Source organism: Clostridium mucosae (assembly GCF_024622765.1).
Taxonomy (GTDB): domain Bacteria; phylum Bacillota; class Clostridia; order Clostridiales; family Clostridiaceae; genus Clostridium.
In genome coordinates this window covers 173,014-282,284 of sequence record NZ_JANKAF010000004.1, presented here as the reverse complement: position 1 = coordinate 282,284, position 109,271 = coordinate 173,014, and the positions used below count along the sequence as shown (strand labels likewise).

At 26.8% G+C, this 109,271-nt stretch carries 100 protein-coding genes and 2 pseudogenes (1 of these 102 running past the window's edge); 16 read left to right on the top strand and 86 right to left on the bottom strand.

The window, feature by feature from the left end; translation table 11 throughout:
- Both NSA50_RS07635 and NSA50_RS07630 read right to left on the bottom strand, forming a co-directional pair.
- A pseudogene (locus NSA50_RS07635) lies at positions 1-258 on the bottom strand (hypothetical protein); the annotation flags it as partial.
- Between the two features lie 56 nt (positions 259-314).
- On the bottom strand, positions 315-494 hold the full coding sequence (locus NSA50_RS07630; RefSeq protein ID WP_257444192.1) for a hypothetical protein: 180 nt from the start codon (positions 492-494) through the stop codon (positions 315-317).
- Positions 495-872: 378 nt separating this feature from the next.
- Here NSA50_RS07630 and speD point away from each other — a divergent pair, with 378 nt between their 5' ends.
- The 3 genes from speD (at position 873) to NSA50_RS07615 (ending at position 3,480) form a co-directional block, all read left to right on the top strand.
- Positions 873-1,292, top strand: a complete 420-nt coding sequence (speD, locus tag NSA50_RS07625) for an adenosylmethionine decarboxylase (protein ID WP_195264222.1) — start codon at positions 873-875, stop codon at positions 1,290-1,292.
- A 9-nt stretch (positions 1,293-1,301) separates the two neighbouring features.
- Positions 1,302-2,147, top strand: a complete 846-nt coding sequence (gene speE / locus NSA50_RS07620; protein ID WP_195264248.1) for a polyamine aminopropyltransferase — start codon at positions 1,302-1,304, stop codon at positions 2,145-2,147.
- Positions 2,148-2,337: 190 nt separating this feature from the next.
- On the top strand, positions 2,338-3,480 hold the full coding sequence (locus tag NSA50_RS07615) for a DUF4139 domain-containing protein (protein WP_257444190.1): 1,143 nt from the start codon (positions 2,338-2,340) through the stop codon (positions 3,478-3,480).
- Between the two features lie 58 nt (positions 3,481-3,538).
- Here NSA50_RS07615 and NSA50_RS07610 read toward each other — a convergent pair whose 3' ends face one another.
- From NSA50_RS07610 to NSA50_RS07595, 4 genes are all read right to left on the bottom strand, one after another.
- Complete coding sequence (locus tag NSA50_RS07610) at positions 3,539-5,266, bottom strand: methyl-accepting chemotaxis protein (protein WP_257444188.1); 1,728 nt, start codon at positions 5,264-5,266, stop codon at positions 3,539-3,541.
- Positions 5,267-5,445: 179 nt separating this feature from the next.
- Positions 5,446-5,946, bottom strand: coding sequence for an anaerobic ribonucleoside-triphosphate reductase activating protein (gene nrdG / locus NSA50_RS07605; RefSeq protein ID WP_257444186.1), 501 nt, complete (start codon positions 5,944-5,946; stop codon positions 5,446-5,448).
- 14 nt (positions 5,947-5,960) lie between these two features.
- Complete coding sequence (gene nrdD / locus NSA50_RS07600) at positions 5,961-8,081, bottom strand: anaerobic ribonucleoside-triphosphate reductase (protein WP_257444184.1); 2,121 nt, start codon at positions 8,079-8,081, stop codon at positions 5,961-5,963.
- 280 nt (positions 8,082-8,361) lie between these two features.
- On the bottom strand, positions 8,362-9,276 hold the full coding sequence (locus NSA50_RS07595; protein ID WP_195428571.1) for a M15 family metallopeptidase: 915 nt from the start codon (positions 9,274-9,276) through the stop codon (positions 8,362-8,364).
- Between the two features lie 140 nt (positions 9,277-9,416).
- Here NSA50_RS07595 and NSA50_RS07590 point away from each other — a divergent pair, with 140 nt between their 5' ends.
- A complete protein-coding gene (locus tag NSA50_RS07590) occupies positions 9,417-10,727 on the top strand; it encodes an aspartate kinase (protein WP_195264228.1) in 1,311 nt (436 codons plus the stop codon).
- 74 nt (positions 10,728-10,801) lie between these two features.
- Here NSA50_RS07590 and NSA50_RS07585 read toward each other — a convergent pair whose 3' ends face one another.
- Both NSA50_RS07585 and NSA50_RS07580 read right to left on the bottom strand, forming a co-directional pair.
- Complete coding sequence (locus NSA50_RS07585; protein ID WP_195428573.1) at positions 10,802-11,308, bottom strand: hypothetical protein; 507 nt, start codon at positions 11,306-11,308, stop codon at positions 10,802-10,804.
- 234 nt (positions 11,309-11,542) lie between these two features.
- On the bottom strand, positions 11,543-12,019 hold the full coding sequence (locus tag NSA50_RS07580) for a cupin domain-containing protein (protein WP_257444181.1): 477 nt from the start codon (positions 12,017-12,019) through the stop codon (positions 11,543-11,545).
- Positions 12,020-12,385: 366 nt separating this feature from the next.
- On the opposite strand from NSA50_RS07580, the gene NSA50_RS07575 reads away from it, so the two are divergent.
- On the top strand, positions 12,386-13,312 hold the full coding sequence (locus NSA50_RS07575; protein ID WP_257444179.1) for a TraB/GumN family protein: 927 nt from the start codon (positions 12,386-12,388) through the stop codon (positions 13,310-13,312).
- A 25-nt stretch (positions 13,313-13,337) separates the two neighbouring features.
- Positions 13,338-13,526, top strand: coding sequence for a DUF4177 domain-containing protein (locus NSA50_RS07570; protein ID WP_257444176.1), 189 nt, complete (start codon positions 13,338-13,340; stop codon positions 13,524-13,526).
- A gap of 107 nt (positions 13,527-13,633) precedes the next feature.
- On the opposite strand, the gene NSA50_RS07565 is transcribed toward NSA50_RS07570, so the two are convergent.
- The 5 genes from NSA50_RS07565 to NSA50_RS07545 all read right to left on the bottom strand — a co-directional run bounded on the left by NSA50_RS07565 (position 13,634) and on the right by NSA50_RS07545 (position 16,150).
- Positions 13,634-14,425, bottom strand: a complete 792-nt coding sequence (locus tag NSA50_RS07565; protein ID WP_257444174.1) for a lipid II flippase Amj family protein — start codon at positions 14,423-14,425, stop codon at positions 13,634-13,636.
- 293 nt (positions 14,426-14,718) lie between these two features.
- Complete coding sequence (lepB, locus tag NSA50_RS07560) at positions 14,719-15,315, bottom strand: signal peptidase I (protein WP_257444172.1); 597 nt, start codon at positions 15,313-15,315, stop codon at positions 14,719-14,721.
- Positions 15,316-15,347: 32 nt separating this feature from the next.
- Positions 15,348-15,536: a hypothetical protein gene (locus tag NSA50_RS07555; protein WP_257444170.1), complete on the bottom strand. Its 189-nt coding sequence runs from the start codon at positions 15,534-15,536 to the stop codon at positions 15,348-15,350.
- A gap of 131 nt (positions 15,537-15,667) precedes the next feature.
- Positions 15,668-15,841: a hypothetical protein gene (locus NSA50_RS07550; RefSeq protein ID WP_195264235.1), complete on the bottom strand. Its 174-nt coding sequence runs from the start codon at positions 15,839-15,841 to the stop codon at positions 15,668-15,670.
- 30 nt (positions 15,842-15,871) lie between these two features.
- Positions 15,872-16,150: a hypothetical protein gene (locus NSA50_RS07545; RefSeq protein ID WP_195264236.1), complete on the bottom strand. Its 279-nt coding sequence runs from the start codon at positions 16,148-16,150 to the stop codon at positions 15,872-15,874.
- A gap of 410 nt (positions 16,151-16,560) precedes the next feature.
- Between NSA50_RS07545 and NSA50_RS07540 the strand changes: the two genes are divergently transcribed.
- Positions 16,561-17,988, top strand: a complete 1,428-nt coding sequence (locus NSA50_RS07540) for a flotillin family protein (protein ID WP_257444167.1) — start codon at positions 16,561-16,563, stop codon at positions 17,986-17,988.
- A 90-nt stretch (positions 17,989-18,078) separates the two neighbouring features.
- Here the strand turns inward: NSA50_RS07540 and NSA50_RS07535 are convergent, their stop codons facing one another.
- The 8 genes from NSA50_RS07535 to NSA50_RS07500 form a co-directional block, all read right to left on the bottom strand.
- Positions 18,079-19,224, bottom strand: coding sequence for an ABC transporter permease (locus NSA50_RS07535; protein WP_195264238.1), 1,146 nt, complete (start codon positions 19,222-19,224; stop codon positions 18,079-18,081).
- A complete protein-coding gene (locus NSA50_RS07530) occupies positions 19,199-20,362 on the bottom strand; it encodes an ABC transporter permease (protein WP_257444164.1) in 1,164 nt (387 codons plus the stop codon). Before NSA50_RS07530 ends, NSA50_RS07535 begins: the two co-directional genes overlap by 26 nt.
- A gap of 19 nt (positions 20,363-20,381) precedes the next feature.
- Positions 20,382-21,308: an ABC transporter ATP-binding protein gene (locus tag NSA50_RS07525; RefSeq protein WP_257444162.1), complete on the bottom strand. Its 927-nt coding sequence runs from the start codon at positions 21,306-21,308 to the stop codon at positions 20,382-20,384.
- A 349-nt stretch (positions 21,309-21,657) separates the two neighbouring features.
- Positions 21,658-21,846, bottom strand: a complete 189-nt coding sequence (locus NSA50_RS07520; protein WP_257444160.1) for a LuxR C-terminal-related transcriptional regulator — start codon at positions 21,844-21,846, stop codon at positions 21,658-21,660.
- A gap of 151 nt (positions 21,847-21,997) precedes the next feature.
- Positions 21,998-22,192 carry a sensor histidine kinase gene (locus tag NSA50_RS07515; RefSeq protein WP_257444158.1) on the bottom strand — a complete coding sequence of 65 codons (195 nt, stop codon included), beginning with the start codon at positions 22,190-22,192 and terminating at the stop codon, positions 21,998-22,000.
- A gap of 594 nt (positions 22,193-22,786) precedes the next feature.
- A complete protein-coding gene (pepT, locus tag NSA50_RS07510) occupies positions 22,787-24,019 on the bottom strand; it encodes a peptidase T (protein WP_257444157.1) in 1,233 nt (410 codons plus the stop codon).
- Between the two features lie 250 nt (positions 24,020-24,269).
- Positions 24,270-25,967 carry an FAD-dependent oxidoreductase gene (locus tag NSA50_RS07505; RefSeq protein WP_195430460.1) on the bottom strand — a complete coding sequence of 566 codons (1,698 nt, stop codon included), beginning with the start codon at positions 25,965-25,967 and terminating at the stop codon, positions 24,270-24,272.
- A gap of 171 nt (positions 25,968-26,138) precedes the next feature.
- A complete protein-coding gene (locus NSA50_RS07500; protein ID WP_195263550.1) occupies positions 26,139-26,459 on the bottom strand; it encodes a rhodanese-like domain-containing protein in 321 nt (106 codons plus the stop codon).
- Between the two features lie 257 nt (positions 26,460-26,716).
- Here NSA50_RS07500 and mnmH point away from each other — a divergent pair, with 257 nt between their 5' ends.
- Complete coding sequence (gene mnmH / locus NSA50_RS07495) at positions 26,717-27,823, top strand: tRNA 2-selenouridine(34) synthase MnmH (RefSeq protein WP_195430462.1); 1,107 nt, start codon at positions 26,717-26,719, stop codon at positions 27,821-27,823.
- A gap of 74 nt (positions 27,824-27,897) precedes the next feature.
- Here mnmH and NSA50_RS07490 read toward each other — a convergent pair whose 3' ends face one another.
- The 6 genes from NSA50_RS07490 to NSA50_RS07465 form a co-directional block, all read right to left on the bottom strand.
- The gene (locus tag NSA50_RS07490; RefSeq protein ID WP_195430463.1) at positions 27,898-28,767 is read right to left on the bottom strand and encodes a 2-oxoacid:ferredoxin oxidoreductase subunit beta; all 870 of its coding nucleotides are present in this window, start codon (positions 28,765-28,767) and stop codon (positions 27,898-27,900) included.
- Positions 28,767-30,446, bottom strand: coding sequence for a 2-oxoacid:acceptor oxidoreductase subunit alpha (locus NSA50_RS07485; protein WP_257444156.1), 1,680 nt, complete (start codon positions 30,444-30,446; stop codon positions 28,767-28,769). The genes NSA50_RS07490 and NSA50_RS07485 overlap by 1 nt, the downstream gene beginning before the upstream one ends.
- 84 nt (positions 30,447-30,530) lie before the next feature.
- Entirely contained in the window at positions 30,531-32,102 is a 1,572-nt protein-coding gene (locus tag NSA50_RS07480; RefSeq protein WP_257444155.1) for a hypothetical protein, read from the bottom strand.
- Entirely contained in the window at positions 32,095-33,597 is a 1,503-nt protein-coding gene (locus NSA50_RS07475) for a YncE family protein (RefSeq protein WP_308463894.1), read from the bottom strand. The genes NSA50_RS07480 and NSA50_RS07475 overlap by 8 nt, the downstream gene beginning before the upstream one ends.
- A 61-nt stretch (positions 33,598-33,658) precedes the next feature.
- Positions 33,659-33,928, bottom strand: a complete 270-nt coding sequence (locus tag NSA50_RS07470) for a DUF3343 domain-containing protein (protein ID WP_195263544.1) — start codon at positions 33,926-33,928, stop codon at positions 33,659-33,661.
- A 98-nt stretch (positions 33,929-34,026) separates the two neighbouring features.
- On the bottom strand, positions 34,027-35,826 hold the full coding sequence (locus NSA50_RS07465; protein WP_257444153.1) for a hypothetical protein: 1,800 nt from the start codon (positions 35,824-35,826) through the stop codon (positions 34,027-34,029).
- Between the two features lie 295 nt (positions 35,827-36,121).
- On the opposite strand from NSA50_RS07465, the gene NSA50_RS07460 reads away from it, so the two are divergent.
- On the top strand, positions 36,122-36,886 hold the full coding sequence (locus NSA50_RS07460) for a hypothetical protein (protein ID WP_195263542.1): 765 nt from the start codon (positions 36,122-36,124) through the stop codon (positions 36,884-36,886).
- Between the two features lie 257 nt (positions 36,887-37,143).
- Here the strand turns inward: NSA50_RS07460 and NSA50_RS07455 are convergent, their stop codons facing one another.
- From NSA50_RS07455 to NSA50_RS07405, 11 genes are all read right to left on the bottom strand, one after another.
- The gene (locus tag NSA50_RS07455; protein ID WP_257444152.1) at positions 37,144-38,871 is read right to left on the bottom strand and encodes a flavin monoamine oxidase family protein; all 1,728 of its coding nucleotides are present in this window, start codon (positions 38,869-38,871) and stop codon (positions 37,144-37,146) included.
- Positions 38,872-38,927: 56 nt separating this feature from the next.
- Complete coding sequence (locus tag NSA50_RS07450) at positions 38,928-40,067, bottom strand: aminotransferase class V-fold PLP-dependent enzyme (RefSeq protein WP_257444151.1); 1,140 nt, start codon at positions 40,065-40,067, stop codon at positions 38,928-38,930.
- Between the two features lie 344 nt (positions 40,068-40,411).
- Positions 40,412-40,957: a DUF4489 domain-containing protein gene (locus NSA50_RS07445; protein ID WP_257444150.1), complete on the bottom strand. Its 546-nt coding sequence runs from the start codon at positions 40,955-40,957 to the stop codon at positions 40,412-40,414.
- 40 nt (positions 40,958-40,997) lie between these two features.
- Positions 40,998-41,555, bottom strand: coding sequence for a DUF4489 domain-containing protein (locus tag NSA50_RS07440; RefSeq protein ID WP_257444149.1), 558 nt, complete (start codon positions 41,553-41,555; stop codon positions 40,998-41,000).
- A gap of 189 nt (positions 41,556-41,744) precedes the next feature.
- The gene (locus tag NSA50_RS07435; protein WP_257444148.1) at positions 41,745-42,356 is read right to left on the bottom strand and encodes a DUF4489 domain-containing protein; all 612 of its coding nucleotides are present in this window, start codon (positions 42,354-42,356) and stop codon (positions 41,745-41,747) included.
- A 208-nt stretch (positions 42,357-42,564) separates the two neighbouring features.
- Positions 42,565-43,326: a hypothetical protein gene (locus NSA50_RS07430; protein WP_195263537.1), complete on the bottom strand. Its 762-nt coding sequence runs from the start codon at positions 43,324-43,326 to the stop codon at positions 42,565-42,567.
- Between the two features lie 216 nt (positions 43,327-43,542).
- Positions 43,543-43,725 (bottom strand): DUF1858 domain-containing protein, encoded by a 183-nt coding sequence (locus NSA50_RS07425; RefSeq protein WP_195263536.1) that lies wholly within the window; start codon positions 43,723-43,725, stop codon positions 43,543-43,545.
- 63 nt (positions 43,726-43,788) lie between these two features.
- A complete protein-coding gene (locus NSA50_RS07420; RefSeq protein ID WP_195263535.1) occupies positions 43,789-44,340 on the bottom strand; it encodes a hemerythrin domain-containing protein in 552 nt (183 codons plus the stop codon).
- A gap of 11 nt (positions 44,341-44,351) precedes the next feature.
- The gene (locus NSA50_RS07415) at positions 44,352-44,987 is read right to left on the bottom strand and encodes a hypothetical protein (protein WP_195263534.1); all 636 of its coding nucleotides are present in this window, start codon (positions 44,985-44,987) and stop codon (positions 44,352-44,354) included.
- Positions 44,988-45,083: 96 nt separating this feature from the next.
- Positions 45,084-45,857 carry a histidinol-phosphatase gene (locus NSA50_RS07410; RefSeq protein ID WP_195263533.1) on the bottom strand — a complete coding sequence of 258 codons (774 nt, stop codon included), beginning with the start codon at positions 45,855-45,857 and terminating at the stop codon, positions 45,084-45,086.
- Positions 45,858-46,022: 165 nt separating this feature from the next.
- Positions 46,023-46,913, bottom strand: a complete 891-nt coding sequence (locus NSA50_RS07405; protein ID WP_257444147.1) for a hypothetical protein — start codon at positions 46,911-46,913, stop codon at positions 46,023-46,025.
- A gap of 131 nt (positions 46,914-47,044) precedes the next feature.
- Between NSA50_RS07405 and ltaE the strand changes: the two genes are divergently transcribed.
- Positions 47,045-48,091 (top strand): low-specificity L-threonine aldolase, encoded by a 1,047-nt coding sequence (ltaE, locus tag NSA50_RS07400; RefSeq protein ID WP_257444146.1) that lies wholly within the window; start codon positions 47,045-47,047, stop codon positions 48,089-48,091.
- 152 nt (positions 48,092-48,243) lie between these two features.
- On the opposite strand, the gene NSA50_RS07395 is transcribed toward ltaE, so the two are convergent.
- The 14 genes from NSA50_RS07395 to NSA50_RS07330 all read right to left on the bottom strand — a co-directional run bounded on the left by NSA50_RS07395 (position 48,244) and on the right by NSA50_RS07330 (position 63,961).
- Positions 48,244-49,305 carry a HAMP domain-containing sensor histidine kinase gene (locus NSA50_RS07395; RefSeq protein WP_195263530.1) on the bottom strand — a complete coding sequence of 354 codons (1,062 nt, stop codon included), beginning with the start codon at positions 49,303-49,305 and terminating at the stop codon, positions 48,244-48,246.
- A complete protein-coding gene (locus NSA50_RS07390; RefSeq protein WP_195430482.1) occupies positions 49,302-49,976 on the bottom strand; it encodes a response regulator transcription factor in 675 nt (224 codons plus the stop codon). Before NSA50_RS07390 ends, NSA50_RS07395 begins: the two co-directional genes overlap by 4 nt.
- 116 nt (positions 49,977-50,092) lie before the next feature.
- Positions 50,093-52,444 carry an ABC transporter ATP-binding protein/permease gene (locus NSA50_RS07385; protein ID WP_195263528.1) on the bottom strand — a complete coding sequence of 784 codons (2,352 nt, stop codon included), beginning with the start codon at positions 52,442-52,444 and terminating at the stop codon, positions 50,093-50,095.
- Between the two features lie 207 nt (positions 52,445-52,651).
- Positions 52,652-53,170, bottom strand: a complete 519-nt coding sequence (locus tag NSA50_RS07380) for a hypothetical protein (RefSeq protein ID WP_195263527.1) — start codon at positions 53,168-53,170, stop codon at positions 52,652-52,654.
- A gap of 20 nt (positions 53,171-53,190) precedes the next feature.
- Positions 53,191-53,910 carry an ABC transporter ATP-binding protein gene (locus NSA50_RS07375; RefSeq protein ID WP_257444145.1) on the bottom strand — a complete coding sequence of 240 codons (720 nt, stop codon included), beginning with the start codon at positions 53,908-53,910 and terminating at the stop codon, positions 53,191-53,193.
- Between the two features lie 5 nt (positions 53,911-53,915).
- The gene (locus NSA50_RS07370; RefSeq protein WP_257444144.1) at positions 53,916-54,290 is read right to left on the bottom strand and encodes a GntR family transcriptional regulator; all 375 of its coding nucleotides are present in this window, start codon (positions 54,288-54,290) and stop codon (positions 53,916-53,918) included.
- Positions 54,291-54,292: 2 nt separating this feature from the next.
- The gene (locus NSA50_RS07365) at positions 54,293-55,066 is read right to left on the bottom strand and encodes a hypothetical protein (protein ID WP_195263524.1); all 774 of its coding nucleotides are present in this window, start codon (positions 55,064-55,066) and stop codon (positions 54,293-54,295) included.
- Positions 55,060-55,920: an ABC transporter ATP-binding protein gene (locus tag NSA50_RS07360; protein WP_195263523.1), complete on the bottom strand. Its 861-nt coding sequence runs from the start codon at positions 55,918-55,920 to the stop codon at positions 55,060-55,062. The genes NSA50_RS07365 and NSA50_RS07360 overlap by 7 nt, the downstream gene beginning before the upstream one ends.
- Positions 55,921-56,411: 491 nt before the next feature.
- Positions 56,412-57,626: a diaminopropionate ammonia-lyase gene (gene dpaL / locus NSA50_RS07355; RefSeq protein WP_257444142.1), complete on the bottom strand. Its 1,215-nt coding sequence runs from the start codon at positions 57,624-57,626 to the stop codon at positions 56,412-56,414.
- 15 nt (positions 57,627-57,641) lie between these two features.
- On the bottom strand, positions 57,642-58,574 hold the full coding sequence (gene arcC / locus NSA50_RS07350; protein WP_195263521.1) for a carbamate kinase: 933 nt from the start codon (positions 58,572-58,574) through the stop codon (positions 57,642-57,644).
- Positions 58,575-58,697: 123 nt separating this feature from the next.
- Positions 58,698-59,891, bottom strand: coding sequence for a knotted carbamoyltransferase YgeW (gene ygeW / locus NSA50_RS07345; RefSeq protein WP_195263520.1), 1,194 nt, complete (start codon positions 59,889-59,891; stop codon positions 58,698-58,700).
- A 55-nt stretch (positions 59,892-59,946) separates the two neighbouring features.
- Entirely contained in the window at positions 59,947-61,263 is a 1,317-nt protein-coding gene (locus NSA50_RS07340; RefSeq protein ID WP_257444138.1) for a YgeY family selenium metabolism-linked hydrolase, read from the bottom strand.
- Between the two features lie 298 nt (positions 61,264-61,561).
- Positions 61,562-62,896 carry an FAD-dependent oxidoreductase gene (locus tag NSA50_RS07335; protein WP_257444136.1) on the bottom strand — a complete coding sequence of 445 codons (1,335 nt, stop codon included), beginning with the start codon at positions 62,894-62,896 and terminating at the stop codon, positions 61,562-61,564.
- Between the two features lie 84 nt (positions 62,897-62,980).
- On the bottom strand, positions 62,981-63,961 hold the full coding sequence (locus NSA50_RS07330) for an alpha/beta hydrolase (RefSeq protein ID WP_257444134.1): 981 nt from the start codon (positions 63,959-63,961) through the stop codon (positions 62,981-62,983).
- Positions 63,962-64,123: 162 nt separating this feature from the next.
- Here NSA50_RS07330 and NSA50_RS07325 point away from each other — a divergent pair, with 162 nt between their 5' ends.
- Positions 64,124-65,227: a GerMN domain-containing protein gene (locus tag NSA50_RS07325; RefSeq protein WP_257444133.1), complete on the top strand. Its 1,104-nt coding sequence runs from the start codon at positions 64,124-64,126 to the stop codon at positions 65,225-65,227.
- Between the two features lie 293 nt (positions 65,228-65,520).
- On the opposite strand, the gene NSA50_RS07320 is transcribed toward NSA50_RS07325, so the two are convergent.
- From NSA50_RS07320 to gloA, 16 genes are all read right to left on the bottom strand, one after another.
- A complete protein-coding gene (locus tag NSA50_RS07320) occupies positions 65,521-68,895 on the bottom strand; it encodes an AAA family ATPase (RefSeq protein WP_257444132.1) in 3,375 nt (1,124 codons plus the stop codon).
- Between the two features lie 126 nt (positions 68,896-69,021).
- Complete coding sequence (locus NSA50_RS07315; RefSeq protein WP_257444131.1) at positions 69,022-70,188, bottom strand: class I SAM-dependent methyltransferase; 1,167 nt, start codon at positions 70,186-70,188, stop codon at positions 69,022-69,024.
- 427 nt (positions 70,189-70,615) lie between these two features.
- The gene (locus NSA50_RS07310; RefSeq protein ID WP_195430505.1) at positions 70,616-71,449 is read right to left on the bottom strand and encodes a deoxyribonuclease IV; all 834 of its coding nucleotides are present in this window, start codon (positions 71,447-71,449) and stop codon (positions 70,616-70,618) included.
- A 511-nt stretch (positions 71,450-71,960) separates the two neighbouring features.
- Positions 71,961-72,332: a hypothetical protein gene (locus tag NSA50_RS07305; RefSeq protein WP_257444130.1), complete on the bottom strand. Its 372-nt coding sequence runs from the start codon at positions 72,330-72,332 to the stop codon at positions 71,961-71,963.
- An 81-nt stretch (positions 72,333-72,413) separates the two neighbouring features.
- A complete protein-coding gene (locus tag NSA50_RS07300; RefSeq protein ID WP_374940968.1) occupies positions 72,414-72,584 on the bottom strand; it encodes an SDR family oxidoreductase in 171 nt (56 codons plus the stop codon).
- Positions 72,585-72,596: 12 nt separating this feature from the next.
- Positions 72,597-74,564, bottom strand: a complete 1,968-nt coding sequence (locus tag NSA50_RS07295) for an acyltransferase family protein (protein WP_257444129.1) — start codon at positions 74,562-74,564, stop codon at positions 72,597-72,599.
- Positions 74,565-74,982: 418 nt separating this feature from the next.
- Entirely contained in the window at positions 74,983-76,833 is a 1,851-nt protein-coding gene (locus NSA50_RS07290) for a glycoside hydrolase family 13 protein (protein ID WP_195430510.1), read from the bottom strand.
- A 116-nt stretch (positions 76,834-76,949) separates the two neighbouring features.
- Positions 76,950-78,230: a sugar ABC transporter substrate-binding protein gene (locus NSA50_RS07285; protein WP_257444128.1), complete on the bottom strand. Its 1,281-nt coding sequence runs from the start codon at positions 78,228-78,230 to the stop codon at positions 76,950-76,952.
- Between the two features lie 36 nt (positions 78,231-78,266).
- A complete protein-coding gene (locus tag NSA50_RS07280) occupies positions 78,267-78,779 on the bottom strand; it encodes a sugar ABC transporter permease (RefSeq protein WP_257444127.1) in 513 nt (170 codons plus the stop codon).
- Positions 78,776-79,090: a hypothetical protein gene (locus NSA50_RS07275; RefSeq protein ID WP_257444125.1), complete on the bottom strand. Its 315-nt coding sequence runs from the start codon at positions 79,088-79,090 to the stop codon at positions 78,776-78,778. The genes NSA50_RS07280 and NSA50_RS07275 overlap by 4 nt, the downstream gene beginning before the upstream one ends.
- Positions 79,091-79,095: 5 nt before the next feature.
- On the bottom strand, positions 79,096-79,944 hold the full coding sequence (locus NSA50_RS19760) for a carbohydrate ABC transporter permease (RefSeq protein WP_306813916.1): 849 nt from the start codon (positions 79,942-79,944) through the stop codon (positions 79,096-79,098).
- Positions 79,945-80,073: 129 nt separating this feature from the next.
- On the bottom strand, positions 80,074-80,433 hold the full coding sequence (locus NSA50_RS19755; protein WP_306813915.1) for a hypothetical protein: 360 nt from the start codon (positions 80,431-80,433) through the stop codon (positions 80,074-80,076).
- A 286-nt stretch (positions 80,434-80,719) separates the two neighbouring features.
- Positions 80,720-81,643, bottom strand: coding sequence for a LacI family DNA-binding transcriptional regulator (locus NSA50_RS07265; protein WP_257444123.1), 924 nt, complete (start codon positions 81,641-81,643; stop codon positions 80,720-80,722).
- 210 nt (positions 81,644-81,853) lie between these two features.
- The gene (locus NSA50_RS07260; RefSeq protein WP_257444121.1) at positions 81,854-83,248 is read right to left on the bottom strand and encodes a L,D-transpeptidase family protein; all 1,395 of its coding nucleotides are present in this window, start codon (positions 83,246-83,248) and stop codon (positions 81,854-81,856) included.
- 358 nt (positions 83,249-83,606) lie between these two features.
- Positions 83,607-84,545 carry an L-lactate dehydrogenase gene (locus NSA50_RS07255; RefSeq protein WP_257444118.1) on the bottom strand — a complete coding sequence of 313 codons (939 nt, stop codon included), beginning with the start codon at positions 84,543-84,545 and terminating at the stop codon, positions 83,607-83,609.
- Between the two features lie 272 nt (positions 84,546-84,817).
- Complete coding sequence (gene gloA / locus NSA50_RS07250) at positions 84,818-85,201, bottom strand: lactoylglutathione lyase (protein WP_257444107.1); 384 nt, start codon at positions 85,199-85,201, stop codon at positions 84,818-84,820.
- 295 nt (positions 85,202-85,496) lie between these two features.
- Between gloA and NSA50_RS07245 the strand changes: the two genes are divergently transcribed.
- Entirely contained in the window at positions 85,497-86,144 is a 648-nt protein-coding gene (locus NSA50_RS07245) for a hypothetical protein (RefSeq protein WP_257444105.1), read from the top strand.
- 106 nt (positions 86,145-86,250) lie between these two features.
- On the opposite strand, the gene NSA50_RS07240 is transcribed toward NSA50_RS07245, so the two are convergent.
- Together NSA50_RS07240 and NSA50_RS07235 are read right to left on the bottom strand one after the other, a co-directional pair.
- Entirely contained in the window at positions 86,251-86,787 is a 537-nt protein-coding gene (locus NSA50_RS07240; RefSeq protein ID WP_257444102.1) for a GNAT family N-acetyltransferase, read from the bottom strand.
- Between the two features lie 44 nt (positions 86,788-86,831).
- Positions 86,832-87,377 carry a hypothetical protein gene (locus NSA50_RS07235; RefSeq protein ID WP_142690424.1) on the bottom strand — a complete coding sequence of 182 codons (546 nt, stop codon included), beginning with the start codon at positions 87,375-87,377 and terminating at the stop codon, positions 86,832-86,834.
- Positions 87,378-87,481: 104 nt separating this feature from the next.
- On the opposite strand from NSA50_RS07235, the gene NSA50_RS07230 reads away from it, so the two are divergent.
- Complete coding sequence (locus tag NSA50_RS07230) at positions 87,482-88,195, top strand: hypothetical protein (protein WP_111927917.1); 714 nt, start codon at positions 87,482-87,484, stop codon at positions 88,193-88,195.
- Between the two features lie 23 nt (positions 88,196-88,218).
- Here NSA50_RS07230 and NSA50_RS07225 read toward each other — a convergent pair.
- Positions 88,219-90,171: pseudogene (locus NSA50_RS07225) on the bottom strand (GTP-binding protein).
- A gap of 363 nt (positions 90,172-90,534) precedes the next feature.
- Here NSA50_RS07225 and cplR point away from each other — a divergent pair.
- On the top strand, positions 90,535-92,184 hold the full coding sequence (gene cplR, locus NSA50_RS07220; RefSeq protein WP_257444097.1) for an ABC-F type ribosomal protection protein CplR: 1,650 nt from the start codon (positions 90,535-90,537) through the stop codon (positions 92,182-92,184).
- A 58-nt stretch (positions 92,185-92,242) separates the two neighbouring features.
- Here the strand turns inward: cplR and NSA50_RS07215 are convergent, their stop codons facing one another.
- The 13 genes from NSA50_RS07215 to NSA50_RS07155 all read right to left on the bottom strand — a co-directional run bounded on the left by NSA50_RS07215 (position 92,243) and on the right by NSA50_RS07155 (position 105,012).
- On the bottom strand, positions 92,243-92,770 hold the full coding sequence (locus tag NSA50_RS07215; RefSeq protein ID WP_257444095.1) for a GNAT family N-acetyltransferase: 528 nt from the start codon (positions 92,768-92,770) through the stop codon (positions 92,243-92,245).
- Between the two features lie 14 nt (positions 92,771-92,784).
- The gene (locus NSA50_RS07210) at positions 92,785-93,168 is read right to left on the bottom strand and encodes a VOC family protein (RefSeq protein ID WP_257444093.1); all 384 of its coding nucleotides are present in this window, start codon (positions 93,166-93,168) and stop codon (positions 92,785-92,787) included.
- 26 nt (positions 93,169-93,194) lie between these two features.
- Positions 93,195-93,644 carry a GNAT family N-acetyltransferase gene (locus tag NSA50_RS07205; protein WP_195263495.1) on the bottom strand — a complete coding sequence of 150 codons (450 nt, stop codon included), beginning with the start codon at positions 93,642-93,644 and terminating at the stop codon, positions 93,195-93,197.
- Between the two features lie 86 nt (positions 93,645-93,730).
- Positions 93,731-94,519, bottom strand: coding sequence for an EcsC family protein (locus NSA50_RS07200; protein ID WP_111927926.1), 789 nt, complete (start codon positions 94,517-94,519; stop codon positions 93,731-93,733).
- A 240-nt stretch (positions 94,520-94,759) separates the two neighbouring features.
- Positions 94,760-95,548: a 5'-methylthioadenosine/adenosylhomocysteine nucleosidase gene (locus NSA50_RS07195; RefSeq protein WP_195263493.1), complete on the bottom strand. Its 789-nt coding sequence runs from the start codon at positions 95,546-95,548 to the stop codon at positions 94,760-94,762.
- Between the two features lie 200 nt (positions 95,549-95,748).
- The gene (locus tag NSA50_RS07190) at positions 95,749-97,659 is read right to left on the bottom strand and encodes an endonuclease MutS2 (RefSeq protein ID WP_257444089.1); all 1,911 of its coding nucleotides are present in this window, start codon (positions 97,657-97,659) and stop codon (positions 95,749-95,751) included.
- 382 nt (positions 97,660-98,041) lie between these two features.
- Positions 98,042-99,193: an MFS transporter gene (locus NSA50_RS07185; protein ID WP_257444087.1), complete on the bottom strand. Its 1,152-nt coding sequence runs from the start codon at positions 99,191-99,193 to the stop codon at positions 98,042-98,044.
- 164 nt (positions 99,194-99,357) lie between these two features.
- Complete coding sequence (locus NSA50_RS07180; protein WP_257444085.1) at positions 99,358-100,566, bottom strand: ABC transporter permease; 1,209 nt, start codon at positions 100,564-100,566, stop codon at positions 99,358-99,360.
- The gene (locus NSA50_RS07175) at positions 100,556-101,236 is read right to left on the bottom strand and encodes an ABC transporter ATP-binding protein (protein WP_195263490.1); all 681 of its coding nucleotides are present in this window, start codon (positions 101,234-101,236) and stop codon (positions 100,556-100,558) included. The genes NSA50_RS07180 and NSA50_RS07175 overlap by 11 nt, the downstream gene beginning before the upstream one ends.
- Before the next feature lies 1 nt (position 101,237).
- The gene (locus NSA50_RS07170; RefSeq protein ID WP_257444083.1) at positions 101,238-102,308 is read right to left on the bottom strand and encodes an efflux RND transporter periplasmic adaptor subunit; all 1,071 of its coding nucleotides are present in this window, start codon (positions 102,306-102,308) and stop codon (positions 101,238-101,240) included.
- A gap of 75 nt (positions 102,309-102,383) precedes the next feature.
- Positions 102,384-102,791, bottom strand: coding sequence for a hypothetical protein (locus NSA50_RS07165; RefSeq protein WP_257444081.1), 408 nt, complete (start codon positions 102,789-102,791; stop codon positions 102,384-102,386).
- Between the two features lie 132 nt (positions 102,792-102,923).
- Positions 102,924-104,201, bottom strand: a complete 1,278-nt coding sequence (locus NSA50_RS07160) for a sensor histidine kinase (protein ID WP_257444079.1) — start codon at positions 104,199-104,201, stop codon at positions 102,924-102,926.
- A gap of 121 nt (positions 104,202-104,322) precedes the next feature.
- A complete protein-coding gene (locus tag NSA50_RS07155) occupies positions 104,323-105,012 on the bottom strand; it encodes a response regulator transcription factor (protein WP_195263486.1) in 690 nt (229 codons plus the stop codon).
- A 279-nt stretch (positions 105,013-105,291) separates the two neighbouring features.
- Here NSA50_RS07155 and NSA50_RS07150 point away from each other — a divergent pair, with 279 nt between their 5' ends.
- Both NSA50_RS07150 and NSA50_RS07145 read left to right on the top strand, forming a co-directional pair.
- On the top strand, positions 105,292-106,494 hold the full coding sequence (locus tag NSA50_RS07150) for a YibE/F family protein (RefSeq protein WP_257444076.1): 1,203 nt from the start codon (positions 105,292-105,294) through the stop codon (positions 106,492-106,494).
- 276 nt (positions 106,495-106,770) lie between these two features.
- Positions 106,771-106,941: a hypothetical protein gene (locus NSA50_RS07145; protein WP_195430545.1), complete on the top strand. Its 171-nt coding sequence runs from the start codon at positions 106,771-106,773 to the stop codon at positions 106,939-106,941.
- 203 nt (positions 106,942-107,144) lie between these two features.
- Here the strand turns inward: NSA50_RS07145 and tyrS are convergent, their stop codons facing one another.
- Both tyrS and NSA50_RS07135 read right to left on the bottom strand, forming a co-directional pair.
- On the bottom strand, positions 107,145-108,353 hold the full coding sequence (tyrS, locus tag NSA50_RS07140; RefSeq protein WP_257444065.1) for a tyrosine--tRNA ligase: 1,209 nt from the start codon (positions 108,351-108,353) through the stop codon (positions 107,145-107,147).
- Positions 108,354-109,094: 741 nt separating this feature from the next.
- A protein-coding gene (locus NSA50_RS07135; protein ID WP_257444063.1) for a C40 family peptidase crosses the window boundary here: on the bottom strand, positions 109,095-109,271 show its 3' portion. The gene runs 435 nt beyond the window's last position; the window shows 177 of its 612 coding nt (coding positions 436-612); its start codon lies beyond the right edge, outside the window; its stop codon occupies positions 109,095-109,097.

The following is a 109,271-nucleotide window of genomic DNA, read 5'->3' as shown; positions in this document are numbered from 1 at the left end:
TATTTCATTTCCATTTATAGTTGTTTCTAATTGTTCAAATGTCTTAGTTTCTTCATTATAATAAAATACAGCTAAGTTAGCCTTATTTAAGCCTTTTAAATCTTCATCTGTTAACTTTAAAGTTACAATTGCAACTCCATCTTTAAAGCTATGAACTATAACTACTTCTTCGCCATTCTTAATCAATAAGTTAAATTCAAATACTTTTTTAACTCCTCTAATTCCAGCTGTAATAGTTGCATCTTCTTTAACCTTCATTTCAAAAATTAATTTTCATTGTTATTGTCTTAGCTGCTTATCCAGCCCTACCATTATCAGGTATACCAAGGTAAGTCAATGGTTCCTTGTGTAGGCTCAATATGAAGTTTAAATTCATTCATACCTGCCCTTAATTTTATTTCTTCTACATATACATTTCCGTACTCGTCCATATCCCCAGGATATAATTTATTAATATCTTCATCATTTATTGTAAACCCTACTCCATATGGCACTGTAGCTTTTAATGTAAATTCTTTTTTATCAGTTTCATATTCATACTATCTCCATAAGATATTCTTGTCATAGAAACCATCATAGGCATATCTCCCCAACGAAGTACATAATCATCTATAATCATTGAATTTCCACCTTGATTCTTAACAGTTAACCTTCATATTTTAACTTTAATTAGCATTTAATTAACACAAAAATATTAATTGACAACATTTCCCCCTATTGCTAAAATGATATAGTTAGTATAGTTTAACTCTAAGTTTACTATTACTAAACTTTTATGTGTTTTTAGGAGGTTTCATGAGTGAAGCATTTTTGCTAATTAAATATTTATCTATTGGATGGAACTAAAATTTTAAATTTATGGAGGGATTTTTATGAAAATTGAACAATTAGGAAGACATATTTTAGTGGAGTACTATAACTGTGACAAGGAGATTTTAAAAGATCATGCTATCATTGAAGAGCATATGAAAGAAGCTGCTATCGTATCTAATGCAACAATAGTCACAAGCTGTTTCCACAAATTTAATCCCTGGGGAGTAAGCGGTGCTGTTATAATCCAGGAATCTCATCTTACAATTCATACATGGCCTGAATATGGTTATGCATCAGTAGATCTATTCACTTGCGGTGATACTGTTAATCCTTGGCTTGCATTTAAATATCTTGAGGATGCATTAAAATCTGAAAGAAGTGAGTCTACTGAAGTTGCAAGAGGTTTAGTTGACAAGGTTAAAACCTTTTCTAACGGAGCATATGATAATATTCAAGTAAAGCATAAAATGGAGGTTTAAGATATGGATATGGAATTATGGTACACTGAAAATCAAACTCAAAACGTAAATTTTTCTATGAAAGTTAAAAATCACTTGTATTCTGAACAAAGTCCATTTCAAAAAATTGATATATTGGATACTTATGAATTTGGAAGAGTACTTGTAATTGATAACTGGACAATGGTTACTGAAAAAGATGAATTTATTTATCATGAAATGATAACTCATGTGGCTATGGCTACTAATAAAAATATTAAAAATATTTTAGTAATAGGAGCTGGAGATGGCGGTACCGTTAGAGAATTAACTAGATATAAAACTGTTGAAAATATAGATATGGTTGAAATAGATGAGGCAGTTGTTAGAGCATCAAAAGAATTTTTACCTTTTACATCAAATAAGCTAGATGATAAAAGAGTAAACTTATTTTTTGAAGATGGAATTAAATTCGTTAAAGGTAAACAAAATTTATATGATTTAATTATAGTAGATTCTACTGATCCAATAGGACCTGGAGAAGGCTTATTTACTACTGAATTTTATAAAGATTGTTTCTCTGCATTAACAGAAAAGGGAATTCTTATAAATCAATGTGAAAGTCCTTATTACCCACATAATGCAAGAGAGATGAAAAGATCATTTAGCAAGCTAAAAAGTATCTTCGATATATGTGAAGCATATCAATATCATATGCCTACATATGCTTCTGGGCATTGGATGTTTTGCTTTGCTTCTAAAGAACTACATCCGTTAAATGATTTTGATGCAAATCACTGGAACTCATTAGGCTTAGTTACAAAATACTATAATACAAACTTACATAAGGGAGCTTTTATGATTCCAAATTATGTTAAAGAAATCTTAAATGATTAATTAATACAGTGCCAATAGGATTTTAAATCTTATTGGCTATTTTTTCATATATTAAAATAAGTATTTAAACAATATAACAGAATATATAAATCTCTATAATACTCTTTTGTATCTTCCATATAAAATATATGCACCTTGTGATATATATTTTTATATCATAATACTATAACAATTATTCTAAGAGGTTTTAATGTACGGAAAATCTACAAGTTCACAAACTAAAAATCTTTCCCTAACAGTATATAATAATACAGCTTTAATAAATGAAACTAGAGAAATTCCCAAATACAAATCTGATCCTAATCCTTATATTACTATTGAATACTTTGATATAAGTAAGTATATAGATGAAACATCTGTTATAATTACAGGCATTGATGATTTCATAATGATATTTAATTATCTTTGTTGCAATAATAAAAATCCTAATCCATCTCCATGTGATACTTGTGAAAACTTAATACCTAATTCAATTTTGATTAAAGGAAACAATATTGATTCAAAAGAAATAAAAGCATATTATTTAACTGATAATATTAGATGGTCTAGTAGTTATACAATAATTTTATATGAAAAAACATTAGAAATTCACTCTTGGTTCAATCTTATAAACAAATCTGGTATAGATTACAATAATGCTACTTTAAAAGTTATAGCCGGTGATGTGAATTTAGCCTATAAGAATTTATATATCTCTAACACTCCTATTCAATCTACCAAATTAGAAAGCAGTACTCCTATTACTGATATAGAAATCGCTGATTACTATATTTATACAGTACCAGGTAAATATAATTTCCTTAATAATACAATAAAAAGAATAAAAAACTTTTATAAAAATGGAATTATATATAGTAAACTCTATGATTTTGGATACGAATCTATAAATGCTAATATAATAATTAAGTTTCAAAATACAGCTGAAAACAATTTAGGTTTCCCATTTCCATCTGGTAATATAAATTCTTATACTCGTTTTGATGGTAATTTAGAATTTGTAGGTGGTAGCACCATTAAAGATATAGCTAAAGATAGAGAAGTTTCATATATAATGGGAAAAGCATTCGATGTTACTTCTCAAAGAAAAATAATTACTTATCAGAAATACAAAGATTATATTCTTAAAGAAGTTCAATATATAATTACTAATACCAAAGATGAATCTATTCCTATAAAGATATGTGAACCTATATTTGCACCTTGGGAAATGAATTTTGCTACTGATAGATATCAAACTGATAAAAATGGAAATCCATGTTTTCAAAGCATAATTGAACCAAATTCAAAAAAAGAAATATTGTTTAGTTACAAATATGATGTTACATCTAGTTAGTACTTAAGCAAGGTATTATTAAATATAGATTTATTTAATAACACCTTGCTTGTTTATCCTACTCTCTTATTTTAAATACATCTATAGATTCCTTTAATTTTTTTGAACTATCCATTGCATTATTAGAATTAATTATAGTTTTATCTGACTTATTACTTGCATCTACAATTTTATTAGCAATGTTAGTAATTCCACTACTGCCTTCTGCTGTTGCTTTAGATACACCATTCATAATATCAGAAATCTCTTTAATAGAAATTAATAAATCATTAGAAATTTTATCAAACTCATTTACTATATTATCTATTAATATCCCATCATCTTTATATGTTTCTGTTACTCGTATCATATTAGAAAATTCATTTTGTAAATCCTTATCCATAAAACTAATTAAACTATTTGAACTATCTATAAGACTGTTAACTGCTGTAGATATATCATTTCCTGTCTCCTTTATCTTTATAACAGAGTCTTTTGAAGCTTCTGCAAGCTTTCTTATTTCCTCAGCCACCACTGCAAATCCTCTTCCTGATTCTCCTGCTCTTGCAGCTTCTATTGAAGCATTTAAAGCTAGAAGATTAGTTTGCTCTGTTATCTCTATAATTATTTCTGACAATTCATATATCTTATTAATTACTTTAGTTTGTTCTATCGCACCTTTCAATGTTGCTTTAGTACTTTCTAAAATTTCATTTGTATTGTTAAGCCCTAAATTAACAGAATTTTTATTATCTACTGCTCTCTTGCTTATTTCTCCTGCAATCTTTGATCCATCTTTTGCTTTATTTGCTATTGATTCAGCAGATATTTCTATAGATTCAATTGAATGATTTATTTCTTGAGTGGAAGCAGCTGTTTCTTCCATAATTGCCGTTACTTCTTCTGAAGTAGCTGCCATATTTTCTAAGCTAATATTTAAATCATATATATTTGAATTAATATTCTTAATAGAATATTCTGTATTTTTTGATTCTATTTTAACATTTTCTAATAAAGTACTAAGTGAATTTTGAATTATGGTTATATACTTTAATATAATTCCAAGTTCATCTTTTCTATTTAAAGCTTTTTTATCTATTTCCCTTGAGAAATCTCCCTTTGAAATTATCTCCATTTCATTTACAGCTATCTTCAAAGGCTTAACAATATTTCTTGTTATAAGTGCTGCTGCAATAATTCCAGTAATTAATACCAGTATTATACTTGTAATCAATAATGAAATTAATTTTTTTATAGCCTGCTCATTTTCAATTTTTATACTTTCTGCTATAGTATTGCTATAATTAGCAAGCTTGTTTAATTCATATCTAAATCCTTCACCAAAATCAAGTTCAACTAATTCAAGTTGTTTTTTAGCCTCACCTCCATTACCTGAAATAGCTAAATTAATGATTTCATTTTGATTCTCTCTATAAGATTTCAATTTAGTCTCAATTCCGATTATTTCCTTACTTGTATGCTCATCAATATATATATTTTTATAATTACTAAAATTTTTATCAAAGCTTTCCTGACTCTTAATTGCTTTCTCCTTTTCTTCTTCTTGAAGATCCTTATTCCCGACATTTAAAATAATTTTATAAATACTTGTTTCAATACTACGTTCTTCATTTATACTATTATTCAAGCTTAACACAGATGAAAAATTCTCATTATACATCTTTTGCATTCTTTCATCAGCTTTATTGAGTTGGAATACTCCTATTCCTCCTATAAAAAGCATCATTAAAGTTAAAGTAGTTGTTAGGATAAATATTTTTACTCTAACTTTTAAATTTTTAATCATATATCCACCCCTCTTATAATTAAATTTATGTACAATTTAATTATCTATTATAATATCTACTCAGTCAAAATATTCCTTAAAATTGTCAAAACTTTATAATAATTGTCAAAATACTTTATAAAAAACAAGAAAAGCACTTTGTAAATAATTCATTTACGAAGTGCTTTTAATATTAATATTTATAGTTGTATCTCTATTACTTCATTTTTTTCAAGACTTTTTAAAACATCTATTACCCTTTGATTGCTTGATCCTCTATACTTTAAGGATATATTTCTTTTATCTATTTCAAATCTGCCATCTATAAGTACATCTACTGAAGATAATATAGATAATCTATTTTCATTTTTTATTATATCCTCATATAAGTAACCAGACCATAACCAAATACTTTTTTTAGTTTCTTCTTTTATTCTTTTTAATAAATTTAATAAATCTTTATCTTGTATTTGGTCCATAGGCTCTCCCCCCAAAATATTAACGCCCTTTACATTTGGATTTTTAACATATTCTATAAATTCTTCTTCCGTTTCTTTTGTCCACTTATCACCATAATTGAAATCTTGTAAATCTTTATTAAAACAACCCTCACAATTATTAGTACATCCACTTACAAATAATGTACTTCTTATACCTGGTCCATTACTAACATCAAATTTTCTTATTTTAGAATAATTCATTTAGAAAACCTTCCTTATAAATGTAATACTCTATCTCCAATTTCAGCAGTTCTACCTTTATTCCAATAATTAGTTCCTATATAACCACAAGTCCTTCTCATTACTTGCATTTCCGCTTCTTCCTTATTTCCACAAGATGGACAGAACCATTCTAAATTATCATCTAATTTAATTTCACCAGTATATCCACATTTATAGCATATATCTGGTTTAGTATTTATTTCTGCATATTGTATATTATGATATATAAAGTTTATGATTTGCTCAATTGCATCTAAATTTTTGCTCATATCAGGAACTTCTATATAAGAAATACAACCACCTAAACTTATGTTATGGAATTGAGATTCAAATTTTAATTTACTAAATGCATCTATTTCTTCACAAACATGAACATGATAAGAGTTAGTATAGTATAACTTATCTGTTACATTTGGAATAACCCCAAATCTATTTCTATCTAGCTTACAAAATCTATATATTAAGTTTTCTGCTGGAGTACCATATAAACTAAAACCTAATCCAGTTTCATCTTTCCACTTCTGGCACGCTTCATTCATATGATTCATTACATCTAAAGCAAATTTTTCCCCCTCTTCACTTGTATGACTTACTTCAAGCATTGATTGAACCATTTCATGTATTCCTACATAACCTAATGACAATGTTGAATATCCATCTTTTAACAACTTATCTATTTTTTCTTCTTTTTCTAACCTTGCTATTGCACCATGTTGCCAATGTATAGGTGAAACATCTGAAAGTGTTCCAAGAAGCATATTATGTCTTGTTAAAAGAGCTTCCTTACAAAGTTCTAATCTTTGATTTAACATATCCCAGAATAATTCCATATCCCCATCTGCAATTATGCCTATTTGAGGTAAGTTTAAACTAATTACCCCTTGATTGAATCTTCCATACCATTTATAGTTACCTTCTTCATCCTTCCAAGGTGAAAGATGTGATCTACATCCCATTGGTGGAAAAGTATTTCCTTCATAATTCATTCTCATCATCTTTGCTGATTGATAATCTGGAACTAATCTTTTTGCTGTACACTTTGCAGCCAATTTAGTTATATAATCATATTTCCCACCTTCAAGGCAATTATGATCATCTAATAAATAAACAAGTTTTGGGAAAGCCTCTCCTATTTCTTGTCCCTTATAATTTTTCATACCTTCTAATCTTTGCTTTATCATTTCCTCACAAATTAAGGCCATTTCTTCCTCATACTCATTACCTTCCTCAATCTCTAGGTAAATTGTACTGAAAGGAGCTTGACCATTTGTAGTTTGCAATGTTGATAATTGATATCTTATAGTTTGAACTCCATCTCTTAATTCCTTAAGCTTCATATCTTTAGCTAACTCTCTTGCAAGTTCTTCATTATTATATTTTTCTAAATACATCTTATAAGTTTTTTCTTCAGTTATCCTTAAAAATTTTGCAAGATGTTTTATTGTTATACTTTGTCCACCATATTGATTACTTGCAACTTGAGCCATTATTTGAGTAGTAACAGTACAAGCTGTACTAAAAGATTTAGGCGTTTCTACAAGCTTATCATTTATCACTGTTCCATTATTTAGCATATCTTCCAAATTAATTAAACAGCAATTAAATATATTTGAAAGAGTATAATCCATATCATGCCAATGTATTACTCCTTCATCATGCGCTTGAACTATATGGGTTGGAATAAGCCTTCTTCTAGATATATCTTTTGAAACTTCTCCTGCAATTAAATCTCTTTGTGTTGCTGCTATGACTGAATTTTTATTTGAATTTTCCTTTATAACATCCTCATTAGTTTTATTTAAAAGACTTAGTATACTTTCATCCGTTGTATTTGTATTTCTCTTAAACTCTTGTACTGCTCTATATCCTTCATAGGACTTAGCTGTTACAATTTGTCCGTAGTGAACAAGTCTATCGTAAACATAAGATTCTATTTTATGTATAGTTGGAGTATCCCCTTGTTTTGAAAAATATTTTTCAGCATCATTTGCTATAAGCTTTGCTATATCTGCTAAATAAATACCACTTCCATTTTTCATTGCTTTAGAAATTGCAGCTCTTATTTTCCCCTTATCAAATTCAACTATACTTCCATCTCTTTTAATAACTTTCATTTAACCCATCTACTCCCCTTTAAAAGTTTTTGAAACCTTTATATTTTATCTTCTTTTAGCAACTCATTTTCTAATTATACAATAAAACATTTTTCATTGCATTTTTACAACATCTCATTTTATTAAACAATCCTTTCAAATTTTCGTTTATATCAAAATTACCTTTGTTTTATGTACATAATTGATATTTTTTTAATCACCCTTTGCTTTTGCATTTTAAATATAAATAGTCTTTTAATAATAACCCCTAGGTGCCATTAATAATGCTATTATTCGCATTTTATAATTTCTCATCAATTAAATTTATTTTATTTTGTGTTTCATCATTTATAGGCGCACCTTCATACCATTTATCATTATTTATCTTTGATGTCTCAGCAAAATATTTACTTTTTAATATTATTTCTGGTCTGTACTCAAAATGTAAGATATCAAAATGCTCCCATTTTCCTCCCCAAACGAATCCATTTTCTTCAAAGACTTTTACTAACTCCTTAGGATAGCCTTCTATTCTCTTGCTTCCTTTAGTTTTATCTACCCATTTCCAATAATCTGCATCATTTCTACTTAAATCTATGGCTATTCCATAAGCATGTGGGCTAAGCCTTCCAGTATCTTGAATAACCCTATAATTGTAACCTCCACTTATCGGGAAAATATAATTATTAACTTTATTATCTGTTTTGGATAGTTCCCTTGCTTCATTTAAAGCCTTTTTTAAAGACTCTCCTGCTTTAGCATTTTTATTAAACATTACATTACCACATGATGTTGAGAAAGAAGATAAATTCTTTTCTATTTGATTTTGATTGCTCCCATAAATACTATTAAGAAAAGAATATGCCCTTCCTCTACCTGGATCCATTCCATCTATAACTGTACTTATGCTCTCTAATGGATATATATCTTCTAAAGTATCTTGCAAATCTGCATTGGCTGTTTTCATATCTTTACATTTTTCCTTTTTATCGTCATATAAAACCTTTTTATCATTATTCAAAACCAAGTATATATAGTTATCTTCAGATACCTCAATATCCTTTATTTCTTCTGGATAAGCTAACATTAAAACTAGTAAATCCCGCTTAGCATTATTTATATATGTATTATCTTCCATCCTCATTGCTTGTGGACTATATACTACTATATTAAATAGCACCAGCATACTATATATGATTATTGATTTCTTTTTCATACTTTCACCTACTTATAAATTTATATTTTTATTATTCCTAAAAAAAATAAACATACTCTAATAATTGATAATTTTTAATTTGAGATTTTTTTAAAATACTGTTAATATATAGTAAATACTTTTTTACAAGGGGGCAAAATATGAGTATTATAGTTTCTAAGTTTGGGGGAAGTTCTCTGGCTGATGCTAACCAATTTAAAAAGGTAAAGGATATTCTTTTATCTGATAATAAAAGAAAGTTTGTTATACCTTCTGCACCAGGAAAGAGAAACTCTAAAGATTTTAAAATCACAGACCTTTTATATCTTTGTCAAGCACACATTGAATCTAGTATTCCACTAGATGATGTATTTAATTTAATCTCTAATAGATATAAATCTATAGTTTATGAGCTTGATCTTTCATTAGATATAGATAGCTATTTAAGTGAAATAAAAAAAGATATAGAAAATGGAGCATCTAAGGAATATGCTGCAAGTAGGGGCGAATATCTAAATGGTATTATTCTTGCAAATTATTTAGATTTTAACTTTATAGATGCCAAAGATGTAATTATATTTAATAAGTATGGAAGCTTAGATACCGAGGCTACATATAAAGCATTGGAAGATACGCTTTCTAATTATGAAAAAGCTGTTATTCCGGGTTTTTATGGATGTGATCCTATAGGTAATATAGTGACATTTTCTAGAGGTGGTTCTGATATTACAGGAGCATTAGTTGCTGCAAGCATAAATGCTGATTTATATGAAAATTGGACAGATGTATCTGGTTTCTTGATGGCTGATCCTAAAATAGTTGAAAACCCAATGCAAATCAAGAAAATTACTTATAGAGAATTAAGAGAGCTTTCTTATATGGGTGCATCTGTATTACATGAAGAATCTGTTTTTCCTGTAAGAAATGCTGGAATACCTATTAATATAAAAAATACTAATCTCCCATCTGATTCAGGAACACTGATTGTTAAAGATATGGAACCTGATTATAATAATCCCATAAAAGGAATTGCTGGTAAAAAAGACTTTACTGTAATTTCAATTGAAAAGGCAATGATGAATTCAGAACTTGGATTTTGCAGAAAAGTTCTATCAATATTAGAACAAAATTGTGTTTCCTTTGAAAATATGCCTTCTGGTATAGATACTGTTTGTGTGGTTATATCTGATTCTCAGCTTAATAATAAAATAGATATTTTAGTTGATGAAATTAGAAGGACATGCAATCCTGATTCAATTGTAGTCCATCCTAATATGGCCCTTATTGCAACCGTTGGTAATGGTATGTCTTCAAATAAAGGAATTGCTGCTAAAATCTTTTCATCTTTAAGTAATTCTAATATTAATATAAGAATGATTGATCAAGGTTCTAGCGAAATAAATATTCTTATAGGCATAGAAAATGACGATTTTGAAAAAGGAATTAATTCTATTTATAAGGCATTTGTTTAGTTTATAAAATTAAAGGCAAATTGCTAGTACAATCTAACACTTTGCCTTTATTATAACTTATTCTAATTATTTCCCTAGCTGTTTATCGCAACTACATCTACTCCATTTTCATCTTTCCTTATACTTATGTCCATTTTTAAATTTCCGGTTGTTCGACTTCCAACTATTTTTATTCTATTAATTCCCTTCTTTACACTATATGTACTATCTCCTAATTGGGATTGCTCTAAAATATTTGTAATATTATTATCAGAATCAATTAAAACTACTTTAAACTTTCCTGATTCAATATTAGAATTATATTTAATATTGATTTCTGCATCATGATTAGAAATCACTTGCCAAATAGTATCCATGCCTGTAAATTTAAAATATATATCTGTGTTAGAATTTTCATTTATTCCTTTTTTATCTAAATAAGAATAATTATCATTTACTAATACTATCTTTGAATTATCATTATATATACATTTTTCATTATTCTCTAAATAAAATTTGTCTAAAAATCTATTTATCGTTATTCCTATTCCTGATACTATAATTATAGGTACAATAAAATAAAAGAGCCTTTTATTACTCATACTTCTCACTTCTCCAAATTTAGTAAACTTCGGAAAATATTATACCATATACTTTCATTTAATACATATATTATATGAAAGTAATAAAATATTTGCATATTATAACTTTATGTATCTCATTTCTAATTTCTTAGCACTGAATAAAGTATCTTATTAATTTATCAAATTCCTACTTTTATCATATTATAAGAATTTCTATCATTTTCATAATATATGTAAATTTATTTAAACTAATTATTTCTCTCTAGTAAGTTTTAATATTACATCCTTATGCTCTGGATATAGATTTAAAAGATATTCCCTTTCAAATAATTCAAAATCTTCATATTCAAATGCTGGTGCAACCATACATCCAACTAAAGAAAATCCTTCGTTATTCATAGCTGAACCAAATATATATCCTTTTGGTACTAAAACTTGTGGTACTTCTCCATTTTCTATATTTACTCCAAGCTGTTTTGTTATAAGTTCTCCATTTTGACTTATCATATAAATAGTAAGTGCTTCCCCATCATGATAATACCATAATTCATCAGATTTTAACATATGAAAATTTGATACCTCACCTGTTCTCAAAAGAAAATATATGCTACTCCATAAATTCTTATTTTCTCGCACCTTTTCTTCTGATAAAAATGATTCTTTAAAGTATCCTCCTTCTACGTGTGGTATCATTTCTAAATTTTTTATGTAGTATTCTGAATTCTTCATTATATCTCCTCCTTTATTTATTAACATTATATACCAAGCCCCCAAAAATTACATTATAATCCTTTATTTATATAATTATTTTAAACTATTTTATTGAAAATAGAACTTTCTACTAATCTCAATTTTATTTCTAGATTATTTTTGTTAAATAAAGGAATACAATCACCTACTTTATTTCTAATCGTCTTCTTTCCTATATATATTCTTGTATTAATATTATCTTCCTAATATCCAAGTTTTCTAGCAATTTCTTTATTTATTATTTGTTTTATTAACAACAAATAATATTCTTAAAACATTTATACATTTTACTATTTATGGTAATATATATATTAAATGCAAATAATTATTAAGGAGATTCTAAATATGAAAGGTATTATTAAACTCAAAAATTTACTTTGTTTTTTTATTATTTCTTTTTTCATAACTACATTAGTATCATGTAATAATAAAACTATAGAAAAAGAAATCTCTAAAGGTTATATATGGGAAGCAACTGATGGAACTAATAGTATAAATTTAGTTGGCACTATACATCTTGGAAGCAATAATATTAATTTCTTAAATAATGACATAAAGAGAATAATTGATGAGACTGATGTTTTATCTGTAGAACTCGACTTATCACTTAAAGAAAACATAGATAAAGTTCAATCTTCTGGATATTTAAAAGATGGGGAAACTATAGAGCAATATTTATCTGAAGATGAAATAAATGAATTATCTTCTATTATTAATTCATTAAGTCCTAACTTCAATATAAAGCAAATAAAGAATTTCACGGCCTTCTCATTAAATAGTTTATTAACTAATCTCTATTATGCTAAATCTGGAATAATAGGAAATGGCTTAGATTTAATTATGATAAATGAAGTTAAATTACGTAAAACAAATGGAGCTAACATAACGATTAATGAACTTGAAGGAGTTGATTCACAGCTTGAGACAATGTCTGAAATTTTTACTTGGGAATATCTAAAAGAATATCTAAATAATTATTCTAATTCTAATATTAGCGAAGAAGTAGATACAGCTAAAAATCTTTTTAATGCATATAAAAATGGAGATATTGGATATATTGAAGAATCAAATAATAAAATGAAAACTGATAATCCAGAATACTATAATATAATGCTTAAAAATAGAAATATTAATATGGCAAATAAAATAGATGAATTAATTAAAGATGATAAAAAACACACAGTAGCAGTTGGAGCCGCTCATTTTATCGGTGAGGATGGCATATTGAAGTTGCTAGAAGAGAAAGGATATAAAATAAACATAATAAATTAAAAACTATATATGGAGGTTAATTTATATGTATGAATATAGATTTATAAGATTAGAATTAAAAGGTTTTATAGAATCAAAACCCAGACAAGATTATCATGAAATAATAACTACCCATGCAAAAGAAGGATGGCGATTAGTACAAATCCTCGCCCCACCAACTGGTGCTTATGGATCTGCCACTCATTTTGAATTAATATTCGAAAAACAAATTTAGTAAAATATTATTTAATGATAAAGCAAAATAAGAAAGATTAGCACTTATCTTTCTTATTTTGCTTTATTGCTTTAAATGTAAGCTTTATTTTTTCTTTAATATATTTATTATATAAAATTAGCTATTAAAGCAATTAAATATGAAGCTGGTACAAATATCACCAATGCTACAAAAGTACCTACCACTTTACTTCCTACCATTGCTATAACACAAGCTCTAAAATCCTCTTCACTACATGTACCCTCTACTACATCATCAGTCATAATAGATAAATGAGGATCAATAAAAATTGACGTAAGTATTGTTGCTGTTCCATTAATTACTGGTGACAAGGATAAGCAAGTCATTCTAAGATCTGGAGCTATGCTTGCTGCATATATTGGTGCAAAAGCGCCTGCTGTTATTATAGCTACAGAAATAAAATTATAAAATAAAATCCTTTTTGGAAGCCTTTTATAATTTATACTTGTTAAACTTTCTTTTACTGGAATTGCTATACTTTCCCTCATATATTTCACGCCATTTTTTGAAAAACTATGTATTATAAGTTTAGGAATAGACCTTTCTATCGAAAAATGATTTACTGCCTTACTAAACATTTGTTGAAATGTTGGTATTAAAAAGGCACCTACTATAGATGCAATTCCAGAAATTATAATTATCAAATTAAATATATTAAGTAAAGCTCCACTACTTGGATCACTTTCTACAAACTTTGTTAATAATGGAGTTTGAAATGTTAATGCAGTTCTTGAAACAAGCATTAATACATTAAATACTGCAAATGTAACAGCTATTTTCCCTGTTCTAACCCCTACTAACCTAACTGAATACGCTAATGTTCCAATTAGTGAAATTATAAAGTTTAATACTAAAACAATTATAATCTGTTTATCCACCTTATATCACACCCTTTAATATTGTTTTTAAATATATATTTTAAAATAGTTTACTATTTTTTTTTAAGTTTGATTTATATTTTACTAATTTATAAATTTAGTAATGTTATTAAGATTAACTTATCATATATAGTAATCTTAATTATAACTAAATGTTTTTATAACTCAAACATATTTTAGAAACTATAATATATTCGTAATAATTAAGAAGTGAATAATATAGTAATACTATCCACTTCTTAACATTAATTATTAAATTTAAAAATATTTTAAGGTTAAATATATATCATATTTTATTCTATAACTCCAAATCTACTAACTGGTGATAATCTAAATACTGCTTTTCCTTCAACTTGATTAATATTTATAAGTCCAAAATTTCTACTATCCTTGCTTTTTTCTCTATTATCACCAAGAACAAATAAAGTATCATCTTCTACCTTAATTGGAAAATTTATATCTCTAATATATGTATTACCTTTAACATAAGTTTCATCTAGTATATTACCATTTATATATACATGCCCATCCTTTATATCTACTTCATCTCCTGGAATCCCTATTACTCTTTTAACTAGTCTTGTTCTAGTATCAGTATCATATCTTATTGAAGCCATCTCTTTTAAATATTTATAACTTTCTTCAAATACATTGCCTTTTTCTTCATTATCAAAGAATATTATAATATCTCCTCTTTCAGGCGTAGTAAAATTGTAGCTAATCTTATCAACTATAAGTTTTTCATCATTATATAATGTATTTTCCATTGATTCTTGCTGAACTTTAGCACTTGCTAATACTTCCGTATTTACTAATACTACTATTATAATAGTTCCTAATATAGTTAAAATTGATCCTCTAATTTCCTTTATAATATTTTTATTATTCAAAGAAATCCCCCCTTACAACCTATCATTAATTCTTAAAACTCTTCAAATGCACTAGTAACTCCATATATAAGATCACTAAAAAATTCCTGCATTATATAAATAGCTAAAGCAATTACTATTGTTAATCCCAAATAAGTAATTAATTTTCTCATACTCTTTCTTCCAACTTTAATTAATACTAATCCCAAGAATAACGCTACTAACACTAAAACATTTACCATAATACTCTCCTAAAATATGATTTTCTTTTATTTATATTCGATATATAATTTTTTGTTACTTTTTATAGAGTTCTTAAGAGAATTTTTGTTTTCTATGTTTAGAAAACTCCTAATAAATACTTCTAGTAATTTTAATTATTTTTCATCCATTCATTTTCATTAATTCCCGCTTTAACTAAGTTTTTTATATTATTCTTAAACTCTTCACTACTATCTTTAATAGCATGTCTCACTGCTAAACGTATAGTAAAATATAATATTATGAAAAATAATACTATAGGAATTAAAGCTATAATTTCTACCATTTATATCACTCCTTTTATAAAATACTTTTACTAATATATAGATGATATCATCCTTAGAATCACACCTATATATATTAAAATTACAAACGAAAAAATAGTTATAGTTATTATAATCATATCAATTTTTTTATTTATTTTATATTTTCTTGATATAGTAAATGCTATTACCCCCAATAAAATTGATGATATCCATATTAGATATACATTTAACTTACCTAATAAATAAGAGTTATTTAACAGCAAAAATAATATCCATATATTTATTGAAATAATAATAGCTAAAATAATATATAATATTTCTTTTTTCATAATGATTTCTCCCTAAAGCTACTACTAATATCTACACTATATAAAACTAACTTTTCTTTTTTATCATAACAACAGACGCTGTTTATAAAATTTATCTTTTTATTTTAATAATTTCTACATTTAAATTTTCTTTAAAATGTAATTTATAAAATTTAAAATACGATAATGTAATAAATAAAACTACTAATAATATTTATCATGAAAAATATATAATCTTCATTTCAATTCATGTATTTTATTAAATTAATTTCACTTTATAATTCCCAATATTTTATACATATTATATCACAAAACATATTGATAATAGGAATTTTTTAACCTTATTTTTCTAAATATTTCATATTTTTAAAATTTTTATGGTAAAATATGAATGTAAGATAAATTTAATTTAATAAAAGGGGGAAATAATAATGAACATTTTTCTTGAAAAACTATTAAATGCTCTTCCAATAATAATTATTGTAGTTATAGTTTTAATAGTCTTTCTATCTTTTTGGAGAAGAGTTCCTGCTGATAAAGCAATGGTAATTACAGGTCTTCGAAAAAGAGTTTTACTTGGAAGAGGGGGATTAATGATTCCCGTACTAGAAACATCTTCTACTATTTCATTAGAAAACATATCAATGACAACAGATGTAAATGAAGCACCTGCAAAACAAGGTATATTTGTTAATATAGTTGGTACCGCAGTTGTAAAGGTTAAAAACGATAGCGAAAACGTATTAAAAGCAGTAGAACAATTTTGTAGTGGTGGAGAAAAAAACACAGTAAATGTAATAAAAACTATAGTTGAACAAATATTAGAAGGTAAATTAAGAGGTATTATTTCTACATTAACTGTTGAACAAATAAATGAAGATAGAGCTTCATTTGAACAACGAATTGAAGATGATATAAGAAATGAATTAGGTTCAATGGGTTTAGTTCTAATATCTTATACAATTTTAAAAATAAGTACTCAAGGTGGTTACTTAGAAAATAGAGCTAAGCCTCAAATAGCAGCAGCTAAATCAGAAGCTGATATAGCTGAAGCTGAAAGAAAAAGAGATACAGAAATTAAAACTGCTAGTGCAACAAGAGAAGGACAAAAAGCGAAGCTAGAAGCTGAAACTGAAATTGCACAAAGTGAAAGAGATAAGAAAATTAAACTTGAAGCATTCAGAGCTGAACAAGATAAAGCTAAAGCAAATGCTGACGTAGCTTATAAATTACAAGAAGTTGAAAATAATTCAATCCTAGCTGAACAGCAAGCTGAACTTGCTGAAAAAGAAGCTCTAGTTGTTGAAAAGAAATTAATAGCCGAAGTAAAGAAACCTGCTGATGCTAAAAAGTATGAAGTTGAAGTTGCTGCAGAAGCACATAAAATCCAAGCAATTAGACAAGCCGAAGCTGAAGCTGAGGCAATAAGAGTAAGAGCAATAGCCGAAGCTGATGCCAAGAAGATTCAGGCTGAAGCTGATGCCATTAAAGCTAAAGGTATTGCTGAAGCTGAAGCAAAAGATAGATTGGCAGAGGCTATGGCTAAATATGGAGAAGCTGCAATAGTTGAAATGGTAGTAAATAGATTACCAGACGTAATGAAAGAAGTTGCAAGTCCATTAGAGCAAATAGATAAATTAACTGTTATAGATAATGGTGGATCTCAAGGTGCATCAAAAGTTGCTAAAATTGTAACTGATGTTACTGCTAATGGCTTTGAGGTTTTAAAAGATATAACAGGAGTAGATTTAGCAAACCTGCTAAATAATTTTGTTAATAAAAAACCTAATACAACATCTAATTCTGAAAATATTGATCCAAAAGATACCGAAGAAAATATATCTGACATAGTAGAATAAATTTAAAATAAAATTACTACAAGAATTAAAAACTTGTAGTAATTTTTCTTTTTATTTATTTCTTTTATTATTATGAAGTAACTAATACTACTAATTTATCATAATAACCTTTTCTTCCTTAGAAGTCCTATAAATTCCAATAGTAAAGAAAGTCAATGCAAATAATAATATTATTGCTAGATATTTATAAATATCTGCTATAGTAGCTCCTTGTTGTATAGATACTATTGATTCCATAGCCCATCTAACTGGAGTAAAGTATGATATTTTTTCTATTATAGGTGGCATTATATCAATTGGAACAAAAGCTCCTCCAATCATCACCATTATCATATTAGCAAAATTAAATATATTCGATGCTTCTGTTCTATTTTTAGAGAAAGCCCTGCAACATACCCCTAAACTAATTGAAACTAATCCTAATAAAGCTAATATTATAAATAATTCGAAATTACCAACTCCAACTTCTATATTTAAAAATCTTATTCCCAAAACCCCAAATATTACTTGAATTAATATTGATATATATCCACTTATAACATCTGCTACATAATACTCATAGGTTTTTATAGGTGCCATAAATATTCTTGTGTATATATTTTCCTCTTTTTCATCAAATACTCTATAAGAAGATGCCATCCCTCTTATAAGCATAAACATTATAATAAATCCAACAAATATTTGACTAAAAGTATAATCCCCTTGTAAATCATTTAAACTTTCTTTTTGTATTTCTATATATGGTCTATCACTATAATTATTTAAAGATTTATAATATATATCTTTATTCCCTTCTGAAGCTATTAAAATATTATTTATATTAGCCATCTTCTCATTTATTAATTCTTTTATTACTTTACTAATATCATTATTTTCTATTGAAGTAACTTTAATTAAATTTGTATTTCCCTTTATTAAATCATCTTCGAAACCACTATCTATCTCTATTACAGTATTAATAGCATTTTCTGCAAATAAATTTTTTATATCTTCTTTTTTTATTTCTTTTACATCAAAACCATCATAGCTTTTAATTGAACTTAATATTAAATCACTAGTTATAGATTTATCATTATCTATTATTCCAATTTTTATATATCCAGAATTAAAGTTAATTATTTTTAGCATAATGAAAAGTATTATCACAGGTGCTATTAGTGATATGATAAATCCTACTGGCTTTTTTAATATTGATATCTTTAAATTATTTTTAATTAATACTAATATATTTTTCATTTATCCTATCACTCCTCTTCCCAACTATACAAATTATTGAAATTATAATTATCAAACTAACTGCTCCAATCAATAACCATCTAATTAAAGTAGTACTGTCTCCAGAGTAGATATATCTAAATATACTTATATTAAACCATCTTAATGGTGAAATACTTGTTACAATATTTAAAAGCCCTCCTAAATTATCATCAAGTGCAATGTATCCTCCACCTAAAAATGTTAATACTGGTATTATTACATTTTGTATTATTGTACCTGAAATTTCTTCCTCTTTAAAAATCATAGGAACTATAATCCCAATTCCTATTACTATAATTAAAAATGGTATCATTGCTAGTGGTACAATTAATAGATTTCTACCATAATTTATATCAAAAATAATATTACTTAATATATAGGTTATCATCAATGTTCCAAAAGAATAAATCAAGAACCCTAGAAATGAAGCGAAATAATATTTGCTTGTTGATATTCCTGATAAATTTATTCTATCTTTTATACTATTTTTTCTATCATTTTTAATATTATATAGTGGTAATGTTACAAAATAAAATATCATAAGCCCTATTTCTGCAACTCCATAATAATCCATTGAATCTGGCCTTTCATTATAAGCAATATTTTCTTCTTCTACAATATTATTAACATATTCACTCTTTACAATTTCATTTGCTTTACCTGGATTTATACTATAAACCTCTGTTATTGTATTGTACCTGTCAGCAATACTATTTAGTAACCCATAAACAAAAGATGGATTTACCATTGATTTACTATTTGAATAAAATTCTATAGTATCTTGTTTTAGATGCAACAATATAGCTCTATTAACCTTTACTTCTTTTTTACCAACCTCAATATCATCAATTTCTTTTAAAGTTAGCTTTATATTATTTTTATCTTCAAATTCTATATTTTTAAAAGTATTGAAAACTTCTTTTATCTTCTCTGAACTATCATCTAAATAATATACAGCTACATCTTCTAAAACTACTTGATTATCTGTGCTGTTAAAATATGAGGATACCGTACTTCCAATTAACAATATTAAAAATAAAGGGAAAAATATCATAAATAAATGATTCTTTTTATCTCTTACGCAATTAATAATTACTGCTTTAATTATAGAAATCATACTTCTCCCTCCTAATCTCTCAGTTTTTTCCTGTTAAAGATAAAAATACAGTTTCTAAAGTTATTTCCTTAAAGCCTAAATCAGTTATTTTTACATTTTGTTCTGATACTACTTTTATAATTTTATCAAGGTTATTTACATCTTTAGATGAAGTAATAATAAGATTATTTTCATCAATATTTATATCTAAGACTCCCTCAATATTTCGTAAAGCTTCTATATTCATTTTATAAATATCATCAAGTCCTATATTTAAAGTCCTTTTGTCACTCACCATATCTTTTAATTCTTCTTTACTACCTTCTACTATTATTTTTCCTTTATCAATAATAGCAATTTTAGAACATAGCGCTTCTGCTTCCTCCATATAGTGAGTTGTATAAACTATGGTTACTCCTTGTTTGTTTAACTCCTTAACTGATTGCATTATGTGGTTTCTTGATTGTGGATCTATACCAACTGTAGGCTCGTCCATTATTAATATTTTAGGATTATGAATTATTGCACATGCAATATTTAATCTCCTTAACATTCCTCCTGAAAATTCTTTAGCTTTTTTATTTTTCACTTCCAAAAGCCCTGTAAATTCTAAAGATTTTTCTATACTTTCTTTAAGCTTATTTCCTCTTAATCCATATAATTCTCCAAAAAACTTGACATTTTCATAAGCAGTAAAATCACTATAAACTGCAATACTTTGTGGAACTAATCCTAAAAACTTTTTTATTTTTAAAGAATTTCTCTTAATATCTTCTCCTAAAATTTTGACTTCACCAGATGAAGGTCGTAAAAGAGAACAAACTATACTTATTGTAGTGCTTTTACCAGCTCCATTTGGACCTAAAATCCCATATATTTCTCCTTCTTCTATACTTAAATTAATATTATCAACTGCTATATTATCATCGTATTTTTTGACTAAATCCTTTATTTCTATAACTCCCATATAACCATCTCCTTTATATTCCTTAATAATATTATATAAAAAACCCCTCCTAGGAAATCTAGCAAAGGTCATCTTATATATATGACAAAAGTCATATATATATTTATATTTATTAATTTATTATAATTAAATCATGTATCTCAATAAATAACTTACATAATTAAATCTATTAGTATATTAAAGAATTACTATACTAATTTGAATAAAACAATAAATTTATGAGTATAGTATATTTAATTTTTATGCCCTATTAAGAAAAACATCTTATATAATAAATAGCAATTTGAGTTCTATGGGCCAATCCACTCTTCTGAAATATAGATGTTATATGATTCTTAACAGTTCCTTCTTATATATATAATAACCTTGAAATTTCTTTGTTATTTAATCCTTCTGATATTGCTTTAATAACCTCTAGCTCTCTTTCTGTAAAAATACTTTTATCCATATTACTTTTTTGAAATTCTTTTTTATTTAGGTTATTACTAAGCTTTATTAAAATCTCATCTTGAATAACACAATTTCCATCATTGACCATTTCCGTAATTTGAATTATTCTATCAGGTTTTGTATTTTTTAATAAATATCCTTTTTCACCATTTTTATACCGTCTCTTATATATCTTTCCTTAATTAACGCATCATCATCTGCAATAACTAATTTTATACTCATTTTAACCTCTCCCCAAATCAATAAGAAATTAAAATTATAACTCCAAAGCCTTCTTCACTATTAAAAATTATTTTTCCTTCAACATTATTTATCTTATCCTCAATATTAGTAAGCCCTATTCCTTTATTTATAAATTTACATCCGTTACCATTATCCTTTACTTCTAACTTTATAATTTTTTCATTACTTCTAATATAATTAAAATATTCCATAAAAATTTATATTTATAATATAAAAGCCCTCTTATAAAGCTAATTATTATATTAAGTAAAATATAAAAAACAACTGTTAAACTCAATTTATCTGATTCTATACTTGTCCATACAACCAATACACATAAAACTAATTTTAGTATTATAAATAAATCGATAGTTTTTATTCTTACTCACCCCCAATTGGTATTTATTTAATTAAAATCTATTTTATTCATATAAAATTACTTATTTCCATGAATTCTTATATTTTTTATACAATCTAATGACCTGTATCAAAAAAATTTTGTTATTACCCGATAAAAAAGAAAATTTTAATTCAAACTTCCCATTTTGCACATATATAAATAATAGTTAAAAATTTCTATTTAAGTTTAAAAACGCCTTTAAGTAAGTAAACCCAATGGTTTAAAAGGGGCTCGCGAAACGCGAGCCCCTTTATAAAAATAAAAAATTAACTTTTTTAAGACAATAAATCTTACTTGAAATTGAAAAAATCTTGTAATAATTATATTTATGCGACTATACCCTAATAAAAATTTTATTAGGGTATTTTCATAAATTATATTAAAATATTTTACTTATAAATCTTAATTATTTACTGTATCTTTTTATTATATTAATTATAACCTCAACTGCCTTTTCCATTGATTCTATTGGAACATACTCATACTTTCCATGGAAGTTTTCTCCGCCTGCAAATATATTTGGAGTTGGTAATCCCATAAATGAAAGTCTTGCACCATCAGTACCGCCTCTTATTGGTCTAACATTTGGTACAACATTAGCTTCTATCATTGCTTCTTTTGCATTTTCTACTATATGCATAACAGGCTCAATTTTTTCTTTCATATTTTTATATTGATCCTTTATACTTACAACTACAGTTCCTTCTCCATATTTAGCATTTAATTCTTTTTCTATAGCTTTAAACTTTTCTTTTCTTGCTTCAAAAGAATCTGCAAAAAAATCTCTTACAATATAATTTAATGATGTATTTTCAACAGTTCCTTCTATATCTGCAAGATGTGAAAAACCTTCATATTTATCAGTTTTTTCTGGAACTTCATCTAAAGGAAGACTATTTATAAACTCATTAGCAACCATTATTGAATTCAACATCTTATTTTTAGCATAACCTGGATGAACATTAACTCCTTTTATTTGAACTTTTACTCCTGCAGCATTAAAGTTTTCATATTCAAGTTCTCCAATTCTTCCACCATCCATTGTATATGCAAAATCTGCACCAAATTCTTCAACATCAAAATGATCTGCACCTTCTCCAATTTCCTCATCAGGTGTAAATCCTACTTTTATAGTTCCATGTTCAATTTCTGGGTGATTTACTAAGTATTCCATTGCAGTCATAATTTCTGCAAGACCTGCTTTATCATCGGCACCTAAAAGTGTAGTTCCATCTGTAGTAATTAATGTTTTTCCTACATATTGTTTTAATTCAGGTGAAAATTTTGGAGATAATATTACTGAATCATTTAGCTTAATATCTTCGCCATCATAGTTTTCTACAATTCTAGGATTTACATTTTCTCCACTATAATCTGGAGCTGTATCCATATGAGCTATAAAGCCTATAATTGGTAAATCCTTATTACAGTTTTTTTCTAGTGTAGCATAAACATACCCATTTTCACTTATCTTTGCATCTTTTAGTCCTATTTCTTTTAACTCATTACATAGTTTTTCTGCTAAAGTTAATTGTCCTTTCGTACTTGGAGTTACTCTAGTTGTTTCATCTGATTTTGTATTTATTTTTACATATTCTAAAAATCTTTCTTCTACTCTTTTCATAACTTCACTCTCCATTCTTATATTGTTTTTTTACTTATTAAAATAAAATATACTATATATAAAGTTAATTTAATATAAATTATTTTTACATATTTTATCTCATACTCTATATTTTAACACATATAACTTTAAACTCTATAATTTTTAAATTTTATATGTATAAGTTTATATTAAATACACAAAATAACTATGTGATTTATCCCTTTATCTACTAAAACCTACTAATAGAAAAAGACTTCAAGAAATTTTCCTGAAGTCTTTTGAATTATTTAAAATTATATTGTGTAACTATACTTTCTCTTTCTGTTGTTTTATCATTAAAATATTCATAAAATGATACACCTAGAAAACTTCCAGTTATATTATGGACATTTCTATATCCTAAATTTTGCAATGCTAATACTGCATTATAACTTCTTTGACCAGTCCTACAATGTATGTAAACTGGTATATCCTTTGGTATTTCATTTATTCTTTCTCTAAGCTGACTAAGAGGAATATTCTTAGCTCCTTTTATATGTCCATTTTCATATTCTCTAATTTCTCTAGCATCTATTATATAAGCTCCACTTTCAACTAAATCTCTTATCTTATCAACATTAACTTGTTTAAAATCTCCATTTAATAAGTTTGATGCTACATATCCAGCATAGTTAACTACATCCTTTGCTGTACTATATGGTGGCGCATAACATAGTTCCAAGTCTTTTAAGTCTTCGACAGTTCCTCCAAGTTTTATAATAGTAGCTATTATATCAACCCTTTTGGCAACATCACCTCTACCTATTGCTTGTGCTCCTAACACCTTACCTGTTGGAACTTCAAATATAAGTTTAAAATGAACTGGTGATGCATCAGGCATTATTCCAACTTTATCATTAGTTATAAGTCTTACAATATCATATTTTATATTCAGATTTAAAACTTTAATTAAGGACTCATTTAATCCTGTTGCAGCAGCATTATAATCGAATACCTTTATAGCAGATGATCCAATATAACCGTTATTTATTCCTCTTTTACCATTTATATGATCTGCAACTGATCTAGCTTCTTTTAGAGCTGGACCTGCAAGTGATAATTTTGTCATAGAATGTGTTAATGCATTATATACTTCAATTGCATCTCCTACAGCATAAATATCATCATCATTAGTTTTATAATTTCTATCAGTCTTAATAGCTCCAGTTTCACCAAGTTCTAAACCTGCCTCTTTAGCTAATGATACTTCTGGAGAAACACCAATTGCCATAACTACTGCCTTTGCATTAATCTTCTTACCTGAAGCTAATACTACTTTACCTTCTTCAAAGCTTGAAACCTTATCTCCAACAATTAAATTTATACCATTATCATAAATTTCTTTATGTAATATTTGAACCATATCGTAATCAAATGGCTTTAATATTTGATCCATAGCTTCTATTAAAGAAACTTCATATCCTGCTTCTCTTAAGTTTTCAGCAGCTTCCACTCCTATATATCCACCGCCAATTACAGCTACTTCCTTTGTGTTAAGTTCTTTAACAAATTTATTTAATCTATCTATATCTACAACATTTCTAATAGTAAAAATATTTACATTTTCAATTCCTGGAATATTAGGTACTATCGGTTTTGCTCCTGGTGATAAAATTAATTTATCATAATTTTCTCTATAAATTTCTCCTGTCTGTGCATTTTTTATTTCAAGTTCTTTATTTTTTCTATCTATTGATATTACTTCACTATTTACTCTAGCTTCTATATTATATTGAGCTTTAAACTTTTCTGGACTCATTAATACAAGCTTATCTGCTTCATCAATAATTCCACTTAAGTGATAAGGTAATGAACAATTAGAAAAGGATACATGAGGACCTTTTTCAAACATTATTATTTCATCTTCTTCACTTAATCTTCTTAATCTTGCTGCAGCTGAAGCTCCTCCAGCTACCCCACCAACTATTAATATCTTCTTCATACAAAATCCTCCTAGTGGCTGCTACGCAGCCAAATTGATACTTAACAATTAATAATGGATAACTTTTGTAAAAATTCATCGATTTTAGTTTTTATAATTAATACTTTTTATAATTCGGCATAGCTGAATTATTTCCTTAATTATTCATTATCCATTAGAAAATAGCATTTGCTATTTTCTTTTGCTCCCAACATATGATCCAACTCCACCAGCAACATTAACTACATCAAATCCAAGGCTTCTTAGCTTATTACATGCAGTTGAACTTCTTCCTCCTGATTGGCATACTATATGATATTCCTTCTCCTTATTTAAATATTTCTCTGGATCGTTTAGAAGATCCCCCATTGGAATATTTTTTGCACTTTTTATACTTCCAGTTCTATATTCGTATGGTTCTCTTATATCAATTAAATCTATTTTACCAATTAAATTATCAATATCATTTACATTTATAACTTTTCCTGAATTTTTATTAAATAAACCAAACATTCTACATTCACTCCTATTAATAAATTTTACTATTTTGATTATGTGACTATTCTACAGTATATAAAACAATTTTTATGTGACTATGTCACATAACTCAATATATACTGTAATCATACTATTTATTTTTCTCACTTTAAACAAAATTTATTAAATTCAAAATCTTTATTGCAAATTATATACATAAAATTTTATAATATTGAATAAAGCCTACCAAAAATAGTAATAATTAATAAATATCAAAAATAAAAGGAAGAATTATGATTAATATGAAATATCCATTAATAAATGATTTTAAAAAAATAGTATTAGAAGACATACCACTTATAGATGTACGAGCACCTATTGAATATGAAAAAGGAGCATTTTTAAACTCTTTTAATTCACCAATTTTAAATAATGAAGAAAGACATATTATAGGAATTTGTTATAAAGAAAATGGAAATGAAGAAGCTACAAAACTTGGATATAAATTAGTATCAGGTAAAATCAAAGAAGATAGATTAAATTCTTGGATTGAATTTATAAAATCTAATCCATCTACTATGTTATATTGCTTTAGGGGTGGCTCACGCTCAAGGATTGCTCAAGAATGGATTACAGATGCTTTAGGCAGAGAAATTTATAGATTAGATGGTGGGTATAAGGCATTTCGTAATTATCTTATAGATTCGTTATCTAAAGAAAATCAAAAATATAAACCTATTGTTTTAACAGGCTTCACAGGTTCTGGAAAGACTATAGTTTTAAAAACAATAGAAAATTCAATAGACTTAGAAGGAATAGCTAATCATAGGGGATCCTCTTTTGGTTCCCATGCAGATCCTCAACCTACACAAATTAACTTTGAAAATAATTTAGCATATTCTTTAATTAAATGCACAGAACATGAATTTAAGCACATAATTTTTGAGGACGAAGGAAAAAACATCGGAAAGAATTTTATTCCTCAGGACTTTTTTAACTACTTTCATAGCGGAAGTGTAGTGTTTTTGGAGGCATCACTAGAAGAACGTGTAGAAAATACATTAAAAGAATATGTTATAGACTCTCAAATAGAATATATCAACAAATTCGGTAATGAGTTGGGATTAAGCGAATGGTTCAATTACATATACTCAAGCATGGATAGATTAAAGAAAAGGCTTGGTGGAGATAGATTTAAAGAAGTTCTAAACGAACTTAATTTAGCCTATAAAAATCAATTATCTACTAATAATATTGATTCACATAAAGGTTGGATAGAAGTATTCCTTAAAGAATACTATGATCCTCTTTATAAATACTCTTTAGAAAAAATGAAAGATAAAATTATTTTTAGAGGTAACTCCAAAGAAGTTACAGAATTTTTGCAAACCTTAAAATAATTTACATAAAAAAATAGTAAGTAAAACTTAAATTTACTTACTATTTTAAAAAATTAATTTACTACTCATATCTTTTAATTATATAAAAACTCATCTATAAACTTTTCAGTATCTTTAACAGCCCATTTTCTATCTATTAAATTTACTCCACTCTTTAATACTGGATGCACTTCATGGTAACTTTCTTTAGTATCATCTTTGTATATTATACCTATTGGAATTCCTTCGTCACCAAATTCCTCAGCCTTTTTAAGCGCTTCTATTTTATTACTTTTATCATAGTTATCATCTAACTTATATATTCTATCCTTATACCATTTAAATGTATTTACTTTATTAAATACAACACATGGCTGCATTATATCTACTAATGCATATCCATTATGATTCATTGCTGCTTTTATCATCGATTTCAAATGCTCTTTATCACCTGAAAAGCTTCTAGCTACAAAGGTTGCTCCAGCACTGATAGCTACAGCTAAAGGATTTATTGGCTCTAAATATACACCTTCAAATTGCATAGAAGTAACCTGACCTTTTGCAGTTGTAGGAGAACCTTGTCCTTTTGTTAATCCATAAATTTGATTATCGTGAACAAGGTGGACCATATCTACATTTCTTCTTATATTATGAATAAAATGATTACCTCCTTCACCATATGAATCTCCATCACCACTATTTATAATAACTTTAAGATTCTTATTAACCATTTTTATAGCTTGTGCTGGTGGTAAAGCTCTACCATGAAGTCCATTAAATCCATTTACTTTTAAATAGTGAGGAGTTTTAGCGGCTTGTCCAATTCCTGATACTATAACTATATCTTCTGGTTTTAATTCAAGTTCTGCCAAAGTTTCTTTTAATGCTGCTAATATACCAAAATTTCCACAACCTGGACACCAAGCAATCTCGTCATTACTCTTATACAAATTTAAATCTAACATTAAAGCTCCTCCTCTCTTAGTTTCATTACTATATCACTTCCATATATTTGTCTTCCATCATATCTCAAGATACTATTGCTCATTAATATTCCAGTTTCTTGAGTTACTAACTTACCTAATTGTCCTGTAAAGTTTTGCTCAACATTTATAATTTCTTTAGCTTGTTTTGAATATTTTTTTAATCTTTCTTGTGGTAATGGATATATGTCTCCAAAACTCAAAGCCCCAACCCTTTTACCTTGGCTATTTAATTCATCAACTGCATCTTTTAATGCTCCATAAGTTGATCCAAAACCTAATAATAAAATTTCTAAATCTTCCTTACCCATAAATTCTGGTTCTTCAATATCTTTTTTAATAAGTTCTAGCTTTTTCATTCTTTTTTCCATTTGCAAATTTCTAACTTCTGCTGATTCTGTTATATGTGCTTCTTCGGTATGCTCATCACTATCTACTAAAACTACTTGATGTTTAGAATTACCTGGAATCATTCTAGGAGATATTCCACTTTGAGTTACCTTATATCTCTTATATTCCTCACCTTCTTTTAGGTATTCTCCATTTGAAATATATCTTTCTATTTCAATATTATTTAAATCATATTTAGGAATTGTTATATTTGCATCAGCTAAATATTGGTCTGTTAATAATATTACAACAGTTTGATATTTATCAGCTAAATTTAATGCTTTAACAGTTTTATAAAATGCATCTTCAGCATTTCTAACACTTATTAATATTCTTGGAAATTCACCTTGAGATGCTGTTAATAAAAAGCTTAAATCACTTTGCTCTGTTCTTGTTGGAAGCCCAGTTGCTGGCCCTGGTCTTTGTGAATCTATTATAACTATTGGTGTTTCTGTTATACCTGAAAGGCCAAAAGCCTCTACCATTAATGAAACTCCACCACCAGAACTTCCAGTCATAGCTCTTGCTCCTGCATATGAAGCCCCAATTGCAAAATTTATAGCTGCTATTTCATCTTCTGCTTGATCAACAACTATTCCTGTTTCTAGTTGTTTTTTAGATAAATAAGTCATTATACTAGTTGCTGGTGTCATTGGATATGCAGAGTAAAAATCTAATCCTCCTGCAATAGCCCCTAATGCAATAGCATTATTACCATTTATTAATATATAATTACTTAAATCATTTCCTTGCATTTTATACTTTGAGTCAATTAAATCATATCCTAATCTAACTGCTTCTATATTTTTATTTCTTATATCTTCTGATAACTTATTGCTAAAGTATTTATCAATATTTTCTAAACCTATTGAAAAATACTTTAATATGACGCCTGCTGCTACTGATGTAAATGCCTTTGATAAGCTTAATCCCTTAGCAGTTTCTATCAGTGGCAACTTTATAACTTTTTCATCTTCAATTTTTATACTCTTATCTGATATTATAATCCCATCATTTTTTAATTTATATTTATGATATAAAATTGTATTTTCATCTAAAGCAAGTATTAAATCTACCTCATTCTTATGTGAAAATATTTTATTTTCTCCAAATCTTATTTGTATAAAGTTGTGTCCGCCTCTAACCCTTGACATATAATCCTTATTTGAAAAAACATAAAATCCAAACTTCTTTATTGATTTTTCTAAAAAATCGCTTAATGTATCAAGCCCTTGCCCAGCACTTCCACCAATTAAAATATTATATTCCACTCAATTCCCTCCTTTTTATTTTTTATATATTAGTTTTCTCAATTTCATACTTTATTCTTTAAATTTAAATATTGTTACTATATTTTATCCTTTATTATCAAAAATCCATTTTTTTATTGAGAATTTTTCTTCCCTAGTTTTATCTTTATTGTTAGAGTTTTTTTCATTTATTTCTTGTTTTAGATTTTCATTTTCCTTATTCTTTTCTATTAATCTCTTTTCAAGTGATAGTTTTTCTTTATCTTTTAATAATAATTTCTTTTCTAAAAACTCATTTTTTTCTTTTAAAATATTATTATCTTTATTAATTCTATAAGCTTTTTCCTTTTCTTTATTAAGGGTATATCTTAGACTTGCTAATTCATTCTTTTGTTTACCTATGGTATTATTTAATATTTTTATTTTATTATCTAACTTTATTATTTTTTCATTTTGACATTTAATTTCATTTTGTAATTTTTCTGTACTAGAAACTTCAATATGTTCATAATTATCTTTTACTTCTTTATCTAAACTAATTAAATCTCTGCTTTTACTATCTATATCTTTGTAACTTATTTCTATATTTCCATAAAGTATATCTTCAAAGCCTACATCTAGCTTGTTGCTATCTATATCTAAATCCACTTTAGCAATCAAAAGTTCATCTAAAAATAAATTCACTTCATTATTATAATTAATAATATATATTTCATTATCTATATATCTATTTTCTTCCATAAATTCTTTATAATAAGCTTTCGTAGGCATTATATCCTCAAAAATTTTGTATACTGCTGGATTACTAAAGTCTTGTCCATTGTTTTTAGAAAAACATCCATATAACTTTTTGTCACTTATCCATAATGCCCATAATACTTTATCTAAAGTTAGTATTGTACATGAATCAACTTTTTCATTTTCAAATAATATTAAATTTTTTTGTAACTCTTTTTGTTTGTCACTTAATATATCTTTATATTGATAAATTAATACATTAAGATTATTCTCTTCAGTAACAATAAGGTAATGACATCTATTTTCTAATATGCAAAAAGAAAAATCTTTATAAGGTAATCTAGATATATATATAATCATTTCTTTTTCCCAAAGATCTTTAGATATATTAAATACTCTTGAGCTCAGTTTATATATACCATATGACATAGTATTTATTAAAACTACACAATAATTGTAACTTTGAGAAATATAATAAGATAGATTTGAGTAACAGTCTAAGGTAATAAGAACCTCTGATGGTGCTAGATCATTTAATCTCTTATAATGTTGATGTATTATCATTTGAGTTTCATCATTTTCATTTATTAAATTATATAAAAGATGTATCTTTTTCCCTATAAAAAAAGCTTTTAATTCTATGGGCATTATTTCATTATATTTCATATGAAGTAGAGTTTTATACTTCCACCTACTATCATCTAATGTACATAAAACAACATCTCCACAAACATCCTGACATAGTACATTTACATTACCATTAAAATCTTCTATAACATAAAAAGTTTCAAAACTTTCTTTATAAATAATATCTTTTTCTTGCCATTTCCCATTTCTAAATGTCTGATAATATATTCCAAGACTATTGCTATATGAAAATCTTAGTAAACTGTTCATTTTATTTCTTACTAAAAAGCAATCACATTTTTTTTCATTCATAACTAATATCTCCCTTAAATTCCATACACCGATTACAAAATGGTATGACTACTAGATCCTCTATAATTGCATATGTGGAAATTATAGAACTAACATCAAACGTAATAAGGTTATCTTTTTTTATTGGAGAACTTATTAGCTTAGTTAATGATTTTACTACATATTCTACTCCGTTACCTTCCTTATAATCTGAAACATATAATCTGGCTTTTTGTTTTCCTTTAAGCTTTCCTTCAATTATATATTTTTCTTCATTTTGATTTTTACATTTTATATAGTATGGAATATAAAAGTCATACTCTAGTATTAAATACTTCTCTTTACTCTCTAAAATTTTTCTACTTTTGCTTTCTTCTATAACATTACAATTTTCAAAAATAATATCTTCTATCCTTAGACTTTCATCATCTTTCAATGATATTTCCATACATACTTGGGTAAAATTTATCTTTTCTTTGTAAGTTGATATAACTTTTCTTGCTAATATAGTGCTTCCCTTTTCATATTGCAACTTATTATTTGAATTCATAGAAATACAATTTTTTTCTTCTATCTTTTTATTTTCTATAACAATACCTATATCATATGGAACTATATTCTTTTCATTAAAAATGAAAGTATCTAAAATAACATTTTTAGAAATATCTATTCTATCAAGTACTCCTTTTCCTTCACTATTTTTACTAGTTACTAAAAGTAGTTTTTCATCAGGAGATAGCCTAATCCTCTGTAATTCTGGCAAAGTTGTACTAATACTCGCTATACATTTTTTATTTATTATATCTATAACTTCAATTCTATGTAATCCATTATTTGCTGCATATAAAAAATTTTCATTTCCATCTAAATCAATAATACTTGATCCTTCTTGGAAATTTATATATGAAATTTTTCCAGTTTCAAGATCTAATATAGAGATATTTCCACTATAAGAACCTCTATTTAATCCTTTATTTGAAATATATAAATATCGTTCGTTTTCTCCCATAAAAATATAGCTTGGAGTATTTCCAACTTCCTTGTATTCTTTAATTAATTTAAAATCTGTAGTATCATAAACTTTTATTTCATTTTGAAAAATATCAAGTACAAATAATTTTTTTCTACTCTTATCAAGTTCCATGCTATCTGCAGCAATAAATCCTGTTATTCTTCCAAGTATTTCTCCACTACTTATATTATAAATACATATTTCTTCTGTATTACAAACATAAATTTTTTGAGAAATGGAATCCAATTTTATACTTCCATTATTAGGCATACTCCAAGTTTTATTAGTATTATATAAATGGTCAATAAGTGTAACTTTACTATTTCTATCTGTTGCAATATAAACATTATTTTTTTCATCTACAACAATATCTTGAGGCCTAGAACCAACTTCAACTTCTTTTATAACACTATAACTATTTCCATCAATTATAGATACTTTATCAGCACCTAAGTTAGATACATAATAGATGATCTTTTTACTTACATTAACCAAGGATTCCACTTCCCCCCTTTTAATTGCTTAATAATACTTAATTCTCTAGCTAAATAAAGTTATTTTCTCCTTATTCAATTAACTCATAAGTTTCTTTTTTTCCTTCTTTTATTACCTTAAATACTGCAGTTGGATATATATTATTCTTTGCTAATTCTTTTTCTATTTCCTCTTTATCTTTTTCTTTAAACTTTAATGCTTGTGTACAGCTAATATTAACCTTATTTGGTGCCGTAACTAATTTTACTTCTATTTTCTTTTGAGTTAATCTATCATACATATATACAGCTCTATAATGAGATGTAAATGCCATTACATAATCATAGTCTTCCAATCTCATAATTTTCTCCTTTAACTTCCTAGATTTTCATCGATTTTTCCTTATATTGTATGCTCTAAAATACTCTAGGTTACTCAGCGCTAATTTGCGCCATATATTTAAAAATTATTTTGATTACTACTAGCTCTTCTTCTTAGTAGCCTATCCATAACCGATTGGTTTCTCTCTAGATCTAATTCTACTTTTAATCTATTATTTTCTTCAGTTATTACCCTAGTTTCTTCTTTTATTAACATATTTTCTTCTTCCAAGTATTTTAATTTATTTTCTATTTGCAGCTTATACTCCTTTTCTTCTATTAATTGTTTATTTTTATCTACTAATTCAGAGATTATTTTTTTATTTTCTTCCTTCACTAAAGTTATTTCTATCATGATTGAAGCATTTTCTTTTAGAATTCCCTTTAAATTATCTTCTACTATTAACCTAGCGTCTTTTTCTTCTTGATTTTTTTTATTTATTTCCTTAAGCTCAAATGATAATTTATAAATCTTATCATTTGCTAATTCTAATTGATTTTTTAGTGATATAATTTCATCTTCATGATCTTTCATACTATCCTCAAGTTTTTCTTTTGATTCCCTCATCTCTAATAACTGACTATTTGCATTTTCAAGATCCTTTTGAATCTTTTTTTGTAGCTCCAAAAATACATTACAATTTTCTTCTGCCTTCCTTTTTTGCTCTATTGTTCTAGCTATTTGTTGTTCATATTCCTCCATAAACTTTTGATTTTTTTGCAACCTCAAATTTAGATGCGCTATTCTATTCACTAGGTTATTATTTTCTACTTTTTCTTTAGATAGTTCCGACTTTAAGCTTTCAACTAGTTCATTTTCAGAATAAGAATTTCCTTCATATTTACTTCTATCGTGTCTTAATGAATCTTTCATAGTAATTAAAAATTCACTTGGATCATATATCTTCATATCTAAATTATCAGTTCCATAAACCTTTTTTTCTTTAATATACCTATCATTATCAGTACAAATAAAAGCATTATATTTTCCCAATGTATCATTATTCCCTCTATCAAAGTAAACAGGATCTTCCCATTTATCTTTATTGAAAATCGAATAAAAAATCTTATCATTTTCTAACCAACAAGAACATAATTTATTACTTTCAATAAATAATAAAGGTTCTAATAAATTACTTTTAATTTCATATATTTTAAAGTCCTTCACATTCCCAATAGAGTCTATGTAAACATGATCTAAAGAATATATTAAACCTTCTCTGGATTTATTTAATATATGAATATCATGCTTATCAATAACAACTTCAAATCCTATATCTTCTCCCTGAATTCCATAGAGCCTTTTTAATTGTATCCATCTATTATTTTCAAAAGTACAATAATTTAAAGATATTTCATCTCCTTCATCTGAAAGGAAGAATACATAAATATCGCCCTTATAGTTTGTATTTATAGAATAGTATTCCTTTAGATTAGAAATTAAGATAATATCTGCTAATCTATTAATAGTTGTTTCTTGTCCACTCCATACGCAATGCATTAATACTCCATGATCACTTCCATCATTGCCTACCAATAAATAGAAGATATGCATATTAGATCCTATAATTTCAACTTTCAAGTTTTCTATTTCAAAATCTTTATTATCTAATTGATATATAGTTTTTCCTACCCATTGTTTATTCTTCATTGTACAATATCTTAGTTCGCCTTTAGTATTGCTATAAACCAAATGTATTCCTTCATTTTCATCAATATAAATAGCAAATCCAAGAACCTTTGTATCAATTAAAATTTCCTTAGTCCATTTTCCTTCTTTATACATAATCCCATAGCTTAACTCTTTATTATTGTTTAAAGAAAACTTCCACAAGTTCTCTTTACAATCTAAATATATCCATGGATATATATCCCTCATATTCACTCTCCCCTTTATAGAATTCTAATACAAATCTATTTATTCTATTATCTTCGTATATAATAAGGTTTAATAATTATAGTTATAAAATGTAGCCAATTAATTCGTTTATTTTCTCTCTTACTTATACTATCTATAAGATTATATTTAAAATAAGCAATTATTATGCAATTTTATGGAGTAAAAAATTTATTTTATATATATTTTTTAATATCACCTCTTTTATCTTCTTACATATCATGTAATGTGAGTAAATAAATTTTTGTTTTTTATTATTTTAAAAGGAGGATATTATATGTCCATTAACTTCAAAAAATTCGTACCACGTCCAGGTCTAGTAAATAAGCAAGGACGTTTACCTGATCCTGCGGAGTTAGTTTGTATTGAAGTACCTAAGGTGTTTGATCAATGTTTAATTAAAAAATGTCTTGTATATTGTGGAGGTCCAGACACAAATACAACTGATTGTGAATTAAGAAGTGATCCCCTAGTTGCTCCTAAGAGATATATTTCTAGTAGAGACTTCAATGTAACACTTCTTTCAGTAGAAAAGATACCACTTAAAGGTAAACGTGGATTTAAAAAAGTAGTGCTTAAATACATGATTTCTTTCTATGCTGATTATCTTGATTGTGATGGTAAAACTAAGAGTGAATTTTATGAGATTAATAGAACTGATGTAATTGGAAAGTTCTATTGTCCTGATTCAATCGCTCAAATTTCAGCTAGTACTGACCTAGAAGAAGACTCTAACATTATAAGACTTGAAATGGTTGCAGAAGCACTACACGGCGAAATACTTAAAGATAAAAACGGGGATGAAGTTTTAGATATCACTTTAGGTTACTATATTGTAGTAAAATGTGAACTTCTTGTACAACTACTAATTCCTGCATATGATTATTGTCCTGTTCCTAAAGTTATTTGTGAGGATGAACCAGATGAAGATCCATGCGAAATATTCGATAAAGCTCCTATTCCTAAGTTCTATCCAGATCAAAATTTAGAACCACTATTCCCTGACTGCTATGATGATGACGATGATGATGTTGATGAATAAAAATTGTTCTCTTCAATATAACTAAAAGTGTTTAGTATGTCTACTAAATTTAGTAGTTATAAATGGTGATGACAGTTTAAATATCTTTATATATCTATTTAGTTTTATCTATCATCACCTTTTACAATATTTATATACTTTAATAAAAGTACTTAATAAATAGAAATAAAGTAAATTATTTATTATAAAAATAATGACCTTCACTCAAAGATGTAGGTCATTATTTTTATGATAAATATCAAAATTAATTAAAAAAACTATATTTTATCATTTAACAATATTTTTTCAGCAACTTCATTAGCTGCAATCATACCACTTTGAAGAGAACCTTGTTGAGTTCCATGTTTTTGAGATATATGCTCTCCTGCAAAAAATACTCTATTATTCATTTCTGGCATTTTTGCTCCATAAGAATATAATATTTTATCTTCAGGTTTTGATAATGCCCCTGATCCCCATATATATTGAACATCAGACCATATCAATGACTTATAGTCAATTAAATTATCATCAATATAATGTAATGGTAGATTATGAATTTTTTCTATATATCTTATAGCGTCACTAATTTGTAGTTCTGTGTTTTCACTTCCAAGCAACATTGATTCTTTACCCCAACTATAGCTTACAAGTAATACCCCAGGTTCCTTAGGACTTGTACCTGGTTTTAGTATATAGCTGCCAATCTTATCACTTACAGATTCTGAATGATCTGATGGATAATAAATAGAAACTAGTGGAATATCAGTAAATGTTCTTCCTCCTACTATTCCTTTTGATTTACCTCCCATCTCCCAAAACCTTTCCTTGAGATAAAAATATATTTTTTCTGATGTTTCATAATTCATTTCATTTATTGCACGTATTTTTTTAGAACTAAAACTCGGCTCTATATCCATACGTCTTAAACTTTGAAAAGGTGCTGTGCATATTACATAATCAAAACTTTCTAAAACTTCCCTATTCATTTCTCTTTCTACATACTTAAGAACAATTCTATCTTCTATTTCTAAACCATATATTCCTTCAACTGGTGTTCTCATTTTCACTTTTACTTTTCCTAATTTATCTTTATCAATATTCTTGTATATTTTCTCATTTTCATCGAACAGAGCTTCATATAAGGAAAGAGGTAAATTTATCATTCCATCTTTAATATAATAATTAAATTCTGAATCTGCTGTATAATATCTTTGTAACATTTCCATAAGACCAAGTTGAAAAAATTGTTTACTTCCATCAAGATATCCTAGCATTGATATTGCTTCTTCACTAAATCCAGCATTTTCATATGCTTTTCTATAACTTAATTTATCTATTTTCACTATTTTTTCTGAATATTTATCTTTAATTTCTAGTAATTCTCTTCTCTCTTCAGGGGTAAGAGATTCTAAATACTCTTTATAAAATTCTTTATCTACTTGTTCTTTTAACTTCTTTTTATCACTATTTGATAACTCAAACTTTGGATATATATTTTTTGATACTTGTTTTCCCTTTTGATCATTTAATGCCTTTTCTCCTCTAATATAAAATAAGGAATTATTATTATTATTTACGAAAGGTTTAGTCTCAAGATTGAAAAGATTAATATAATGCCATGTTGTATAATGTGATATTGGTATGCTAAATTCTCCAAGCTCACCATATTTTCTATTTTTTCTATCAAAATAATAAGTGTAAACTTTCCCTCCTATTCTCTGGCTCGCTTCAAATAATGTAATATCACATCCTATCTTCCTTAATTCAAATGCAGCTGATAAACCTGCTTCTCCTGCGCCAATTATTGCTACTTTTATGCCTTTTGCATAACCACTTGGGCATATATTAGTTATATCTGTAGGTGGGCTCATTAATTCGACTATATTATCTATATCATTTACTCTTTTTTGATTCTTTAGTATATATTCAAGCATATTATATCTTTCATCATCGCTAGGATTGTCTACTTGATTAATATACATTGAGTTATTGCAAGATTCCATAACTTTCACATCCTAATGTTTATTACATATATAATCATATATGTATTAGTTTTTTATTAATGTGACTTATATATTTTTCTAATAGCTTCTAATAATTCATCTATATCTTGAAGAATATTAAAACATCCCGGACTTACCCTAACTGTACCTGCATATTCAGTTCCAATAATATCATGTATTAATGGAGTGCAATGATATCCTGTTCTAACAGCAATTCCATACTCATTCAATTCTTCACCCACAACAGATGCATCAATTCCATCTATATTAAAAGAAATTACAGCACTTCTTTCATTTAAAGAATCACTTCCATATATTTTAATATAAGAAAGCTTTTTTATTTCCTTTAGAAAATATTCCATCAACTCATCTTCTGATTTTTTTATATTATCTATACCAACTCTTTGTATGAATTTCAATCCTTCACATAATCCTGCGATACCTGGAGTATTTAAAGTTCCACTTTCGAACTTATCAGGCATAAAATCTGGCTGAATCATAAAATGTGAATTACTCCCTGTTCCCCCTTCCTTAAAATTACTTAACTTTACTCCATCCCTTATAAATAATCCTCCTGTTCCTTGTGGCCCAAGCAATCCCTTATGCCCAGGAAAAGCCAATAAATCTATACATGAATCTTCTACATCAATTGGTATAATTCCAGCACTTTGAGATGCATCTACCATAAATATAACTTCTTTTTCTCTTGATATCTTACCTATAGCAGTAATATCTTGAATACTACCTAATACATTAGAAATATGATTAATTATTATTAATTTAGTATTCTTTTTTATTTCATTTTTAATATCTAAAGGGTTTACATAGCCAGCTTTATCTACTCCCACTAAAGTTATTTCTACACCTTGCTTTTCCATTGAATTAAGGGGTCTTAAAACAGAATTATGTTCTATAACTGTACTAATAACATGATCTCCATTTTTTAGGATTCCCTTAATAGCTGTATTTAAAGCTTCTGTTGCATTACTTGTAAAAATCAAATTAAATGGATCTTTTATATTGAATATTTCACAAATTAGTCTTCTTGTTTCAGTAATTTTTAAAGCTGATTTAATTGCCATATCATGAGAGCCTCGACCTGGATTTGCACAATAATTTTTCATGCAATTTAATACTTCTTCATAAACTTTAGATGGCTTTGGAAATGATGTAGCTGCATTATCTAAATAAATCATTTTACCCTCCTTATAAATGTGCTATATTTTTACACATTTTGATTTTTAATTATATTTATCTTCTTCATTCTTTAATAATATAGGTTGATATACTTTATATATTATAAAGTCACTTACTATTCATTATATTAAAATAAAGAAAATTTCGTGCTTGCTAATATAAATATAAGATTACACTGATATAAACAATTTATAATTAATACTACAATAATCAACCCATAGGGTTTAAATATAAATAAAGCCCGATATGGAAAAGCCATATCCGGAGCTTATTTAACTTTATATAATTATCTTATATCCTCTAATCAAAACATATTAAATCATATTTTATAATAATATCTTCATTACTTAGTACAATTTTTCCTACATTTATTTGAATGACATGTTGCTATTGCTCCAAGTGTAGAATTATTAATATTAATGTTTCCAAGAATTACAGCCCTAGTAACTGTTGCAACTACCGTATAAACACAGCATTCATCACTGCATGAGTTATCATCACAAATAAAAAATGATAAAGTACTAGAACCTACTCTTGCATCTGTTGCTATTAATGCTGATATAAATGTCCATTCTGGCCCAACAGGAATAGGAGCTAATTGATTTCTACATTGTTTAAATATCCTTAAAGAAAATGCTCCTGCAGCTGAAACAGGAATAACAACATTACTTGCAAATTCCAACTTAATGATTGGATTGCATAAACAAGAAGTGTCTAGAGTAAGAGCTGCAAGTGTAAAAGTATCTCCTACTAAAGCTCCTATTGGGAGAGTAATAGAACTTAGACAACTACATTTTATAATAGTTGGACACGTTTCTTTATCTTTACAACTATCTATCTCATGATTCATTTCAAATCGATCATCAGATCCTTTCGATACCAAACTCATGAATTTAGTACTTCCTTTCTATTGCCTTATATTAATAATCTCAATCACAATGACAATTTCTACGACAGCATTTTTTACAGTTTATCGAATTACATGTTGCTATAGCTCCAAGCGTAGCATTATTGATATTTATAGTTCCCAGAGCTATAACTGTAGTAACAGTTGCAACTACTGTATAAATACAACAGTCATTACTACATAAATTATTATCACAAATAAAAAATGAGAAAGTACTAGCTCCTGCTACTCCTATTTCTATTCCACCTAACGAAAATATCCATTCAGGTCCAATTGGCACAGGGGTCATCTGACCCCTACATTGCTTAAATACTCTTACAGAAAATGCTCCTATAGCAGCAATAGGAGTAACAATATTGCTTGCAAATTCCAACTTAACTATTGGATCACATAAACAAGAAGTATCTAAAGTAAGCGATGCAAGTGTAAAACTAGTTCCCACCAAAGCGCCTATAGGAAGAGTGCTAGAACTAGGACAACTACATTTTATAATAGTTGGACAAGTTTCTTCCCCTCTATAATTATCAGCCCCATAATTTTTCGCAAATACATCATGAGACTCTTTTGATATTGAATCCATAAATTCTATACATCCTTTCCATTAATACCTATCAATAAAACAATTTAATTAGCCTTATATTACCCATAATAAATTTAATATAAATAAATCCCGGTATGGTAAATCCAAATCCGGGACTTATATTAATTTATACGTTTAGCTTATATTCTTCATATAAAACTATATTACTTAATTTATCTTTTTATAAGATTAGTAGTAATATTTTTCATCACACTTTTTATGACATTTTCTAGAACAAGCATTTGATTTACAAGTTATAGTTGCAATTAAATTTGAATTAGTAAATGATGCTCCAACTGTAGCTGCAAGAGGTCCAACAATTGTTGCAACTGCTGTATAAGTGCAACAATCATTATCACAAGAGTCACTATCACAAATAGAAAATGAAGTGAAAATAGCTCCTGGAAGTACCACAGCTGCTAATCCTCCAAGTACAGGATATACTGGTCCTACTGGAACTGGAGTTATTTGATTTCTGCATTGCTTAAATACTTGGACACTTAATCCGCCTATAGTAATAGCAGCTATTGTAGTAAATACACTTGAAAAATCTAACTTAATAATAGGATCACAAATGCAAGAAGTGTCTACAGTAAGTGATGTAAGTGTTACTGTAGCAGGTCCTACTGCTGCAAGAACTGGCAATGGAGTAGAAGAAGGACATCCACATTTTATAATAGTTGGGCACTTTTCTTCTTCTTTTTCATGATCTTTTCTATAATCTTTTTCACAATCTCTTCTATAATCTTTTTCACAATCTCTTCTATATTGTTCTTGATATCTTCTAGACATTGAATTCATAAATTGAATCCTCCCTTTCATATCTATCTTTTATAAAATCTTCTTTTATTAATTTAGTATCAGTTAGTTTTTAGTCTTATATTATTTTTTATCACAAAAATTATACTTAATTAATATAATATTACTATTAATAATTATTCTATTGATAATATTTGTGAACATTGTTTTTTTAAACTTCTTTTGTAGTAACTGAAATTTTTTAACTACTTTATCTCTCTGGCTCATCAGTTTCTGGGAATAATGGATCTAAATTTTGGTCTGGATAGAACTTAGGAACTGGAGCTCTATCAAATCTTTCACATGGATCTTCTTCAGGTTCTTCTTCACATGCTTCTCTAGGAACTGGACAATAATCATAAGCAGGAATTAATAATTGTACAATAAGTTCACACTTTACAACTATATAGTAACCTAAAGTTATATCTAGAACTTCGTTTCCTTCTTCATCTTCAACTATTTGACCATCTAGTGCCTCTGCTACCATTTCAAGTTTTATAATATTACTATCCTCACCTTCACATTCTTCTGCTTCAGTAGTTGCTGAAATTTGAACTATAGAATCAGGACAATAGAATTTACCAATTATATCTGTTCTATGGATTTCATAAAATTCACTTCTATTTACACCATTGTCATCAATATAATCAGAATAGAAAGAGATAACGTAATTAAGAATTATTTTTTTGAAATTAGGGTTGCCTTTAACAGGTATTTTATCTACTGAAGTTAATGTTACACTGAAATCCCTACTAGAAATATATCTCTTAGGTTCAATTAGTGGATCACTTCTTAATTCACTATCTGTCGTATTTGTATCTGGACCTTCCCCGTACACAAGACATCTCTTTATTAAGCATTGATCAAATACCTTAGGTACTTCTATGCAAACTAACTCCGATGGATCTGGTAAACGCCCTTGTTTATTAACAAGGCCTGGGCGTGGCACGAATTTTTTGAAGTTAATGGACATAAACTCTCCTTTCCTTAAAACTACGATACTCTAAATTAATTTAATATTTATTTATAATACATGTTATGTTGAAATATAAAAGTGGTGCTATTAAAAGGTCTTATAATATAACTTTTTTTTACATATAAATTGCTTATAATCAAAGGTCTCTTGAACTTTTAGAGTAAAAAAAGACACTGAACTTAATATGTTCAGTGTCTTTTTAATTTATATATATTATTTATTTAATGCTTCAAGTAATGATTCTAAATCTAATCCATGCACCTTTGCTGCATCTTCTATTGTTTCTGCTTGAGCTGATGGACAACCTACGCATCCCATACCAAAATCCATTAAAATTTGTGGTGCATTTTCCTTTACCTTTATAACTTCTCCAATAGTCATGTCCTTAGTTATCATAATATCACCTATCCTTAATATTTTTTAATTTAATACCATATTAATTTTAATTTATCTTAACTACTAAATGCAATATTTTTCCTTTAAATTTTTAAGTATAGCTAGATTTTCATCTTTAACACTATTATATTCATCTTCAAAGCTTACACATTCTTCATTAATTACATCCATAGTTTCTTCTTTTAATTCTCTTTGTGCAAACTTATAAATTACATTATCTTCTTTATGAATATGTCTTTCTAAAAGATTTGTATAAGAAACAGCATTTGCTATTACGTCTAATTTAGCTTCAGCATTTCCATTTTTTAAAGATTCTAATGCTTCATTTAAATTGGTTACATATAATCTACCAAGATCATGCTCTACCAACATTCCGTATTTAACTACCTTTTCTGCTGTTTCACCAATTTCATCAACCATTCTATTAAATAGCATTATCTCCTCTTTTTTATGATGATGAGAATCTGCATAATTTCTTATAAAATGTATCATCTTATAGAAATCTTCATAGTTAACTTCTCCACCTTCTAAAACAGAAAAACAAGCTTTTCTAACTACTTTTAGCATTTCTTTTATATTTTTATGCTCTTCCATCATTAATTCTATTGCATTCATTTTCTCATCCCCTATACTCTTTCTATTGAAAATTCATCATTTTCACATACACTATATTTAAAATCTTTGTTAACTTCATTAACAAAAGCTTTTATCCATAAGTTTCTTAAAGTATAAAAATAATTTACATCTCCGTTTGCGGCATCCCATATATCTTTATGAACGCAAATTCTTCTCTTCCAAACAACTTTATTTTCATCTTGTGAAATTACTTCATTTACTCTATCACAAGGCATTCCATCTAATATATAATCATTTACTGCATTGAATATTTCAACAGCATTACTTACAGGCTTTCCTTCTTCTTTTGCTTCTTTTGCAGCCTTTATACCTTGATTCATATATAAACCTTCTAGCTTAGAAGTTGTGTTTTCTTTTTCTAAAAGCTTACCAGTCCATGTTGCAAGTCTTCCTTCTGCAGAATGAATCTTGTCTTGTAACCATCCGTGAATATTTGATGTATCAATCATTTGCTCAAGAGGAAGATTAGGTAACTTTTCTCCATATTTATTATTTATTTCTTTTGATAAATTTTCTATATCTAATCCTTCATTTTTTGCTAAAGCAATTATTTCTTCTTCAAGTCCTTCAAACCAAACTATTTTATTAAATAACCAATAGTGAATTTTTCCTAAATATAAGCTCATCTATTTTTTCCTCCAATATCCATTACTAATTTTATAATGATAGTGTAACATAGAATCATAATATTTTTCGGTAACATTTGTTACTTTTAATTTATTTTATATTTTATCTATAATTTCTAAGTTTAATTTTTTTGCAAATTCTTCTCCCCTAAATCTAAATCTTAAATCTTCAGGTTCATGTGCATCTACACCAAGTATTCTTTTAACATTATATTCTTTTGATAAATTCCAAAACTCTTCTACAGGATAAAAATATCTTTCACCTAAGTTATATTTAACTTTCCCTCTTTTAAATCCATTTATGTTGATTTCAAGAGGCATATTTAATCTTTCTGCTGCTTCTAAAATTCTTCTTGATGCTTTAATTGAGTGTTCATCCCAATTTCTATATGATACTGCAAATAAATCTGGATGAGCTATGTAAGCAAAATATCCACTTTCCATAGACTTTATTACATAGTCTATATAGCATTCCAAAATTTCTGGAGTTAATTTAACTCCACCTACATAAAGCCATTCACCTTTATATGGGAAAAAATGTACTCCTAATAATAAATAGTCAACTTTATATTTTTCTTTAAATTCATCATATAACCAATGATAATCTTCAAAATACTCACATTCTATTGCTTTTTTTACTGATATCTTATCTCCATATTTCTCTTTAGCATCATCTATTTCCTTAAAATAAATATCTAAGTCCTCATATGACATTCTATTTCCATTATCTATATTTTTGCCTGGATGAGGTAGATGGTCTGATATTCCTATTTCATCATAACCTTCCTTTATTGCTTCCTCTACATAATCCTCTATTGTTCCAATAGCATGGTTACATCTATAATTATGTGTATGATAATTAGTTTTCATTTTCTTCACCTATCCTTTTCCGTCATTTAAGTATTTATTACATAAATAATATAATAACATATATCTAAAGTAACTTCTATTTTCAAACTTTAAATGAAAAGGCTATCATAAATTAATTATAAAAAATTTATTAATAATTAATTTATGATAGCCTAATTTATTATTTTATAAAATATCCATTCTTATTCCTTGAACCTCTATAACTCGCTTCGTTATCATACTATGAACTACAACTACTTCATCTCTCTCAGCAATATAGCAATAATCTCTAACGCTAAATGATATTTCATATTCATTTTCATAATCAGTAATATAGATTCTATAAACCGGTATTTTAGTAGATCCTTTTGTAGTTTCTACAACTCCTGTACATATTCCACTAGTTTTAGTATACAATCCAAATAAAACTTCAAAAAAATATATAAAATCTGGAATAAATAATATTAAAAATATATAAAACTCTTTATCGAAATATCCTGATAATAAAAATATAATTAATAATAACTTTATCCACCTAACCCTATTGATTCTATCTTTCCATTTAACTTTAATATGGGGCGAAAACTTAGATTTCATTCTCCAAAATATATTGCTTTCCTTATTATAACTACCTGGATACTCATAATCCCTCTTCCATTTTAATTGCCTATCGGTAATTTGTAATAATTTTATCTTTCTTTCAATTATATATATTAAAATTATTTCAGCTAATATTTCTATTCTAACTAAAGCTGGATCTTTAGATAATATGGCTATAATCATTGAATAGACAACAAAAAGAATACATACTATCTTTAAGATAATTGTTTTCTTTTTAACTTCTATAAGTATATCCTCTTCTGCATTTAACTTAATATTACTTATAGAAAAAATTCCTAATGCTATTATAGAAAATATCATCATTATACTTATAGAATTTATATCTATATTATTAAAAAATGGAATTTTAATTCCTTTGTATTTAAAATAGTAATCTAAATTAGCTATAAATCCTAAAACTAATCCGAAAGCTCCAAATATTCTCATGTTCTCTAGGCTTCTTTTTTCTGATCCCATAACAACAACTCCTTTATTGCTTTAAAATAAATAATATCTATATTATTTATAAATTAGTTTTATTATCTACTTCTATTATATTATAATAGTGTTAATAATTGTTATAAATTTATGTAAACGAGGTGTTTTGATTGAAAAATTTTATAGATTTAAGAAGTGATACAGTAACTAAGCAACCAGATTTTATGAAAGAAGCTATGATTAATGCTGAAGTAGGTGATGACGTTTATGGAGATGATCCTACTGTTATAAAGCTTGAAGCTCTTGCTGCAGAAATAGTTGGTAAGGAAGCTGCCCTTTTTGTTCCAAGTGGTACTTTTGGTAATCAACTTGCTTTATTTACTCATTGTAAAAGAGGTAGTGAGGTAATTATAGCTGATTCTAATCATATAGTTGCTCATGAAGTTGGGGCAAGCTCTGTAATTGCTGGTGTACAGCTAAGAACTATAGATTCCCCAAATGGTATTATAAATTCTCACGATATAGAAAAAAGAATTCGTTTTGAAGATGATGATATACACTTTCCTTCTACATCTTTAATTTGTATTGAAAATGCTCATTCAAGTGGTAATGTGTTAACTCTTGAAAATATGGAGGATGTATTTAATACAGCAAAAAAATACAATTTACCTGTTCATCTAGATGGAGCAAGAGTATTTAATGCATCTACAGCCCTTGGAGTTGATGTAAAAGAAATTACTAAATATTGTGATTCAGTTATGTTTTGCTTATCAAAAGGACTATGTGCCCCTGTTGGTTCAATTTTAGCTGGAAGCAAAGATTTTATAGCTAAAGCTAGAAAAAAGAGAAAGCTTATGGGTGGTGGTCTAAGACAAGCTGGTTTCCTTGCAGCTGCAGGAATTGTTGCACTGAATGATATGTCTAAAAGATTAGAAGATGACCATGAAAATGCTAAGCTTTTAGCTAGTGAATTAAATAAAATCCCTGAACTTAGTGTTAATTTAGATAATGTTAAAATAAATATGGTATTTTTCAGTTTTAAAAATTCTAATATAGATACTAAAGCATTAGTAAATTACTTTTTAGAAAATAATATTAAAATAAATGATGTTGAAAATGGTCAAATGAGATTTGTAACTCATTATTGGGTTACTAAAGAAGATATCTCAAAAATAGTTGATACATTAAAAACATACTTAAATAAAAACAGAAATTAATATTCTTATAAATAGGAATATCTCACAATTAAATATTTATACTTAATGTAAAAATTACCGAAAGCAATTCAAAAAAAATGTAAGTAGTATTCCAGTCTGAAATACTACTTACATTTAAATCTTTAAATTAAATAATTGCTTGCCAAAGCCTATCATTCTCTACTTAAATTTATAATAAAAGTACTTCCTTTATTTAACTCACTTTCTACAATAATATTTCCTTTTGAAATTTCAACTATTCTTTTAGCTATTGTAAGTCCTAATCCATACCCCAAATCATTTCTAGAGTTATCTTCTTGATAAAATTTATCAAATATATGACTTACTGTCTCTTCATTCATACCTATCCCTTCATCTTGTATATAAACTTTTATAAAATCAAGACTTTTTTCTATTTTAATATTGATTTCTCCATTTTCATATGAAAACTTAATTGCATTTTCTATAATATTGCTCCAAACCTGTAAAAATAGCTCTTCATCACCATAATAATAAGTGGTTGCCAAATCTAAATTAAATTTAATATTCTTTTCAATCCACTTGCTTTGCAATAAAAGTATTGCTCTTCTTATATTTTCATCTAATGCAAACTTACTTTGATTTTCTAAAGCATCTTGATTTTCTAGTTTAGATATTTTTAATATATTACTTGATAAGTTTTCAAGTCTTTTGGATTCTTCAATTATAATATTTAGGTATTCTTCTCTTTCATCATCATTTAAGTTATTATTCTTGAGAATCTTAGCAAATCCCTGGATAGATGCAATGGGAGTCTTTAACTCATGTGAAATATTATTTATAAAATCCTTTTGTATATAAGCTGTATTTTTTAGTTTCTTTGTCATATCATTAAAATGAAAAATCAATTGAGCTATTTCATCTTTTTCTTTTGTTTCTAATTTAATATCAAAATTTCCTTCTGCAACTTCATTAGTTGCCTTAGTCAATTTTTGTATTTGCTTAACTACTATTCTAGAAATAAAGCATAACAATGTTAAACAAACTATAAAGCTTATCACTAAAATTATAAACTTCAATCCATGAAACTCTTTCATAATAGGAATTAAGTATTGACTATGTTTTGAAATTTTACTATTTACTATTGGAGATACGATAAAAAATGTAACTATATTACTTAAAAGAATTGTTGTAAAAAAATATACTATTATTTTTCCTTGTAAAGTATGTCTAAAATAATTATATATCTTATTCATATATTTCTTTCCGCCTTATAACCAAGCCCTCTCACAGTTACAATTCTAAACTCATTAAAATCACTAAGCTTTTCTCTTATTCTCTTAATGTGGACATCTACTGTTCTTTCGTCACTTTCAATATCTATACCCCAAATTGCCTCCATAAGTTGATTTCTAGTGAAAATTTGTTTAGGATAGCTAAGTAATTTAAATAATAAATAAAACTCTTTTTTAGCTAGTTCTACTACCTTTGATCCTTTTTTTATTGTTAACGCATCGTAATCCAAAACTACATCACCAATTACTAACTTATGTTCATTGGATATTCTTGATCTTCTTAAAAGTGCATTTATTCTAAGAAGCATTTCATCTAAATCAATTGGTTTTACCATATAATCGTCTGCCCCAACTAAAAATCCTTTTTTCTTATCTTCTATAGTTTCTTTGGCTGTAACCATTAAAATTGGGAGTTCATAATTTGAATTACGTAAATCTTTTACTAATTCATATCCATTTATCTTTGGCATCATAATATCACAAATTACTAAATCAATATGCTTATCTTCAAATATTTCAATAGCTTTTTCTCCATCCGCTGCTAAATATATTTCATATCCATTTTGCTTTAAAAATACTTCCATTAATCTTCTTAAGCTTTTGTCATCTTCAACAATTAATATGTTTATCATTATATTCTCCTCAAAATTTACCTCTTAACTAAAAAACTATCTCTTAACTAAATATTATAGTATAGTTAAAAACATAGGCAAATACCTTAATAGATATTTGCCTATTACTTTTAAAATTATTCTGTTCTTAAAGCTTCAACTGGATCTTTCTTAGATGCCATTTTAGCTGGTATAGATCCCCCTAGCATAGTTAAACATACACTTATAACTATTAATATAATAGCGTGAACTGGATCTAAAACTGCTACACCCTTTAAATCTGTTATCTTATATAATATATTATTTGTTGGGAATGTTAATAGCCAAGCAATTATTATTCCTAGAATACCAGAACAACTTCCAACAATAAATGTTTCTGCATTAAACACGCGAGTTATATCTTTTTTTCTAGCTCCTAAAGCTCTCAATACTCCTATTTCCTTTGTTCTTTCAAGAACTGAAATATAAGTTATTATTCCAACCATTATTAATGAAACTACTAAAGATATTGCAGCAAATGCTATTAAAACCATTGTTATAGCATCCATTATTCCACCTGATAAACTTACAAATGTACTTGCCATATCATTGTATATAACAACATCTTCTTTTTCTTTCCCTTCATTCCAATCATCTAAATAGTCAGTTACAGCTTCTTTTGTTGTAAAATCTTTTGGATATAAAGTAATCATATATGGAGTACCAACTGCCCCTATTGAAGAAAGTATATTTTCCTTAGTATTTTGATTATTGCTATCTGGTCTATCACTTACTTTATCAAATCTTTCTCCTGTGAATACATTATAATCAACTGCTTGCTGAGCTTTTGCTACTTCTGAATTTTTAGCATCTTCTATAAAGTGCTTACTTAATTCATCTGAATAAGCAAGACCTGAGGATAAAACAGGAATAGTCACATCTTTCTTTAATCTTAAGATTCCAGTTATCTTAAGTGGAATTGCTCTTTCATTATTATATATTTCACTCATGTCACTAGGATTTCCTGCTAGTGTAAAGTAATTTCCAACCTTAGTATAGTAATCATTATTTAATATAGCTCTTAATTCATGACCTATAATATCATTAAAGTTAATTTCTTCTTTATTGCTATCAATTCCAAGTGCATCTAAAATTGCTGTATCTATTTTGTTATATTCATCTACAACTAAAACTAAATCTGTCATTTCTTTTGGATATTCACCTGAAAGTAAGTCATATGATGTCTCTAAATATCCTTCTGTACTATTATCTAGCTTTATTGGATAAGATGATAAATTTAAATCTGAAACACTTACTGGAGTTGCAACATTACCATCACTTTTTAAAAGATTCATGTTGACTAAGCGAGTATATGATACTCCTGAAAGTAAATTGCTATCTATTTTTTCAACATAGTCTACATATTCTTCTGTTAGCTTATTATTGTGCATAAATGTATTTTCTTTAGTGTTATATGGATAAATAACATCTGTTTCTGGATACTTTCCATCTTCCTCACCATCTCCAGACATCTCTTTTCTCATTTCTTTGCTATGTTCCATCATACTATTTATATCAACTTCAGCAGCTTTTTGAGTTATCATAATTGGAAATCCTGATAAGGTATCTGATTCAAAAATATCTATTTGCTTATCAAATCCATTTGAAAGTGATAAAATTAATGCTATTCCTATAATACCTATACTTGATGCAAATGCTGTTAAGAAAGTTCTCCATTTTTTAGTTCTTATATTCATTCCTGATAACTTTAATGCTGTAAAGAAACTCATACTTGTCTTTTTAAGGCTATAAGAATTATTACTTTTTTCCTCTTCTAATGGATTAGTATCTGAAATAACATTACCATCTCTAAATTCAACTATTCTATCTGCATATTCTTTAGCTAGTTCTGGATTGTGAGTTACCATTATAACTAGCTTATCTTTTGCTATATCTTTTATAAGATCCATTATTTGAATACTAGTCTTAGTATCAAGAGCTCCTGTTGGTTCATCTGCTAGTATTATATCTGGATCATTTGCAAGCGCTCTTGCAATAGCAACTCTTTGCATTTGTCCACCTGAAAGCTGATTAGGTCTTTTGTGAACGTGGTCTTTAAGTCCAACTCTTTCTAAAGATTCTAAAGCTTTTTTATGTTTTTCAGCAGATGAAACTCCACTTAATGTCATTCCCATTTCTACATTGTCTAAAATACTTAAATGGCTTATTAAATTATAACTTTGAAAAATAAATCCTATACTATTATTACGATAAGCATCCCAATCTGAATCCTTAAATTCTCTAGTGGATTTCCCATTTATAATTAAGTCTCCACTATCATATTTATCTAATCCTCCAATAATATTTAGGCAAGTAGTTTTTCCTGAACCACTCGGTCCAAGTATTGCTACAAATTCATTTTGTCTAAAGTTTAAGCTTACCCCACCTAAAGCAACTTGTTTAAATTCGCCTGTTACATATGATTTTTTTATATTTTTTAGCGATAACATACTTTTCCTCCTGCAATAAATTTTACTACTGTAGTTTAAATAATATTTTAGTTTTATGAACTAAATATGAACTTAGTAAAATTATTATATATATGATTATAGCCATCTTTAAGTAAACTTAATTAAAACATTCCCAATAAAGTATGTTAAATAAAGAAGTTTTTAATCTAACATACTTTATTGGGAATAGTATCTACTACTCTTTACTTAAGCTTCTTTTTTCGTTTTATTATCCTGAATAAGATTTATTATTAAAAGAAACCCTATTAAAATTGCTGAAGCTGATAGCACTTGTAATATTTCCATAACATTCATCCAAATATCAATTTCTAAATAAGAATTAAACATCATAGTTCCTGCATAAATTATGATATCCCCTAACAAAAAAGTTAGTAAATTATTAATTATTATTTTTAATTTTGAACTATACATTTCCTTTTTACTAAGAGGTATAGTATCATATTTCCTTAATATAAAAACTCGTTTTCCTTGCTCCTTTATCCAAAATAAATGATTATTAAGATATAGTATCAATATAATCACTCCAAAAACTAATATAGGATTTATAAAAGAAATAGGTTTAGGATCCAACCCCTTCCCCCATATAACTTTATGAGAAGAAACATCTGATTGAATTACTACAAAGTAGAAAAATAATAATACTCCAAGCACTAATTTTTGATAATGATACTTTATTCTTTCTTTTTCATTTTCTAAATAGCTCATTTTGCTATACCTCCTTATTTTTAAAGTAAATCACTTATGTGAAATTTTTTATTTAAGGAATCTTCTAATTGCTTTCTTTTAAAATTATCTTCAAGAGCTTCTTTAGTATCATTTATTTTAATTTCACCATTATCAAGTAAGATAATATAATCTGCAATCTTATCAAGATCGCTAGTTATATGAGTTGCCATAAGAATTCCAATATCTTTATTTAATATATCTTGTAGCATATTTAAAAAATCTTTTCTAAAAACAGGATCAAATCCAGCTGTTGGTTCATCTAAAAGAAGAAATTTTGGACTATGTGCCATAGCAAAACATACTTGAAATTTCATTTTCATTCCTTTAGAAAATTGATATAATTGTTGCCCCTTAGGAATATTCATTTTATCTAGCCATATATAATAATCTTCCATACTCCAATTATTAAAATATTCTCCAAGAAGTACTCCATTTTCATATGCTGTCTTATCCATAAAAAATGAAAGTTTTTCAGAAATTAGACCAATTTCTTGCTTTGCTTCAGAAGTATTCTTTTGTATATCAATTCCATTTATATTTACTTTCCCTTCAAAGTCAGTATCTAATCCAGATATAATATTAATAAGTGTAGTTTTACCTGCGCCATTTATTCCAATAAGCCCTGTAAGATATCCTGGTTTAATTGTTAATGAAACTGATTTAAGTGAAAAATCTTTATATTTTTTTACTATATTTTCACATTGTATAATATTTGTCATAAAGGCTATCTCCCTTCATATAAAGTCTTTAAAATATCTTTCATATCTTCAAGTGTAAGTTCTAATTTTTTACCCTCACTAATTAAACTTTCAAAATTATTTTCAAAATCTTTAAGCTGCTCCTCTCGAAGCTTTTGACGATTTGGCTCTTTTACGTAAAACCCCTTACCTTGAACTGAATAAATTAACCCTTCCTTTTCGAGTTCCTCATATGCACGTTTTGTTGTGATTACACTTATTTGTAGATCTCTAGCAAGAGATCTAATGGATGGTAATAAATCTCCTGGCATTATAGATTCTTGTATGATTGAATTTTTTATAGATTTAACTATTTGCTCATAAATTGAAATATTACTATCTGTATCTAAAATAATATTCATTATTAACCTTCTTTCGTATCTGGTATTTGCCTATAAACATCTTCATATGAAAGAGATTTCTTTAAAATTGGATTTATACAATGGTAAGCAATGTATGCATTTACTATAAGAGCTATAATCCAGCCTATTCCCCCTAAAAAATTCAATTGCACATTAATAATAGACAATGAATAAAAAACTATAGCCTCCAGCATTAATAAACAAATCCAATAATAATTAACTATTTCTTCCTCTTTAGAATATATTATATATCCTTCTTTATCTTTCTTTTTTAATCCTTGTTCACCTATACCTATTTTTAAATTAATATCTAATATAATAAAAAACCATAAAATAAGCTCTATTAAATTTAATATTATACCTTTATTAAGAAATATTTTACCTATATAACTATAACTTGCTATAAAAATAAACATAAATCCAAAAATAATCTTTATATATAACTGTAAGTACATATATTTCATTTTTTCCTTTTCACCTGCTGCACATACAAACATTGCTTTACTAAGCCTTAATGGAATTTTTTTTGTTATATCAAACATTGTAATAAATGCCATACTATATATAACAGGGAAAATAAGCCTTATCATATGCTCTTCCAATAATAATTTACTTACAGCTTCTTTTGTTCTAGGAATATCCGCTGGTATATTTGTAGCCAATACAAAAGATGATATATAAATAGTTATTAAAATAAATAAAATTATATTGAGTACTACACTTACCCAAGACCTTTTTAAGTTTACTAATAAATCACTAATAATAATTTTTAGCATTTAGAGTACCCTCCTTTGTCTAAATAATACATTACCTCTTCTATTGCTGGAACTTTAACTTCCATATCTATATAATCTTCTCCTTCTACCTTTTCAATAAAAGCACAATTATGATATTCTCCATATTCTCGATAAATAATATTAGAGACCTTAAGATTTTGAATTTGCTCTTTACTACCTTTAATAATTAAATACTTCTCCTGAAGCTCCTCTTTACTTAAATAGAAAAATATTTCCCCATCATGAAGTAAAGCTATATAATCTCCAACTTGATCAAGATCTTCTGTAATATGAGTGGAAAATAACACACTTCTAGTTCCATCTTCTACAATTTCCTGCATACAATTTATAAGCTCTTTTCTAAATAGAGGGTTTAACCCTGCTGCTGGTTCATCCATTATAAATAGTTTTGCATCATGAGATAAAGCAAAGGCTAACTGGAATCTAACCTTTAAACCTGCAGATAACTTACCTACTTTCTTCTTAAGAGGTACTTCAAAACGCTGACAAAATTTACGGAATAAATTTTCATCAAACTTACTATAAAGACTTCCATAAATTTTTCCATTACTTATTACACTTATAGTATCCTCAAACATATTTTCATCAAGAACAAAACCAATTTGATCTTTTGCATCTTTTTCATTAGCATCCATAGAAATGCCATTAATTTTTACACTTCCACTATCCTTCTTATATAAATTTAATATTGTATTAATAAGTGTTGTTTTACCTGAACCATTTACACCTACTAATCCAACTATATAACCAGGCTCTATTTTAAAATTAACTCCTCTTAAATGTAAATTTCCTATATTCTTCTCTAAGTTTTCTATCTCCATTAAAGCAGTCATAAAAGTTCCTCCTTATAAATAACAGTATATATACTGTTTATATCTATATATACAGTATATATACTAATGGAATCAATTTCAAGTATTTTCCTATTTTTATTATTAATATTTTATTTAAATAGTTTTAAATAAAATAGATGCAGTCTCAGAAATCTATTTAATATAAAATTTATTTAATTTTAAGTAATCTTTATTGCATTAGAAAAGTTGATTTCTTATTTTTATAAAGGGGCTCGCGTTTTGCGAGCCCCTTTCAAACCATTGATTTTACTTGCTTAAAGGCGTTTTTGAACTTAAATCTAAATTTTTTCTGTTATTTATATATACGCAAAAAGGGAAGTTCGAATCTAATCAGAACTTCCCTTTTTATCGGCTAATATCAAAATTTATTTTGATACAGACCCTTTTTACACATTTATACTATCTAAATTTCTAGACCTAAAATTCCTAAAAAGATGCTTAATTATCAATTATGCACTATCAACTGTCAATTATCTATTATAGCTTCCTTCCCAAACAATTTCTCTATACTTATCTGGATCAGTATCTCCTTCTGTACTAAATAAAAGAACTCTTGAATTTTCATTTAGTCCAATACTTTCTTTTAAATCCTTGTATTTTGGATTAGTCATTAATTCATAAACTAACCCTAAAGTAACTGCCCCTGATTCTCCAGAAACAACTTTCTTATCTCCATTAAGTGGGTTTCCTAAAACTCTCATTCCATTTGCTGCAACATAATTTGGAGCTGATACAAAAACTTTAGAATGATTCTTTAAAACTTCAAATCCTGTTATATTAACTTCACCACATGCAAGTCCAGCCATTATTGTTGGCATATCTCCACCAACAGCTCTTGGTTTTCCATCATTCGCCATAGCTGATTCATAGTAGCATGCTGCTTCTTTAGCTTCAACTACAATGGTAGTTGGGCAATCTTCACCAAATACAGAAGCAAAAAATCCTTGTATTCCACCAGCTAGTGAACCAACCCCTGCTTGTAAGAATATATGCGTTGGTCTTTCTACTTTATAATCATTTCTTAATTGCTCTAATGCTTCAAGTCCCATGGTTCCATATCCTTGCATTATCCATGCTGGAATTTCTTCATATCCTTCCCAAGCAGTATCTTGAACTACTACTCCATTATGATCTTCTGCATATTTAGCTGCAAGTCTTACAGCATCATCATAATTCATATCTGTGATTGAAGCCTCTGCTCCTTCTTTTCTGATATTTTCAAGCCTTATTAAGGACGATCCCTTTGGCATATAAACTACTGACTTTTGTTTTAATCTATTAGCTGTCCATGCAACCCCTCTTCCATGATTTCCATCTGTTGCAGTAACAAAAGTAATATCACCAAGTTTTTCTCTAACTTCATCTGAAGTTAATTTTTCATATGGCAATTCTGATATATCCATACTTAACCTTTGTGCTAAGTATTTTCCCATTGAATAAGATCCACCTAGAACTTTAAAAGCATTTAAACCAAATCTATATGATTCATCTTTTAAATAAATTCCTCCAAGTCCTAATCTTTCACTTAAATTTTCTAAGTTACTTAATGGTGTAACACTATATTCTGGAAAACTCTTATGAAAGTTTCTAGCTTTATTTATTTCATCCATACTTAAAAAATCCAAATCACCATCTTTTTTACTTTTTGGCATGGTATTTTCTTTCCACAGTATATTTTCCCCCATTATTAAACCTCCTAATTATCTAATAATCCTTGTTCCAGTCTTTCCTTGAATTCCTTCTTTAGCTTTTTCTAATAATGTTATAAGAGCATGTCTTCCTTCTTTTGACTCTGCAAACTCTATTCCAGCTTCTACCTTTGGTTTCATTGATCCTGGAGCAAAATGCCCTTCTTCAACATATTTTTTCATTTCTTCAACTGTAACATTATCTAACCATTTTTCATTTTCCTTACCATAGTTTATAGCAGCCTTTTCTACAGCTGTTAATATAATTAGAAAATCAGCATCTAACTCTTTTGCTAATGTAGAACTAGCAAAATCTTTATCTATAACTGCACTAGCTCCTTTTAAGTGATTTCCTTCTTTAATTACTGGAATTCCACCGCCACCACAGGCTATAACAACTTGTCCAGCATCTACTAAACTTCTAATTGTATTAATTTCTATAATACTCTTTGGCCTTGGAGATGCAACTACTCTTCTATATCCTCTTCCTGCATCTTCTACTACACTTTCACCTTTTGCAATTAACATATCTGCCTCTTCTTTAGTCATAAAACTTCCAATAGGTTTAGTTGGATTATCAAATGCTTTATCATTCTTATCTACTTCAACTTGAGTAATAATTGTTGCTACTGATTTATCTATATTTCTACTTAATAGCTCTTCTCTAAGTGCATTTTGCAAATCATACCCTACATATCCTTGACTCATTGCAACACATACAGACATTGGAATAGATGAATATTTGTGATTTGACTTAGTTAATGCATCCATAGCAAGGTTTATCATACCAACTTGAGGTCCATTTCCATGAGATATAACGACATCATGTCCTTCTTCAATTAAATCTACTATAGCCTTTGCAGTTGACTTAACTGCACCCATTTGCTCTTCTAAATTATTTCCTAATGCATTCCCACCTAATGCTATTACAATTTTCTTTTTCATAATTTCTCTCCCTATATACTCCCTTAGAATTTATGATTTAAATTTTGAGTTTTTCTAAATATTTTAGAGGCTTTTATCCATCTTTTTCTATTCTAGGATAAAAGCCTATTTATAGTGTTAAGCTTATTTAAATTGACGTTCTTTCTTAGCTGACTCTAATTTATCTAAAACTTCTTGTGGATTTTTAACCTTACTTAAGAAAATCATAGCTGCTATAACATATGGCTTATAACTAGCTTCTTTATATAGAGGTTTTCTATATCTATCAAATACTGAAGCATCAACTTCTCCAGTTTCACAACTAACTCCTGTAATATCCGCTGGTAAGCAATGTAAATATAATGCCTTTCCATCCTTAGTTGTCTTCATTAACTCTTCAGTACATTGCCAATCTTTATGTTCAGCATTTTGTGCTAATAATTCCTTTTCTAATTCCTTTATTCCATCAAAATCTCCATTTCCATATAAATCTGTTCTCTTTTCCATAGCAACAAATGGAGCCCAGCTCTTTGGATATACGATATCAGCATCTTTAAATGCTTCTTCCATTGAATTAGTTTTTGTAAATGATCCACCTGAAATATTAGCATTTTCTTTAGCAATTTCTTCAACTTCTGGCATTACTTCATATCCTTCTGGATGAGCTAAAACAACGTCCATTCCAAATCTTGTTAATAGTCCAATAATACCTTGAGGAACTGATAATGGCTTTCCATAGGATGGTGAATATGCCCAAGTCATAGCTACTTTTTTACCTTTTAGGTTTTCTATTCCACCAAATTCATTAATTAAATGAAGAGCATCTGCCATAGCTTGTGTTGGATGATCAATATCACATTGTAAGTCTACTAAAGTTGGAATTTGTTCTAATGTTCCTTCTTCATATCCTTCTCTTACAGCCTTTGATACTTCTCTCATATAAGTATTTCCTTTACCTATATACATATCATCTCTTATCCCTATAACGTCAGCCATAAATGAAACCATATTAGCTGTTTCTCTAACAGTTTCTCCATGTGCTACTTGTGATTTTCCTTCATCTAAATCTTGTACTTCTAATCCTAAAAGATTACAAGCTGATGCAAAGCTAAATCTTGTACGAGTTGAATTATCTCTAAATAAAGAAATTCCAAGTCCACTATCAAATATTTTTGTAGAAATATTATTTTTTCTTAAATCTCTTAAAGCTTCTGCAACTGTAAAGACAGCTTTTAATTCATCGTCACTTTTTTTCCAAGTCTCCATAAAGTCATCATTATACATTTTTGAAAAATCTAATTGATTAAGTTCATTAATATACTTGTCCATTAAAGCCATTTTAAAATTCCTACCCTTCATTATTTTGATTTTTATTTATTCAAATATTAATTTATTATTTTTCTTTATTAGCACAATAAATTGTTGGTAATGCAGCATATACAGCAGCACACTTAACTAAATCTTCTTTCCAAGTCTTTTCATTTGGAGCATGTGCTTCTGCTTCTGCACCTGGTCCAAATCCTATTACAGGAATTCCATTACGTCCCATTATTGATACTCCATTTGTTGAGAATGTCCATTTGTCAGTAAGTGGACGAGCTTTTCTCATTTCTTCAGTTACAGCAGCACCACTTCTTGTTGTTCCATAAAGTCCTTTGTATGATTCTTCCATTGCTTTTGTTACAATATGATCATCTGGAATTACCCAAGTTGGGAAGTAGCATTCAATTGGATATACTAATCCAGTATAGCTTGGTCTATCATAGTTATACATACTTACTGCTGCATTGTACTTCTTAACAGCTGGAAGATTACGGATTTCTTCTAAACAGCTTTCCCAAGTTTCACCTGCAGTCATACGACGATCTAAAGATACTGAGCATGAATCAGCAACGGCACAACGACTTGGAGAAGTATAGAATATTTGAGAAGTTGTAACTGTACCTCTTCCTAAGAAATTAGCTTCTTTCCATTCCTTATTATATTTTTCATCTAACATTTTTACTAATCCTTTGATTTCTTTATCATCAGCTGCATCATTTTCATTAAGGTCACGAATATTCATTAATATTTCAGCCATTTTATAAATTGCATTATCTCCTCTTTCTGGAGCTGAACCATGGCATGAAACTCCTTGAACATCAACACGAATTTCCATACGACCTCTTTGTCCTCTATAGATTCCTCCATCTGTTGGCTCTGTAGAAACTACAAATTCTGGTCTTATATTATCTTCTTTAATTATATATTCCCAGCAAAGTCCATCACAGTCTTCTTCTTGAACTGAACCTACAACTAAAGCTGTATATTTTTCACTTAAAAGATTTAAATCTTTCATTATTTTTGCACCATAAACAGCTGAAACTATTCCACCTAATTGATCTGAAGTACCACGTCCACCTATTTCAGTTTCACTTTCATATCCTTCATATGGATCAAAGTTCCAGTTTGCTCTATTTCCTATACCAACAGTATCAATATGTGCATCAAATCCTATTAATGTCTCACCAGTTCCCATATATCCTAGCACATTACCTTGTGGGTCTATTTCAACTTTATTAAAACCTAATAATCTCATTTCCTCTGCTATACGGTTAACAACACCTTTTTCTTCACAGCTTTCTCCAGGAATAGCTACTAAATCTCTTAAAAATTTAGTCATTTGAACTTTATATCCCTCTGCTTGTGATTTAATATTCGTAAAATCCATATTCTTTTCCCCCTTATAGTTTTAATATATTAAATTTTTAATATTATTATTAAAATCATCATTTATATTTTAAGCAAAACCCATGCCAACTTTTTCTTTAATTATTAATATGATTTCTTAATATTTTTATGATTTTAAGATCTTTTTAAAGACTATTTTATTAAAAAAATAAAGGATTATCATTTTGATAATCCTTTATCACTTTGGTTAAATCCAGTATTTTATAAGCTTTTTAGTGCTATTTTTTTATTTTTATCATTTTGATAAGCTATAATTTTATAAACTCTATTTTCAACCTTTATTTTAATGCTTTTAATGCTACAGAGTTTAAAATACTCCAAGGTTTATTAAAATGTGGTTGGAAGAAGAAATCTGTCATTGCAAGTTCTTCAACAGTCATTTCATTTTGAACTACAACTGAAAGAGTATTCATAAATTCAGTCATATCTACTTTGGAAGCAATTTGTCCCCCAACAATTCTTTTTGTAGTTTTTTCATAAACTAATTTTAACATAACATCTTCAAACGTAGGCATAAATTCAGGTCTATTTTTTTCATTTATTGTTACACTTTCTACTTCAAAATTTGTAGTAAGTTTTGCTCCTTCTTCTGTTAACCCTGTAGATGCAATACACACATCATAAATCTTTATTCCTGATGTTCCTTGTGTTCCCATATACCTTAATTTTGGCTCTTTTATATTTCTAGCAATTAACATTCCCATTCTAACTGCATTTGTTGCAAGAGGAATATATCTACTATCTTTTGCTGGATTATATCTTACCATACAACAATCTCCTGCTGCAAAAACATCTTCCCTACTAGTTCTCATATAATCATCTATTATTATTGCACCATTTTTTAAAGTTTCTAATTTTCCTTTTACTAATTTTGTGCTTGGAGCAAATCCTATGCAAAGTACTACTAAGTCACCTTCGTATTCTCCTTTATCAGTAACTACCTTTTGAACTTTTCCATTATCGCCGCTAAACTTTACTACTTTTTCTCCTAGAACTAATTTAATTCCTCTATTAGTAAACTCTTTTTCTGCAATATCAGAAAATTCCTTATCTAAATACTTAGACATAATTCTATCTTCTGCATCAATCAATGTTACTTTTTTTCCTAACATTTCAAATGACTCAGCTAACTCCACACCTATATATCCAGCTCCAATTATAACAACATTTTTTGCTGAATCTTTCTTTTCATCAATTATCTTAGCATGATTATAATTTTTACATAATAATATATTTTCAAGATCTAGTCCTTCTAAATTTGGAACTATCGGCCAAGAACCTAAAGTTAAAATAAGTTTATCATAATTATCTTCAAATTCTTCTGAACTTACTAAATTCTTAACTTTAATCCTTTTATTATCAAAATCTATATCTAACACTTCATGCTTCATTTTTGCAACTATTCCACTGCAAGATAAGTTTTCAGGAGAATTATAAAAAAGCTTTTCTGGCTCTGTAACTACTCCTCCAACACTTAAAGCTATTCCACATGATAAAAATGAAATATTATCATTTTTTTCAAATACTACTACTTCTGAATCTGGATATAATTCTTTTAAATTTACAACAGCTGATGTACCAGCATGAGTGCATCCTATTACAATTACTTTCATAAATATTCTCCTTTATATAATTAGTTTAACTATTATATAAATAGAGTTTGCTAAAAATTATTTAATATTCATTTATAATGTAGTCTACATATTTTTTGCAATAAATTCTAACATTTTTATGCCAACTGATACAATTTCATCTATATTTATTTGTGAAAAATCATGGCTAGCTCCTTCTAATGTTATAAGTTCTGTTTTATTTCCTTTTTCTTTAAGCTCATTATATAATATTTCTGCATTTTTATAAGGTACTGTATTATCTTGTTTACTATGAACTATTAACGTATTTGGCTCATTTTTATCTACATAATTCACTGGACTATAAAGTTTTAAAATATCTTCCTTTTGTTCTCCTACTGAATTTATTATTTGTTCTAAATCCCATTGAACATTGCTAGTATCTAAAGTTGTTAAATCTGTTGGTCCAAAAAAATCTATTAAATACTTTATATTTGATGGATAACCTTGTAGTTCCTGTGAATCAACAAATTCATCTTCGCTACTATATGCAGCCATTAATGCTAAGTGTGCTCCAGATGATGCACCTATAACACCTATCCTATCAGCATTAAATCCATAATCATCTTTATTCTTATGTATCCATCTTATTGTATCTTTTACATCACTAATTTGTTTACTGAAATTTTCCTCACCTTTCATAAGCTCATAGCTAGTACTTATTATTGTAAAGCCTTCTTCTCTAAATTCATCTAAAAGTGGTGATATTGCTTCTGGTATTTCATTATTTCCATACACCCAGCTTCCACCATGTACATATAATATTACTGGTGAACCACCCTTAACACTTTTCTTTGGTCCATAAATATCAAGGGTTAATGGAACTCCATTAGTGTTTTTATATATAATATCATCATAATCAATAGAATCTATAGATTTTAACGACAAATTTTCTGTTAAACTTTTTTCATTTTCTACAAACTCACTATATTTCTTTAATACACTTGTATATAAAGATATTCTATCTCTTATAGAATATAGAAAAATTCCACCTACTAAAACTACTACTAAAATTATTATCCCTAAAACTTTTAAAAATTTCTTCATTGTTTCTCCTTCCATTAATATAATAGTCCCTTACTATTTTAATTTATATTATATTTCAAATATTTATACAATAAATTAAACTTTTATTAATTTTATATTTTTGTCAATAATACTTATGTATAATAATACACTATATTGATATTAAATTTAGGAAGTGATTCTATGAAAAAAAGATTATTTCTATTAATATTTTCATTAGTATTTTCACTTATTTTAATTGGATGTAATAAAAGTAAAGATGAGCCAGTATCTACTCCTTCAAAAAATATTGTTGATGAAGAAAAAAATCCAAATGATGATAAGGATAATCCATCTGATGATAAACCATCAAATAATAACTCTAATGAAAATAAATCAATTACTAATACTAAAGTTCGTTTATTTTATTTCGATTCTTCAAAATTGAAACTTTATTATATAGATAAAGAAATTCAAATATCAGACAAAGCTATAGTAAAAGCTTTAACCAAAGAGCTTCAAAACTATTCCCCTAACAACAATTTTTTAAATTTAACTAACGAAGTAGAAATCACTTCTGCTAAATTAGATGAAAATAAAAAACTTCTAACTGTAGTATTTTCTTCTTCGTATGTTGATAAAATGACTCTTGGATCTTCAACTGAAAGCGGATTATTATCTTCATTAATATCCACCTATGCTTATAATTTAAATGTTGATAAAGTTGCCATTTATTTTGGAGATAAGCTATATACTTCTTTAAAAGGTGATCTTCCTAATGGTTATTTTAATGTAGATTATAGCTCTGCTATCCCTTATTCTAAAAATTCTTACAATAATTCTAATACTGGTAATAATAGCGAAACTAATGCTGTAAAAAAGACTATAAATTCAAGAATATATTACTACAATTGCGTTGACGATGTATTTTATTATAAAGATAAACCTATTGAAGTTATAGATGGTGCCTTAGTAACTGCATTATCAAATGAACTAAAAAATCCTCCAGATAAAAATTTATTTAATTTTGGCGATAGCTTATCTATTCGTTCGGCTAAGCTAGCTAGAGAAAATAATACACTAACTGTTGACTTGTCAAAATCTTATTATAATTTATTAAGTAATCTTGGTTCTGGAAGTGAAGCCACTGCTTTAAAATCATTAGCATTAACTTATGGATATAATTATGGCGTAGATAAAGTTATAATATTAGTAAATGGCAAACCTTATTCAGGTAGCCATATAATTTTAGAAGTAAATGAATGTATTAATATAGATGTAGATAATATCAAGCCTTTAAATATCTAATAAATTATTTTATTAGATTGATAATTAATTTAGATACTAGTACCTTCACACTATTCCAATTTATTTATATAAATAAGTTCATAATATTTTATTAAAAAAGTAGTTAGTTTTGTTTTCATACAAAACTAACTACTATATCTATTAACCCAAATTCTAAATTTCAAATATATGTAGTTACTATAAAGAAATTAATAGTAACTACAAACAATGGATAAATAAAATATATAAATATTCTATTGCCCCTATTACTTTTCTATTTTCATATATATCTTCTACGCTTATATTTAAAACCATCAATCAAAAATATTCTTTAATAAAAATTGATTCTTACTCTTAGTAATATCACTTGAGATTATTGTATTCATTTCTTTAGGATTTATTTTAGAATCGCAAATTCTAATACTTTGTTCTCTAATAAGAATATCTAAATATTGTTTTATCATTAAGCCATTTCTTAAACTTAAATTTCTATTATCATCTAATTCTATTATTGTCTTGTTTAAAGTTTCTTTAGATTCATCATCTATAACATATTTCTTATTTTCTAAAATGCTTAGTGCCATATTAAATAATTCATCTTTGTTATAATCTTTAAAGTTTAACATTGATGGAAACCTATAATTTAATTCTGGATTTAACTGCATAAGACTTTTAATATCTTTACTTTTCCCTGATAAAGTTATAACTATTCTATTACTATTCTTGTCTATAAATTTGATTAAGTCCTTTATTATTCTATTTGATGTATCTTCTAATAAGAACTCCGCACTATCTATATAAACTACTTTGCCAATTTGCTTATTTAAAATATCTTCAAAAGATATTCCATCTTTTATATTATCTATAATTTCTTCTTTATTGAGCTCTACTATACTTTTAGCTTTTACAACACCCATACTATATAATGTTTCAGATAATATATTTAACACAGTTTTTTTACCCGTTCCAATATCTCCAGTAAAAATTATGTTCATATATCTATTTATATCAGTAGATAATCCTAATCTCTTTCGTCTTTCCTTTACTCTCATTAATTTATATTGATTTCTTAAAAATTCTTTGGCTTCTTCATTTCCAATTAAATCCTTTAATCTTTTTTCTAAATCAAATTCATTGTCATATTGAGAAGTATTAAGCTTTTCAACATCCTTAGAAGTTATTAAATTCATTTCATAAACGCTTATATCTTCTTCTGCAATTCTTATGCTTTGAATTCTTATTAAATTTTCAACATAATTTCTTACCATTCTACCATTTCCTGATTGAGCATCAGAATTTTCATATATATCAACAAAACTCTTTTTAAGTGCTGTATATCCATTCTTAGATAGCTTAAATCCTTTTGATTCAACTAGTCTTATAGACATTTCTAAAAGTTCATTTGGATTATAATCTTCAAAATTAGTCCACAATGGGAATCTTGATCTAAGTCCTATATTTACATCAAAGAATTCTTCCATTTCTTGCTCATATCCAGCTAAAATAACTATTACTTCTTTTGAATAATCTTCTATTAATTTAAGGAGTGTTTCTATAGCTTCTCTTCCTAAACTATCATTAGCAAGAGTATAAGCTTCATCTATAAATAGTACACCACCTAAAGCTTCTTTAAATTTTTCTTCTGTCTTTTTAGAGGTTTCTCCTTGCACATTAGAAACAAAACTAGATCTATCTGTTTCTACCAACTGACCTACTTTTAATAATCCCATGCTATTAAGCATCTCTGCAACTAACCTTGCTATGCTTGTTTTTCCCGTACCAGGATTACCTGCAAATACCATATTTAAATTTTGATCTATTTTTGTATTTACTCCAACAGACTTTCTTTTTTCCTGAGCAATTAAAAGCTTATATTGACTTCTTAAAAGATTTTTAACTTCTTCTAAACCTATTATATCTTTTAATTTTTCTTCTAAATCAAATTTAGCACTAGCCTTAAAGTTAAAATCTTCTCTTTCTAATAAATCTATTTCACCTTTATTACTATTTAAATATTTTCTTGAAGAATATATAATTGCATTTTCTATTATATTTCTTACAAACCTCGCATTCCCCAAATCATTTTTTCCTGTAAGTTGATTTCTTGTAAACAAATCTATCAAATCATTTTTAACATTTTTTGCAATTCTATATCCCTTAGCTTTTGCAATTTGCTTTGCAATTTCATACATTTCTTTTGGATTATAATCTTCAAAATGAATTGTATTAGGGAATCTAGATTTAAGTCCTTGATTAAAGCTTAAAAATTCTTCCATATCTTTTTCATATCCAGCCAATATAACTGTTAAATTATTTCTATTATCCTCAATTCCTTTTAATAAAGCATCTACTATTTCCTTTCCAACCTTATCATCTTCGCTTTCACACAAAGCATATGCTTCGTCGATAAATAGTACTCCTCCTATTGCTGAACTTATTATATCATTTGTTCTTTTAGCAGTTTCATTAATATTTTCTGTTATAAAATCTGCCTTGCTAACCTCAACAAATACTCCCTTTGATAATAATCCTAAAGCATTTAAATATTCATAAGTTATCCTTGCTGCATTTGTCTTTCCAGTACCTGCATTTCCTGCAAATATCATATTTAAAGATATTCTAGATGTTCTCATTCCTAGCTTTTCTCTTATTTTTTGTACCTTATAATTATTTTCTATATTTGTTAAAAATTCTTTTAGATCCTTAACCCCTATTATAGATTCTAATTTATATCTAACCTCATCTAAAGTAGGGGTGGAATATTTATTTAATCTATATATCTCATTATTCACCTTACAATGTATTTTATTATAATCTACATATACTAGTATCTTTTCTCCCTCTTCTATTGATTCTTTTAATATTAAATTTCTTAAAGGATCACTCAATTTATAATATATATATTCTGTAATATCAAAGCCACTATTTTTACTAAAGTTCTTTTGAAGATATTCACAAACACTAAATTTTTCTTTTTCGTTACTACCGTCCTTAAATCCTAATAGAATTTGTATCCCAAAATCATCTTTTATCTTTTCAATCTCATTTGTTAATTTTTTTCTTATAATTATATTCTTTTCTTTTTCAGTAAGCTCTCTAGTATAAAAAATTCTATCACTATTTTTTAATGATACCTGTAAAAAATCTTCAAATTCATTCTTATCTTCATAGTTATAAATAAATATAAAAAACTTATTATGATACACTATCTTATTAATTTTATTTTTATCTTGTTCTTTAGCTTCTACTAAAAATTTGTTCTTAATTACATAATCATGTTTTAATTGAATACAAGTATTAGGATATATACTTGATAATATCTTCATTATTTCCTTTGATGCTTTTTCTGCATTTTTAAACATTACACCTTCTGATTTATTATTACCTAACTTTTCATATAGGTCTGTTAAAAAAGCATTATATCCCAAATTAAAATTATAAGATGCTAAATCAATTTCATCTAAATTTTTATTTCTTATTAGTTTATTTTTATATAACTCCTCAAAAATACATCTTATACTCACCTTTTTAAATGTATTTTTATGTCCTGCTACAATTAAAATCCCTTTTTCTTCATTTTCTATTTTATTTATAAAATATTCTGATATTTCTTTAAAAAATTCTCTTTGACCTATGAATTCTTTATTCAATTTCTTTTCTATATATAATTTCAATTCATTCATCTCCATATATGTCCTCCCATTCATTTTATAGTTTGCTGTCATTGAACTATTCCATATTATTTTTATCAAAGTTAGTGTAACTTAATCATTAATATAAAAAAACGCTGTACTTTAAAAGTACAGCATTGTAATTTATATTAAATCATCTTTTTTCAATAAATTTAATAATGTTGGATTAAAATTAAATTCACTTATAAGTGAATCAACTTCCTTTAAAGCTTTTTCCTTTTTCTCCATTGAAATTTTAGATTTTGAAGCTCTTATTAATATATTTTTAGGTGAGTGAGCGATATCAATAAATTCTAAAAGCTGTGTCTTATAACCCGCTGCTTCTAAAAGATTTGCCCTTACTGCATCAGTCATTAATGCTGCTACTCTTTCCTGAATTATACCATATTTAGTTAATATAGATAATGTGTTTGCTTCCATTTGATGATTAAACTCATGTTGGCAACATGGTACAGAGAAAATCATCTTTGCATTCCATTTTATTGCGTTATATAATGCATAATCTGTTGCTGTATCACAAGCATGTAGTGTTATTACCATATCAACATTATTTTCATATTTATAACCATTTATATCACCAAGTTCAAAATGTAAATTATCATATTTATATCTTTTAGCTATTTCATTACATTTTTTAATAACATCAGCTTTAAGATCTAGGCCTATCATTTTCACATTTATCTTTTTTATCTCTACAAAATAATAATATAAAACAAATGTTAAATATGATTTTCCACAACCAAAATCTAATATAGTAAGCTCTTTATATTCATTTTTCTTTATTTCATCATCTATTATCTCAATAAACCTATTTATTTGCTTATACTTATCATATTTAGAATTTATGACCTTACCTTCTTTAGTAAAAACCCCCAAATCTATTAAAGGTTCTATTATCATACCTTCCTTTAATATATAATTTTTTTCTTTATTATGGCTCTTATTAGAAAGATTTGAGTTATTACTCTTTTTCTTTCCTAAAAAAACTTTTCCCTTTTTTGATATTTTTAAATCAAAAGAGGTTTCATTAGACCATGCTGATAATTGTTTATAATTTTCATATAAAGCATTAAATAATGATTTTTCTAATTGATTAATTTCAATATTTTCATGAAAAACTTGTTTATCAGTAAATTTTTCTATTTGATAATATTTTTTCCCCTTATTATTTTCCTTAAGTAAAAAATTTATTTTATTATATTCAACTTCTTTATTTGCTTTATTACTAATAACTATCTTTATAATTTCTTCTTTTAACATTTCACAAATAGCATTTTTTAAATCTTCCATATCTAAAACAACTCCTTGCTATAAATTGCAAATTAAACATAATGATATGTATTAACTTTCCGATTTTTATATAATATCTCCAATTTAAACATAGCATTAATGAGGCTAATTCTTCGTTTAATGGTTTAAAGTGGCAAAATATAAGTTGGCGAAGATAAATAGACTGTGGAATAAGCATATAGCGAGCAATTAGAAGTGCTTGGCGTTAGAAGAACTACTAGGCCTTAGTGTTGCTTAATTGTTTGAGCGCAGCGAGTTAACCAAAACTCTTGGCATAGTAGCTTTTCCAAGCCTAGAACTTCTTTGCGTAGCTATTTAGCTTATGGAACATATCTAGTTATCGTAGCCTTTATATTTACAATTTATAAAAATTCCTTATTGATAAGTAAATATTACACAAGAAATTACTAGATAGCAAGAAATTTTATTATTCTACATAATTACTTCTTAATAGTTCTATTTCTTTGGCGTAACCATCTAATTCATTTGGAGTTTCCAAGAAAAATGGTAAATGTTTAAGCTTTGGATGATTAATTATTCTTGTTATAGCTTCTAATCCTAAAGAACCCTCTCCTATTTTTTCATGTCTATCTTTATGACTTTTAAATGGATTTTTGCTATCATTTAAGTGAATTGCTTTTAATCTATCTAATCCTATTATTCTATCAAACTCTTCTAAAACCCCATCTAAATCATTTACTATATCATATCCTGCATCATAAATATGGCAAGTATCAAGGCAAACTCCCATTTTTTCTTTTAATTCAACTCTTGATATTATTTCTGCTATTTCTTCAAAAGTTCTTCCAACTTCTGAACCTTTTCCAGCCATTGTTTCTAATAAAACTGTTGTAGTTTGCTCTTTACTTAATACAGAGTTAAGTAAATCTACTATGTAATTAATTCCTACCTCTACCCCTTGCTTTACATGACTTCCTGGATGAAAGTTATATAAATTATTTGGCATAAGTTCCATTCTATTTAAATCATCTGCCATCATTTCTCTTGCAAATTCTCTTGTTCTTTCATCTGCGGAACATGCATTTAATGTATATGGAGCATGTGCTAAAATAGTTGCAAAGTTATTTTCCCTTGCAATTTTTAAAAGACCTTCCATATCATCCATATCTATTTCTTTTGCTTTACCACCTCTTGGATTACGAGTGAAGAACTGAAATGTATTTGCTCCAATTTGTAGTGCTTCTTTTCCCATATTTTCAAAACCTTTTGTAGTTGATAAATGACATCCTATATTTAACATAATTCCCTCCAAAGCATAGTCTTATTTCAATTTTATTAATTTTATAATTTTTACAAAATAATATTAACATATCTTATTTTTATTTCTAAATTGCAAACTAATTATTTTAAATATTAGTTTCTGTTAGTTATATAAAATAATACTATAATAGTCTATACTAAATCAAGCCTAATTAATAATATTTATTACTTAATAAATATATCTAAATATAATATTTAAAACTAAATAAAGTTGCTATAATTTAAATAGCAACTCTATTATAAAAACATAAATTCTAATTTACATTATAAAAGTTAAAGCAGTAGATAAAACTCCACCAATTATTAAAGATAAAGTACTAAAAGCAAATGAGATATCTATTTCTGTTCTATAGCTTCTACCCCCTCCCATTAGTGAAAGGGCAATTGAATCTGCTGATATTGATGAAAAAATTTAATTATATATTTTTATAAATAATACTAATAAAAAGCTTTATACTAATTTCTATAACTCCTAATAGCTTTCTATAAAGCTAGATAATAAAAGTTACACCTGCGCTAAACAAGCCACCTAATATTAAAGAAAATGTACTAACTGCTAGTGCTACATCTAACTTTCTATTAGATTTTTCTCTTTCCATTTTAGTAACTTCTAGATTTGCACTAGCTGCATATTGAGCACTATTCTGTCCAAGCCCTTGCATAGAAAGTCCCATTGGATCACCCGATATTGATGCAAAGATTCCTACAAAAACTAATATAATACCTTCTATAAATAAGATATTTTCAAAGTTTTTATAAGGTGTTACTTTAGTTATTATAAATCCTATTAATGCTGCTACCCCAAGCCAAGCTATACCCCAAAGTAAAGATTTTATAACTAAGTTAATTCTATTATCTTTCATATTAAATCCCCTTTTTTACTATTATAACATTAATTTCCTTTACGGTATATATTACTACATAAAACAATTATACATTCTCTCTTATTTTGTGATAGAATCCCCATACAATGGAGTTGGAAGTCCGAATCCTCCTGCAACTTCAATTAAATCTCCAGTAATAAAAGATGATTCATCACTAGCATAAAATACTACTGCATTTGCTATATCTTCTGGCTTTCCAATTCTATTTAATGGAACATGTCGTAAGGTCAAATTTTTAAATCATCATTTTTTCTCAACCTTTTCTACTTTATATCCTTCTTTAATTAATCTCTCTAATAGCCCATTTTCCCCTCCCATAGAACCAGCATAAATTGATATAAAATAATTTTTATCTTCTTTCATAAAGTCTTTTACTTTCCCTAAGTAAATTTCATTATATTTATTGTTTAACTCATCATTATGCTTTTTATATACATCATTGATCTTTTGATACTCTTTCTTTTCACTATCATTTAAGCTTTCTTCCACTACATCAAATTTATTAAAGGCTTCTAAGTCACCATTTTTCCATAATTCTAATGACTTTATTAAATTTTCCGGCTTTATTTCTTTATAATATTTTATTAGCTTAATACTTGCATCCTCTACTTCATTAGATACAGATACCATATCAGTTAGAAGTTCATAAATATCCATCATTGGTATTTTATCTTTTTCATATTTTGATGCAAAGGCCTCTACAAAACCTTGTGGTGAATAATTCATTGAATACCCTTCTACCTCTGAATATAACATTTGAAATATTGAATCTATTACCATAGCTCTATAACTTTTAACTTGATCAAATTTCATATTTTTTCCTGATAAAACCTCTTTCAACATTTCTAAAGCTTCACTACTTATATGATTTTCAATACTGTCATCTTTAGCATAAGTGCTTAATTCAATATACCTATTGTCTGATGGATTAGGTTGATTTGTCTCAACAACTATTCCATCACTATTTTTTATTGCTTCTTGTACTGCTTCGTTCAATGGATACATATCTTCAGTACCTGCTATAAAATTACCATAAATATATAAACTGCTATTTTCATCACTTATTTTATATAATGGTCCAACTATATCAGTTGCTTCTCCATCTAAATTAAAGGCAGTTGAAGAATTATTTACAGATTTACTACCTTTAATTGAGTTAGTAGCTAAAATAATTATAGCTAAAGCTAAAAATGACCATGCTATCACTCTTTCTTTTTTAATATTAACTGCAGGTATTTTTACTTTTTTTGCTGAAATTAAATATGCAATAAATATTGAAATAGATGATACAATTAAAAACATCATTATAGTATTAAAATTCCCAACATATATTAGTAACATAAGCATTATTGTTTCATGTACACAATATACCCATAAGCTCATTTCTCTTAGTATATTAGAAGTTCTTTCACTTATTTCAAATTTTAAATTTAGAAGGCATAGAAATATTGCTGGAACTAGCAAAATAAGTGATATATACATATTTGTATCAATAGCTATATTATTAGCATTCAATAAATATGCTTCTATTCCAAGTAAAATAGAAAATCCTAAAACAACATATTTTATATTCTTTATACTATTTGCTATATTACCTTTTGCCATTAAAGCTCCTATTGCAACAAAAGGTACACTAAAGGTTATTCCATTTCTTGTATTTATAAATATCGTTTTATAAATATCAACTATTTTTTCTAATGGTGTATTTACAATTAATCCATAGTAACTATCCCCTAGTAGTCCTATTATATATAATAAAATACTTACTATTACTAATGGTTTTACCCAATTTTTCTTAATAAAAACACTTACAACTAATACTGATAATATTATTGCAGGTACATACCATAAACTTTCAGTAATACCTCCTATTAATATAACTTGTAATGCTTTAATGAAACCACCTTGTAACCTTACAGAAACATATGGCATAATTAATAAAACATCAATTACACCTATTATTAGATATATTTTTACTAGCCTTTTTATAAAGCTCTTAATATACCCTTGTCTATTAATATTTTTAAACATAAAATACCCAGTAGAAATAAAGAAAAACGGAACTGCAATTCTAGATATGCCCTTAGTAACAATATCATTAGCTGTCTGATTGATACTTCCAAATATTGAAGTATGAATAGCAATAACTAGTAAAGCACTTACCATCCTCATAATATTAACTGAATCATACCTTTGTTTAATTTCCTCCATTATTATCTCCCCTTATATTCATTAATAATATTTATTTGATATATATATTATAGCGCCTTTGTAATTATTTAACATATATTGTGATTATTTAATATATGTTTTAATTTTTAGATAAAACGATGTAGTCTCAGAACTCTATTTAATATAAAATTTATTCAATTTCGAGTAAGCTTTATTGCCTTTAAAAATTTAATCTCTCATTTTTATAAAGGGTATAACGAAACGTGAGAACCTTTTAAACCATTGATTTTACTTGATTAAAAATATTTTTGAACTCAAATGGAGATCTTTGACTATTATTTATACTAAAAAAGGAAAGTTTGTATTATAACTTTCCTTTTTATTTGCTAATATACTTATTTTAAATAATTTTAAATAGAGATATCTAATTTTAAATCATATATTATATAATTTTAAATTAAATATTCAATAGGATCCTAAAACTATAAGACTTTAACGATATTTCTTCTTTAAGATCTATATTTACATCTTCATAAATATCATTATATCTATTAAATTTCATTTCATCAGGTAAGATTATGTCAACATCATTACTTGAGTTATTAATAATGATAAATAATTTTTCATCCATACTTTCCTTTTTATATATTATGCAATTCTTATCATCATCTACATATAGCCATTCTAAATCAACAGATTTAAAAGATTTATATTTCCCTCTTAGGATTATTAATTTTTTTATAGTTTCAAGAAGATTTTTATCTTGTTTGTCTTCTTCCCAAATCATACACCTACGATTACTATTTGTTCCTCCAGCCATTCCAACTTCGCTACCATAATAAATACTTGGTGCTCCAGAAAAAGTCATTTGAAATACATATGCTAACTTTAATATTTCTACATTATCATAGCATAATGTAAGTATTCTGGAAGTATCATGACTATCCAATAAGTTAAACATATTTTCAGCAACATTTTTAGGGTACATGAACAGTAAATTATTAATTGCATTTTTAAATTGACTAGAGTTATATTTAGGGCTATTTTCTTCGCCTTTTCCAAAATAACTCCATATAGAGCTAGTAAATTCATAATTCATCACAGCATCAAGCTGATCTCCTTTAAGCCATGGATATGAATTATCCCAATTTTCACCTAATATATATACTTCTGGATTTATGTCTTTTACAACTTTTCGGAACTCTCTCCAAAAGTCATGGGAAACCTCATTAGATACATCTAATCTCCATCCATCTATTTTATATTCTTCAGTCCAGTACCTAGTTACATCTAAAAGATAATTTCTTGCAATTTCACTTGATAAATTCCACTTAGGCATAATTTGTGTAAAGGCAAAGGTTCTGTAATTTAAATCTTCCTTTAAACAATCCTTTGGAAGTCCATTTATTAAATCTCCCTGAACAATAGGTTTGTTTTCGTCTAAAACATAAAAGCACTCATAATACTTTGAGTTCACTCCATTTTTTACTACATCTTGCCAAAATGGATGTAAAAAACCACAATGATTAAATACTGCATCAATCATTATTTTCATTCCTCTTTTATGTGCTTCTTCAACTAATAATTTGAATGTTTCATTATTCCCAAATTCAGGATCTATCTTCAAGTAATCCGTAGTATCATATTTGTGTGAGCTAGGTGATTCAAAAATTGGAGTAAAATATATTCCTGTAAAACCACATTCCTTTATATAATCTAACTTTTCAATTACTCCTTGAAGATCTCCTCCAAATTTTTTACCATATCCATCTATATCATCGCTTCCCCAAGGCAAAATATCTTTCTTATTGATAGTTGAACTATTATGAAATCTTTCAGGGAAAATTTGATACCAAACAGTATCTTTAACCCACTCTGGTGAAGAATATATATCTTCTTCATTAATGTAAGGGAAGTTGTAGTAATTTCTTAAATTATCTAGAGCTTTTTCATTTTCATTATATTTTATTATGTCTCTGCACCCAACTACGTACTTTTCAGTAGAGTTCTCCAATATAAAGCAATACTTTATTCTAAGCCATGGAAAATTCTTTACTTCCGCAAACCAACAATCATATAAATCAGTAGTATATTCCTTTTCCATATTTATATATTGAACTTCATCATATCTAAACTCATATATCGTTGGATCATCCTTTTTAGGAGCCCAATTAAATGGCTCAAGTGCAATTAATGTAACTTTCGTAACATCATCCTTTGCTGTTTTAATCCTTACATGTAATGTATCTTTATCATAAGCATATGATAGTGAACTTTTTGATTCATGTATAACTGCAGCTAAATTCATAATATTTTCTCCTTTATTTCTATATCTCAGTTTTATAAATTTAGCTGTCGCACAATTTAACTTTTACTTCTTCCACTTTTCATTAAATTGCTATTTGCGACAGCTCATTAAATTATTTATTCACTTTGTACAAGTGCTTCAAAATCTGCTTGTGCCTTCTTAGCTCCATCTTCAGGTGTTAATGCACCATCAAATACTGCACTTAATAATCCATCTGATATTGTCCAATAATATGATATTCTTTTTGAAGCTGGCATTGGAACTGCATTCTTAAATTGTTCAACGAATACGCTTAAATCTTTATCTTCTGCAAGACCCTTCACATCTGATATATCTGCTCTTGAAGTAACCTTACTAGCTTTGCTATATAGAATTTCAGCACCTTCTTTAGATGCTAAGAACTTTGCAAACAATTGGGCAGCTTTTGGATATTTAGAATAAGCTGATACGTGAGCATTTTGAACTCCACCAAAAGCTTTCATAGATTTTCCATTAATAGTTGGAAGTGTTGTTACACCAAAATTTACTCCTGCATCTTTCATTTTCTTTATAGCCCATGGACCACTTGGGTAATAAGCTGTTTTACCATTAATAAAGTTTTCATCTATAAATGTTTCTGCATTTGTCTTTAAATCTTCTGATTTCATTGGAATTATTTCTTTTAAAGCTGCTACATTAGCAAGTCCGTTTTCAAAAGCTTTTGTATTAAAACCAAGATTATCATCATCATTACCATCATTTCCAAACAATTGGAATCCATCTGCACCTAAAAATGGGTACGAATTATATCCATTATTAGCTATAGTTAAAAACCAGAATTTATTTTCTGAACTATTATTAAATTCCTTAGCTTCCTTAACTATTTGTTCAAACTCCTTAGCTGGTTCTCCTTTTACTAAATCTTTATTGTATAAAAGAGCTGTTGTTTCAACTGAATAAGGAACTCCATACATTTTTCCATCATACATGGCTGCCTTAACAGCTACTGGATTCAATTCTTTTTCTAAATCTTTTACAATACTTTCATCTAATTCTGCAAATATTCCTGCTGTTCTTCCAGTATTCATAGCATCATGAGGCGCAATAAATATATCGGCTCCCTTTCCTGCTGGACCATCTAGCATAATTTTTCCCATACCATCAAGACCTATTTGCTCAACATTTACTTTTACTCCATACTTTGTTTCAAAAGAAGATGCTACATCTTTTCCATATTCTATATCGTTTGTCCAAAAAAGAAGTTCTGCTCCATCTTCTGGTTTCATTTCTTCTGATGAACTAACTGATTCATTACTTTCTCCTTCCTCTAATTTTGAAACATCTTTACACCCTGCTAGTGAAAATAGCATCGTACTCATTAATACTAATGCTGATAATTTTTTTGATATACTCTTCATAATAAATTCCTCCATTTTATATTTAATTATTTTTTATTAACCTTTGTCAGCTCCTGAGGCAATGCCTTGAACTAAATATTTTTGGAAAATCATATATAGGATAGTAATTGGAATAGCAACTAAAACTGAACCAGCTGCAAACATTGTAAAGTGTGAACTTTCTTTACCAACTATCATAGAAAATAATCCTACAGCAAGTGTCCTACTCTTATCACTTGAAAGTAATATATTTGGTAAAACGTAATCCATCCAAGGCATCATAAATTGTGAAACTGCACAATAAGTTATTATAGGCCTTGCCATAGGAAGTATTATTTTAAAGAAAGATCTAAATCTACTGCAGCCATCAATATATGCTGCTTCATCTATAGACATTGGTATTCCATCTAGATATCCTTTAACTAGCCAAGTATTGTAAGGAATAGCCCCTACTGCATAAATAATTATCAATGATATTGGCTTTCCGACTAATCCTAAAGTTAAAAACAAAGTGTATATTGCTGTCATAGATAAGAATGTTGGAAACATTGATACTATTAATATTGTCATAAGGCTTGTTTTTTTCCTTTAAATTTAAATCTAGACATAATCCATGCCGTAATCATTATCAAAGTAACTGAACAAACTGTATTTGCTATTGCAATTTTTAATGTATTAAAGAACCAAACTGGATAATTAGTTTGAGTGAATAAATTTTTATAATTTTCTAAGCTTAATTCTTTCGGAATTAATGTTGCAGATGATAATCCAGCCCCTTTATTAAAAGATGACATCACAATCCAAATTACCGGAACCAACACTATTATAGACATTAAAATAAGTTCAAGATGCAATAATATCGATGTTATTTTTTTTCTCATTTTTCTTAAACCTCCTTAAATGACGTAGTGTTTTTAAATTGCCAGAAAGAGAATCCACCAATTATGATAAAAATCAACACACTCATAACTGCTGCCATATTATACATTTGCTGGTCAAGTGTTAATTTATATATCCATGAAATTAAAATATCTGTATCTCCAGCAAATTGATATGAAGTATTCGCTGGTCCACCCTGTGTTAGGAAATAAATAGAGCCAAAGTTATTAAAATTTGAAGCTAAATTCATAACAAGTGGTGGTGCTGTAGCAAGCATAACTAATGGCAAGGTAATATGTTTAAATATTTGAAATTTACTTGCTCCATCTATAGCTGCTGCTTCATATAAACTTTCATCTAAATTTGCAAATACTCCAAGCATCATAACCATAAACATAGGAAATCCAAGCCAAAGGTTTACTACTATAACAGTTATCTTTGCAATTATTGGATCTGTTAAAAAAGGTATCCTTTCAGATATAAGCCCAATATCTAACAAAAATTGATTTATAGGTCCAAATTGTCCATTTAATAAATTCCTAAATACCATAAGTGATATTATTTGAGGAATTGCCCAAGGCAAAATTAAAACTGTTCTAAAAAATTTTTTGAATTTAATAGACTTATGATTTAATATTATTGCTTGTAGCATTCCTAAAAAATACGTTGAAAACGTTGCCGTAAAAGCCCAAACTATAGTCCAAATTAAAACATGAAAAAATGTATTAGACCAAACTGGCACTCTAAATAACTTAATAAAATTATCAAAACCAACCCAATCTATTAAATTTCCTGGTGGAAGATGATCTCTATTATAATTTAAAAATGCTGTTAATATTGAAAATATAATTGGCATAACTACTACAAAAATAAATGCTACAGCTATAGGACCAAGAATTATATAAGGAAACTTGTTTTCAAATATTTTCTTACCATAATCTTTTGAACTTATATATATTCCTGTTTCATCAATCTTTTTTCCAGTTTAATATGCATCTTTTGCATTTAAAAAATAAATAACTGCAAAAATAAAAATCAATATAACTGAAATTATTCCATTTATTAATAAAAGGGTTGAATGATCTCCATTTTTTACTCCTACTTTTTCTCCTAAAGTTATTAGTCCCCAAATTCCTTTAGTAAAAAAACCTCCATGCAATCTAATTTGAAAATTTTTAATATAGCCTAAAAGATATTCAATCCAATAACCACTTAACAATTCAATAGCTATAAGTATAGCTTGCATCATAAAAAACAGTAATCCTTTTATCCGTTGTTTACAGACAAAAAACTGACCACTTCCCCATACTAAGCACGATAATAAAAGCGCCTTTTTTCTTTTCATTTCCACTCCTTCTTTCTGTTTAAGTAACCTGAGTATAACAATATATCCTTTTGTAGTCATTACATTCAAGAACTTTCATACATATGTACAATTCAAATTTTCATCTAAATTTAAGTAAATTTCTAAAAGCTTTTTGTTAAGTAAAAATATTTTATTTAAAACACTTTGATATTGCACTCCTATGATATCTTCCTTATATTTGTTAAGCATCATGTTAACTTATCTCTAAAATCAGTAAAAAAATAAAAAAATGTGAACTTTGTGCAAACTCACATTTTTATTATTTCTAATATTTAAAAATTGGTTTTATATATGTAGTATTTATAATTTCCTCTTCATCTAAATTAATTAATTTTTGCATGAGTTCAACTGATTTTTTTGCTTTTTCTTTATTACTCATAGAAATTGTTTTTGTATGAGTAAATAATAAATTTGATTCTTCTGATCCAATAATAACTATTATATCTTTAGTATCTACATATTTTTCTACTTGCATTCCTAATATCTCCCCTAAAACTACGCCTCTTTTATTCTTATGCTTTTCTAAAAATCCAATTAAATCACTATCATGTTTATTTACAAATATATTTTCTTTTAGGAATCTTTCATTTACAATTTCTCTTAAGTTTTCATTTGAGTAATCTTCCATAATAATATAGGAATCTTTTTTAATCTCTGATTTTTTTTCTAATATATTAAACAACTCATTATAATCACTTAATATCTTGCAAAATATCGGATCTTCTAAATATCCATCAATAAATATTACTGGTACATAAAAATTACTTGTGAGATATTTTAGTTTACTTTTATCCATATCAATAACAAATACAGCATCTAAAGATCTTTTTTGTCCAACTTGTATATCTTTATTTGGTTCTTTAGTAGCTAAAAAGACTACATCATATCCAAGCTTATAAACTTCTTTTTGAATTTCATTAGTTAAATCATAGTACTCATATAATTTACTCTTTAGATTTTTTTCACCTAAATTTATTATGATTCCAACTAAATAACTTCTTTTACTTGCTAAAGATTTAGCTGCCATGTTGGGAACATAGTTTAATTTTTTCGCTATATCAAAAACTTTTAATCTTGTTTCATGGCTAATCTTTTCTTTTTCTGAATAATTAAGAACATATGATACCGTTGCTGCAGATACACCTGCTTCTCTTGCAATATCTTTTAATGTTACCCTTCTTTTCGCCATATAAAATGACCTCCTTTAAAGCCATAGTTAAATCCTTAATCCTTATAATAATTAAACTAATTATATCATATAAAGTATTTAATTTTTTATATATTTCTACTATAAAAAGGTCATTCTTAAAGTAAATCTATTATTATTTTTTTAAAGTAAAAAGGCTAGATTAGTGTCTAAAACACATATCTAACCTTAAATTCTTTTACTTTAATATTTCTATTCTTCATAGCAAATAACAGGAGTTCCTTCCTCTATATTATCAAAAATAGTTTTTGCTAAATATGACGGAGAATTTACACAACCATGAGTTCCATTTGATTTATATATTGTTCCTCCAAAAGAATATCTCCAACTTGCATCATGAATTCCTATGTTCCCATTAAAAGGCATCCAATAAATTACTTTTGCTTCATAATTTGGACCTCTTAAAGTTGCTTCCTTTTGCTTATAATTAAGCATATACGTTCCAAGTTTAGTGGAATATCCTTTCCCAGGATCTCCAGTTACCACATCCCCTTGAGTAATAAGTTCACCATCTTTATAAAACCATAAATGCTGCCTTGTTATATTGATTTCTACATAGGTATCCCCTATATCATCTGCATCTCTATTGATACCTTTTTGTGTGTATATTGGTTCTTTTTCAAGTACTGCACCAAGCTTTATATTTTCCAATAACATCTTTGTTTCTGCTACACAATTAATTTTCCACCCATAATATCCACCTTTAACCTCAACAACTTTTCCTGTAGAAGATTTAAAATTTCTTGCTATTCCAACTGTGTTATACTTTGCACTTAGCTCTAATACATAATCTTTTACTGAGTTTTCATTTATTATTACTTCTAAATCGTCATTAACACTAAGCCATTCGTTTATTCTATTTCCATCTAATACTTCATTTTTATTTCCAAATAAATATGTTATTTGGGTTGATACATACTTATTTAAAGTATCTTTAGTTGTCATTGCCTTTTCAGAGTTTATTGTGTACTCTGGATTTTCGTAGCATAGTTTCTCATTTAAATCTAATTTAGCTTCTCCTCTTAATATACTGTTTTCTATAGTTTCATATAATTTATTTTCATCTACCTTATTTCCATAAATCTCTTCAATAAACTCATATGAACCATTTGAATATTTGAATCCTACATTCTTAGGTTCAATAATATCTTTATTTAAACAGTCTAACTCTTTAATTTTATTTTTTAATTTTTCATCATTATAAATTACTAAATCATTCATATAATAGTTTTGCTTTTTAATTAATCCTACAATCCACTTTAATGGGGCTTGTACTTCTTTTATGTTAATACCACTATTGTTTTCCTTAAACTTTAGCTCTATATCCTTTCCTAATATTTCTTCTATTTTGCCATCTCTCTCTATTATTTGTAATTTATAATCACTTATGGAGCCTTTTAGTATATCCTGTGCCTCTTCATAAGTTTTTAATGATAAATTAATTCCATTTATACTAGTATTAAAGAATAAATGATTAGTAAAAAATATTGATATAAGTAAATAAACAAATATAATTGCCGCAAATATAATAATAATGTATCCTGTTATTTTATTTTCAAAAAATTCCCTTATATTAATTTTTTTCATATTACTGTATCCCTCTCATTATACTCATTTAAATTAAATATAATTTCTATCTATACTATGCTTTAATTTTTCGTTTTAAACCTTAATTAATGTTATTTTTTCCCAATAATAATATATTTTATAATAAAAATAGTAAAGTGTCGACTATGTTAACACTTTTAAATAATTTCTAATTTATATGTATATTATATATATCAATGTTTAATATAAGATGATTCCTTAAAGATTTATTATTACGGTATAGACTCATAATATTTATTAAGCACTTATAAAATTTAGTAGAAAGTTTTTCAATCTATATTCCCAATATAAATTTAAAAGGTATGAAATTAAAATTTCATACCTTCACATTAAAGTTTTAATTATTATCGATTCTATCAATATATTCTTTCATTATCTTAGCTGATGAAACAAACTTTTCTTTTTCTTCTTCTGATAATTCTATATTTAATACTTTTTCTACTCCATTTTTACCTACTATTGTTGGAACACTTAAGTATGTGTTGTTAACCCCTAAATAGTCATCTAATAAAGTAGATACTGATAATACAGTTTTCTCATCTTTTAAGAATGCTTCCACTATTCTTGTTAAAACTGCTGCAACTGAAAAAGCAGTAGCTCCTTTTCTATTAATAACTTCATAAGCTGCATTCTTAACATCATCAGCAATAACTTTTTCTGTTGCTTCATCCCATTCTATTTTTAATTGTTCTGAGAAATTTTTTATTGGAATATTTCCTATTGTTAATGATGACCATGGAACAAATTCACTATCTCCATGTTCTCCTAAAACATATCCTTGAACAATTCTTCCATCGATACCAAAGTACTTTCCAAGTAAACTTCTTAATCTTGTTGTGTCTAAAACTGTACCTGAACCAATAACCCTTTCCTTAGGAAATCCAGATAATTTATAAGTCATGTATGCTAATATATCTACTGGATTTGATACAACTAATAATATTGAATTAGGACTTAATTTTGATATTGTTGGAACAAAGCTTTTAAATATTTTATAGTTTTTATCAACTAAATCTAGTCTAGTTTCTCCTGGCTTTTGTGCAACACCAGCAGTTATAACAATTATATCTGAATCTTTGGTATCCTCTAAAGAGCCTAGTGTAACATTACAAGGACTATTTAGTGAACTACCGTGCATTAAGTCAAGAACTTCTCCTAATGCTTTTTCTTGATTAATATCATTTATAACTATTTCTCTTGCTACTTCCTTTTGTAGTAAGGCAAAGGCAGTAGTTGCTCCAATTGAGCCTGCTCCAATTATTGATATTTTACTCATATATAATACTCCTTCATCCTTTTATTTAATTTATTATAATTTATTTCTATTATAAACTAATTACTTGGTAATTTATACTTCTTTTAGATAATTTTTATTATATAAACTATATATTTTTAAAATTAATGACTTCTTATTACTAACTAATATAATTTATAATTAACCTTTTAAAAGCATTTTTAGTTTAATTTATATATTACATTAAATAGTTTATGTATTATATACAAAAATAAATCTAGTAACTTTTGTAAAGCCACTAGATTTACTTTAATTTATTTAGCTCTAATTACTTCAATTTTATATCCATCTGGATCTGTTACAAAATAATATGAAGGTTTTGTTCCTGGAAGTCCCTTAAATGGAGTTACTTCATATCCTAAAGCTATATGTTTTTCTCTCATTGCTTCTAAGTCTTCTACTTCAACAGCAATATGACTAAAAGCATTTCCTAAATCATAAGGTTTTTCAACATCATAATTATAAGTAAGCTCTATTTCATATCCACCTTCTTCATTAGATAAATAAACAAGACTAAACTTATTTTCTGGATATTCCTTTCTTCTTGTTTCTATTAAATCTAACGCTTCTTTGTAAAATTTTAATGACTTTTCTAAGTCTTTAACTCTAATACAAGTGTGTAACATTTTAACTGACATTTCTTTTCCTCCTAAATTTAATCTATTTAATTATTAATCTCTATAGTAATAAAATTATTATATAATTAGTTCATTTAATTAAAATAATAATATTAATCACTAGATAATATTAATTCTTATATATAATTATATTTCTGAAATTACATTTTATCAACCAATTGTTTAATCCATAAACACTTTTTAATTTTTTAAATATATTTAAAGGTTTTCTTTTATTAATTTACTTTTCTTATGTTTTATCATACAATAAATTTACATAAGTTTTTTGGAATAATTATCTAGTAAAGGAGCTCATATGAAAATAAAAAAAGTATTTTTATTATTGATTTCATTGTTAATTACTTTGAATTTTACTTCATGTAAAAACGCAAACTCAAAAGATGATGTAACTGACAATAATCCTATTGAAGAAAATATTCAATCAGATGATACAGTAAAAGAAGAACCTAAATCCCCTACTTCCTTTGAAGCATTTGGAAAATCATATACCTCTACTAAGGATATTAATGCAATAGAAAAAAGCACTAATATTTATGATGATCAAACATCTATTCATTATACTTCTGGTGAATATAAAGAAATAGATTTTATAAATGATTTATTATATGCCTACTTAAATGAAGATACTTCTATATATAACTATTTAATAACATATAGTAATACTAGTGAAAAAGGATACGAGCCTATTTCTGAAGAAGATAAAGAAAAACTAAAAAAAGACTTAGCTTCACTAAGAAGTCAAATGGAACTATCAAGTGGTGAGGAAATGGTAGTTAGGTTAGACAGAGTAACTTATGAAGGCTTAGATTCTAATACAAACTCTGGACATAGTTTTAAAATAAGAGTTGCTATTTCAAGAGTAGGAGCAACAGTAGTTCCTTGGAATTACTTTACTGTAACTGTTTTTGAATATGGAAATAAACTTGTGGCTCACTTGTTTTAAATTAAAGAATTAAGTAATTAATGAATGAAATAATGAAATAATTGTGGATTTAAATTTTGCAGAGCAAAACATCCTCAATTCTTTCATTTTTCATTCTTTCATTATTTTAAATATATAGGTCCATTAATATCTCATCATCGTATTCATCATTAACAAAAAAGAAATTTCTATGAACTCCTACTTCTTTAAAGCCAATCTTTCTATATAAATTTCTAGCTTTTGTATTGCTTGCTTTCACCCCAAGGCTTATATTTTTTATTTTATTAGTATATTTAGCAAAGTCTATTAATGCTTTCATAACTTCGCTTCCAATTCCAAGATTCCAATATTCTTTTTTTACCGAAATGGCAACTTCTGCATTATGAGATATTCTTTTTCTATTTGATGCAGATATTTGGGCTATACTTACTATTTTTTTATTTATTATTCCTACTAACATAATAGAATTTTCTTGATTAGCCATATTTTCTAAATGTGATTTTTCCTGATCTATACTTAAGTGAAACTCATTTTCTCCAAATAGCAAATTATCACTTTCGCCACCAACTATATTTAAATACTCAATCATCTTTTCCGCATCATTAACTTCAGCTTTTCTTATAATTAAATTTTCCCCATTTTTTAATTTTATTTCTTTATACATAAAAATCTTCCCCAATACAAATTGCTTAATATAATGAATTTATTTTAATCTATAGATACATAATCATTTTTAATATGATCATCTAAATATCTTAAAAGATTATCTTTTTCCTCATTACTTTTAAAGATCCTTAATGGTATATTAATAAAAGTCGCATTAACAAGTCTTATAAAAATATTTTTTTCCATAACATAAGCTTTCTCAATAGACTCCCATGTAACATTTAGACATATTCCTTCTATTTCTTTTTTTATTCCTTTATCACTTAAAGTAATTACTGTATCTCTAAAGTAATCTACTCCCTTTAAATTAGGATTTTTTATTATAAATTTAGATGTCCTGTTAACCATGTGTCTATAGATATCCTTATTAAAGATAACCCAAACAACCGTAAAAATCACCCAAATAATCAACGGAACAATAGTATATGTCTCTAATATTTCAACAAGAGATAATATAAGTATCAAAAGTAATAAAGGATAAATTACAGAGTTAAAAATTCTTCCTCTTTTTATAGCACCTCTCTCATTATTGATAAAGTAATTTAACTCCATATAATCATTATCATTATATCTAAATTTTAAAATCATTAATAATCACCTCTTTCTATTAATTTAAATTTACTATATAATTATTGTAACATAATAATTATTGTAACATATTATTTAACTTATAAATATTTTTGGAGGCTTATATGAATAACTATAGTAACAATATAGTTTTTAATAAAGAAAAGAAAAAGGTTATTTCACCTAAAGCTAAATTTATATTAGCTATTATTCTAATGATTCTAATTGCATTCTCTATATTAACTTCATTTTTAGTAAAAAATTTATTATATATTCCTGAATTATCTAAAGAATCTGCCTTAAAAATATTATACATAGATGATTCTGTAAATAAAAAAATTAAAAATGCAGCTATAGATTCAAAATTATCCGAATCTGATCCAATATATAGTAATATTTTCGACGTCAACGATTTAAATAAAATTGATAGAAATACAAGATCTTTAAATACAGATCTGATTATAAGTTATTCAGATATTAAAATTGATACTAACTGTAATGTAATTTTTAAATATAAAGATAATAAATGGATAATCACTGATATTATAGATTTAAAAGCTGGTAATTTAAGTCCCGCTATATCTGCTGGGTCTTATCTTTTAGATAAGCTGAATTTTGAAGTATTTAATTTGGATGGATTTTCTTTTAATGGAACTAAATATAATTTTAATAAAGATTATATTAAAGATTTAACTGTAATTAAGGAATCCGGAAATACTACTGAAACCACAGTATATCTAGGTACTTATAATAAAAATAATGAATACTCAATGGTTGCAACTTTATCATTTGATTTTGAAAAGCTTCAATGGGATTTGAAAAACCTTGAATTAAGGTAGAACAACTTATATTGTTCTACCTTTTATTCTTTTACTTCACAATGAATATATTCTTCAACATTATCCCAAGGAACTACAAACCCCTGTCCCTTTGAACAAAAAATAGAACTTGATGAATATTCTATATCTGCATTTTTATCGTATCCTATTTTCTCAATTGCTTCTTCTGTATTATGACATACATCATATCCATCAAATATTAAGCTAATACTGCCTTTTCCTTTAGTAAATGTAAGTATTTCCGAGCTATAATCCATAAATGTAGCTACTGGTCCTCTTCCTGTTATAGAAACTTTATTTAATTTTGTTTCTGGAGGATCAAATCTCCCATTTAGCCTTTGAATATCAGATATAACCTTCCCCATATAATCAAGCTCTATGTCTATTTTAAATTTATAAAATGGTTCAAGAAGTATATTATTAGCCTTTTCTAATCCTTGCCTCATTGCTCTAAAAGTAGCTTCTCTAAAATCTCCACCTTCAGTATGCTTATTATGTGCTCTACCAGTTAGCAAAGTAATTTTTATATCTGTAATTGGCGAGCCTGTTAAAAGTCCATGATGATTTCTTTCAAAGATATGTGTTTTAATTAAGTTTTGATTTCCTGTAGTTAAATCATCAGCATGACACTTATTTTCAAAGGTTATTCCTTCTCCTCTTTTATTTGGCTCTATTTTTAAATGAACTTCAGCATAGTGCTTTAATGGCTCAAAATGTCCATATCCATATGTCTTATTATCTATAGTTTCCTTATACATAATTTCACAAGCGCCAAATTCTATTTTTAAATTAAATCTATTTAATGCAACTTCTTTAAGTACTTCAAGCTGAATTTTACCCATAATTGAAACTTGAATTTCTTAATGTGTTTCATTCCAAATAACATTTAATGCTGGATCCTCATTTTCTAATATTCTAAAATATCCCAAAACTTCTTTTACGTTATAAGACTTATCAAAAATAACCTTAGATGTTAATGTTGGAATCATATTAAACTTTATATTTCCCCTATTTTTCCCTATATCTTCTCCTGGCATAGCCTTAGTGATTCCTGTTACTGCAAACACATCCCCAGCAGATATTTTTTCAACAGTAGAAAACTTATTGCCATTATAAAGTCTTATGCTACTTATTTTTTCAGTTATTTCTTCATCTAACATTCCATAAGTAATTTCATCCCTTACTTTAAGATTACCACTAATAGCTTTTATAAAAGTAATTCTAGTTCCATTATTATCGTATCTTATCTTATGAACTCTTCCTGAAAATTCTTCCTCTTCATCATAATTTGTATAAGTAAGCTCATTAAATATATTCAAAAAGTTATCTATTCCTTCATCTTGAAGGGCACTTCCACTTAAACATGGAAACACTTTATTTTCTTTTATAAGTTTTTTTAACTCATTAATCCAAATTTCTTCCTCATAATCACCATTAAAATATCTTTCTAAAAGATCTTCATTTCTCTCAGAAATAAATTCTATTAATTCTTCACTCATTCCATGAATAGAATCTATATGGCATATATCATTAGCCAAATTTTCATTAACTTCTTCAAGTACTCTTTCTAAGTCAGCCCCTGTTCTATCCATCTTATTTATAAAAATGAATGTTGGACTGTTATATTTTCTTAGCAAATTCCAAATAGTCTCTGTATGTCCTTGAATTCCTTCTACTCCACTAATTAATAAAATTGCATAATCTAATATACCTAATGCTCTTTCCATTTCTGCTGAAAAATCAATATGTCCCGGGGTATCTATAAGATAATAAGTTGAATTTCCAATTTGAAATGTAGCTTGTTCTGAAAATACTGTAATTCCTCTTTCTTTTTCAATATCATGTGTATCTAAAAATGAATTTTTATGATCTACTCTCCCTCTATTTCTTATGCTCTTTGTATGATAAAGTACTTGCTCTGAAAATGTAGTTTTGCCAGCATCTACATGAGCAAGAATTCCTATTGTCTTTTTCATTCTATCACCTTTTCTTAACTGATAAATAAGTTGTAATAAAGTCTACATTTATATTAATTATATTTATAAATTGAAACATATATATTATTTATTATTAATTATATCATAGAAACATTTGAAATAATTTTAAATAGTGCTATAATGAAAAATGAAAACAAAATTTAAGAAAGGGAAAGGTAATTTCAAACATGAGAATGTAATCTACTTTTAGAATTTTTAATTCACAATAAAATTATGACATTAATGAGTCTTTTTTTGTTGTGTAAAAATTTACGGAGAGTGGATTACTGGCTTAAGGTTTATTTGTGTTACCCTTCTATAAAGTCGTATACTCTCTCCTACATTTTAAGGAGGGATTTTTTTATGCAATTAGCATTATTAAATAAAATCAAAAAGTATTATGGTGATAAATTAATATTAGATATAGACAAATTTGAAATACTAGATGGAGATAAAATAGGATTAGTTGGCGATAATGGCGCTGGTAAAACTACTCTTTTAAAAATTTTAATTGGTGATGAACCTTCTGATGAAGGAACATCTTATTTAACTTCAAGTTACTCTTATATTAGTCAATTTGGAAATAGCCTAAATGATTGTTCATTTAATAAAGTAAAAAGTGTTTTTAATGCTCCTACTGAATATAAAGATTATCTTTCTGGAGGAGAAAAAGTCAAAATGAAAATTGCTAATGCTTTAAGTGAAAATAAAAAACTAATTATTGCTGATGAACCAACTTCTAATTTAGATAGTAATAGCATTGAAGTTCTTGAAGATATGCTAAAAAATTATTCTGGAGCTCTTCTTTTGGTTTCACATGATAGAAATCTATTAGATTCTTTATGTAATACTATTGTTGAAATTAAAGATGGAAAACTAAATATCTACAATGGAAATTACTCTAAGTATATCGAACTAAAAAAAGCAGAAAAAGCAAGAGAAAATACAGAATATAATCAATATATTACTGAAAAAAGAAGACTTGAAGAAGCTATAGTATCAAAAGAAAATATAAGAGATGGTATTAGAAGAACACCTAAAAGGATGGGTAATTCAGAAGCTAGGCTTCATAAAATGGGTGGTCAAAAAGGTAAAAAGAAATTAGAAAATAATATAAAAGCTATTAGGACTAGAATTGATCAATTAGATGTAAAAGAAAAACCTAAAGAAGATAAAGATATAAGAATTGATGTTATTGAAAATTTAGAACTTACTTCTAAAAATCCTATTGAAGCAAAGAACTTAAATATTACTATTGAAGATAGAGTTCTATTAAATGAATCTACTTTCAAAATAAAAAAAGGTAGAAAAGTTGCTTTAATTGGTCAAAATGGATGTGGTAAAAGTACTTTACTAAAAGAAATTATCAATAACAATAATGAAAATATAAAAGTTTCTAAAAATGCTGTTATTGGATATTTGGATCAATCTCAAGATATACTAGATCCAGATAAAACAATATTAGATAATATTAAAATTGACTCTTCTTTCAAAGAAAGTTTTATAAGAACAAATTTAGATGGCTTTGGCTTTAAGGGAGATACTGTATTTAAAAAAGTTTCATATTTAAGTGGCGGTGAAAAAGTAAGAGTTGCTATTTGTAAGCTTTTACTTTCAGACAATAATATAATAATTCTTGATGAACCAACAAACTATTTAGATATTAAATGCATGCAATCTCTTGAAAATGCCTTGAAAAATACTAATAAAACTCTTTTAATAGTATCTCATGATAGAAAATTTATTTCAAATATTTGTGATTATATATTAGAAATAGATAATAATAAAATTATTCAATTTGATGGTAGTTACGATGAATATATTAATTTTAAATCTAAGCCTAAGATTGATAAGGACGAAAAGATTCTTAAAGAAAATATATTAATATTAGAAAATAAGCTTTCAGAAGTTATTTCTTTATTATCTTTTGAAAATGATCCAAATAAAAAAGCTTTATTAGAAAATAAATATTCTGAGATATTAAAGCAACTTAAGGAACTAAGAAATCAATAAAAATGGTGAGGATGTCTTATATTTGTGAAAAATCAAATCTAATACATCCTCACCTTTCTTATTCAAAAAATGCTTTTGAATACTCTACTACACCATTAACTTCATTAAGTGCATTAGGAATTAATTCCAAAACCATATAAGCTTCATCTGGAACATCAAAAGGAGCCTTAATTCCATAATTACTTGCTTTTTTAAATCCGAACTTAGGATAATAATGTTCATGTCCTAATACTACTATTGATTTATACCCTAACTCTTTTGATTTTTCTATAGCTTCATTCACAAGCTTCTTGCCTATACCATTCTTTTGATGCTTTGGCAATACTGCTAGAGGTGCAAGTGCAAGAGTTTCTACATCTTTATTTTCACTTTTTATCAAAGCTTTAGTTAAAAGAATGTGGCCAACAATTTTATTGTTAATTTCAGCTAATAAAGATAACTCTTTTATAAATTCATTGCTGTTTCTTAGCCTTTTAACTAAGTTATGCTCATCATTATCTGTAAATTCTGCACTTTTAAAGCTTTCTTCAATTACATTTTCTACTTCTTTATAATCTTTATTTACTTCTTGTCTTATAATTATCATAAAAAAATCCTCAATTAGTTAATCTTAAATCCCTCTATCATCTCTATTTCTACTCCATTTGGATCTTCTATAAATATAAATCTTTCTCCACCAGGAGTATTAATAGGCCCTCTAATAATTTTTATATTTTTTTCTTCTAGTTCTTTTATTGTATTATCTAAATCTGTAACCTCAAATCCTATAGACACTTTTGAATGATTAACTTCATCTTTTATAGATTTATTTTCATATTCTATTAATTCTATCATTGCTGAACTTTCTCCTTTAAGGAATGCTATATTAGTTCCTTCCATTGGTGAAAATTCTCGTGCAATTTTCAAATTTAATACATCCTCATAAAATTTTATTGATTCTTTTAAATTTTTCACTGTAATTGTGACAAACTTAATATTCATCATTAATTCATCTCCCTATCATATATTTATTATACTTCTAATTTCATTATTTTCTCACCATTTATATCTAATTCACCATTAAATTGAAATCCAAGTTTCTCATACATCTTAGTTGCTAAATCATTGTTTTCATAAATACTTAAATATATCTCATTACGTTTATATTCATTATAAATTCTATTTAATATAAGTTTTAAGCTTTCACTTCCATATCCTCTTCCTTGAAACTCATCTCCTATCATAAATCTATCTAGCCATACTCTCCCATAGGTCCCCTCATTTTCCCATAGTCCATACATAGCAAATCCTATAATTTGATTATAGTTATATATACCTACAGGCCTCCATAAAGGTATTTGCTTTGCTTCATTTAGACATTCCTCAACAGTTTCAATAAAATCTTCTTGACCCTTTTTAACTTTTAAACTTAATGCTTCATTATAATTTTTATTATTGATTTCTTTTATAACTAACTTCATAATCTTACCTCAAGTATTTTGCTATAGTTTTAATATTAATTATCTTATCTAATTAAAATAATACTATATTTAAATACTATTATAGTCTATAGCTTTTTATTTAAATATCTTTTTTTGTATCTAATCCTTGCATATTTGCTAACTTTATTAATGACTTGATAATTAGTTATACTTCCTAAAACTCCAACAATAGGTAATCCCTGAATAAATTTGGCCATTAACAAACTTTCTGACAATACTTGTGATGTACTTCTAATTTCTAAGTTTAAATCTCTATTTATCACTATATTAGAATCTATTTTATATTCAACTTCATTTAATTTTTCATTATAAAGTACTTTTTCTTTACTATTTGTTAAAGCAACATTTATTAAGTTTAATATATATATCTTTTCTTCTTCACTTTCATAATTAAACCCATAACTTAGTGCAATTTCATAAACTGTCTTTAATATCATTGCAATAAATAATGGTATATCAGGCAATCCTATACCCAACACTCCAAGACCTGCTCCCTCTATTGTAGATATGGTAGAGTTTATAATCTTACTTTTCTTTCCTTGAGAATCCATTATCTTTATGCTTTTTCTAGTAACTTTTTTATCTAATGAATAATTATTCACATCATGTTCTAATTGAATTTTATCTTTATTATATAATTTTTCTATATACTTACTTCCCTTTTCTAACACTAATTTAAATCCATTATAAAAGGCACTTTCTAATGTATCTTTCAACTTTTGTGGGATTTTTTCTTCAATCTTATCTGAAATTGGTGCTACTTTATTTTTAATAAATTTATTTTCTCTTTTATTAAGCAGTTTATTTTCTTTTTTATTTAATTTATTTAATTCTCTATTTATTATTTTTTTCACTATTAATCACTGTCCTTTAAGATATTTAATAATCTTATTTTTATTATATACCTTTTTAATAGGATTATAGAATATTTATTATAATAACTTAAACAATAAAAAATTATAGATATATAAATTTTTACTCTATTTCAATTCATAAAACTAAGTAAAATTTATATATATACTTTTATGTATTAAAAAACTCTCATTTTAATATTAAAATGAGAGTTTCACATAAACTACATATATAATTTTTAATTAGTAAATTTTTATAAATTCTTCAACTAAAGCACTCGCATTTTTAGCTGCTATAGGTAAAAATTCTTCATATGATAAATCTGCACCACCATCTGCCTTATCTGATATTGATCTAAGTATAACAAACGGTATATTATTTAAATATGCAACTTGAGCCATTGAAGCTCCTTCCATCTCAACAGCTGATACTTCTCCAAAATTTTCTTTTATTCTATCAGCTATAGCTCCACCAGCTACAAATTGATCTCCTGATGCTATCCTTCCTTCTTTTATATGAATACCTGAAACATTTTCTGATGCTTTTTTAGCTATTTCAATCATATCCTTATCAGCTTCAAAAAAAGTAATTCCTAATCTTGATATTTCACCAAGTGGATCTCCAAATACTGTAGTATCAAAATCATGCTGTACAGCATCTGTTGAAATAACTATGTCTCCTTGATTTAACTCTGTATCAAGTGTACCTGCAACTCCTGAATTTACAAGTGCTGTTACATTAAATTTATCTGCTAATATTTGTGTGCATGTGGCCATATTCACTTTTCCAACTCCTGAACGCACTAAAACTATATTTTTACCTTGTAATGTACCTCTATAAAATTCCATACCTGCAACTTCTACGGTTTCTTTTATATCCATTTTACCTTTTAATATCTCAACTTCTTCTTCCATAGCGCCAATTACACCTAATACTTTATCATTTCCACTTTTATTTCCAGCACTACATCCACCTAATACTGATATTGCCATAACCAAAACCATAATCATCAATGTTGATATTTTCTTCATTTCTTCTTCATCCTTTCGTTATATATCGAATATTATCTTTTAAATATTTTATTTAATTCGTATAAATTATATATAACACAATTTCACTACTTATTCAATACTATTTATATTATTTATCTATATCTTTTTTGAATATATTTATAACAATCAAAAGTTTAATCTCCAAAACAAAAGAGGATGCTTCAGACATCCTCTTAATTTTATTTTATAAAATGCTCTTTTCTTATCTTCTTTAAAGCCTTTTTAGATCCTCTTTCAATATCTCTTTCAAGCTTTCTTTCTTTATAACTTACAAATAATTGATTTAAGTCATATCCTTCTGGATAAAGGTCTTCAGCCTTTATTTCTAGATTTAATCTTTTATAATTGACTTCAATAAATTCACCATCACACAAAACTATTATATTGTTTAGTTCATCCATTTCTTTATATACTATTGCTTCTTTATTATTATCTAAAAGTCTAACTTTATCTCCAATTGAATATGAATTATCTCCAATTGAATATGAATTATATTCAATTGTACTCTTTTGAGTTTTCTTTTTAGAAATTTTACTTTCTTTAACTAGGTTATAGTTATATTCTTTTGAGTCTATATATTTTCTTGCTCTTTCAATAATATTATCATCTATACCCATCTTTTTTGAAATATATAAAGCATTACTATCTCCTGATTTTCCTATTGAAAGTTTATACAGTGGTTCAAGTGTATCTTTCTTAAATTCCATTGCTGCGTTTTCAAAATCAGGGTGTTCCTTTGAGAAATTTTTTATTTCCCCATAATGTGTTGATGCAACTGTTATGCACCCTTTATGATAACATTCTTCTAATATAGCAATTGCAAGTGCTGCTCCTTCATTTGGTTCTGTTCCACTGCCTATTTCATCAAATAATAATAAAGTAGATTTATTACTTTCTTTTAAAATTTGTGCTAGATTCTTAACATGAGATGAAAATGTACTTAAGGCATTTTCTACACTTTGATCATCTCCAATATCTACAAATATCTTATTAAATAAAGATATTTCAGTTCCTTCCTTTGCTCCTATATGAAATCCTGATTGAGTTGCTAAAGTTAAGAGTCCTACTGTTTTTAACACAACTGTTTTTCCACCAGCATTGGGTCCAGTAATTATTAAGCTTCTGTAATCTTCTCCAATTTCAAAGTCTAATGGTACTCCATCCTTAATTAAGGGATACTTTCCTTTTAATATCTTTATATATCCATGGTTATTTATTTTAGGCTTAATTCCATTTATTTCACGACTATATTTAGCTTTTGCCCAAATCATGTCATACTCTGATATTACTTCAATATTTATTTTCAAATCTCTCATTCTTTCGTAGATCATTTCAGTAATTGTAGATAAAATCCTATACTCTTCAATACTTTCTTCTATCTTTAATGTTGCAAGTTCTGTTGTGTACTTTGTTATCACATTTGGTTCTATAAATACAGTTGAACCCTTAGTTGAAGTTTCAATTATAGTCCCTTGAACTTGATTTTTAAATGCTGCCTTTATTGGTATAGTATATCTTCCATTCCTTTGACTTATAAAGCTTTCTTGAATATACTCTCTATTAGCACTATTCTTTAAGAACTTTTCAAGTCTTTCCTTTATTTTACCTTCACAAATATCAATATGCCTTCTTATTTTCTTAAGCTCTTTGCTAGCATTTGAATCAACAATACTGCCTTTAATTGAATTATTTATTTCTTCCTCTATATAACTTAAATCTGTAATATTTTCTCCATATGAGCTTAATGTCCTAGCATACCCTTCTTTATCTTTTATAAATAATTTTACTTTTCTGCATCCTCTTAAAAAGTTAGATATCATTACTAATTCATTTGGATCTAATGATGCCCCTTTATCAATCTTTTCAATAAGTGGTACTACATCAAAAATCCCTTCTAATGGTATATGATAAGATGCATCTAATAACCTTCGTCCTTCTGATGTTTCCTCAAGTCTTTGTTCTACTATCTTTATATTATCACTAGGTTCAAGCTTATCAATTAAGGCTTTACCTAAACCACTAACGCAATACCCCTTAATAATTTCCTTTAATTTATAATAATGTAACTTTTCTAGTGTACTTTTATTCATATTAAAAAACCTTCCTTGTATTATTTACAAGTCTACGAACTCTAGATAGATTTTAAATAATATATTTTCTCATACTTCTATAAGTCATATAATTGAATTAACAAATTATTTTATACAAATAAAAAAGCTATGGATACTTCCACAGCTTTAAATTCAACACTAATAAAGGTATATAAAACACCCAAAAAGTATATTCGTGGACTTGTATCTATTATAGTTCTATTAATTCCACAACAAATAAAGGTATACCACCCTATTTTTTAGAATTAATATTCAATTACTATTTTAGATACTAAACACTCACAAAAATACCTCTCTTTATTTTAAAATCTATCTAAATATAATATATGATACAAATTAATTTTGGTCAATACAAAATTAATTATTTGTATTCATTATCCTGAGTTTTTATATAATATCCCACTAAAACTATTGAAGTCATAGCAATTAAACTACAAATAGTTAATCCATTTTCTAATGATGAATTTGATGCAAATCCTATAACTGGGTTAATGGATGCTGATATAATACTTCCTATCATAGAATATATAGATAAAATAGTTGCTCTATTTTTAGAAATTATTGATTTATTTTTTATATCAATAATCATTGGTTCCATTACTGCCATACTAATAGCAATTAATGCTATACATAAAAAACTCAATACTGGACTGTCTACAATTATCAATATAAATGAATTTACTAATATCACTATTATTAAAAATACTATTGATTTCTTTTGTCCAAGTATATTACTTAATTTATAAGACTTTACTGATATTAATTTCATAACTTGAATTGCTACTAATAAAACACCAAAATATTTAATATCCATTCCACTTTTAATATATTGCCCTTGATTTAAAAAGACAGTTATACTTTGAACTACTTCGCTAATTAAAGAAGTTCCAACTATAAATATTATCATTGACTTATTACTAATTACAAACTTGAAATTATCTTTTATACTTTCTTTTTTAACAATTTCAGTTTTTATATCAACTATAAATAAAGACATTAGAAAGGCTACTCCATACGGAATTATAGTATAATAAGCAGCTAAGTCCATTGATATATTAACTATATAAGTTGATATTATTGATCCAATTAAAAAACCTATGGTTGAGAACCATTCATATCTAGCAAATATCTTCTCACTATTTTCTTCATCATTAATTGATAAATATATTAAGCTATAATCACATCCTGATAAACCTGATATTGATATAGATAGTAATACCCTTTCAAATAAAAACATTACAAATGAATTTGCTTTAAAAAATATAATTTTAGATATAAAGAATATAAAATTTGATATTATTAATGTATTTTTATACCCAAATTTATCTGCAAAAATTCCCCAAGGTATTTCTAATACTACTATTAAAACCATAGAAATAGATTCTATTAAGAAAATTTGCGATAATGATAGTCCTCTATTTTCTCTAAGTACTGTAGCTATTGGAGCATAAAATACGAACCCTTGTAAAAATACTATAAGATTCATTAAATATATATTTCTTTTAATATTCAATTTAACTTTCCTCCTAAAAACATAACAAATAACCCTTCATAAAAAGGTTAAAAATGAATTTAGAAATCAAGTTAAATTGGTCTAAACATAAATAGTACCTCCAAATAGTTATAAATATATTATATGGTTTAATTTAAAAAAATAGAAAGTGAATTAACCACTTTCTATTTTAGTATATCTACGGTATTTGCATTTGCTGCCTTTCTTGCTGGAATAAAACTTGATGCAAGTCCTATTATAATTGATATTCCTATTGCTAATAAACTTGTAAATAAACTTGGAGTAATTACTAATTTAAAGTACATAGATATTATGTTTGCAATAATCATTCCAAGTATATACCCTACTAATCCACCAACCATAGTAATTACTATACCTTCAATTAAGAATTCTCTTCTAATATCTTTTTTCCTTGCTCCAAGTGCTCTTTTTATTCCAATTTCTCTTATTCTTTCTGAAACTGATGTATACATCATATTCATAAGCCCTATTCCTGCTATAAATAAAGAAATTCCTGCAACTGATGCAATGAACATGGTTATAGTATTAAGTACTCCCCCAAGTAAATTCACTATCCCACTTGTATCTATTATTTCATATTTTCCCTTAATTATATTTCCCTCGATTGAATTCAAAGTATTTTCTATTTCTTTTATACTGGCTTTTACATCACTATCTTTTTTTAGAGTGATTTTTAATCCTTCTACTTTTTTAATTCCAGCAAAATATTTATCATAAGTTTCCTTTGGAATCTTTACGTCACCTTCCATATTAAATAAATTCAATTCTTCCTCTGCTGGAGCTTTTTTTATGCCTACTATTTCAAAAGATATTCCATTTATAGTTGCTATTCCACCTACTAATTCCTCTACATTATCAAAGTTACTTTTTAATGTTTGTTCTGAAGCAAATATAACTCTATTTTTAAGAAGATTATCATTTGAAGTTAGGTTTCTGCCAAAAGCATCTTCTGCTATATCAAACTCTTCTACAGGCTTAACTAAAGCATTAACTACTTTCCCTCTAATATCCATTTGCATATATTCACCAAAAGAATTACTACTATACTGAAATTCTACTGATTCTACTGAATCTACTCCCTTAACTGCATCTTTATGTTTATTATTAAAAAACTCCATACTTGAAACTTCTTCTGTAAAAGTTTCTGGGCTAAAGCTTGCCATAAGAACTACAGCCCCATCTGTTTCTCCTGTAAATTCCTTAATGGTCTTATTTTTATATCCTTGTCCTAGTGCCACTATTGTAATAACAGATGCAATACCAATAATTATTCCTATCATTGTAAGAATTGATCTTTTCTTATTTCTATTTAAATTTCTTAAGGCGGCAAAAACTAAAACTCTAAATTTCATTATTATCTACCTCCTTAAGTTGTCCATCAAAGATCTTCACTATTCTTTTTGCTTTTTTAGCAACATTTATATCATGAGTGATTAAAATAATAGTTATTCCCTCATTATTCAATTCATTAAATATTCCAATTATTTCTTCTGAAGTTTTACTATCAAGGGCACCTGTAGGCTCATCAGCAATTATTATATCTGGATTGTTTACTAATGATCTAACTATCGATATTCTCTGCTGTTGTCCTCCTGATAATTGTTTTGGATATTTATCAATCTTATCTAGTAATTTTACTTTTTCTAAAAGCTCTTTTACTCTATTTTTAGTTTCTTTAATTCCTCTTCCCATATATAACATAGGAAGCTCTATATTTTCCTTAATGGTTAATCTATCAATTAAATTAAAGTCTTGAAAGACAAAACCTATTTTTTCATTTCTTAAATTACTAAGTAAATCATCATTTAGAGTTTTTACTTCTTTTTCATCAAGAAAATAGCTTCCTTCAAATTCTTTATCTAATAAGCCTAATATTTTTATCATTGTAGATTTACCTGATCCAGAGGGACCCATTATAGCTAGAAATTCACCTTTAGCTACATCTAAATCTACATCTTTTAATGCATGTAGTTTTTCTTCTCCTGAAGAATAATACTTATTTATACCCTTCAGTTTTATCATATTATACTTCCTCCTTACTATCTTCGGAAGGATTTAATAATATCTTATCTCCTACTTTTAAAGTGTCATTTTGAATTATGTAGTTATCATCCTTTAAAGTTGCTGATATTTCTACTTTTTTATTATTTTCGCCTTCAACTAATTTAACATATAGTTTTCCTTCTTCTTCTATAACACAACTTTTAGGGATTACTATTTCTCCTGGATTTACTGTTAACTCTACGCTAAACCCTATTTTTATACTTTCATCAGGTTTAACATAAAACTTATACACCATAGACTTTTGATCTGTTGACATTGATGGAATTTCTTCAATCTTTGTTATCTTACCTGTAACTTTTTTATTATTACTTATAATCTTCATTTCTACTTTATCATCTATCTTAAGTTCCTCTATATCAAATTCTGATGCAATTAAAGAATCCTCAGAAATCACTCTCATATACTCTTTTGTAGGATCTTCATTATTTATATAAACTTTTCCAGTTATTTCTGACTTTACACTTTTTACTACTTTTTCTTTAAGAGCATCCCTTTTTGAAATAACGTCATTTAAATTTGCATTTAACTCTTCTAACACACTAGCATTTTCAACTTGTTCTCCTTGTATATTTACACCTTGATTTAAGTTTTGTTCTGCTTGATTTGTTATTTGTGCAGATGCTTGTACTTCTTTTTTAAGTGCTTCTAACTTACTTATTCTTTCTTTTTCTCTATCAATCTTTGAACTCAATGAACTAATTTGTCTATTTAACTCATCGACTTGCTCTTGAATAGATTCGTTATAATAATTAAAAAGCACTGTATCCTTTTCTACAATTTGTCCATCTTCTACAAATACTTCATTTATTTCTCCATTGGACTTATCTAAAATTATCTTTTGCTCATTACTTATAATACTACTACCCTTAAACTTCAATCCCCCAGCTTCTTCTATTTCAAAATAATCAACTTTATTTTCTTTATTACTATCTACTGTTGATTTATTTTTAACATATAATGCTCCACTTACTGTAGCAATTAAAGCTAATGTAAATATACTAATTCCTATTATAATTTGTTTTTTCTTCATATTATCACCTCTTATATAATTCTCTTAAATAAATAGAGTAAATCTATTTATTAGATTTACTCTATTTGCACATTATTATTTAACAAAATAAATGTCTTTCTTCTTATAAAGAAAGAAAATCATTAATGCTGGGAAAACTAAATTTAATAGTGTTAATAAACTTACTCCAGAAGTTATTGCTGAATAAATAAATGATAATACCTCTATACCTATAAATATAAATGCTCCAATAGGCTTTTTACATAAAATTAATATTACAGCTATAGTTATTATTAATGATATAGCTAATGTTATTACAAAATCTGTTGTAGTTGCTTGTTCTCCAGCACTTACCCCTGCTTCTGCTATCATATTACTTACAAGATCTTTTGCAAAAATATTAACTAAACAACCTATTGTTATAAAAAATTGTCCAAATAAATCGAGTACAGACATTGTAATAATTCCAGCACCCACACTTTTCTTTTCTACATTTTCTTCCATTATCACCCACCCCCTTCCAGAAATATTCATTTTTATAATACTATTTCCATTAAATAAATACAATATTACTTACCTTAAGTTTATCTTAATTTTGATTTAAGCATAATAAAATAGAGATAACTATAATATAAGCTACCCCCATTTTTTTAAAATTATCTTAAATTCACTTCCAAGTCCGTCCTCAGTATTCAAAATAATTTTTCCTTTATGTAATTCTATAATCTTTTTAGTAATAGCTAGTCCAAGTCCGCTTCCTCCACTAGAATCTCTAGACATATCTCCCCTTACAAATTCTTCAAAAACCCTATCTCTTATTTCTTTTTTAATTCCTATTCCATTATCTCTAATTATTATTTCTATATCTTCTTCATTACTATTTAGTCCAACAAATAATGTTGTATGTTTTATATTATATTTTAAAGAGTTAATTATCAAATTACATATAGCTCTTTCTAATTGCTCAGCATCAAAATTATAATAAATCGGCTCTTCTGGAATATCTATTTCTAAGTTAAATTCAGCTTCCTCAATTTCTCCATAATAAAAAGCTACTACTTCTCTTAAAAATTCACAAATATCTTTTTGTTCCATATTTAATTTATAATCTACACTATCTAGTTTAGTAAATATAAAAAGTTCATTAACTAAATAATTTAATCTACATGTTTTGTTATAAATATAATCTAAATAAATACTTTTCTCCTTTGAATCTTGTACAGTTCCATCATTTAAAGCCTTTGAATACCCCATAATAGAAGTTATTGGAGTTTTTATATCATGTGCTATATCTCTTATCATATCCCTTTTACTTTTTTCAAGCTCATCCTTATTTTCATTAGCTAATTTTATTTCTTTTACCATATAATTAAAACTATCTCTTATACTATCAATTTCTTTATATCCTTCAAAGTCTAATCTCACTGATAAATTACCCTTACTCATCTTTTCTATTCCTAAATTTATTTGATTTAAAGGTTCTCTAATCTTCTTTATATATTTATAATAAACACCCCATAAAGCTAGTACCATAAATATAACTGCTATAACTAATGAGTATCTTATAGTTTCAAGAACTCTTCTTCCTAAACTTTTCTCTCTTAATTGTTTCTTTAAAAAGAATTCACTATTAGGAACTTTTACTATGTAGATTTTATCTCCTTGATTATATACTTTTGAATCGAAAAATTTTTCTTCCTTTTTAAATTGATCTTCATAGGAATTTATAACATTTAATAAATTGTAATCATTAATATTATCTTTCTTTTCACCAATTACACTAACAACCTTGTTATTTTCTATAGTTTCTATCCATCCGCCAACTTCTAATACTCCATTAATATTAATGTCTTCATAACTTTGAACGAAAAACTCTTCTTCCATTAGTCTTTGTTCCTCTTTGGTTAATTTCATATTAGAAGCAATTCCCAAAATTGAAATAACAATAAATAAGATTAAAGCTATTATAAAAATTATTATGGTATATATATAATTAATAACAAAAATCCTACTTAAACTTCTACTTCTAAGAAAATTACTTATCTTCAAACCTATAACCTATTCCCCTTATTGTTTTTATATATTTATTTTCTTTATTATCATCCTCAATTTTATCTCTCAAATTACTTATATGTACCATTATTACATTATCATCATATAGATATTCCTCATTCCAAACATTTTCAAATATCCTTTGCTTAGTTAACACTTTATTTTTATTTTCCATAAATAATTCTAGTAATTTAAATTCTTTTAAAGTTAAGGATATTTCTTTTTCACCCTTAGTTACATTAACTTTATCTTTATCTAATATTAAATCTCTACTCTTTATAATGTTGTCCTTATTTTCATCTAAATTCAATAAATAGCATCTTCTTAATTGAGCATTAACCCGAGCTATTAATTCCAATGGATCAAAAGGTTTCGTTATATAGTCATCTGCTCCTATATCTAGCCCTATAACTTTATCATGATTTTCACATTTCGCTGAAATAATTATTATTGGTAAATTACTATTACTTCTAATTTTTCTTATTAAATCATACCCATCTGTATCAGGCATCATTAAATCCATAATTATCAAATTAATTTTTTTTGAATTTAAAATCTTTAATGCTTCATTTGAATCATAAGCTTTAAAAATACAATACCCTTTATTCCTTAAGTAAAGTTCAATTAAATCTACAATTTCTTTTTCATCATCTACTATTAATATATTTATCATTCCAATCTCCCTATAGCTTATAAATTTCAATCTTATTACATTATAATACAAAATTATCCAAACAAAAGTATTATCTTGCAAAATTTGCTTGTAAATTTACTCTTATATTCATATATAAGTAGATATATAAATATTGATAAACTTCATCTTTTAATATCATATATGAGTATTTATACCTATCTTCTCAATTTGCTACAAATATTATTTGTTACTCTAATTTACCTTTTAATTTTACTATAATATAATTATTATAGTAAATATATTACTATGGAGGATAATATGGGTAAAAAGGGTGGGAAAAACAAAAAAATTAACAAAAGACAATATTTTGTAAAAGCTAAGTTTAATGAAAATCTTACTTTATTATTAGGAGTTATATTTTTTAGTGTCATCTTAATTATTATTTCAAAATCTATATTTAGAAGTGGGTTTTTACCTGATAAATATAATGGTCAAATGAAATACTATAATGCTGTTGTTACAGAAATTTTAAGTGAAGATTTGACAAAAGATCCTTATATAGAAGATGTTGAAGTAGGATTTCAAAAGATAGTAGTTAAAATTTCATCAAAGCCTTATTCTGGTAATACATTTGAAATAGAAAATCCAATAAGCAGATTATATAATTTAAAAGTTAAAGAAGGTACTAAAGTAATAGTAGGCGTTATTGAAAAAGATGGTTCTACTCAAATGAATTTATATAGTTATGATCGAAGTAATATGATTTATTTATTAATATCAGTATTTATATTATCAGTTGTTATAATAGGTGGATTTAAGGGGTTAAAATCTCTAGTGGCTTTAATCTTTACCTTGATATGTTGTATTTATTTAATGGTTCCTTTAATGCTTAGAGGTGTTAATCCAATACTCTCAGGAATTCTAATGAGCATATTAAGTATAACTGTAACGCTTATACTAGTATCTGGATTTAATAAAAAGACTTTAACAGCTATTTTAGGCACAGTTTCAGGTGTTATTATTGCAGGATTAATAGCTTATATCTTTGGATCATTAACAAAGCTTTCAGGATTAAATATGAGTGAAGCAGAAAGTTTAGCACATATTGCTGAAGACACAGGATTAAAACTTAAAGGAATAATGTTTACTGGAATATTAGTTGCAACACTCGGAGCTGTAATGGATATTGCAATGTCAATTGCTTCATCAATATTTGAAATTCATAAAGTAAACGATAAAATAAGTTTTAATGAATTATTTAAAAGTGCTATGAACATAGGTAAAGATACTATAGGGACAATGACTAATACATTAATTTTAGCATTTGCTGGTGGCTCATTAAGTATTTTAATATTAGTCTTTTCAGCAAATATGCCTTTTAATAAATTGATAAATTTAGACCTTTTAGGCATTGAAATAATTCAAGGCTTATCTGGAAGTATAGGAATAGTACTAGCAGTTCCAATTACTGCTTTTATAGGATGTTATTTATGTAAAAATGAACTTAAATTTAAAAAGTAAAGGATGTCGCGTAACGCGACTCCCTTTACAAATTTACCTCTTAGCCATATAGGCACCCCTAGAAAATTATTTAATTTCAACTTTATTTTACCACCTATTGTCATTTATATATGTAATCACACAATTATATATATTTAAATTTAAAATTAAATTTTTAAATATACAACTTCTCCCTATAGAAATAATAAATACTATATCAAGTTATATTTTAATAATATTTTTTAATTATCTTGTGGGACACTAATATAGACAACTTAACTTTAGGAGGTAATTTAAATGGATAATAACAAAAATAGAAGAAAAGATCGTCCTAAATCAAATGCTGAACTTAGAAAAATGTATTCAGAATCTGGTGCAGAAATTGGAATTGAAAATGGTAAAAAGAAAGGTGCCCATGCTAATGGCAAAAAATTCACTAAAAGATCAAAGTTATCTCATAATAAATAATATATGCTTTCATTTTAATATTAAAATTACATAATTATAATCTTTATTATAGTTATGATAGTAGATATGTAATTGCTAAATTGAAAGCTGTAGTTAAAAGTTCCTTTTGATAATATTTAAAGATTTTTTACACAAATCTTTAAATATTATCTTTCTTTTTCAAAATAGCCCTGCTTTATATTACAGGGTTATTTTTATTAGTTTTAAGAATTTATTTTAAGTTTTACAAACTTCTTTTTCCCTATTTTTATTACATCTTGCGTTAATAAATTTATATCTAAACCATCTATTTTTTCTCCATTAATTTGAACTCCACCTTGTTCAACAAGCCTAGTAAATTCTTTTTTACTTGACACATATTTCTCACTTACTAAATTTGAAACAATATCCCTAAGCTTATTACTTTCCACGGTTAAATTAGGTATATCATCTGGGATTTCTTTTTTAGTAAAAGCTGTAGTATAAAACTCCATTGCTGATTTCACTTCATCTTCACAATGGTATAATCTTGTTATTATCTGTGCAAGTTCTAATTTAATATCTCTAGGATTTTCACCACTATCTAATCTATCTTTTATTTTATCTATTGTATCTGGGTGTTCATCTGTAGCTAATTCAAAGTATTTTATAATTAAACTATCTGGAACTTCCATCACTTTTTTAAACATTACATTTGCAGGTTCATTTACCCCAATGTAATTTCCTAAACTTTTACTCATTTTCTCAATTCCATCTAAGCCTTCTAAAATAGGCATAAACATTGCAACTTGCTCTTCTTCTCCCATTGTTTTTTGAAGTGTTCTTCCCATTAAAATATTAAATGTTTGGTCTGTACCACCAAGCTCAATATCTGCTTTTAGAGCAATTGAATCATAAGCTTGCATTAAAGGGTAGAAAAATTCGTGAACTCCTATTGGAACATTATTTTTGTATCTATTTTGGAAATCATCTCTTTCTAACATACGCGCTACAGTAGTAGTTGCTGCTAATTTCAAAACATCATTAAAATTCAATTTTGAAAGCCACTCACTATTAAAACGCACTTCAGTCTTACTTTCATCTAAAACTTTAAAAATTTGAGTTTTATAAGTTTCTGCATTTTTTAATACTTCTTCGTCTGTTAATGCCTTTCTGCCTTTTGCCTTTCCTGTTGGATCTCCAATTTTCCCTGTAAAGTCTCCAATAACAATTACTGCATTATGACCTAGATCTTGCATTTGCTTGATTTTACGTAAAACTACAGCATGCCCAAGATGTATATCTGGTGCACTTGGATCAAGACCAAGTTTAATAATTAATGGTTTATTATTTTTTTCAGCTTTTTCTAATTTTTTTCTAAACTCTTCTTCATTAACTATTGTAGCTACTCCTTTTTTTATAATTTTCATTTGCTCATTAATTGTTTGTTTCATCTTTAAACACTCCTCTTATATTATTTAAAATATAAGCAAGTTCTATAAGAATAACTTTACGAAAGGCTATTTGATAAAACTATTTGAACTACTAGTGGACATATATAAGTTTACTTATTCCGTCGCTTCGCTCCAAGTCAACGCAAACTTATATATAAAAACAAAAAACTCCCGCCCTTTATATCAAAAGGACGAGAGATAAATCTTCGTGTTACCACCTTAGGTTCATAGACAACTCACATTGCCTACCTTTTCAAGTACTCCAGAAAATATCTAGGTAATACTCTAGCACTATAACGTGTGCAAGGAATACGTCACAGCCTACTAGGTGTTGCCTAACAATAAAGAATGTAAAATGAAAAATTACTTAAAAATCTCTAATAGAATTTTCGAAATTAAATTTGGGTAATTTAAGACAAATCTCATTTTTAACATCATTGTATTTAAACCAACTCCATTTAGTGTGAAGCTCAAAGATGTATTCATAATTAGCTTATCTTGCACCTCTCATCAACCGGTTACTTTCTGTAAGCCTTACTAACTACTACTTGTTCTTATCACAGCTTTTCATAATCTTATACTCCGAAATATAATCACTTATAAATCTTCGTTATGCTTATTATTAATATGGATTATAAATCTTATTTTTAATATTGTCAATATTCTTATAACTTTTTAATTAATCAATAATTAATTTTAACTTTTATACTTCTATCTTTTTTCTTTATATCTAATGCTTTATTATTTTAGAGAATTTATATAATCAATTGGTCTATATATTACACTTTCATCATTTAAATAAAGTTTACCTTTTTTTACTCCTCCAATTGGATATTGTAACTTATTATATGCATTTATCATTTCACCTTTTCCCTTATATAAAACTACATGCCCTGGTGTAAAGATTAAATCTCCTGG

Bases quoted from the DNA above. Each gene is read 5' to 3' on its own strand.
- speD (WP_195264222.1), top strand. From the start codon at position 873: ATGAAAATTGAACAATTAGGAAGACATATTTTAGTGGAGTACTATAAC.
- speE (WP_195264248.1), top strand. From the start codon at position 1,302: ATGGAATTATGGTACACTGAAAATCAAACTCAAAACGTAAATTTTTCT.
- NSA50_RS07615 (WP_257444190.1), top strand. From the start codon at position 2,338: ATGTACGGAAAATCTACAAGTTCACAAACTAAAAATCTTTCCCTAACA.
- NSA50_RS07610 (WP_257444188.1), bottom strand. From the start codon at position 5,266: ATGATTAAAAATTTAAAAGTTAGAGTAAAAATATTTATCCTAACAACT.
- nrdG (WP_257444186.1), bottom strand. From the start codon at position 5,946: ATGAATTATTCTAAAATAAGAAAATTTGATGTTAGTAATGGACCAGGT.
- nrdD (WP_257444184.1), bottom strand. From the start codon at position 8,081: ATGAAAGTTATTAAAAGAGATGGAAGTATAGTTGAATTTGATAAGGGG.
- NSA50_RS07595 (WP_195428571.1), bottom strand. From the start codon at position 9,276: ATGAAAAAGAAATCAATAATCATATATAGTATGCTGGTGCTATTTAAT.
- NSA50_RS07590 (WP_195264228.1), top strand. From the start codon at position 9,417: ATGAGTATTATAGTTTCTAAGTTTGGGGGAAGTTCTCTGGCTGATGCT.
- NSA50_RS07585 (WP_195428573.1), bottom strand. From the start codon at position 11,308: ATGAGTAATAAAAGGCTCTTTTATTTTATTGTACCTATAATTATAGTA.
- NSA50_RS07580 (WP_257444181.1), bottom strand. From the start codon at position 12,019: ATGAAGAATTCAGAATACTACATAAAAAATTTAGAAATGATACCACAC.
- NSA50_RS07575 (WP_257444179.1), top strand. From the start codon at position 12,386: ATGAAAGGTATTATTAAACTCAAAAATTTACTTTGTTTTTTTATTATT.
- NSA50_RS07570 (WP_257444176.1), top strand. From the start codon at position 13,338: ATGTATGAATATAGATTTATAAGATTAGAATTAAAAGGTTTTATAGAA.
- NSA50_RS07555 (WP_257444170.1), bottom strand. From the start codon at position 15,536: ATGGTAAATGTTTTAGTGTTAGTAGCGTTATTCTTGGGATTAGTATTA.
- NSA50_RS07550 (WP_195264235.1), bottom strand. From the start codon at position 15,841: ATGGTAGAAATTATAGCTTTAATTCCTATAGTATTATTTTTCATAATA.
- NSA50_RS07545 (WP_195264236.1), bottom strand. From the start codon at position 16,150: ATGAAAAAAGAAATATTATATATTATTTTAGCTATTATTATTTCAATA.
- NSA50_RS07540 (WP_257444167.1), top strand. From the start codon at position 16,561: ATGAACATTTTTCTTGAAAAACTATTAAATGCTCTTCCAATAATAATT.
- NSA50_RS07535 (WP_195264238.1), bottom strand. From the start codon at position 19,224: ATGAAAAATATATTAGTATTAATTAAAAATAATTTAAAGATATCAATA.
- NSA50_RS07530 (WP_257444164.1), bottom strand. From the start codon at position 20,362: ATGATTTCTATAATTAAAGCAGTAATTATTAATTGCGTAAGAGATAAA.
- NSA50_RS07525 (WP_257444162.1), bottom strand. From the start codon at position 21,308: ATGGGAGTTATAGAAATAAAGGATTTAGTCAAAAAATACGATGATAAT.
- NSA50_RS07520 (WP_257444160.1), bottom strand. From the start codon at position 21,846: ATGGTCAATGATGGAAATTGTGTTATTCAAGATGAGATTTTAATAAAG.
- NSA50_RS07515 (WP_257444158.1), bottom strand. From the start codon at position 22,192: ATGGAATATTTTAATTATATTAGAAGTAATGAAAAAATTATAAAGTTA.
- pepT (WP_257444157.1), bottom strand. From the start codon at position 24,019: ATGGAGAGTGAAGTTATGAAAAGAGTAGAAGAAAGATTTTTAGAATAT.
- NSA50_RS07505 (WP_195430460.1), bottom strand. From the start codon at position 25,967: ATGAAGAAGATATTAATAGTTGGTGGGGTAGCTGGAGGAGCTTCAGCT.
- NSA50_RS07500 (WP_195263550.1), bottom strand. From the start codon at position 26,459: ATGTTTGGTTTATTTAATAAAAATTCAGGAAAAGTTATAAATGTAAAT.
- mnmH (WP_195430462.1), top strand. From the start codon at position 26,717: ATGATTAATATGAAATATCCATTAATAAATGATTTTAAAAAAATAGTA.
- NSA50_RS07490 (WP_195430463.1), bottom strand. From the start codon at position 28,767: ATGTTAGATTTAAATTTGTATAAGAGTAATGACGAGATTGCTTGGTGT.
- NSA50_RS07480 (WP_257444155.1), bottom strand. From the start codon at position 32,102: ATGAATGAAAAAAAATGTGATTGCTTTTTAGTAAGAAATAAAATGAAC.
- NSA50_RS07470 (WP_195263544.1), bottom strand. From the start codon at position 33,928: ATGAGATTGGAAGACTATGATTATGTAATGGCATTTACATCTCATTAT.
- NSA50_RS07465 (WP_257444153.1), bottom strand. From the start codon at position 35,826: ATGAGGGATATATATCCATGGATATATTTAGATTGTAAAGAGAACTTG.
- NSA50_RS07460 (WP_195263542.1), top strand. From the start codon at position 36,122: ATGTCCATTAACTTCAAAAAATTCGTACCACGTCCAGGTCTAGTAAAT.
- NSA50_RS07455 (WP_257444152.1), bottom strand. From the start codon at position 38,871: ATGGAATCTTGCAATAACTCAATGTATATTAATCAAGTAGACAATCCT.
- NSA50_RS07450 (WP_257444151.1), bottom strand. From the start codon at position 40,067: ATGATTTATTTAGATAATGCAGCTACATCATTTCCAAAGCCATCTAAA.
- NSA50_RS07445 (WP_257444150.1), bottom strand. From the start codon at position 40,957: ATGAGTTTGGTATCGAAAGGATCTGATGATCGATTTGAAATGAATCAT.
- NSA50_RS07440 (WP_257444149.1), bottom strand. From the start codon at position 41,555: ATGGATTCAATATCAAAAGAGTCTCATGATGTATTTGCGAAAAATTAT.
- NSA50_RS07435 (WP_257444148.1), bottom strand. From the start codon at position 42,356: ATGAATTCAATGTCTAGAAGATATCAAGAACAATATAGAAGAGATTGT.
- NSA50_RS07430 (WP_195263537.1), bottom strand. From the start codon at position 43,326: ATGTCCATTAACTTCAAAAAATTCGTGCCACGCCCAGGCCTTGTTAAT.
- NSA50_RS07425 (WP_195263536.1), bottom strand. From the start codon at position 43,725: ATGATAACTAAGGACATGACTATTGGAGAAGTTATAAAGGTAAAGGAA.
- NSA50_RS07420 (WP_195263535.1), bottom strand. From the start codon at position 44,340: ATGAATGCAATAGAATTAATGATGGAAGAGCATAAAAATATAAAAGAA.
- NSA50_RS07415 (WP_195263534.1), bottom strand. From the start codon at position 44,987: ATGAGCTTATATTTAGGAAAAATTCACTATTGGTTATTTAATAAAATA.
- NSA50_RS07410 (WP_195263533.1), bottom strand. From the start codon at position 45,857: ATGAAAACTAATTATCATACACATAATTATAGATGTAACCATGCTATT.
- NSA50_RS07405 (WP_257444147.1), bottom strand. From the start codon at position 46,913: ATGGGATCAGAAAAAAGAAGCCTAGAGAACATGAGAATATTTGGAGCT.
- NSA50_RS07395 (WP_195263530.1), bottom strand. From the start codon at position 49,305: ATGAATAAGATATATAATTATTTTAGACATACTTTACAAGGAAAAATA.
- NSA50_RS07390 (WP_195430482.1), bottom strand. From the start codon at position 49,976: ATGATAAACATATTAATTGTTGAAGATGACAAAAGCTTAAGAAGATTA.
- NSA50_RS07385 (WP_195263528.1), bottom strand. From the start codon at position 52,444: ATGTTATCGCTAAAAAATATAAAAAAATCATATGTAACAGGCGAATTT.
- NSA50_RS07380 (WP_195263527.1), bottom strand. From the start codon at position 53,170: ATGAGCTATTTAGAAAATGAAAAAGAAAGAATAAAGTATCATTATCAA.
- NSA50_RS07375 (WP_257444145.1), bottom strand. From the start codon at position 53,910: ATGACAAATATTATACAATGTGAAAATATAGTAAAAAAATATAAAGAT.
- NSA50_RS07370 (WP_257444144.1), bottom strand. From the start codon at position 54,290: ATGAATATTATTTTAGATACAGATAGTAATATTTCAATTTATGAGCAA.
- NSA50_RS07365 (WP_195263524.1), bottom strand. From the start codon at position 55,066: ATGCTAAAAATTATTATTAGTGATTTATTAGTAAACTTAAAAAGGTCT.
- NSA50_RS07360 (WP_195263523.1), bottom strand. From the start codon at position 55,920: ATGACTGCTTTAATGGAGATAGAAAACTTAGAGAAGAATATAGGAAAT.
- dpaL (WP_257444142.1), bottom strand. From the start codon at position 57,626: ATGGGGGAAAATATACTGTGGAAAGAAAATACCATGCCAAAAAGTAAA.
- arcC (WP_195263521.1), bottom strand. From the start codon at position 58,574: ATGAAAAAGAAAATTGTAATAGCATTAGGTGGGAATGCATTAGGAAAT.
- ygeW (WP_195263520.1), bottom strand. From the start codon at position 59,891: ATGGCTTTAATGGACAAGTATATTAATGAACTTAATCAATTAGATTTT.
- NSA50_RS07340 (WP_257444138.1), bottom strand. From the start codon at position 61,263: ATGGATTTTACGAATATTAAATCACAAGCAGAGGGATATAAAGTTCAA.
- NSA50_RS07335 (WP_257444136.1), bottom strand. From the start codon at position 62,896: ATGAAAGTAATTGTAATAGGATGCACTCATGCTGGTACATCAGCTGTT.
- NSA50_RS07330 (WP_257444134.1), bottom strand. From the start codon at position 63,961: ATGAAGAAATTTTTAAAAGTTTTAGGGATAATAATTTTAGTAGTAGTT.
- NSA50_RS07325 (WP_257444133.1), top strand. From the start codon at position 64,124: ATGAAAAAAAGATTATTTCTATTAATATTTTCATTAGTATTTTCACTT.
- NSA50_RS07320 (WP_257444132.1), bottom strand. From the start codon at position 68,895: ATGGAGATGAATGAATTGAAATTATATATAGAAAAGAAATTGAATAAA.
- NSA50_RS07315 (WP_257444131.1), bottom strand. From the start codon at position 70,188: ATGGAAGATTTAAAAAATGCTATTTGTGAAATGTTAAAAGAAGAAATT.
- NSA50_RS07310 (WP_195430505.1), bottom strand. From the start codon at position 71,449: ATGTTAAATATAGGATGTCATTTATCAACTACAAAAGGTTTTGAAAAT.
- NSA50_RS07305 (WP_257444130.1), bottom strand. From the start codon at position 72,332: ATGAAAGATAATAGAATTAACTTAGTTATAAAATCTTTACTTTGGGGT.
- NSA50_RS07295 (WP_257444129.1), bottom strand. From the start codon at position 74,564: ATGGAGGAAATTAAACAAAGGTATGATTCAGTTAATATTATGAGGATG.
- NSA50_RS07290 (WP_195430510.1), bottom strand. From the start codon at position 76,833: ATGAATTTAGCTGCAGTTATACATGAATCAAAAAGTTCACTATCATAT.
- NSA50_RS07285 (WP_257444128.1), bottom strand. From the start codon at position 78,230: ATGAAGAGTATATCAAAAAAATTATCAGCATTAGTATTAATGAGTACG.
- NSA50_RS07280 (WP_257444127.1), bottom strand. From the start codon at position 78,779: ATGACAATATTAATAGTATCAATGTTTCCAACATTCTTATCTATGACA.
- NSA50_RS07275 (WP_257444125.1), bottom strand. From the start codon at position 79,090: ATGAGAAAAAAAATAACATCGATATTATTGCATCTTGAACTTATTTTA.
- NSA50_RS19760 (WP_306813916.1), bottom strand. From the start codon at position 79,944: ATGCCAATTATATTTTCAATATTAACAGCATTTTTAAATTATAATAGA.
- NSA50_RS19755 (WP_306813915.1), bottom strand. From the start codon at position 80,433: ATGAAAAGAAAAAAGGCGCTTTTATTATCGTGCTTAGTATGGGGAAGT.
- NSA50_RS07265 (WP_257444123.1), bottom strand. From the start codon at position 81,643: ATGGCGAAAAGAAGGGTAACATTAAAAGATATTGCAAGAGAAGCAGGT.
- NSA50_RS07260 (WP_257444121.1), bottom strand. From the start codon at position 83,248: ATGAAAAAAATTAATATAAGGGAATTTTTTGAAAATAAAATAACAGGA.
- NSA50_RS07255 (WP_257444118.1), bottom strand. From the start codon at position 84,545: ATGAGTAAAATATCAATAATTGGAGCAGGCTCAATTGGAGCAACTACT.
- gloA (WP_257444107.1), bottom strand. From the start codon at position 85,201: ATGTCAGTTAAAATGTTACACACTTGTATTAGAGTTAAAGACTTAGAA.
- NSA50_RS07245 (WP_257444105.1), top strand. From the start codon at position 85,497: ATGAAAATAAAAAAAGTATTTTTATTATTGATTTCATTGTTAATTACT.
- NSA50_RS07240 (WP_257444102.1), bottom strand. From the start codon at position 86,787: ATGTATAAAGAAATAAAATTAAAAAATGGGGAAAATTTAATTATAAGA.
- NSA50_RS07235 (WP_142690424.1), bottom strand. From the start codon at position 87,377: ATGATTTTAAAATTTAGATATAATGATAATGATTATATGGAGTTAAAT.
- NSA50_RS07230 (WP_111927917.1), top strand. From the start codon at position 87,482: ATGAATAACTATAGTAACAATATAGTTTTTAATAAAGAAAAGAAAAAG.
- cplR (WP_257444097.1), top strand. From the start codon at position 90,535: ATGCAATTAGCATTATTAAATAAAATCAAAAAGTATTATGGTGATAAA.
- NSA50_RS07215 (WP_257444095.1), bottom strand. From the start codon at position 92,770: ATGATAATTATAAGACAAGAAGTAAATAAAGATTATAAAGAAGTAGAA.
- NSA50_RS07210 (WP_257444093.1), bottom strand. From the start codon at position 93,168: ATGATGAATATTAAGTTTGTCACAATTACAGTGAAAAATTTAAAAGAA.
- NSA50_RS07205 (WP_195263495.1), bottom strand. From the start codon at position 93,644: ATGAAGTTAGTTATAAAAGAAATCAATAATAAAAATTATAATGAAGCA.
- NSA50_RS07195 (WP_195263493.1), bottom strand. From the start codon at position 95,548: ATGAAGAAAATATCAACATTGATGATTATGGTTTTGGTTATGGCAATA.
- NSA50_RS07190 (WP_257444089.1), bottom strand. From the start codon at position 97,659: ATGAATAAAAGTACACTAGAAAAGTTACATTATTATAAATTAAAGGAA.
- NSA50_RS07180 (WP_257444085.1), bottom strand. From the start codon at position 100,566: ATGAAATTTAGAGTTTTAGTTTTTGCCGCCTTAAGAAATTTAAATAGA.
- NSA50_RS07175 (WP_195263490.1), bottom strand. From the start codon at position 101,236: ATGATAAAACTGAAGGGTATAAATAAGTATTATTCTTCAGGAGAAGAA.
- NSA50_RS07170 (WP_257444083.1), bottom strand. From the start codon at position 102,308: ATGAAGAAAAAACAAATTATAATAGGAATTAGTATATTTACATTAGCT.
- NSA50_RS07165 (WP_257444081.1), bottom strand. From the start codon at position 102,791: ATGGAAGAAAATGTAGAAAAGAAAAGTGTGGGTGCTGGAATTATTACA.
- NSA50_RS07160 (WP_257444079.1), bottom strand. From the start codon at position 104,201: ATGAAATTAACCAAAGAGGAACAAAGACTAATGGAAGAAGAGTTTTTC.
- NSA50_RS07155 (WP_195263486.1), bottom strand. From the start codon at position 105,012: ATGATAAATATATTAATAGTAGATGATGAAAAAGAAATTGTAGATTTA.
- NSA50_RS07150 (WP_257444076.1), top strand. From the start codon at position 105,292: ATGGGTAAAAAGGGTGGGAAAAACAAAAAAATTAACAAAAGACAATAT.
- NSA50_RS07145 (WP_195430545.1), top strand. From the start codon at position 106,771: ATGGATAATAACAAAAATAGAAGAAAAGATCGTCCTAAATCAAATGCT.
- tyrS (WP_257444065.1), bottom strand. From the start codon at position 108,353: ATGAAACAAACAATTAATGAGCAAATGAAAATTATAAAAAAAGGAGTA.